Genomic DNA, 82,126 nt, shown 5'->3' with positions numbered 1-82,126 from the left:
CATCCGTTTGCATCTTTTACCGTAACGGTATAAGTTCCTGCTGGAACATTAAATACATTGCTGGTTTGGAATGATGTCCCGTCAACACTATAGGTTAATGGAGCTTTTCCTGTACCTGTAGCAGTAATTACAAACGTACTTCCTGTACCTGTACACTGATTGCTATTTGCTGCCGTAACTGTTGGTAAATTATCCTTCGCAATTGTAACCAATCTTGGAGTAGTACAACCGTTTGCATCTTTTACATAAACATCCCAGTTTAAATTTGCTCCTGAATTAGTATCTACTGAAAGAACGTTTCCACTTGCAAAAACAGTTGGAGCCGTTGCTCCCGCTGCAACAACTGCATAAGTATAATTTGGTGTACCTCCGTTTGGTGTAACTGTAATTTGGGCAATACCATTGTTACAGCTAATATTTGTTGCAACTGCTGTTAATGTCAATGCATTTGTCGGCTCATTAACCGTTACCGTTGCTGTATTGGTACATCCTGTAGCGCTGTCTGTAACCTGTAAACTATAACTTCCTGCAGCAACATTCACTAATGTCAATGTATTTCCAGATTTTGTAATAGTTCCAACTGCAGGTGTCAAAGTGTAAGTATAAGCTCCTACTGTTGCATTTCCTGAAACTGTAAATGTTACTTTACCTGTTGAACCGCCTTTACACAATACATCGCTGTCTTTGTTGGCAACAACAGAAATTGGTGTAACAGCACTGATTGTAAATGGTTTATCAAAATAACATCCGCTAGCATCCGTTGCTCTAAAATTATAAGTTCCCGGTGCTAATCCTGCAAAAACACCTGTAGTATTTGAAGCTACAGAAGCTGCTGGTGATGTAATTGAATATGTTATAGTTCCAACACCATTAGTTGCTGTTGCTGTAACTGTAGTTGTAGTTGCTGTACAAGTAACTGCAGCAGCACTAAATGTGATATTTGTTGGTGGGTTTAGTCTATTAATAGTAATAGTCTGAACTCCTGTTTTACAACCTTGAGCATCTTTAACTACATAAGAAATAGTTTGGTTTGAACCATTATCTGTAACAGATAAAGTACGTGTACTCGTAAAAGTTGTACCTCCATCAAAACTATATTCATATGGAGCCGTTCCTGTTGTAGGAACTGCAATTGTAACTGTAGCTGATTGTTTTACATTTGATGTATTACATGTAAATGCAGTTGCAGTAGCTGTAGCTGTTAAAGTAGTTGGTTGAGCAATTGTAATTGTTCCAACTGCAGATTTACAACCTTTACTATCCATTACCTGGTAAGAATAAGTTCCTGCAGCTAAACCTGTATAATTTGACTGAGCTACAAATGTTGTAGGCACAGGTGAAGTTGTGTTATTATAGAATAAATACGTATATCCTCCTGATCCTCCGGCACCAACTAATTGTACAGAACCTGTTGAAGCTCCGTTACATGTTGCGTCAACTTTCGTTGCTGTTACAGTTGGGTTTACAATAGGATTTACTATAGCGGTTACAACATTCGTACAACCTTTAGCATCAGTAATTTCAAAAGAATACGTATTTGCAGTACTTGCCGAATACACGAAAGATGTTCCTGTTACAGGGTTACTTGATCCGTAAGCTCCACTGCCTATTTTTACTTTATAAGTAAACGGACTGTTTCCTCCCGCAATATTTACTGTAATAGTGGCATCTGGCGTGGCAAGAGTACAATCTAATGTTTTAGAAATTACTGCTGTACCTTTTAGTTCCGGTGCAATTACTATATTATTTATTGCAGCCGTACAACTGTTGCTGTCTGTTACTACAATATTGTGAGTACCAGGTCCAACATTTGTAAACGTATTTGAAGTTTGAGCCGGCTGACCGTCTAAACTATACGTTAAAGTTCCTGTTCCGGTAGCTGTTACAACAAGTGTAGATTGATTTACAGTATCATAACATAAATCTGAAGTAGCGGCCAATGATGCCGTTGGTGCAGTTGATGGATTTATTGTTATTACAGCAGATGCCGGAGAAGAACAAGCGTTTGAATCACGAGTTACTACGGTATAAGTACCAGCAGGAACATTTGTGAAAACACCTGAACTTTGGAAAGCAGTAACTACTGTAGTACCATTCGATTGTCTTAATTCGTATTGGTATGCCGGTGTTCCACCTGCTCCAACTGCAGTAATAGTTGCACCAGTAGTACATGTTGGCAATTTAGTTACCGTAGCAGTAACTGTCACTGCTGTAGGAGATTTAACTATTTGTGTTAACGGTACTGTACAACTTGAAGCAGAAGCATCGTAACGTACTTGTATATTATATGTTTTACTAGTTAAACCTGTAGCTGTTACTGGTGAAACTTTAGAGTTAATCCAAGTAGCACCATTATCTAATGAATAATCAAATCCGTAAGGAAGTTTAAAGTTTTCAGCTGCAATTGTAATTTCTCCATCATTAGATCCAAGACATTTAACATCTTTAAATCCAGTAACTGAAGCTGTAAAAGCTTTATTTGAATCAATAACAATAGGGAAATCTTTTGTAGCAATACATGATTTTGGTATCTGACGAACCCAGATATCATCTAAAAGAACATCATTACCATTAAATTCATTGCTGTATGATCTAATAACAAAACTTAAATTGTTATAAGCACCTGGATTTAATGATAATTCTTTGTATTCCCATTTATCTGATTTAGGAACTACCCATGGATTTGTAGTATCTGTAGTTGCAACAATAGTTTGTGTACCACCAACTCCATTTAAATTATTAACCAATTGTATTGTCAACTTAGGATCGGCAAGCCCTCCTGAACTACTTCTAATTAAGTTCTCAGCCCATAACGAAATAATTACAGGTTGATTTACAATAACATCCTTAATAGGTTTACTGTATAAAATACCTCCAATACCAGCAGAACCTCCTACGTTTACACATAAAAATCTTCCTAATGGATCAGATGGCGTTGTGTGGTCTTTAGCGACTAACCAAGAATTTCCAAAAGTTGTTTTAATAGAACTTGCAACTGCATATTTACCATCATTAATTTGGTAATCATTAAAATCCCCACATGGGAATCCTACAGGGTGCGGTGTAGATTCATCTTCAAAACAATATGCAGGATTAATACCAGGAGTTGTAGTATAACCACCTTTACCAAAATCTTCTTGTAATAAATTACTATAAGTAGATACGGTCGATACATTATATTTTACTGAAACAGTATGACTTCCCGAAGGAACATTTAAAAATGTATTATTCGTAATAGGCGTATTTGCAACCCCGTCTAAATAATATTCATAAGTATAATTAGTAGAAGTACCATTTGTAACGGTTACTTTACTAGTTGCAGTTCCATTACAATTAAAAACAGGATCTTCAACTTTAATCGTTGGATCAGCTGGTTTTTGATCTAAAATAATATCATAAGGAATAGTGTACTCACAACCTTTAGAATCTCTAATTTTTAAAATATACTGACCTGGCAATACATCTTTTTCATTAGAAGCCTGCCATGTTGCTCCATTATCAAAACTATATTGATAAGGTGCAGTTCCTCCTTGTGCATTGTTAATTCTTAATTTTCCTCCTTGTTGAGAAAGTGTACATCCTGCTAATTCTGCAACTCCCGCAGATGCTACTAAAGCAGCAGATGGTCCACTAATAACTACAGTCTGAGCCGGATCAATACATTCTTTAGTTTCTGTATTTGGCCAATATGGAACTGGATAAGTGATGCTGTATTTTACTACAACCTTATAAGTACCTGGCTGTAAATTAGAGAATATCGGATTAGCCTGATAAGTTCCTCCATTGTTTATACTATAAGCCATAGTATAACCATTCGCTCCGCCAGCACCAAGCGTTATACTTATTTGAGCACCACTATTATAACAAGCGCTATCAGTATGATTAACTGTATACGTTGGTTTTGGAAGGCTCGGAACTGTAAAAGTGATTGTTTTTTCACAAAGATTTGAATCAACAACACGTATTGAATATGTTTTTGCTGTAGTTGCTACAATGATAATATTGTTTTGTTCTGTATTATCATTTTCAGAATAAGCCTGAGATAGTGTAGAACCATCTACAAAATAAGAATATGGTCCGGTACCACCAGTCGCACTAACTCTATATTTTCCGTCGCTACATGCTGTTAAAGGTGTAATTGTAGTTACAACCGGAGTAATTTCAGATGAAGGGTTGTTGATATATTTACCAGCACGGGCAGTACAATCTTTTTTACCGTCTGAATCTACACTATATACTTCAACTTCATAATATTTTCCTGGCGCAACAGAAAAAGTATGAACTCTGTCTGTTAGCGGTCCAACCTGGTCAATTATAGTTGCTCCATCATAAAGGACAAAATAATAACTAGAAAATCCAGCTGAAGCACTTACTGTAATACTTCCGTTAGAACCAAAACATAATGGTTGCTCATTAGGATTTTCAACTTTAGCGTTAATATTTAAGTCATTGATAATAACTTGTTGTGTTTTGTAAACACAAGTATTAGCAATGTTTTTTAGTCTGTAATTAACGACATAAGTACCAGCGTTCCAAATTTCAAAAGAATTACTATCCTGGTAAGCACCAGTAGTATTGTTTGATAAATTTGTTAAGCTATACTCGTATCCGCTAATTTGTTGTACCGTAATGTTACCACTTTTGTAACACAGTTTATCTTTCTTAGATACGGTAACAGAAACATCACTTTTATAAACATTAAAGTAATAGGTGTTATTACAACCTCCTGCGTTGATAGTTACTCTATAATAACCCGCAGTGTTTGCAGTAAACGTTGGTCCGTCTGGCCCTGCCGATACCCAAGTACATGAAGTACTTTCGTCAGCACAACGATCTGATAAAGTTGGGGGGCGGACACAATTTGTTTTTTGCCAAACAACGGTTCCGTTAGTAACGAATACATTGATTAGTCTGAAATCATTAGATCCACATAAGTAAATTTTAGGTAGCGGTTTACCATCAATTTCACAACCAATAATAGTACCATCTGCTTCTTTATTATCAGCATATGGTATTACCGGGTTTGTTCTTACTCCACCACCATCTACTACTGTAATCGTTTCCTGTAAATCTATACAAGGAGGATTAGCTGTATTATAAACATAATAAGTTCCTGGTTGTGTAATAGTAAGTGTTTGATTTGTACCAATTACCGGAGTACCAGATGCATTAGTAGACCAAGAATATGATTTATATCCGCCTGAAGCAGAAATTACCATATTAGTAGTACATATTTCTTGTCTTCTGTTTTTACAAGCATCTAAACCTACTAAAAAGTTAGTAGATTGTGGCACAAGGTTACAACCTGCTGTTGTAGAGTAACTTTTATCTCCAAAATCAGTAGTCGTACTTCCTAATTGGCCAAAATAATGTGACTCTGCACTATTTTTAATAATATTAGAACATGCATCTGTCAATTTAGAACAATCATCTACTACCTTAACTCTAAATTTAATAGTTGATTCAGGTGCTCTTGTTGGCACTGCTGTAACATAAGAATTAGGAATTGTAAATGTTAATGTTCTGGCTGTGGCATTATAAGTAACATATTGATTACCTGCCGCAGTAGTTGGAATTGTCATTCCCGGAGGTAACGAAATAATATCTCCCGGGAAATTAAAATTAGTATTAACAGGTAATTGATCGACTATAGTAAATGTAGTCGCATTATCGTTTCCTTCATTTTGAAAGCTTAACTCGTATCTTAACTCTTCACCTAGTACAACATTTTTATTACTGGCGTCAACATTGTTAATATCCTTTACTGCTTTTTTTAATACAACTTTTGGCGCAATAATATCAACAGAAAATGCCGTAAAGTAATATATAAAGATATCACTGTTGGTTCCTAAAGTTATGGTAGCGGAGGTATCATTGTTTTTAATAATTTTCGCCGAAGGGTCAATATCAATAACACCGGTATCAAAACCTAAAGTATTCGTACTATTCGGGACTCTATTTGTAAAAGAAGCACCTAAACTATTTATCGAACTATTAAAAAAGTTACTCTGACCACCTTGCAAAGGTCTTGTTGGCGGCGTAATAGTTGATCCGTTTATTTGAAGATAATCTCCTCTATAACCGTAATCTCCTTCAAGAGCTGCAAAAGCAAATCTAGCCTGAACCGGACCAGTAGGAATAGTTGTAAAACCATTAATAACCGTATTATTTGGTCCTCCACCTTGAGCTCTGGCAGTAAAACCATTAAATGAAGAAATTGCTTTTGAAGGCAAACTTGAATCTTCGTACACAATAAAAAGTGACCATCCGGCAGACAAACCAGTTCCTCCATTAGATCCTTCACTTGAAATTACATTCGCAACTGTATATGCACCATTAGGATTTGCTGCACTCATTAAATTTGTAATTTCAGCAAAACAGGCATACGCTTGTGTATTATCAGGATTAATACCAGCTGCTGAAGTGGTAATATCATGTATAATAGTTCCTGTTACATCCTGATAAGTGTTATTAGCAGTATTAGGAACCTTAATTTTTACCTTATTAATGTTAGCCCTGTTAGTTCCTTTTAAAGTTGCTGACCAATATAAAGCCGCATAAGCAACTCTGTAACATGGATCTGCAGGTGCACGATTATTCGGCACAGTCAGGGTTGCAGTACTGGAGCTGAAAATGCCGGGAGTTGCGCCATTATCAACATTGATATAACGCATATCAAAATCACCATTAAATCCAGTTCCGTTATACGCAGTATTCGGACTAGTGGTAATTTGACCTCTGCTGTTAGTTTCCTGCCTGTTAAGAATATTATTTCCAATAACAAGAATATCTCCTTTCAGCTGTTTATCAAATTCTCTGACAAAAGGCTTTAAATTTTGTGAGGAGACAACATTACATTGTAAAAACAACAAAAATAATAATGCAATTTTTAGAATAGTAGGTTTTTTCATGGTACTTATTTTTTTGCTTTGTTCTTTTCTCTAAGGGGCATTAGAGATCAAAATTTCAGCATTTTAAAATGTTTATTTTATATCCTTAATATTTAAGAAACTTATTAATTTTCAACTTTTACGATAGCCATTTTCCCGTTATATGGCTCTTTTCCTTTAGACTCCATTGCTTTTTGAGCTTCTGGTAATCCGTCGACTTTTTCGTAATAGATGTAATACTTACTTGTTGTTACATTATAAAAGAAGTTCACATCTGTACGTCCCGCGGCTACCGCTTTGGTTAAGAATTCATCTCTTTTTTCAACACTGCTATGAACTGCTATAATCAAATAAAAGCCACTTTCAGCATTTTTAATATTCTTAATAATCTGCATATTCGATTGGTCTTCACCAAAATCAAAATCACTTGCAGTTAAAGGTCTGCTACTTGGTTTTGTAGTTTCTTTTATACGTTTAAGAGCGGCCAAATCCTGTTCATATCTTCCTTGATCATTTTCGTATGCTGCACGTTTAATTCTACGTTTTTTCTCAATCTCAGTTTCAGCTTTAATACGCTCTAAATCCGCAAGTAATGCTGCACTATCCAATTCCATTTTTAACTGAGCTGCTTTTAACTGGTTTATTTTTTCTAAATAAGCTCTGTTTAAAGCATCATTTTTATTAGGAACTTTTTTAAGTCTCTCGTTATATAAATTTGTTATCCTTGCAATTTCATCTTTTTGAGTTTTGTTTGCTTCAGCCAATTGTAATTTTAAAGCTTCCATCTGACTGTTTTCGGCGGCTACGCTTTTAAACGGCTTTGGCTCTTTATATATACCTTTTTCACTCAAGTCATTTTCTTCTCTCAAATCATTCAGGTCTTTTTGTTTATTAGCAACTGTTGCATTAAACTGTGTCAATAAATCACTTTGCGTTTTACCTGAATCCTCTAATGAAAGTGCCAGATTATCTATCGCTCTTGCCGTCTCATCTTTTGAGGCTGCGGCAGCAAGTGCATCTGCATCTGCTTTTGCTTTATCAGCTGCAAGTTTTGCTTGTTGAGCTTCTTCTGCTAATTGCAATTGTCTGTTTTCTTCTTCTGCTTTAGCTCTTGCATTAGCTTCAGCATCGGCTTTTGCTTTAGCATCTGCAGCAAGTTTTGCCTGAAGAGCTTCAGCATCGGCTTTCGCTTTGGCAGCAGCTGCAAGTTTTGCTTGTTGTGCTTCTGCGTCTGCTTTCGCTTTAGCATCGGCAGCTAACTTAGCTTGTTGAACTTCAGCATCTGCTTTCGCTTTGGCATCGGCTGCTAATTTTACTTTTAATGCTTCTGCATCCGCTTTGGCTTTTGCATCCGCTGCAAGTTTAGCTTGTTGAGCTTCTGCGTCTGCTTTAGCTTTAGCATCTGCTGCAAGTTTCGCTTGTTGAGCTTCTGCATCAGCTTTGGCTTTTGCATCAGCTGCTAATTTTACTTTTAATGCTTCCGCATCAGCTTTAGCTTTCGCATCAGCTGCAAGTTTTGCTTGTTGAGCTTCTGCATCCGCTTTGGCTTTGGCGTCTGCTGCAAGTTTTGCTCGTTGAGCTTCTGCATCTGCTTTCGCTTTGGCATCGGCTGCTAATTTTACTTTTAATGCTTCTGCATCGGCTTTAGCTTTCGCATCCGCTGCAAGTTTTGCTTGTTGAGCTTCTGCATCTGCTTTGGCTTTGGCATCAGCTGCAAGTTTTGCTTGTTGAGCTTCTGCGTCTGCTTTAGCTTTCGCATCAGCTGCTAATTTCGCTTGTTGAGCTTCTGCATCCGCTTTCGCTTTGGCATCAGCTGCAAGTTTTGCCTGTTGAGCCTCTGCGTCTGCTTTAGCTTTGGCATCAGCTGCTAATTTTATTTTTAATGCTTCTGCATCGGCTTTGGCTTTTGCATCTGCTGCAAGTTTCGCTTGTTGAGCTTCTGCATCCGCTTTCGCTTTGGCGTCAGCTGCAAGTTTTGCCTGTTGAGCTTCTGCGTCTGCTTTTGCTTTGGCGTCAGCAGCTAATTTTACTTTTAATGCTTCAGCATCTGCTTTCGCTTTGGCGTCAGCTGCAAGTTTCGCTTGTTGTGCTTCTGCATCTGCTTTCGCTTTGGCGTCAGCTGCAAGTTTTGCTTGTTGTGCTTCTGCGTCTGCTTTGGCTTTGGCGTCAGCAGCTAATTTTACTTTTAATGCTTCAGCATCTGCTTTCGCTTTGGCGTCAGCTGCAAGTTTCGCTTGTTGTGCTTCTGCATCAGCTTTTGCTTTCGCATCGGCAGCTAACTTAGCTTGTTGAGCTTCTGCGTCTGCTTTGGCTTTGGCGTCAGCTGCTAATTTTACTTTTAATGCTTCAGCATCTGCTTTCGCTTTGGCGTCAGCTGCAAGTTTTGCTTGTTGAGCTTCTGCATCCGCTTTCGCTTTGGCGTCAGCTGCAAGTTTTGCTTGTTGTGCTTCTGCGTCTGCTTTAGCTTTGGCGTCAGCAGCTAATTTTATTTTTAATGCTTCTGCATCTGCTTTTGTTTTGGCATCAGCTGCAAGTTTTGCTTGTTGTGCCTCTGCTTCTTGTGCTTTTTTAGCTTCTGCTTCTGCGATTGCTTTAGCTGTAGCTTCTGCATCTGCTTTTACTTTAGCATCTGCAAGCAGTTGTGCTTGTAAGGCTACCATATCTGCTTTCGCTTTAGCGTCAGCTGCAAGTTTTGCTTGTTGAGCATCAGTATCAGCTTTCTTTTTTGCTTCAGCAGCTAGTTTTGCTTGTTGTGCTTCTGCATCGGCTTTTGCTTTAGCATCAGCAGCTAATTTTATTTTTAATGCCTCTGCATCCGCTTTCGCTTTGGCATCAGCTGCAAGTTTCGCTTGTTGCGCTTCTGCATCCGCTTTTGCTTTAGCATCGGCAGCTAGTTTTGCTTGTTGTGCTTCTGCATCGGCTTTTGCTTTAGCATCAGCAGCTAATTTTATTTTTAACGCTTCTGCATCCGCTTTCGCTTTGGCATCAGCTGCAAGTTTCGCTTGTTGCGCTTCTGCATCGGCTTTGGCTTTTGCATCGGCAGCTAATTTTGCTTTTTGTGCTTCTGCATCGGCTTTCGCTTTGGCATCAGCAGCCAGTTTTATTTTTAACGCTTCTGCATCTGCTTTCGCTTTGGCATCTGCTGCAAGTTTTGCTTGTTGTGCTTCTGCATCGGCTTTCACTTTAGCATCGGCTGCAAGTTTCGCCTGAAGTGCGTCTGCGTCAGCTTTCGCTTTGGCATCAGCAGCTAGTTTTGCTTGTTGAGCTTCAGCATCAGCTTTCGCTTTGGCATCTGCTTCTAATTTTGCTTTTGCAGCAGCTTCAGCATCTGCTTTCGCTTTGGCATCAGCAGCTATTCTTGCTTGTCTAGCTTCAGCATCCGCTTTTGCTTTAGCATCTGCAGCTAATTTTTCTTTCAATGCAGCACTTTCTGCAGCTTTTGCTTTGGCGTCTGCCGCAGCTTTAGCTTTGTTGGCAGCATCAATACTTGTTTTAGTTTTTGCAGCAGCAGCAGCTTTCGCTTTTGCTTCAGCAGCAAGCCTTGCCTGAAGTGCATCAGAGTCTGCTTTTGCTTTAGCATCGGCAGCTAAAATCGATTGTAAATCTGCAGCTTCTGCTTTCGCTTTAGCATCCGCTTTACGTTTAGCTTCGCCAGCGTCTGCTTTTGCTTTAGCATCAGCAGCTAATTTTGCTTGTTGTGCTTCGGCATCGGCTTTTGCTTTTGCAGCAGCTAATGTTGCTTTTTCAGCATTTTCGGCATCGGCTTTCGCTTTATCAGCATCTAATTCTGCTTGTGTTTTTTGCGGTTCTCCTGGTTTGGCAGTAGTTCCTGTTTTTGCTTTTGTAGCTTCGGCATCCGCCTTAGCTTTTGCATCTGCTGCTAATTTTGATTTTAGAGCTTCTGCATCTGCTTTTGATTTATCTGCAGCCAATTGTGCTGCTGTTTTTTGAGTCGCTGTTGCCGGATTATTAGCAGCGGCTAGTTTTGCTTTTGCGGCAGCTTCTGCATCTGCTTTTGATTTATCTGCAGCTAATTGTGCTGCTGTTTTTTGAGTTGCTGTTGCCGGATTATTAGTCGCAGCAAGTTTCGCTTTTGCCGCAGCTTCTGCATCTGCTCTTGATTTATCTGCAGCTAATTGTGCTGCTGTTTTTTGAGTTGCTGTTGCTGGTTTGTTTGCGGCTGCTTGTGCTCTTGCAGCGGCAGCGGCATCTACTCTTGCTTTATTATCTGCAACTAATTTTAATCTTCGTGCTTCAGCATCAGCTCTTGCTTTATCTGCAGCTAATTGCGATTGTGTTTTTTGTTCAGCGGCAACTGCTCTGTTTGTAGTTGCTGTTTGCGCTCTTGCAGCTGCTGCGGCATCGGCTTTGGCTTTAGCATCGGCGGCTAATTTTAATTTTTGTGCTTCTGCAGCATCTACTTTTGCTTTATTGTCAGCTAATAGTTTTGCTTGTTTAGCTTCTGCATCGGCCTTCGCTTTTTCTGCGGCAGCTAATCTTGCTTTTTGTGCTTCGGCATCTGCGGCAGCTTTAGCTTCAGCAGCTAATCTGTTTTTTTCTGCAATATCAGCTCTATCAACCTGTGTTGCTGCTGATTTTGGTTTAGCTGGTACAGGTTTTTGTCTTGAAGGATCTATAAGCGAACCTTCTTCGTCATCACCGTAATAGTAATTTCTGTTTTTGAATTTGTAAGCAATTGCAAATTCATGAGAAGCTCCCAAATTGGTAAAGTTCCCCATTCCTCTTTCATAATTATATTCAATAGCAATACTTGGTGTAATATTAAGACCAAATCCTGCTGAAATTCCATATAATGTATTGTATCCTGCCTGTGCCCATACTCCTTTTGGAACTGAAATCATGGCAAGACCAGAAATAACTGTTTTTTCTGTTTTAATTTCTGTTTTTACAATTGCAGAAAATTTACTTTGTTCAAAAAAACCATAGGTATCAATATATCCCGTATACATTCCGTGCAATTCGATAGCTCTTTCCGGATCATCTTTTACAACTCCTGATCCAAAATTGTAAAGGATCAAGTTGTTTACAGATGCTCCAAAATCAAGAAAAGCAGTTCCGTAGTTAATACCAGGATTTAAAGTAAGCATTGTATTTGATGCATATTCTATATTTCGAATATCGACATCATCAGATATTATTTTCCCTTTGTCTAAACCACTTTGGTATGCTCCAACGTTTAAACCAAAGGTTAAATTACTGTCTTGTTCTAAAACGATGTTATGTGCAAAATTGGCAACTCCACCAAAAACGGTCATTAAACCATAATTTTGTTGGAATAAGCCAATAGCAAAAGCTTCATTTTCTCTAAAACGACCTGAATAATTAAACAAATATGTATTTGGTGCGTTCTCAAACTGCACCCATTGTCTTTTATTATAAAAACTTAAATAAGCATTTTGTTCACGAACAAAACTAAATGCCGGGTTTATTAAATATCTATTAAACTTTAAAGAATTTCTTATAGGTAACGAAAACGAAACAACTCCATTCGCAGGAGTGTCCTGGGAATAGAGTAAATTAGAAAAACCGTAAAATAAAGTTATGAATAGTAAAATTTTCTTCATATTATCTTATCACAGTTATTGATCCCTTTTTCTCACCATCAGTGCCTTTAACAACATAGTAATATACTGGATTGACATTTTTAAAATCTATTTTGGTATCTGGCCAATCGCCTTGATAATCGACTACATCCAGAACCATTTCTCCGTTCGAACTTATAATCATAACTTTTGAACTATATCCCACTGGAATGGTCCAATATGGACTTAAACCACTTAAATTAACAATGTTTGGAATAACCGTTGAAGTCCCTTTTCCTGTAACTCTAAAATTAAATTCTTTTGTAGCAATACATCCCGAAGCCTGAGAAATTTTTACTCTGTATCTACCTCTTACGGCTACCACATAAGTATCTGTTGTTGCACCAGAAATAAGATTATCGTTTAAGTACCATTCGAAAGTTGGAGTTGTAGCATCAGTAGTTACAGAAACGTTGATCGTTTCACCTTCTTCAATAGTGATAGGATTTTCAACATCAACATCTATACTGGCATTAAAACCATTACTGCTAAGGTTGATACTTCCTGTTGCTTTACAACCACCAAAGTCAATATCAACTGTGTACAATCCTGATTCGTTTGTTGTGTAGCTGCGTGTTGTTACTCCGTTGATAACAACACCATCTTTTTTCCAAACATAGCTATTTCCTGAAGTCGCGGTTAACACAGTTCCCGTTCCGTTAGAACAAAAAGGGTTTCCTAAACTTGAAGAAATTGTACCTGCAGCTCCAGAGTTTGAACTGGTAACAGTAACACGGTTTGAACTAAAATTTTCATCAAGACATCCTCCATAATCGATTTGTGCATAATAAACACCAGCTGCATTAACCGTTAACGTTATACCGCTTTGTCCTGCAATTACAACATCATCTTTAAACCATTTGTATTTTAAATTTGAAAAATCTCTTGGAGATGGTGAAGTTGGTGTTGAATTATCAACCGAAAGACTCATACTTCCACCTGAACAAAAAGAAGCTGTCAAGCTTTTATCGTTAATAGTAAAAGACTCAACATACGTTCTGTAGTAAACAGGAAATTCTGTTACATTTAGAGAGTTTCTAAACTTAGAACTAGGAGATGCGGTTGCAAGACTACTTATTATGCGAATACTATGAGTGTCTGATCCTTTTAAATTAGTTGGAACAGCAAATTTTATAGTCTGTTGCTGTAAAGCCGGGTTATCTACAAACGAGATTTTTGTAGTACTCACAGGAGTAGTAAAGCTTCCTAATTCATCTGAAAGTTGTACTTCAAAAGTAGTTCCTGCAGGGAAGTTTACATAACTAAAAGTAGCATTATATTCATTAAATGGCGCTCCGTTAACGATTAAACCAGCGCAAATTCTTGGGAAAGAAAGTGATTGTGGTACAATCGTTGGCGGTTGACCATATAAATTTGATTCAGCAAAGAATAATATGCTAAATAAAAGAAAAATTTTAGTAAAAGTTAAAGTAATTTTTTGAATCATATAGTGCGTTTTCTGGCTAAATCTATATTTTCAAAAAATAAAATATCAATAAATGTTTCAGAAAAATCATATTTATAGTTCTCAATTATATCTTTTGCAAGAATTGAATAAGAACCTGCCAATAATGTTTCTTCACATTCTGAAGTCGTCTGATCGTTCAAATCAGCCGCCACAGCAAGGCTACCTCTGGGGATAGATAGCCCTGCTATAAACTGATTAGAATTATCTAATTTGCTGATACGTTTATCAGCTATATCATTCTTTTGGTTAAGAATAGACGTAGTCGTTTCGCAGTTAGAGTTAACAGAAACTGTAGGCTTTACTGTGCTCTGTGCGTATAGACATGACGTTATAGGCGAAACCAAAAATATCGTATAAATAAAATATTTTTTTATTGGGGCCATTATGTTTTGATCTTTATTTAGTCCGTTTTAGACGATACATAAATTGTGTCTGGGGACTTTATTAATAAAATTTACGCTCTGAAATAAAAATCTAAATCTATTTATCTATCTGTTTCCGCTAGATGCTGTAATTTTTCCTAATTGTAGTCTGAAATCTGGTTTCTTAGGATTGAAAATATCAATGAATGTTTCTTTGTTATCACTTTGTGCCATAACGTTAAAGAACACAGGGTTTCCATACCAGCCCTCTAAATCTTCATTGTTAGAATTGTACTCAGTAAAGATGTTTCCTTTACAAAGGTTGAAATACATTTCTTCAAATTTGATTTTTTTAAGGTTTGCGTCATTAATCTCAGTTTTGCTATCTAATAAAACAGCAGGATTAAATCCAGAGATTACAGTACGTTTCATCTCAAGTGAAGCAGTTTCAGCAATATAAATCGCTTCTTTTACTAAACCAGCTTGAATATCTGCATTGATGTTTTCACTATCATTAAGCATTGTAATGTTTGTTGCAACAACTAAAGTAGTTTTTTTAGTAAAGTCTGTTTCGGCTTTCTTTTCGTATGTTTTTACTTCCATACAACGAGAACCATCTTTGTTACTTGATAAGTAAGAAGATCTAACAGCTAAAGAGTTGTATAAACGACATTGTACACCTTGTGTAAATTTGTAATCGTCGTTGATTGATTTGTAAGAAACTAATTTTGTAGCATTCAAATCACCTCCAAAGAAAGCATATGAATCACCACCAGAGTAGCTTACCATAACGTTTTCAAGAATTGTTTTGTTTCCAACACCACAAGCAGTTAATCCGTTGAAAGAATCAAATCCTTTAACTTTTTTACCAGCGAATTCAATTCTAACATATCTTAAGATTCCTGAATTTCCTGCAGCATTGTCACCACCATAAGTAGTAAGAGTAGGATCAAGATCTAAGTTGTAAGAACCAACATTACCAAATTTGTTGATTGGCGCATCACCAAGAAGTACAATTCCTCCCCAGTCACCAGCTTTTTTCTGGCTACGGTTTGAAGTAAATACAATTGGGTCAGTTTCTAAACCATCAGCAACAAGTTGTGCACCTTTTGTAACTATCAATGTTCCTTTAGTTTCAAAGTCACCAATGATTAATGTTCCAGGCTCGATTGTTAAAACAGCGTTGTTTGTAACATAAACGTTTCCTTGCAAAACATAAATGTTTCTTTTCAGCAATTTAGTATTAACAGAAATGTTTCCTGCTAAAATTTGGTTTGCTTCTCCATAATCCACTTTGTTAGGCTTAAACTCGGTCCAGTTATTCAACCAGTTGTTGTAGCCCATGATTCCTTTTTCTTGTTGAGCACTCATACTTGTTACTGTCAAAAGAACGCAGATAATTTGAGTTAATTTTTTCATGATCAAGGGTGTTATTAGGTTAATAATAAATTTGGGTATGCGTATTAGGTATGCGTAAAAGATAAAAACTCATCTCGCTTTTTCTGACTTAATCAGATACTTCGAGAACGAGTTGCTTTTTAAACCCTTTTTAAGATGTTTATCAAAACGATTACATTTACGTAAACATCTTAAAAAAGGTTTTAAAAATATTTTTATTTATTACATTTCGTTCAATTCATTGAACTCATGTAATGATTTTAATGTGCTTTCGTAAAACAAAATAGCTGCAATTAAGTTTCCTTTGTCAGAGTAAGGCATCATTTTTCTTTGAAATTCTACTGTAACATCCAAGAATGCTGATGTACCCACTGCCTGATTGTCTAACACTTTTTTGTGTTCAGAATCGTCCGGAATACCTAAGTCTGCCATTGTAACACCTGGTTTAGTAACCAATGCAATGTAAGGAAGAGTTTTAACTAATACTTTAATTCGTTCAATATACAACTCTAAAAGTTCTCCTTTTTGCATACCACTTAATTCTTTTTGATCATGGTATTTGCGAATAAGAGCTGTTGTACTAATGATACTTCTAGGAGCATTTTTAGCCTGAGCAGAAGCTGCTGCAGTCGTCAAAATAAAAAATAAACTTAAAAAAATAATTTTCCCTTTCATAGATTCTTATTAAAATGGTTGTTGATGAAAACAAAAATATATAAATTATGTTAAATCGCAACTTTTATGTTTTCTTTTTTGAAAAATTCAATTTGAAAATCCCCCTAAAAACGGTGTTATGTCGAGAAAATATGCGTTTTGCCGAAGTTTTTGTTAATTTTGTTAAAATTTTTTCTTGTAAGAATTACTTTAGATTATGGGTGTCTTTACGCATTATACTACTCAAAAAAAAGACATATTTTAAAGATTTTTGCAAAAACTATTAACAAAAAAATCTTAATATCTATTCAAAACACCTCAGTATTGACAAAACTTGACGTGAAAAAAACTAACAATTTTGTTAAAAACCATTTCACAAATACAAAAATGAACTACAAGAATTAAACTTTTTCCTGAAAATTTTTGACTACATCATTTTCTTCTATCTTTGCTTCATGCAATTTTCACAAATTTTAGGTCAGGATTACATCAAAAGTCACTTGATAAAAAGTGCAGCTTCAGGGCGAATTCCGCACGCACAATTATTTATTGGGCCTGAAGGAAGTGGCACATTATCAACCGCTATTGCCTATGCGCAGTATATTTTGTGTAATAATACAGGCGACGAAAATTCAAACGGAAATGATTCCTGCAATTTGAAGTTTCAAAATATTTCGCATCCTGATTTACATTTCATATATCCTACAGTAACTACCGAAGATGTTAAAACCAAACCCAAAAGTTTAGATTTCATTCAGGACTGGCGAACTTTTATTCAGGAAATGCCTTACGGGGGATTATTTGACTGGTACAAAATTTTGGGTGTTCAAAACAAACAAGGTGAAATTAGGGTCGAAGATGCGCAGGAAGTTTTAAAATCACTTTCGTTAAAATCATACGAAGGCGGCTACAAAATTATGATTATCTGGATGGCCGATAAAATGAATATTGCGGCATCAAATAAACTATTAAAACTTTTAGAAGAACCATCAGATAAAACCATTTTTATTCTGATTTCTGAAAATGAAGAAGATATTATACAAACCATTCGCTCACGTTGCCAGGTAATTCATTTTAATGGTTTGCCCGAAAAAGTAATTGCCGAAGCATTGATTTCCCAAGAAAATACAGATCCAAACTTAGCCAAAAAAATTGCACATCAGGCTCAGGGAAATTTCAGTAAAGCCTTGTCTTTGCTGAAAGAAGATGATTCTGAATATCCTTTCGAACAATGGTTTGTCAATTGGGTTCGTGCTGCTTTTAGAGCAAAAGGAAATGCAGCCGCGATTCAGGATTTAATTTCCTGGAGTGAAGAAATTGCCGGACTTGGCCGCGAAAGCCAGAAAAAATTTATTCAGTTTTGTATCGAAATGTTTCGACAAGCACTTTTGCTTAATTACGAAGCACCAAGTTTGGTTTATATTGAGCCAAAAGTGGATAAATTTAAATTAGAAAATTTTGCGCCTTTTGTAAACGGAAACAATATTCACGACATTTTCAAAGAACTTTCAGACGCGATGTATCACATTGAAAGAAATGGAAACGCAAAAATAATTCTTACAGATTTATCTATAAAACTGACTCGTTTAATTCATAAAAAATAGTTTCAAATGAATAATGTTGCCTCAATTTTGATTTTGCTTTTTTTGGCCCTGACTTTTTTACAATCCGGCTATGAAAAAATTTTTTACTGGAATGATAATGTCGAATGGCTTAAAGGACATTTTGCAAAAACACCATTAAAAAATCAAATACCTCTTGCTCTTTTACATCTTTTAATTTTAGAATTAATTTCCGGAATTTTAAGTGTTGTCGGAGCTATACAATTAGTAACAAACAGTGGTCGCGAGTTTGGTTTTTACGGAGCCATTTTTTCTTGTATCTCTTTGTTAATGATGCTTTTTGGACAACGATTAGCTAAAGATTATGATGGTGCAAGAACTATTGTTATCTATTTTATACCAGCCGTAATGGCTGTTTATTGGTTGAATTAATCAGCCTAAATTTTTAAAAAAATAAGCTACAAATTTCACAGATTCTCACCGATTTTTTCTAATCATTTTAATCTGTAAAATCGATGGCAAAAAATAAAATTATTATCAAAAAAATGAATCCAAAACACCCTTCAGAATCCCTAACTATATTAACCGATTTAGTTTTACCAAGTGAAACAAATCCTTTAAATAACCTTTTTGGTGGCGAATTGTTAGCCCGAATGGATCGCGCCGCGAGTATTGCAGCCCGCAGACATTCACGCCGAATTGTGGTTACAGCTTCTGTAAATCACGTTGCTTTTAACAGAGCCATTTCGTTAGGAAGTGTTGTTACTGTTGAAGCAAAAGTATCCAGATCTTTCAAAAGTTCTATGGAAGTTTTTATCGATGTTTGGGTAGAAGATCGTGAATCCGGAAACAGAACAAAAGCCAATGAAGCTATTTATACTTTTGTTGCGGTTGATGATACCGGAAGACCTGTTGAAGTACCTGCAATTGTTCCTGAAACTGAACTTGAAATACAACGTTTTGATGCTGCTTTGCGTCGTAAACAATTGAGTTTATTGCTTGCCGGAAAAATAAAACCTTCTGATGCCACAGAATTAAAGGCTTTGTTTTTATAGCACCAATTTGTGACAATTTGGAACAATTTGGATAAATGAAACTTCAAAAAAAAGAAGTATTTTTACAAAATTACAAGCCTGATACAAATCTAAATCAGTATGTTATTAAATTTCTGATTTGTTTTTGAAAATGAAAGAATTATAAAAATTTAGATGAAAGAAAAAGAAAAAAAAGAGATGAGTTCAGAGAAAGATGCCAAATTAAAAGCGTTACAGCTTACGCTTGACAAACTAGATAAAACTTACGGAAAAGGGACTGTAATGAAAATGGGCGATAAAGCCATTGTAGAGGTCGAAACAATTTCTTCAGGTTCTCTTGGTGTTGATTTAGCCCTTGGCGTAAATGGTTATCCAAGAGGAAGAATTATTGAAATTTACGGACCGGAATCTTCTGGTAAAACGACATTAACATTACATGCAATTGCAGAAGCTCAAAAGGCTGGAGGAATTGCTGCTTTTATAGATGCGGAACATGCTTTTGATAGAAATTATGCTGAAAAATTAGGCGTAGATATCGAAAACCTAATCATCTCTCAACCAGACAATGGTGAACAAGCTTTAGAAATTGCCGAAAACTTAATTCGTTCAGGGGCAATTGATATTGTTGTAATTGACTCGGTTGCTGCATTAACTCCAAAAAGTGAAATTGAAGGTGAAATGGGAGATTCTAAAATGGGTCTTCACGCACGTTTGATGTCTCAGGCTTTGAGAAAATTAACGGGAACTATTAGCAAAACAAATTGTACTGTTTTCTTCATCAACCAGTTGAGAGAGAAAATTGGTGTTATGTTTGGAAATCCTGAAACTACAACGGGTGGTAATGCCTTAAAATTCTACGCTTCAGTACGTTTAGATATTCGTCGTTCTTCTCAAATTAAAGATGGAGAAAATGTTATCGGAAACAGAACTAAAGTAAAAGTGGTAAAAAACAAAGTTGCTCCGCCATTTAAAACTGCCGAATTCGACATTATGTACGGAGAAGGAGTTTCTAAAACAGGAGAAATTCTTGATTTAGCGGTTGAATTTGAAATCGTTAAAAAAGCTGGATCTTGGTTTAGTTACGGTGATACAAAATTAGGACAAGGTCGTGATGCTGTAAAAGCTTTAATTAAAGATAATCCTGAATTAGCTGACGAATTAGAAGTTAAAATTAAAGCACATATTAAAGAATTGGCTAGCGCTTAAACTTTAAAAGTCTTTTAAAATCAATACTTTATATTTTAAACCCGGTACGTTTTAGAACTTACCGGGTTTTTTATTTCAAAAAAATAAAAAATGACGCAACCATTTATTAAAATTTATATCTAATAAATAGACATTAAGATTTTGATACGGTATTGGCCATAAATGCCACTGTCAATGACTTTTTAGAATAAATTTGGTTGTTTGTTCGGATTAAACCCGTTAGTTCCGTTTTGGTCCTAACGGTTTTTTTATAATTTTTTTTAAGAATTTTCTATTTACAACGCAACCATTTTTACTTTTCGCTGTCTACTAATTGTGACGTTAGCTTGAGTTTTTAAAAACTCTTTATTATCAACCGTTAATATTTTGAATCATGAAGGAGAAGATAGAACTGTTGCTGAATAAAAACCGCAGAAAAACCAAATTAAAAATTAAAAAAGTATTACGATTCATTTCTGAAAAAATAATACACCGATAAATTTTGAATATAAAAGGGGTTTTAATTCAAAATAAAACCCGGCAATCTTTTTATGAGATTGTCGGGTTTTTTAATTTTTATTCTTTTAAATCTTCTTTTTTAAATTCGAGTAATCCTTTGTAAATCAATTGCCTGGTTTCATCTCTTAACTCTTTTCTGTTTTCACTGGTTAATCCTTTCGTTTCTATAAACGGCAATATTTTTCCACGCATTTTTCCCGGGCTTCCGCTTAAAAAAGTATACGAAAAACGTTCTTTATTATCGGCAAAAACGATGGGTACAATTGGAATTTGATGATCTATTGCCAATCGAAAAGCACCATCTTTAAATTCGTCCAGTAAAATCGATTCATCGTCAGGAACGCCTCCTTCAGGAAAAATACAAATACTAAGTCCTTGATTAAGTCTGCTTTGAGCTCTTTTAAAAACTTCATTTTTACTTTTAGATGAATTTCTGTCAACTAAAATACAAGTTCTTTTATAGAAAAATCCAAATAAAGGGATTTTAGAAAGCTCTTTCTTTCCTACAAAAACAAACGGATTTTTAACAACGGCCAGCATCAGCATTATGTCGGTCATTGAGGTATGATTTGCAACAATCATGTAGCTCTTTCCTTTTTCAAGTTTTTGAAGACGTCCGATTTTATAATAAAAACCCATTCCGAAAAGGATGAATTTAGCCCAAATGCGGGCCATTTTAAAGAAATAGGGATATCCACTTTCGGTTAGTATAGAAACCACCAGAAACGGCAGCATAATCAATATCGGAATGGCCATTACAATGTAAAACCAAATGCGCCACAAAACCCAAAAAACAATTTTAATTCCTTTCATAGATTCAAATGTAATAAACAGAAATGAATTTTTGATGAAAGAATTTATGGTAGTATGCAAACTGCAATGTTTTTTTACCGCAGAGAGCGCAAAGTTTTTTCGCAGAGAAAAGAAGTTAAATAGCAAACTGATACATTGCGTGCAAAAAGATACAAGGCTATCTATTAATCTCTTTAAATCTTGTAAAAACTTTGCGCTCTCTGCGGTAAAAAGAAAAACTTTAAACACTTAACGAAAAAACTTTGTGCACTTTGCGTTAAAAAAACGAAATTTGCAATTAAGAAAAAAACTAGAATGGCAAAAATACTTACTGGTGTTCAAAGTACTGGAACGCCACACTTGGGCAATTTGTTGGGAGCAATTATTCCGGCAATTGAATTATCTAATAATCCGGCAAACGAATCTTATTTGTTTATAGCTGATTTACATTCGATTACACAGATAAAAGACGGAAAAACATTAAGAGAAAATACATATAGCACCGCAGCTGCATGGCTTGCGTGTGGTCTAAATCCTGATAAAGTTACTTTTTACAGACAATCTGATGTAACGCAAACTGCTGAATTGACTTGGTATTTAAGTTGCTTTTTTCCGTTTCAACGTTTGACTTTGGCGCATTCTTTCAAAGATAAAGCCGATCGTTTAGATGATGTAAATGCCGGACTTTTTACTTATCCGATGTTGATGGCTGCAGATATTTTACTTTATGATGCAGAATTTGTTCCGGTAGGAAAAGATCAATTGCAGCATTTAGAAATTACACGCGACGTAGCTTCAAGATTTAATCACCAAATGGGAGAAACTTTTGTAATTCCAGAAGCTAAAATTCAGGAAGACAGCATGTTGATTCCGGGAACAAATGGAGGTAAAATGAGTAAATCTGCCAATAATATTATCAATATTTTCCTGGATGATAAAACGCTTCGCAAGCAAGTTATGAGTATCGAAACCGATAGTACTCCGCTTGAAGAACCAAAAAATCCGGATACTTGTAATGCTTTTGCTATTTATTCATTACTGGCAAATGAAACTCAAATTGCAGAAATGAGAGCCAATTATTTAGGCGGAAATTACGGTTACGGTCACGCAAAACAAGCTCTTTTTGAATTGATTACAGAAAAATTTAAAACAGAAAGAGAAAAATATAATTACTACATAAACAACCTTGAAGAAGTTGATGCTCTTTTGAAAAAAGGTGCTGCAAAAGCTTCTGTCGTTGCTGATGGTGTTTTGACTAAAGTTCGAGAAGTTCTTGGATTTGGGAAATAAGAATTGCAAACCTGTCAGGTTTTAAAAACCTGACAGGTTTTTTTAGAAACTAAAAAAATTTCTAAACAGTACTGTGAAAATTGTTAGACCAAAAATTATAGGAACGCTAAAAATAAACGTTATGATGGCTGGAAATCTAGCTGTTGTGAATGATATAAAAAACGCTCCCAACAAGATAATCGTTCAATGTTCATCTTACGAACATGGTGAAGAAATTATTAAAAAAATAAAAGAATCCAAAGTTGGAGAAACACTGCATTTTTAATCACAAGATAACTCATTAAATTGCCTCGAAAAGTTTCCCCGGCAACGGACGAATAACGCCTTTAAGCTCCATATTTAATAGCAATCCTGAGATTTTATAAATCGGGAAATCGCATCGAAGTGCAATAATATCCATTAATTCTTTTCCGTTTTTTAATAGAAAATCATAGACTTTTTGTTCGTCTAATTCTAGTTCTACGAACAGCATTTTTTGTACGGGTTTTGCTTTATTCTCTACATCCCAATTGAGCATGTAAACCAAATCTGCGGCGCTCGAAAGTACGCTTGCTTTTTGAGTTTTAATCAAATCATTGCAACCCTGACTGTATTTATCTGTAACTCTTCCGGGAACGGCAAAAACATCACGATTATAATCGTTTGCTAAATTGGCCGTGATTAACGAACCGCCTTTATCTGCAGATTCTATAACAATTGTGGCTTCAGTCATGCCGGCAACAATACGGTTTCGGCGTACGAAATTTTCTTTATCAGGATTCGCAGAGCTCCAAAATTCAGTAATAAAACCACCATTTTCTTCCATTTTTGCTACATACTTTTTATGTGTTTTCGGATAAATTTGATTTAAACCATGTGCCAAAACACCAATAGTTTGCAGGTTATGTTCCATCGCTAATTGATGCGCTACAATATCAACGCCATAAGCAAAGCCACTAACTATTACAGGATCCAACGGTGCCAAATCTTCGATTAGTTTTTTGCAAAACTCGGTTCCGTATGAAGTAATTTGGCGAGTTCCGACAATACTGATAATTCTTTTGTTTTTTAAATTTATATTTCCGGCTGTAAAAATCAAAACAGGCGAATCTATACAATGTTTCAGGCGATCAGGATAACTTTCGTCCTGAAAAAAAGATACGTTAATGTTGTTCGATTTAATGAATTCAAGTTCCTGATTCGCTTTTTCAAAAATCGTTTGATCTTTTAATTTTTTGAGTAAAACAGATCCAACTCCATCAATAGCAGCAATTTGGCTTGATTTTGTTTTAAAAATAGCCTCGGCAGAACCAAAATGTTTGAGCAGTTTTTTGGCCATAATATCGCCTACGCCATCCACTTTTAGTAAGGCTAATAAATAAAATAAATCTTGATCTGACATTGGTTTGAATCTTGTTTTTATGTGGCGAATATTTTCCTGCGAATTAATTATTTTAGAACAATTCAGGAATGGCAAATATATAAATTAGAAGTAAATTCTTTTAAAAAATAACAAATTATTGATTCCGCATTTGTTTTACGAAATCATTAATTATATTTAACTATTTGAAAACTAATTAACTAAAAAAATATGTGGATTGTTAATAAAAATTGTGAATAAAATTTTGATAACTATATTCGTTGCATAACTTTGTTACTATGAAAATCGAAACTTACATCGCGCAATTATTGTATCGTTATCAATGTATAACGGTTCCTGGATTTGGGGCATTTCTAACAGAAATTCACCCTACTCAGGTTAATGAAAGTACAAATTCGTTTTTTCCACCTAAAAAAACGATTTCATTCAATGGTCTGTTAAAAAACAACGACGGATTATTAGCGAACCATATTGCCCTTGCAGAAAATACTTCTTACGGTTTTGCTGTAAGCGCTATTGCTTTTGAGGTTTTAACCTGGAAAAAAACATTAGAAGAATTTGGTACTTTAAACCTGAAAAATATTGGTGACATTCGCTTGAATGCTGATCAAAACATGGTTTTTACTCCAAACGATCAACACAATTATCTGGCAAGTTCTTTCGGATTAAGTCCGTTTGTTTCTCCTTTGGTAAAAAGAGAAATTTTCGAGAAAAACCTGGAAGCGCTTGAAGAAAGAGAAACTATTGCTTTAAATGAAAACGAAGGAGAAGCTAGATCTTCTAAATCGTATTTGAGATATGCTGCTATTTTTGTTTTAGGTCTTGGAATTACGGGAAGTATTGGATATCCATTATACCAAAACCAAATTGCAAACCAGACACTTATTGTTGAAAGTGCGGTACAAAAAAAGGTTGAAAACAAAATACAGGAAGCAACATTCTTAATTCAGAATCCGTTGCCGGCTGTAACTCTTTCTGTCGATTCTGCAAAAACAGAAACAGTTGAAGTAAAAACAATGCCTTATCACATTATGGCCGGTGCTTTTAGAAGCGAACAAAATGCTAAAAAGGCGTATGATCAACTTATAAAAGATGGTTATAAGGCGCGTATGCTTGGAGAAAACAAACACGGTTTATTTCCAGTTTTGTATGGTAGTTATCCAACTATGGCAGAAGCAGAAAAAGCTCAAAAAGAAATTCAAAAAGGTGAAAATCCGGATGCCTGGATTTTAATCGAATCTTTATAAAACTTCAAAAACCTATTCAATTGAATAGGTTTTTTTTTGGCTTATTTTATTTAATAAAAAACCTGAACAGTTACCGTTTATAACTCCAAACATATATTTTTGTTACTCTCAAATAACAAGAATATACCATGAAAAAAACATTAAAATTATTATTTGCTTTTTTTATTATCCTGAATACACAACACTTTTATGCTCAGGAAATTGTGACTACAAACAAAGCGCAAATTGAGTCAGAAAAAAGAGCTGCAAAAGAAGCTCAGAGATCAGCAGATGAATATCACAAAAAGCTTGAAGACGAGCAGGATAAACTGAAAGATCAGCAGGCAAAATTAAAAAAGGAACAAAAGAAGCTTGAAAAAAGTCAAAAAGAATTGAAAAATTCTGAAAAAGACATTCAAAACAATGAAAAGAAAATTTCCAAATTAGAATCTGAAAACCAAAAGATTAACGGGAAATTGAGTTCACTTTCTGAAGAAGATGCTCAAAAGCAAAAAGTAAAAATAAAAGAGAATGAACTTCAAATTCAAAAACTAAAATCAAAGCAAGTAGATCAGCAAAAAAAGCTGGATAAGCTTAGAGCTCAAGTATAAAAACAAAAAAAAATCCTATTCGTTATGAATAGGATTTTTTTTGTTTAACGTGGAACAATTTTAGCATTCTGAGAAAGAATTTCTTTATTGTTCTCGTAAATCGTTAAAGTTGCCGGCGGTGAATCTGAAGTGCCTAAAACAATGATATAGCATTCGTAAAGATAACCACCGCTTTTAAATTCAAATTTGCTGTTTCCTCCGCTTCCTTCAGCACTCCATTTTCCGTTAGAGATAATCAAATCCGGTTTTTCATTCATTCCCTTTTTAATTGACCAGGAAGCATATCTGTAATTCTCATTTCCTAAATCATCTATTCGAATTCGAAATTTAGCAGTTTCCAAAACATACAATGGTTTCTTAAAATTAGCAATGCTCGAATGTAGATTCTTCTTTTGAGAGGCAATCAGCTTAGCTTTTAATTCCTTTTCATATGCAGACTGATAGTTTATCGTTTTCAATTTTCCATCAGTATCAATCCAGATCGTACCGTTATTTAGCATAATACCGCGCCATCCCACTTCTGACCAGTCTTTATCGGGTTTTGACGATGTTATCTCTTTCTTCAAATCAGCATCAAAAACTTCAGAATATCGCTTAATAAATTCCGCTTTATTTTTGATTGAAGGAATAGGGTTTTCCCTTTTTAACGGATATGAAATGATCTTTGCAATTTCTTCTTTCTTATCCCCTTTTACGTTATCAATAAAAGTTTGAATGAACTTTTGATATTCTTTTTTAAGTTCCTGTCCCGAAGCATTTGTGACAGAAAAAATAATTAATGCAATGTATATAAGCTTTTTCATGATTTTCTATTTTACATAATGTTTTTATTTTTGATTCTAAAAATTTAGAATATAAACCCAAGTTACAAAATCTAAACGCGAACGCACATAAAAAATCTAAAATCAGTTTATACTAGCCTTGAACATTTTAAGTTCGTCCCAGGTAAATTCATCGCCGTGTTTTTCTTTTAAACCGTTTAGGGATTCTTCCTGATAAAACTCAAAAGCATCTCGAAGTGCCAGGATTTTATCATAAGACAGAACATCAGAAATCTCTACTTTCTTGGCCTGAATTAATTTAATCAAATGCGTTTCAATGGTTTGCGTATTAAGTTTTCGAATTCTGGCAATATCCTGAATCGAGTTTTTTTGCAACCATAAATCGTGTGTTTCTTCTACGGTTGTTTTCTTAGCTGCTTTCGGCTCGTTTTTATCTAATTTCCTGGCTGTGTATCGCACTGCAGGTTCTTCTGTTTTAAAAATATCCGTATTCGCCATATTGAGTTCCTCGCGGATCTTGGCAACCTTATCTAATTTGTAGTTTTTAATCGCTGTAGACGACAATTTCTCTTTAGAGATGCTTTCTCCTCTAACAACAATTTCTATAAGCAATTTAGCCTTCATTAAGCGTAAAACTGCTTTGGTTTGTAAATCATCCAGAAAAGCCAGATCTTCATAAAACTCTTTTACCTTTTTGAATTTCTGAATTTCGGCCATTTTTTGCAAAAGATCCGTAACCAGTTTGTCCATTGGTTTAAAAAAGTAATCGTAAGCTGCCTCTACTCTTTCCTGAACAAAAAACAGGTCTACGGTTTCTTTATTGAAAATTTTATTGAGCTGATTCACGAATTTCTGAGATGGATCTACCAAGGCATCAATTGTTTCTAAACGTTTGTGCGCCCAAACTGAATGTTTTGCTTTTTCTGAGTTTGCAGCATTTTCGTTATAACTAAAACGATGATTGCGCCATTCTTGTGCTAAATCTGTCCAGTTAAAACTGTTAATCAAATAGTTATGAATAAAATTCTTGGTTTCAAAATGAAGTGAATTTTTTAAAACATCTTCGGTTGCTTTGTTCAAAGCATAATCCATTACATCCTGATCGTTAGAAATACCATTCATTTGCAACGGAGAAAGCAAAATAAGCCCGTTTAAGGAAGTTAAACGTGATAATGCAACATAGGCTTGTCCGGGCAGAAAAACTTGCGATACATCGAGCGCAGCTTTCTCAAAAGTTAGTCCCTGACTTTTATGAACCGTAATTGCCCAGGCTAATTTTAGCGGATAATGCGCAAATGTGCCTAAAACCTCTTCTTCGACTTCTTTGGTAAGGTCATTTACTTTGTATCGAATGTTTTTCCATTCGTATTTTTCTACTTCAATGGTTTTGTTTTCTTCAGGGAAATGCACAAAGATTTCTTCGGGCGAAAGTGATTTTATAACGCCCATTTTTCCGTTAAAATACCTTTTTTCAAAAGATAAATCGTTTTTAACGAACATAACCTGTGCACCAACTTTAAGTTTCAGATTTTCTTCTACCGGAAAGATTTTTTCGGGAAAATCGCCCACAACAAAGGGTTGAAACGAAAATTCATTTCCTGCTAAGTCATTAATAGCCTGTTCGTTCATCGAATCGGCTTTGGCGTTATGTGTTGTAAGTGTAATATATCCCGGATTGTTTTTTAAGTCAAAATCAGGCTTAACATATTCGTTCAAAACCTGAATATCCTGTGGTGAGATCTGATTGTTTCGAAGATTGTTTAAAACTGAAATAAAAGTATCATCAGACTGACGATAAATTTTAGATAATTCGATATACAACGGCGGATTTTGCTGAATTACATGCGAATGAAAGAAGAATTTCCCTTTGTAATAATTACGCAAAGTTCTCCATTCTTCGTCCCGAATTACGGGCGGTAATTGCAATAAATCGCCAATAAAAAGTACCTGAACGCCACCGAAAGCATAGGAATTTCTACGAACGGTCTGCATCATAAAATCAATTGCGTCCAGTAAATCTGCGCGCAACATACTGACTTCATCAATAATTAAAAGCTCCATGTTTTTAATCACATTACGCTTTACATTGTTCATTTTGAAGTGTCTTCGCAGTGTTTCCTTGTTTTCAAATTTTACTGTTTCAGTAAATTGGGAAGCTTCATCATACGTGGGAATAAAGGCCGAAAAAGGCAACTGAAACATCGAATGAATCGTTACACCGCCGGCATTTAGCGCAGCAATTCCGGTTGGTGCCACTACTACGGTATTTTTGTGTGTTGTGGCAATTATTTCGCGCAAAAGTGTTGTTTTTCCTGTACCGGCTTTACCGGTAAGAAAAATAGATTTTTGCGTTTGATTGATGAATTGTAAGGTGTAAGCAGCTGCTTCTGAAACGTTTTGCATTATGGATTGTATTGAAAAACTAAAAGTATGGCGTTTTTATAAAAGAAAAAAACCTAAATCTAAGTTAGATTTAGGTTTTAAGTAGTTTAGTTAGTTTGGTAATTATTTTTTTGCCTCTTCACCTTCTTTAACTGCTTTTGTTTCTGTTTTTGGTTCTGCTTTGTATTTATCATTCAAAGCTTTAATGATGTCTTTTGTGATATCATATTTTTCTTCTGCGTATAAAACAGTTGCAGCATCACCAGTTCCGTAGATATAAGAATAACCGTTTTTCTTACCGTATTCTTTGATGAATTTTTTAACTCCGCTTACAAGAGAATCCATTTCAACACCACTTTCTTGTTGTAATTGTTGAGATAAAGCTTGTTGAGCATAACCCAATTGTTGTTCTCTTTTTTGCAATTCAGCTCCTCTTTGTTGTGCCCATTGCTGACCATTAGCCTGCGCCTGACTTTGAAAATTAGCAGCGTCTTGTTTAAAACGAGTAATTTCCGCTTGTAGCTGTCTTCCTTTTTCTTCTGCCTGAGCTTTATATTTAGCTTCAAGATCTTTTGCTTCAGTGTACTCTTTCATTAAAACTGAAGTATCAACGTAAGCTGTTTTTACTTCCTTAACTTCTGCTGTTTTACCACATGAAACAACTAAAATTGAAAGTGCGATAATTACTAATGCTTTTTTCATTTTCTAAATTTCTAATTTTTTTAAAGTAATAAAGACAAAAATATAAAAAAATAAATAGCATCAACATAAAGTTTAAAAAATGCTATAATTTTATGATATTGGTTTTATTTATAGATTAAAATGTTACTATAAAATATCACTATTAAAAGTGGCTTTCATAGCTTTTGTTACAGCTGATTTCTCAAAAAAGACAATACAAAGCCTCAATTTACCGAAGAAAATGCCATAAATACGCTTATTTTAAGTTTTGATCCTTTTTTCGTCTATAATACCGTGTTTAAAACTTTTTTGAATTTCCGTTTTTGAATCTGATGAAAATTTGAGTTAAAAAATATTCATTTTTAAAGTTTCGCTTTTTTTTGAAAAATTGAGACAAAATTTTTTATCGAGACTTTTTTTAAATTTCATTTTTTGAGAAACGAAAAACCGGAAGCGAAAAAACAAAAAACTCGGAATTTTTTGTTTGATGAAATCCAAAATTTAAAATCGGAAAAAACAAGAAAAAATTCCAAAAAAAGCAGCAATTTCAAGGTATTGGTTTTCTTTATGGATGTAAAAAAAGCTATAAAATATCACTATTAAAAGTGGCTTTCATAGCTTTAATTAGAGCTGTTTTCTCAGGAAAGACGACACAAACCCTCGTTTCACCCAAGAAGACGTCTTAAATGCGTCTATTTTGCGTTTTAGCTGTTTTTTAAGACATAAATGTGCGATGAATACTCTTTTGTTTTACTCGCTTTTAAATTTGATCGTAAACCAACAAAAAAAGCACTGATGTAATTCATTTTTCCTGTTTTATATTTTTCTGATAAAAGGCTCACGTAAAAAGAATCAAATTTCATTGGAAGTACTTTTTCTAACTTCATATCTACTTTTTCAAAAAGCGACTGAATGGCTTTTTTTGAAAAATGCCAAAAATGAATTGGCACATCAAATGCTGCCCAAAACTCCTGATAATAATTTGCGTCGTACGATTTGAAGTTTGGAACCGCAACAATTAAAGTTCCAGTTGGTTTTAGCAAACGCTTCAATTCCTGGATTTGTAATTCTAAATTTGGAACGTGTTCTAAAACGTGCCACATTGTAATCACATCAAAAGAATTATTTTCGAGAACGCTAATTTCGTCCACAAAAGAAATTCCTTTTTGCATTGCAATATTTTTTGCTCTTTCGCTTGGTTCTACTCCAACAGTTTCCCAACCGTCATTTTTTGCCGTTAATAAAAAATCTCCTGTTCCGGCACCAATGTCTAAAATTTTTCCTTTTTGAGATTGTTCTCCGTTGATCAGATTCAATTTATTTTTCAGCGCAATATTTTTTACAAAATGATAGGCTTTTTCAAATAACGAACGTTTGTTATCGGTGTGCGAAATATAATCTTCGCTTTCGTAATATCTTCCTAAATTTTCTAAATCAGGTTGTGGAGATGTAATCAACATGTCTAAATTTTCGTCGTGATACAAATCGAAAATTTCTTTAGAAACAGAATGGTCTTTTACAGTAAGAAAATGTTTTTTATTTAAAACGTCCATTTTTAATTTTAAGTGTTTTTAGTTTAATTTTATAGCAAGACCCAAAAAGTACAAGTTGAACTTTTTGGGTCAGTTTTTTTATTTATTCTTTGCGGTTCCAAATTATTTTGACAGCAGATATTTTTTCATTTTCAATTCTTATTTCCGAAAGAACATTAAAGCCATTAATAATATAAAATAATAATGGTGATTTATATTGTTCTTTATTTTGTTTTATATCATTTTCATGATCTATAACCCAACCACTCAAATTACTATTGTTCTTTTTTAATTTCTGAAGTAAAAGTGAACCATTTCCTTTTCCTTGAAATTGCTTATTCAACATTATAGAAAACCAATCTTCTTCTTCTCTCAAAAAAGTAAATGCCCAACCCTGAATTTCATTTTCTTCGTCAAGAAGTAAATAATGTTTTGCATTTGATAAACCATTTATATAAACTTCAAATTCTTCAATTGTATGATAATTGAATTGAGCTGGAAATTCATTGTTTCGAATCACACGTAAAATTTCTTTTTCTTCTAATAATAAGATTTCTTTTTCAATGATTTTCATAATTGTGAAATTTCAGATTTAGCCCTTTTATCATTCCGAAGAAAAAGAGATCTACAAATAACTCCATAATCAAAAGAAACAATCTTTGTCGATCTTGCAACGGAGATTCCTCGTTCCTCGGAATGACAAAACTATATCAAAATCTTAATAATAAATAAAAAACTAATGTGCCTTTCTCAAATTAGTTTCACGTGGAACAAATCATTTTTTTGTTTCAAGTTTTCTTTGTTTCAAGTTTCAAGTTAAGATCAAAAACTTTTAAAGTTTCATGTGGAACAAAATACTTTTTGTTTCAAGTTTTCTTCGTTTCAAGTTTTAAGTTGAGACCAAAAGCTTTTAAAGTTTCACGTGGAACAATTATAAGTTAACAGTCACAGTTTTCAATTTTCAGTTATAAAATAACTGTTTACTAAAAACTGTGACTGCAGACTTTTTTACCTTCCCATATAAATCAAAAGCACGGAAATATCACTTGGTGATACTCCGCTTATTCTTGAAGCTTGAGAAATTGTTACAGGACGAATCTTACTCAATTTTTGTTTTGCTTCAATCGACATTGATTTAATTTTATTGTAATCGAAATTCTCCGGGATTTTCACTTCTTCTAAACGAGTTAGTTTGTCAGCGTTATTTCTTTCCTTTTCGATATAGCCTGAATATTTAACCTGAATTTCTGCTTGCTCTAAAATCTCCTGATCTACATCATTCGATTCTATATATTCTTTTACCTTTTCGAATTTCATCATATCCTCCAAATCAATTTGTGGACGTGAGAATACTTTAAACATTTTATCCCCTTGTGTAATTGGAGCAGTTTCTTTCGCTTCTAAAATTGGATTTGTTTCTGCAACCGAAACACTTGTTTCTTTAAAGAACGCAACCATCTTTTCAGACTCGTTTAGTTTCTTTTCCATTCTGCGTAAACGAGCTTCAGATGCAAGACCAATTTCGTGAGACATTGGCGTTAATCTAAAATCTGCATTATCCTGACGAAGCAAAGTTCTGTACTCTGCTCTTGACGTAAACATTCTATATGGTTCTTCTGTTCCTTTAGTAATTAAGTCATCGATCAAAACACCAATATAGGCTTCATCACGTTTTAAAATTAACGGCGCTTTTTCGTGCACTTTTAAATGCGCATTTATTCCTGCCATCAAACCTTGAGATGCTGCTTCTTCATATCCTGTCGTTCCGTTTATCTGTCCGGCAAAATATAAACCTTCAACTAACTTTGTTTCCAAAGTATGCTTCAATTGTGTTGGCGGGAAATAATCATATTCGATTGCATAACCCGGACGAAAGAATTTCACATTCTCAAAACCGGCAACAGAACGCAATGCTTTAAATTGAATATCTTCCGGAAGCGAAGTTGAAAATCCGTTTACGTAAACCTCACAAGTATTCCAACCTTCCGGCTCAACAAATAATTGGTGACGTTCTTTATCAGCAAAACGATTTATCTTATCTTCTATCGAAGGACAATATCTCGGGCCAAGACTTTTGATCCTTCCGTTGAACATTGGCGAACGATCAAAACCTTCTCTCAAAATATCATGAACATCCAATGATGTGTATGTCATGTGACACGATCTTTGATGTGTTAGCGGAAGGGTTAAATCCGAATAAGAAAACTTATCCGGTTTTGCATCTCCTTTTTCTTCGTTCATTTTAGAATAATCCAAAGAGCGTCCATCAACTCGTGGTGGCGTTCCTGTTTTCATTCTTCCAGCTTCAAATCCTGCTTTCACTAAATCTTCGGTAATTCCGGTTGCAGCACTTTCGCCTGCTCTTCCTCCACCAAATTGTTTTTCTCCAATATGAATCAAACCATTCAAAAAAGTTCCATTTGTCAAGACAACAGATTTAGATCGGATCTCAACTCCAAGCGAAGTTCTGATTCCTTTTATTTTTCCATTCTCGATAATCAAACCTTTCACCATCTCTTGGTAGAAATCCAAATTTGGAGTTCCCTCCAACATCATTCTCCATTCTTCGGCAAAACGCATTCGATCACTTTGAACTCTCGGCGACCACATTGCAGGTCCTTTCGATTTGTTCAGCATCTTGAATTGAATTGCTGTTCGGTCTGAAACAATTCCAGAGTATCCACCAAGCGCATCAATTTCACGCACAATTTGTCCTTTTGCAATTCCACCCATCGCGGGGTTGCAAGACATCTGGGCAATGTTCTGCAAACTCATTGTTACCAATAAAGTTTTAGATCCTAAATTTGCGGCCGCTGCCGCGGCTTCAGATCCTGCATGACCTGCACCAACTACAATAACATCGTATTCTTCTAAAAACATTTTGTTTTATTATTCTCTGGAAACCGTTTAAGGCGATTCTCAGAATTAACTTTATATTCTTTTGTTCCACGTGGAACGGTTTTTTTTTGTTTCAGGTTTCACGTTTCAAATCAAACTTTAAAGTTCCACGTGGAACAATTGTTAGTTTTATTTCAAAACCTAAAACTGAACACATAATGTTTCACGTGAAACATTATAAAAACTACACCAAAAACAAATCGAAATTTTCATGTTCCACGTGAAACATCTCTTCGATCTTGTTCTTTACTTGAGTCGATTTTATATGTTCCACGTGAAACACTTTCTGAAATATTTTAATTAAAACGTTTCACGTGGAACAATTTTTATTATTGTGTTATTATGTTTTAAACATGAAACAATAAAAACCTGAAACAAGTTCCTTACTGTTCCACGTGAAACATTGCAATTTTCTCATCTTCTTTAGAACGCATTAATTCAGCATCTGCTTCTGTTTTGTCTTTGTATCCACAGTAATGTAATATACCGTGAGCAAGAACACGTTTTAATTCTTCTTCAAAAGAAACATTAAAATCATTTGCATTGTCTTTTACTCTTTCAACAGAAACAAAAATATCTCCGTTTAATTCGTTTCCAACAGTGTAATCAAAACTGATAATATCTGTTAATGTATCGTGATTGAGATATTCTACATTTATCTTATGAAGATATTCATCATCGCAAAATATGTAATTTATCTCTCCTTCGTTTTTGTTTTCAGAAACGATTACAGCACTCAACCAATCAGAAAAGGCTTGTTCGTTATCTAAAGTAAATTCTGTTTCGTAATTAAAGTCGATCATTTTGTGTTAAAATATTCTTGAACCTTTTGATTAAAATTCGAGCGCAAAGGTAGTGATTGTCTATTTAAAATCTCCACACTGTTTAAATATTCCAATAACGAGCTTGGTAAAGCATTTGTTCGATTGGTAAATTCAGCTTTGTTAGTTTCAGATTCGCGCTTCGTATCCTGGCCTTGTTGCTGAACTGCATTGTTTAATTTTAATAATTCTTGCTGAATATTAAGTATACGCTGCAGGTTCTCATTCTTGAAACCTTTATTTAAAAGTTGCTTTTCTGATTGTTTCATTTGTTCTAAAACAGATCTTCCCTGAGCATCCAATCCTTTTTTTGCTAACTCCTTTTGCAATGCTTCACGAAGTTTTACTTGCTCTTTATAAATCTCCATTATCTTTTCAGCATCTCCTTCTCCATCATTTCCGTCTTTTCCATCATTTCCTTTTTCACCAGACTGACCTCCTTTTCCATCTTTGCCCTGACCACTTTTACCCTGACCTTGACCTTGTCCTTCTTTTCCCTGACCTTGTTTTCCTTGTCCTTCTTTTCCATCTTTACCTTCTCCACTTTTACCACTTTGACCTTGGCCTGGTTTATCTCCTTCTTTCATTCCTTCTTTCATCTTCTCTCCTAAACCTTTTTGCTTTTGAATAATGTCTGGTAATTGCATTCCCTTTCCGTCACCTGGTTTTGGTTTTCCTTGTCCCGGTTTAGACATAGACATCTGCATGTTGTTTAATAAATCACTTAAAAAATCGGCTAACTTATTTGCAGATGAAGTTGCATATTGTTGGTGCGAAACTCCTTTTGGAACCTGAACATCGGTTAATGTTTCAATTGCTTTATCAATATTGTACTGAACATTTCCTATTTCTTTCGTTACATCTTCGGCAACTTTTGGATTACGTAATGATAAAGCAAACAAACTATCGTCTACATGTTTGAACTGTTGTTTTAAATTCTGTTGAATTTTAATGTTCTTCGTATATGCCGAAGAACCTAATTTCATAGATTTAAATTGTTTCATTACATCTTCCTGAGATAATGAATATGCCAAAAGGTTATCAAGAATCTGACGTAACATTGCAACGTCTTCTTCTAGTTGTTCCTGATCGCCGCCTTCCATACTTGACTGCATTTGCTGCGCCATACTTTTCATTTTCTTGGCTGCACTTTTCTGTTTTGGCTTAGCCGAAGATGTATTCTTTTTACTTAATTCTTCTGAAGCTTTATTCAAATCATCATCTAAATCTTTTTCTTTTGAAGCATCAGATGGAATATCTAAAGGAGATTTTAATGTTTTATTTTCTTCTTTCAGGTCTTTTAAATCTTCCTGAATCTTATCAAAAGATTTATTGATATCGTCTTGTTTCTCTTTTGTGTTTTCTTTTTCTTTATTTGAAAGCTGTTCTTGTTGTTCTGAAAGTTTATTTAATTTCTCTCCAACCTGCTCTGCTTTCTTTTCTACATAAAAACGTTTGGTTAGTTCAACCAATTGTTCTAGATTACGAGATTGGTTTTTACTGATTTGTTTGAACTTTTCCATTTTATCAAACAGCTCTTCGCTATTCAATTTGTCGTTTAAGTTCTTCAACTCATCCAATAACTTTTGGTTTTTTTCTAAATCTTTATCTGCATTGTCTAAACGTTTTTGCAAATCATCAGCTGTTTTATCTTTCTTTTCAGACTTAAACTTATCTAAATTCTGATTCATTTTCTCAGCAAATTGCTTCATCAATTCATCTTGTTGTTTCTGACGTTTGATAAATTCATTGATTTTCTGTTGGTCTTTAAACTCTAAATTTTCTTTTTCTTTTCCAGTGTTTTTAATCTTATCCATTTCAGAAAATTGCTTTTCCTGATTCTTTAAAGATTTCGATAAACTATTTATATTCTGATTTTGTTGTTGCAATTCTAAATCATGAACTTCATCTGTAGTCGAAACTCTGTCTGAAAAAACAGAAGACTTTGTACTCTTAAAACCATGTGGTGCATCGTTATCAAAAACCTCAAAATAGTATTCATAAGACACTCCTTCTTCTACTGGCAAATTACTCGGGAACGAAAAAACGAACTGATCAAATACAGCTTGCTTTACAGGAATCGTTCCACGCTTAGCAGTATTTGGTTTGTTGCGTTCGTAGAATACAACTTGCAATTTTGACAAACCATAGTCATCTCCCAATCTTCCTAAAACATAATTTTTATCTAACTTTAAACTATCAGGAGCCGGAGCAACATTGATTGTTGGATGCTGATCTTTGATAACAGACAGCTGATAATCTAATTTTTCGTAGTTTTTGACCTTATTATTCGAAGTAAGAATTTGATATTCTGTGTTTTGACTGATATTTTTAGCCAATTTAAACTCATTTTCGGCTTTATTAAACTTTAAAGTTGCGTTTTCATCCTTCCAAACAATCTCCTGAGTCGATTGTGTATTCATTTTCCAGGTCACTAAAGTTCCTTCCGGAACGATTGCGTTTCCTGTTCCCTGAATAGTTTCTGATTTCTTTTTTAGATATGATGGAAAATTCAACACCATTTCGAAGTTGGCAATTGACGGAACTGTGATTACTTTCAATTCATATTCTTCAGATGAAACTGAATTTCCTTCAAAAGAAAATGAAACATTATCTACCGGTTTTTCAATCTTGAATTCAAACTTTCCTGGTTGAGAAGATTCCATAAAATAACTTTCGTTACCAATATGAATCATTACATTTTCAGGAACGACATTACCGATGGATTCCATTTTAATAACGAAATCTTTGTTTTGCTCTGTTTGCAAATTCTCATTTAAAACCACAAATTTGAAAGGAGCCGGAGGTAAAAATGTAGCATTAAAATGTACTACTCTATTTAAACTTTGAGAAATAATATTGCTGTTTCCTGAAATATAAAACACTGCAAAAAGCAAAATTGGAATTATTGCCAATGGTAAATACTTCTTGTTTGAATTAAAATTGATGGCATTGCTAAACGGAATTGGCTGCAATGAATTTGCTTTTTGCTCTATTGAAGCTAACATCAACTCGGAACTTTCTGCTGAATTCTCAGAAGCCGAAAGCTGTAAAAAGTTCGTCAACTTATCACTTACTTCTGTAAAATGATTTCCGATAATCGCCGAAGCCTGATTATAATCGATTCCTTTTTGAAGTTTGAACAACTTGAAAATTGGAAATAATATAAATCGAAACAACAGAAAAACTTCTACTCCTATAAATATCCAAAATAAAAGGGTTCTTCCTAATGGTTTTAACCAAAGGAAATACTCTATAAAAAGCGTGAATAAAAAATAAATTAGTCCAAAACCAGTAAAAAGAAGTATTCCTTTTATCAATTCATTCGTGTAATATTTTTTAATAAAAGCCTCTAACTTTTGATATATGGCAGATGTTGTTTTCAAGTTGAATCTGTTTTGATTATAACCCATAAAAGTAGTAATTATAATAATAAGTCTGAACGTCAAAAGTCGAAAGTCAAAAGATGTAAACTTTGGCGAAAAAGCTTTCAGACTTTCGACTTTTGACTTTTGACGAATGTTGTATCTTTGCATCAAAATTTAAACAAATGTCAAAGCAAGTTCGCGTGCGTTTTGCACCAAGTCCGACTGGACCATTACATATTGGCGGAGTTCGTACTGCCCTATTTAATTATTTATTTGCCAAAAAAAACAATGGTGTTTTTTATCTGAGAATTGAAGACACAGATCAAACTCGTTTTGTTCCGGGTGCAGAAGCTTATATTATGGAAGCATTAGAATGGTTGGGAATTGCTCCTGAAGAAACCGTTGGCAAGAATGAAAAATTTGGTCCGTACAGACAAAGTGATCGTAAGGAATTATACCAAACTTATGCTGACCAACTGATCAATTCGGGTTGGGCTTATTACGCTTTTGATACTCCGGAAGCTCTTGATGCTTTGAGAAAAGAACAAGAAGCTGAAGGAAAAACATTTATTTACAATCATACAATCCGTGAAAAACTAGATACATCTTTAGTAATTTCTGCTGAAGAAGTTGCTAAAAGAATTGCAAATGGAGAACATTATGTGATTCGTTTTAAAACTCCGGTTGATGAAACTTTACATTTAAAAGACATTATTCGCGGTGATGTAAAATTCGAAACGAGTCTACTTGATGATAAAGTTTTGTTTAAAAGTGATGGAATGCCAACATACCATTTAGCGAATATTGTTGATGATCATTTGATGGAAACTTCTCATGTAATTCGTGGAGAAGAATGGTTGCCATCGATGCCGCTTCACGTTTTATTATACAGAGCTTTTGGTTGGGATGCACCGGAATTTGCACATTTACCTTTGATTTTGAAACCGGTTGGTAACGGAAAATTATCTAAAAGAGATGGTGATAAATTAGGATTTCCTGTGTTTCCATTAGAATGGAAAACCGAAGAAGGCATTTCATCTGGTTATAGAGAGAATGGATTTTTCTCGGAAGCGGTTGTAAACTTCCTTGCTCTTTTAGGTTGGAATGATGGAACTGATAAAGAATTATTTTCTTTAGAAGAATTAGTAGAAGCTTTTGACTTGAACAGAGTTCACAAATCCGGAGCTAAGTTTGATCCGGAGAAAAACAAATGGTTCAATCATCAATATTTAATCAAACAAAATGATGCTGATTTAGCGAAAGACTTCACTCCTATTTTAATAGAAAAAGGTGTTGATATTTCTAAATTTGATGTTACAAGAATTGTTTCTTTAATTAAAGAACGTGCTCATTTTGTTTCTGAATTTTGGGATTTGACTGATTTCTTTTTCCAGGCTCCAACATCTTATGATGAAAAAGCAAGCAAAAACTGGAAGGAAGAAACGCCAACTTTAATGCAGGAATTGATTTCAACTCTAGAATATATTGAAGGTTTTGATTCTGCAAATATCGAAGCTATCGTAAAAGACTGGTTAACGAAAAACGAAATTGGAATGGGGAAAGTGATGCAGCCTTTCCGTTTGAGTTTGGTTGGAGCTTTGAAAGGTCCTCACCTATTTGACATTGTTGAAATCATAGGAAAAGAAGAAACTATTTCGAGAATTCAGAAAGCAATTGCAACTTTATAAAGAATCAAATTTTCAAATAACGAACGCTAAGAAACATTATTAAAATGTTCTTAGCGTTTTTTTATATTTTAAAAAATTACAATTGGAAGAATATTCGTAATTTACCCAATCAAAAATTAAATCAATATCATTATGGGTACAGCATTTATTATTCTAATAGTCTTCGGATTATTCATTTTCATGTCTTCTTTTTTTACAGTAAAACAACAATCATCTGTAGTAATTGAAAGATTTGGAAAATTTCACAGTGTAAGAAATTCAGGATTACAATTAAAAATTCCGTTGGTTGACAGATTGGCCGGACGTGTAAATCTTAAAATTCAACAGTTAGATGTTATTATCGAAACTAAAACTAAAGACAACGTTTTTATCAAAATGAAAGTTTCGGTTCAGTTTAAAGTAATCCAGGATAAAGTCTATGATGCATTTTATAAACTAGAATATCCACACGATCAAATTACTGCTTATGTATTTGATGTTGTTCGTGCCGAAGTTCCTAAACTAAAATTGGATGATGTTTTTGAAAGAAAAGATGATATCGCAATTGCCGTAAAAAGAGAATTGAATGAAGCAATGACAACTTATGGATATGATATTATCAATACTTTGGTTACTGATATTGATCCGGATATTCAGGTAAAAAATGCAATGAACAGAATCAATGCTGCAGACAGAGAAAAAACGGCTGCTGAATTTGAAGCGGAAAGTTCAAGAATTAGAATTGTTGCAAAAGCAAAAGCCGAAGCCGAAAGTAAACGTTTACAAGGTCAAGGTATTGCAGATCAACGTCGTGAAATTGCAAGAGGTCTTGTAGAAAGTGTTGAAGTTTTGAACAATGTTGGAATCAATTCTCAAGAAGCTTCTGCCTTAATTGTAGTAACTCAACATTATGATACATTACAAGCTATTGGTGCAGATGCAAATTCTAACTTAATTTTGTTACCAAATTCTCCTCAAGCCGGAAGTGATATGCTGAATAATATGGTTGCATCATTTACAGCATCAAATCAGGTTGGTGAAATGATGAAGAAAAACAATAAAAAAATAGAGAAACCAAAACCTATTCAACCTCAATCTGGTTATGAAGATGACATTCTACCAGAAACACAACAATAATTTTAAAACAAAAAAGAGGCTTAATTGCCTCTTTTTTTATTGATAAACCAGTTGATTATATATGGTAAAATTGCTTGTAAAATTTTTGGATATGAATTTGAAAAGTAATCTTTATAAGAATAAAATAACCCGCCAACAATATTTTGGGGCGTAATACTTTCTTTGGTTTTTTGAAAACTCAAAACTAATTTCTGATAATTAATCTCTTTTTCAAGTTTCAAAATTTCAAGATCTCTTTCGATTTCAGCGTACGATGCGTATTTTTTTGTCTCCATAAATTAGTCGTTAAAAAATATTTCAGAGAATTTTTCCAAAATCGGACCTTCTACAAATTTATCTTTTATAAAGAAAAGTAAAATTGTAAAAACAAAATAGATCCCTCCTACTGCTAAAAATCCAAGTGCCGTACTATTAAATAAAGCTCCAAAAGCATAAGCTGCAGCAAAAGATCCAAAAAGTAAAACCATACTGAAACACAATAAGATCAAAGTGAACTTAAAAATTAAAGTTGTCGATTTCATCGCAACCTTAAAACCCCAAAGTTTATAATACGCTAAATGACTTTCCAGATAAACTTTTGTCTGATCCTGAATATTATCAACGTTTTCTTTTAACTCTTCAAAAGCCATATTTGTAGTTTAAATTAAAAAAAGAAGCACAAAATTACTCATAAAAATAAGTAAATTTTGTGCCATATAATTTTTATTATTTCTGAAGTTTAGCGTTCTGTGCTTTTAAGTCAGCTAATTTAGATTCTAGAAATGTAATTACTTCTTCTGTTTTATGACTCACATTTGAAAGTAATTCATCGAAAGTTCCATCTAGATTTTGCGTTGCATTTGTAAATTTTTCACGAAGAACATCTGAAGTAGCTCCAAATGAATCTTTTAAATTATGGGTTGCATCATCAAAACCTTCTTTAAGTTTTGCTCTTGTTTTTGAACCTTTATCCGGAGCCAATAAAATTCCGATTGCCGCGCCAACGGCAGCACCAGCCAAGATTGCTGCGATTGTATTTGAATTATTTGACATAATATTAAAATTTAAATGATTAATAAAGATACTCTTTTTTTGAATTATAAATTATTGATTAAAAGTAATTTGATTATAAATTAACACTATTATTAATACACATAAGCAATGGCTTCATATTTGCCATCAGACTTTTCTACAATGCTAACAAAAGGATAACCACTTGAAGCAGATTGTGTTTTGATTCTCATATATGTATTATTTTGATTTGCAATTGGCGGTTCTCCTTTTGTCTTTGTCGAGACTCCGGAAAAATTAGCAACTTGTTTTAGTCCTATTGCCTTTTCCTGAGATAAAACTGTTACCAATTTATAATCTGATTTTGAATCTACTATAACTTTATCTGATATTTTTTGAGTTTGATTTGTTTGCTTATTGGTAATTTTTGAAACTGCATATTTGCTAATTTTATGTTCTTCAGAATTTCCTTCAAGCGAATAGTAAATTAAACCATTTTCACTTTTAATAAAATTAACATCTAATTGTTCTCCATTGTGTTTTGTAATTTGATGTGTTTGAGAAATTGAAATATTGGCAAATAAAATAGATAGCGTAAAAAATAGAATTTTCATAAATTTAAATTTAAGGGTTAAAAAAAATTAGTTCAAATTGAAAATCAAATTTTAAATAAACCACAAAACCAATTTCATGAAATTTGAAAATTATGAAATGCAATGAAAAATACTTTTACGCCACAGTATTATCAAAAACAAAATCACAATAAAAAATTGACCATAAAACCAATTTTCAGAATTCAGACTTAGAATAAATTCTAAAAACAAAAATAATTTTTGAAGTTTAGAAAAACTCAGATTTGATTCATAAAGTATCATTTCTAAAATCTTAAAAATTCAACTCTCACCTTTCGATAAAAATACCAACTTTATAAACAATTGTATGTTAATAACCCGTTAAACTAAGAAAAATAGTGTCTATATTTGAAATAAGGCTCAAAAATCAACAATAATTCAAAAGATGACTAAAGAGATGGAAGAAGTTAAAAATTAGCTTAAAATTAAGCTATGAAGATCACTTTTAATATAATAAATTTATAATTTTAAATTATGTAATAGATTTTATTAATAATAATTAATAACAGTTAAATAATAAATAACAATCATTAAAATTGATATTAGTTGTAAATTAAAATTTTCAAAATTAAACCAATTTTGAGGTTAAAATTTACCTGAATTTTCAATTGTAATTCAACTTTTGAGGTTATAAACAATTCGTTGTTAATAAGCTCTAAACTACTGTAAAATATGAGATAAAATTAAAATAAAGCTTTCTATTTAATCATCTTTCAAAAGATGATTAATGAGTCGGAAGAAATAAAAAAACGTCTTAAAATTAATTTATGAAGGTCACTTTTAATATAATAAATCTATTAATTTTTAAATTTTAATAGAAAAAGTAAATAATAAAAAAAGCGCTTATAAAAAGCGCTTTTTAATAGATTATATTTATTTTATTTCTTTACCATTTCTGAAAGAATTTCAATTTCTCTTTCGGAAGCATTTTTTGGTGGATTAGAAAAAGCAACTAAAATTTCATTCTCAAATTGATTTCTTAAAATTTCATTTTCTATATCTCTTAAATTTAAAAGTGCTTTTGATCGTACATAAGTAGATTCACTTCTAAGAGACATCGTATATAATTTTTTAATATCGTCTTCTTCAAAATCAGAAGATTTCCAATTAGAATATTTTAAAATAAATTGAGCAAACAATAATGAACCTTTATTATTGTTGATATTTTTCTTTAATGAATTTTGTACTAAAGAAAAACTAGAAACATTTTTGATGCTCTCCCCTATTGCACTTTCTATTGCAATACGTTCCGGTTTAGTTTCTACTTTAAAATATTTATTGATATCTTTTAAAGAATTATTGATGCTGTTTTCTTCTTTTTTGCCTTTTTCTTCCCAGGCATCTTTCAATCCAACAGTTTTGTTAAATACTAATTTTGAAGCAGTTGAGTCTTTATCAACCGTAAAATAACCCAAACGTTGAAACTGAAATTTATCTTCATTTTGAGCTGTTGCCAAACTTGGTTCAACAAATCCTTTTACAATTTCTAATGAATTTGGATTGACAAAATCTAAGAAATTTTTCTCTTTATAACTGTCCGGAGCTTCATCTGTAAACAAACGATCGTACAAACGAACTTCTGCTTCAACTGCATGTTCAATAGAAACCCAATGTAAAGTTCCAGAAACTTTTCTTTGGCTTGCTTCTGTCCCGCTTCCGCTTAAAGAATCGGTATCATAAGTTACATGAATTTCAGTAATATTTCCTTCAGAATCTTTTATAACACTTTCTCCTTTAATGATATAAGCATTTTTAAGACGTACTTCTTTTCCTAAAGTCAAACGGAAATATTTAGCCGGAGCATCTTCTAAAAAGTCTTCTCTTTCTATGTATAATTCACGAGAAAAAGGTACTTTTCTGAATCCTGCACTTTCATCTTCCTGATTATTTTCGGCTTCAAGCCACTCTTCTTTTCCTTCCGGATAATTTGTAATTACCAGTTTTACAGGATCTAAAACAGCCATTACACGAGGTGCAATTTTGTTTAAATCTTCACGAATACAAAATTCTAAAACCGATACATTTATTAAATTATCACGCTTTGCAATACCAATTGTATTGGCAAAATTGCGTAAAGATGCAGCTGTATAACCACGTCTTCTTAATCCTGAAATGGTTGACATTCTTGGATCATCCCAACCGTTAACATGCTTTTCCTTAACTAGTTGTTGTAATTTTCTTTTACTAACAACGGTATGTGATAAGTTACGTCTTGCAAATTCTCTTTGCTTTGGACGCAATTTATTTTCATCTAAAATTTGATCTAAAAACCAATCATATAATTCACGGTGTGGCAAAAATTCAAGTGTACAAAATGAGTGTGATATTTCTTCTAAATAATCACTTTGTCCGTGTGCCCAATCATACATTGGATAAATTTTCCAGTTATCTCCGGTTCTATGGTGATGTCTGTGTAAAATCCTGTACATGATAGGATCACGCATCAACATATTGGTTGATTTCATGTCTATTTTTGCACGAAGAATATGAGTACCAGCCTCAAATTCACCGTTTTTCATTCTTTCAAATAAGTCTAGATTTTCTTCAACAGAACGATTTCTAAACGGACTATCTGTTCCGGTTGTAGATGGAGTTCCTTTTTGAATGGCCATATCTTCAGAAGATTGACTATCGACATAGGCTTTATCTTTTTTAATTAATAAAACGGCCCAATCATACAATTGTTGAAAATAATCAGAAGCATAACGTTCTTCAGCCCAAGTATATCCAAGCCATTCAACATCTTTTTTAATTGCGTCAACAAATTCCTGTTCTTCTTTTTCAGGGTTTGTATCATCAAAACGTAAATTCACAGGAGATTGATAATCAATTCCTAAACCAAAATTTAATGCAATAGAACTTGCATGACCAATATGTAAATAACCATTTGGTTCTGGTGGAAAACGAAAATGAAGCTTAGTTTGCGAAAGACCTGATTTTAAATCTTCCTCTATGATTTGTTCAATAAAATTGAGTGATTTCTCTTCTGATGCCATTATTTTATAGTAATTTTAGCAAAGATAAAAAAAAGGTTTCAGGTTTCAGGTTTAAAGTTACTTAAGTGGCGTTAAACCTGAAACTTTAAACTTGAAACAATAAGAAAATGGGAGTCATAAAGCTAAAAAACATCCGAACTTTTTCATACCACGGATGCATGATTGAAGAAGGAAAAATTGGATCAGACTACACTGTCGATCTAAAAATTGTAACCAATTTACAAAAATCAGCACAAACAGATCATCTTGCAGACACGGTTGATTATGTTCATTTAAACAAAATTGTGACTGAAGAAATGGCAATTCGTTCGCATTTATTAGAACATGTAGCCAAAAGAATCAATAATCGTGTACTTGCAGAGATTGAAACGATACAAAAAACAACTGTTTCTGTTTCTAAGATAAATCCTCCTATTGGTGGTGATGTTGAATCAGTTACTATAAAAATGACAGAAATTAGAAAATAATTCTACGAAATAAAAAACTAATTTTTTAAAATACTTTACATTAAACTTTTGAATTTTAAAGATTTTAGTTACTTTTGCCGTCCGTTCAACTACGGCGTCGTGGCCGAGCGGCTAGGCTGGGCTCTGCAAAAGCTCCTACTCCGGTTCGAATCCGGACGATGCCTCAAAAACCTTCAAGGAAACTTGGAGGTTTTTTTATGTTTAATTTTTAGAAAAAATTAATTAAAAATATAGGTTCGAATCCGGACGATAGCTCTAAAACTTCAAGGAAACTTGGAGTTTTTTTTATGTTTAATTTTTTTCGCATTTTGTGTCATTTCGACGGAGGAGAAATCACATCCAGAGAGCAACGAACCGGAATTCCGTTATGTGATTTCTCCTCTGTCGAAATGACACACTTTATGGTTAGACATAAAAAAACCTCTGAAATTCAGAGGTTTTTAATTATTTTTTAAAAGCTTTTTTTCATTTTTTATTCTTCGAATACTATCTCTGATAAACTCTTTGCTTTCATAATAGTTTTCTTGTATTTCTTTCTCTACAATCATAATTTTAATAGGAATCAATCTAGGTAAGAGATAATTTTCAGAACCTGGAAAAGAATAACCAATATCATCAATTACGAAAATAGCGCCTTTTTTTAATTTTTTAATTTTACTATTAACATTATTATTAAAACTATTTCCCGCAATAACAATCTTTTTATTATTGGAAAATTTTATTAGAAAATTATTTATTTTGTATCGGGAAAGATTCAAATCAAAAAGAAAATCGTCAGGGTAACTATATTGAATATTAGAGTTATACAGTTCTTCTTTAGTCATTTCTAAAATACATTTTTCACAATTACTTCTATCATTAATCTTTGCGAAAATATGATTAATTCCATTAATTCTAAATTTATGTTCCTCTGTAATTTTAGAGCCATTATTCAATTCAATGTCAAGCTTAATTATTGAAAAAAGACCTTGACCTGGACTAAGTGAATATTTTCCTTCTGATATTTTATTTAATCCTGAACTAGTTGCAATAAATGATCTACAATTTGGAACTGAAATAGAGATTGGATTTAAAATTCCTCTATAAACAACATTTAATTTATCAGCAGAAACTACAGCTATATTAGACTTACTAACAATTGTAGAATCTTTTTGAGCCGTAATTGATAAAGAAAAACAAAAAAGGAAAACTAAAAGTTGTATTTTCATATGATAATCAACTACTTTTTTTCAATCTTTTCAAAAGCATTTTTAACCATTTCTTTTTCTTTTGGAAACCAACCCTGAGTTATTAACACAGCTCCAAAAACCATTAAAACAATACTAATTACTTTTTTAATTTTAAGAATATTAGTTGGTGTTAATTTAGTTTTTAATTGTTTGGCTAATAATATTTTAAGACAATCAACAAGTAAATAAGTAATGATAACTGAAGTAAAAAAAGTAATCATTCTTGAGTTTTGCATATCTAATTTTGGTCCAACAGAAATAATCACGGCTAACCAAAAACCAAGAACTCCAATGTTAATAACGTTAAGTAAAAAGCCTTTTATAAATAAACTGCCATAGTTTCTTTTTATAATATCGCGATCAATTTCTTCGTCATCAATTTTTTCTTCATTTCTCAATCTTACAAACGAAATTACACCGTAAGCCAACATAATTATTCCCCCAAAAATAAACAATGCAGGTTTATCTTTTAAACTCTGAATAAGTCTGTAACTTCCTAAATAAGCAATTCCTATAAAAAAAATATCACCTAATACCACACCTAGGTCAAAAACAAGTGCTGCTCTGAATCCTTTTGTAATACTGGTTTCCAATAGTATAAAAAATACTGGACCTACCATGAAACTTAAGAAAAGTCCCCATGGTAGTCCAGCTAAAATATCATTTATCATTCAAATACAATTTGATTATTTTACTTCTTCGATTTTACCACCTAAAACCGTTTTTTGATTAATTTGTTTCGGTTTCCCATAAATGTAAATAGAGCCACCTGCGCTTACTTTTGCATCAACAAGAGTAGAAGCATTCACATCTGCTTTTCCTCCCGCAGAAACGCTTACTTTAGTTTGTGCAGTACTTAATTTACTTGCAAGAAGATATCCACCTGCTCCTAAACTTGCTTCCTGGTTTGAAGCTTTACCTGATAAAGTAATTTCTCCACCTGAAACTGAGCTTACATTTAGTTTTTCAACATCTAAATCAACATTGATTTTTCCACCTTCCTGAGCGCTAACTTTAAAAGCAGTAGCCTTAATAGCATCTTTGCTTGAAACATGTGCTCCTTCGTTTACATCAATAAGTTCTAAATGTTTGTAATATACTGTAATATCTAAATCGTCTCCAGATAATAATTTAGGAAAAGGCATTCTTAATTTTAATAAACCTTTCTTGTTAACAACTTCAACTTCTGCTTCACGAGGTCCTTTAATAACAATTTTATTTTCAGTCGACTGAACTAGTTTTACACTTAATTTATCGAATACTTTTACGGAATCAAAATCGCCTAAATCTTTGGTAACCTGACCAAAAGATAACTGTGCAACTAATATTGCCGCACCTATAATTAACTTTTTCATACTTTAATTTTTTAAATTTAATATTATTCTGCTCTTCTTAAAAAATGAAAATCAAGTTGTTTTTTAACTAAATCTGCATTTTTTACCTTAACGTAGATTTCATCTCCTAATTGTAAAATACTATTTGAAGTTGCTCCTACCAAAGCATATTGCTTTTCATCGAAAGTATAATAATCATCTTTTATTTCTCTGATTCTTACCATTCCTTCGCATTTGTTAGAAACAATTTCAACATAAATTCCCCATTCTGTAACTCCTGAAATAACACCAAGAAATTCTTCATCCTGATGATCCTGCATGTATTTAACCTGCATATATTTAATACTATCACGTTCAGCATTAGTCGCTAAACTTTCCATATTAGAACAATGCAAACATTTTGTTTCGTAAACTTCATCATCTACAGAAGCACCATTATCTAAATAATATTGCAGCAAACGGTGTACCATAACGTCAGGATAACGACGAATTGGCGAAGTAAAATGGCTGTAATAATCAAAAGCTAAACCATAATGACCAATATTATCTGTAGAATATTTGGCTTTACTCATACTTCTAATCGCAAGAGTATCAATTAAGTTTTGTTCTTTTTTACCATTTACTTCTTCCATCAATGCATTCAAAGACTTAGAAATATCGCCTTTGTTACGGAAATCTATTTTATAACCAAATTTAGCAATTACGGTTTGCATTGCAATTAATTTGTCTTCATTTGGTTCATCGTGAATCCTGTAAACAAATGTTTTCTTTTGTTTTCCAATGTATTCAGCCACTTTTCTATTGGCTAAAAGCATGAATTCTTCAATCAAATGATTGGCATCTTTTGAAACTTTAAAGTAAACTCCTTCCGGTTCACCATCGGCATCAAGATTAAATTTTACTTCTACTTTATCAAAAGAAATAGCACCATTTGCCATCCTCTTCTTTCTTAAAATCTTGGCTAATTCATCTAATTTTAAAGTAGCATTTGTTATTTCATCAGAAACGGTATAAGATTCTCCGGTAATAGAAACATCAACGGGAATTTTACTATCTTTTGTTTCAATGATATACTGAGCTTCTTCATAAGCAAATCGCTGATCTGAATAAATTACTGTTCTACCAAACCATTGGTTAATAACTTGTGCATTTTCTGAAACTTCAAAAATGGCTGAGAATGTATATTTCTCTTCATTCGGACGCAGCGAACAGGCAAAATTAGATAAAACTTCCGGAAGCATTGGTACTACTCTATCGACTAAATAAACCGAAGTTGCTCGTTGATATGCTTCATCATCTAAGATTGTTCCTTCTTCTAAATAATAAGAAACATCGGCAATATGAATTCCAATTTCGTAATTTCCATTCTCTAACTTTTTGAAAGACAAAGCATCATCAAAATCTTTTGCATCTTTTGGATCTATCGTAAACGTAAGTGTATCACGCATATCACGACGTTTTGCAATCTCAGATTCCTGAATCGAAGTATCTATTTTTTGTGCATAAACCTCTACTTCTACCGGAAAATCTGATGGTAAACCGTATTCAGCCAAAATAGCATGAATTTCAGTATCGTGTTCTCCTGGTTTTCCTAAAACTTTAACTACTGATCCAAACGGACTATCGGCTCTTTTTGGCCAATCTTCTATCGTAACTAAAACAACATCACCATTTTCTGCTTCTCCAATTTTATCCTTTGGAATAAAAATATCGGTATACATTTTAGGATTTGCCGTTGATACAAAAGCAAAATTTGCCTGAATATCAATAACTCCAACAAAATCAGTTTTACTTCTTTCTATAACTTCAATTACTTCACCTTCAGGTCTTTTTCCTTTTCTTCTGTTATAAACGTAAACTTTTACTTTGTCTTTATCCAATGCACGATTCAAATTATTGGTCGGAATAAAAACATCTTCTGTAAAATCAGGACAAATAAAATATGCCGTTTTTCTACTGGTCATATCAATTGTTCCTTCATAATAATCCTGGCTTTCTGCTTTTACTAAATATTTTCCAGGTTCAGTTTCAATAATTTTTTTTGAAGCAGCCAAAATTTTTAAATCTTTTATAATCTGGTTTCTGCTTTTTGTATCATCAAGTTCAAGCTTTGCTCCTATCTGTTTATAATTGAATGCTTTATTAGGACTTTGCGATAAAATTTTTACTATTTTACTGGAGAAATCACTCTCTTTTTTTATCGGCTTTCTAATTTTCTTACTCATAAATCTTTTTCTTAAAAAGTTAAAATTACAAATAAGATACCAGATTATAGATTTTAACAAATAAATTATTAAAAATATAACTTTCAAAAGCAACTATTTATTGATTTTCAAAGGTCAATTGTAATTTGCATATTCAAATTAGTGCTAACTACAAATTTTTAGTAATCCTCATTTCGTATCTTTACGAAAAGACGCTTTATGGAAAGCTTTAAAACCATTGCAGTATTCAATTATCAGCACGAAACCATAGTTCTGAAACATTTACTCGAACAAGAACAAATTCCTTATTATTTTGAAAACGAAATGACACTTTCTGTCGTTCCATTCTACACGACTGCACTTGGCGGAATCAAATTGAGAATTCATCCAAACGATTTCGAACGAGTTCAGGAAATTCTTGACAATCTTAATAATCCTCTCAAAATTGTTTGAATCAATCTTTTTTTCAATTTCAAAGTTGTCAACATATATTAAATACAACAAAAAAGAAATTTTAAATTTAATTAATTTTTGATGGTTATTATAGCTTGTTAATATGTCGAATAAATTTATTTTTAAAAGTATTGAAATGAAGTTTTGCTTACTTATATAGAGTTATCAACATAGTTATATTTTGTTAAAGGATTAATTTTTAAGCTTTTTTGAATTTTAATTAACAACGGTTAACAACCAAAAATGAATTCATTTTGTAGATAACTTGATAACTCGAATTTTGTTGAAAATGGCATTTTTGATATTGATAACTTTTCTAAAAATTCATGAAAGTTTATTAGGTTTTTTCATTCCGGTTTTGGATTAGGTTTTTTTTCGACACCACCAAAAAAAACTTCTAAATTTCTATCTTAACTTATTAACATTATTTGTTAATTTAAAGTTAACTGAATATCAACGAATTAGGTTTTGGTATTAACATTCTAAAATTTTAACAATTACTTAAAACATTCTCTATTGATTATCAGACTATTATACGATATTAAAATTGTTAATAACATATAAGGTTTTGATATGAAGAGCGTTATATATTAAAAGTTTTTCGCCACGAATTTCACGAATATACACGAATTATATTGATATGTTAAATTGTGTTTTAGAAATTTAAAAAGAAAAAATTAGTGCAAATTAGAGAAATTCGTGGCGAACTTTTCTTTTCAAATAGATTTACTTCGAAATTCTTTGGCTAAATTTGCAATACACAACTTAATAGTATTTAAAATGAAAATTTCGATTGGAAATGACCACGCTGGACCGGATTATAAAAAAGCAATTGTTGCAATGCTTAAAGCAAAAGGATATGAAGTAACAAATTACGGAACAGATTCTGAAGACTCAGTAGATTATCCTGATTTTGGACATCCTGTTGCGAATGATGTTTCTGAAGGAAAAGCTGATTTTGGAATTGTTATCTGCGGAAGCGGAAACGGAATTGCAATGACGGTTAACAAACATCCAAAAGTGAGAGCTGGTTTATGCTGGACTAAAGAAATCGCTTATTTAACCCGTTTACACAACGATGCTAATATTGTGAGTATTCCGGCGCGTTTTACATCGATTCCGCAAGCGGTAGAAATTGTTGAAACTTTTTTAACTACCGAATTTGAAGGTGGAAGGCACCAAAACAGAGTGAACAAAATCGCTTGTCAATAAAATAAAAAATGGGCCACAACCATAATCATAGTCATCATCACGGACATTCACATGAAGTAACAGGCAAGAATTTATCAATTTCGATTGTTTTGAATATTGGTATTACTGTTGCACAGATTATTGGCGGATTTATATCGGGAAGTTTATCTTTATTATCTGATGCATTGCATAATTTTAGCGATGTTATTTCTTTGATTTTAAGTTATGTGGCACATAAATTGGCGAAAAAAAAACCGAACTCTTCGAGTACGTTTGGTTATAAACGGGCCGAACTTCTTGCCGCATTTATAAATGCGGCAACTTTAATTATAGTTGCCATTTTCTTGATTTATGAAGCAATTGTTCGATTTTCAGAACCTGTTGTTATCAGTTCTAATCTTGTTATTTGGTTATCCATTTTAGGAATTGCCTTTAACGGATTTTCGGCTTTGATTATAAAAAAAGATGCAGATCATAACTTAAATATGCGTTCTGCTTATTTGCACCTTTTTACAGATATGATGGCGTCTGTGGCTGTTTTGGCCGGTGGATTTTTAATGAAATATTTTCAGTGGTTTTGGGTCGATAGTGTCATTACTTTGGGTATTGCGATTTACTTGATTTTCATGAGTTTTGATTTATTAAAATCGTCTACAAAAATGCTGTTGCTTTTTACTCCTGAAGATTTAAACATTGAAGAAATAGCCGAAAAAATTCATAAAGTAACCGGAAATCATCGTTTGTATCATATTCATCTTTGGCATTTAAATGATAACGAACTTCACTTTGAAGCGCATTTAGATTGTAGGGAAAACATTTCGATTTCAGAATTCAATAAAATTGTTGCTGAAATTGAAGAAGTTTTGTTTCATGAATTTCATATCAGCCATTGTACCATTCAGCCAGATTTTGGCAAAACTTGCAGTAAAGATTATATCGCTCAGGATGAATAATTTTTTTTCACTGACTGAATTAACGTTAATTTGATCAACACACTGACTGAATTAATGTTAATTCAGTCAACTTACTGACTGAATTAACGTTTTTTAATTATATTTGTATTCTAATTTTAAGCCAATTAGAATGAAAAATTATTTAAAAAGATCTGTAATTCAGGAATTTAAAAAGAAAGTTCAACCCAATAAAGTATTAATTTTACTAGGAGCCCGTCGTGTAGGCAAAACAGAGTTAATTAAAAATTATTTATCTGATATTCCATCTGAAAATTATTTACAACTTAATGGTGAAGATATTAATGATATAAACTTACTGAAAGAACGTTCTGTTAATAATTATAAAAGACTTTTAACTGGCATTGATTTATTAGTCATTGACGAAGCTCAAAATATTCCTGAAATTGGTCTAATTCTTAAATTAATTGTAGACACAATAGATAATATTAAAGTTATTGCGACAGGTTCATCTATGTTTGATTTGAGTAATAAATTGGGCGAGCCGTTAGTTGGTAGAAAAAATACTCTTTATTTGTTTCCATTGGCACAAATGGAATTTTCATCAATTGAAAATTATAAACAGACAATTGAAAATTTAGAAGAAAGGTTGCTTTTTGGAGGATATCCTGAATTAATTCAATATGAAAGTTGGGAAGAAAAAAAAGATTATCTTTTTGAAATAATCAATTCCTATTTATTGAAAGATATTTTAGTTTTTGAAGGTATAAAACATGCAGATAAAATTTACGATTTGTTGCGATTAGTCGCATATCAAATTGGCAAAGAGGTTTCTGTACAAGAATTAGCCAATCAATTGCAATTATCAAAAAATACAGTTTCAAACTATCTTGATTTGCTTTCAAAAGTATTTATCCTTTTTAAAGTTGAAGGTTTTAGTAGAAATTTGCGCAAAGAAATTGTAAAATCAAGTAGGTGGTATTTTTATGATAATGGAATTAGAAACGCTATTATTAATAATTTTAATTCACTAGATTCAAGAAACGATGTTGGAGATTTATGGGAAAATTATTTAGCGTATGAACGAATTAAAAAACAAAATTATCAGAAGATAAAATCCAATAATTATTTTTGGAGGACTTACGATCAACAAGAAATGGATTGGTTAGAAGAAATAGCAGATAAGCTTGAAGGTTTTGAATTTAAATGGAATGAAAATAAAAAAGTAAAAATTCCAACGGCATTTGCAAAAGCATATCCCGAAGCTAATTTCATGGTTATTAATAAAAGCAATTATTTAGATTTTATCATTTAACCGGGCAATTACCAAAACAATCTGAATTAAAAAAATTACCGAAAATTTTGCAATAAAAGACGATTTACTCGTTTTATGTCTAAAAAGCAACATCGCTAATAATAAGCCAACAGAACCACCAAAGGCAGCGAATGCAAAAAGTGTATTTTCGGGAATTCGATATTTATTTTTAATAGCTAAATATTTGTCATATCCAGCTATGATGAAGGCGAGACTATTTACAATTAAAAAATACAAGAATAAAATTTTCATAGGCGTAAAATTAAAAACAAAGATATTATTTTAGCGGAATGATTTATAAATTTGCAGTTATGTTTTAACAAGTAAATTATATCATTTTTAGAAACACGAAATTATTATATTTTAAATATGACTAATATTCAATTCATTGCCAAGTCTGTTCAAACAGCAGCGATTAACATTCAAAAAACAGTACAATTGTTAGAAGAAGATTGTACTATTCCATTTATTTCCCGTTACCGAAAAGATACGACAGGAAATCTGGATGAAGTACAAATCGAACAGATTGCAAAACTTCAAAAAGAATACGAAACAATTGTAAAACGTAAAGAAGCTGTTCTTAAATCAATTGAAGAACAAAAATCACTTACGCCGGAATTGAAACAAAAAATCGAGCAAAGTTTTGATTTACAAGAGATAGAGGATTTTTATCTTCCTTATAAAAAGAAGAAAAAAACAAAAGCAGATGTGGCGCGCGAATTTGGTTTAGAACCTTTGGCGAAAATTATCATGTCTGAAAATGATGTTGATGTCGATTTTATTTCGACTCAATATATTAATGAAAATGTTATTAATGAAGAAGCTGCAATGCAAGGTGCGCGCGATATTGTTGCTGAATGGATTAACGAGAATATTTATGTTCGTAAACAATTGCGTAGACTATTTAATAGAAAAGCGACAATTGGAACTAAAGTCGTAAAAAAGAAAAGTGAAGAAGAAGGAGCTCAAAAATTCAGTCAGTATTTTGATTGGGAAGAACCTTTGACAAAAGCGCCTTCGCACCGTTTATTAGCAATGCTTCGTGCAGAAAACGAAGGTTTTGTAAAAATGAAAGTTGATGTTGATATCGATGAAGCTTATGATGTTATTGATGAAATTATCATTAAAAAGCAAAATAGTACAACGGCACATTTGCAATTAGCAATTGAAGACAGTTATAAACGATTATTGAATCCGGCGATTGGAAATGAGACTTTACAAGAAGCCAAAGCCAAAGCAGATGCAAACTCGATTCAGGTTTTTGCGAATAATTTAGGTCAGTTATTATTGGCGCCGCCTTTGGGAGAGAAACGCATTTTGGCAATCGATCCAGGATTTAGAAGTGGTTGTAAAGTGGTTTGTTTAGATGAAAAAGGAGATTTGTTGTATAACGAAACCATTTATCCGCACGCGCCACAAAACGAAGAAGCAATGGCGATCAAAAAAATCCGTTCGATGGTAAATGCGTATCAGATTGATGCTATTTCTATTGGAAATGGAACGGCTTCCAGAGAAACGGAATTTTTCATAAAAAAAATCGCGTTCGACAAACCGCTGCAGGTTTTTATTGTTTCTGAGGCTGGGGCTTCGGTTTATTCAGCATCAAAAATTGCGAGGGAAGAATTTCCTAATTATGATGTTACGGTTCGAGGATCAGTTTCTATCGGGCGAAGACTTTCAGATCCTTTGGCCGAATTGGTAAAAATTGACCCGAAAGCGATCGGCGTGGGCCAATATCAGCATGACGTTGATCAAACAAAACTAAAAGAAGAATTGGATAATACGGTAATTCGCTGCGTGAACTCGGTTGGAATTAACATTAACACGGCAAGTAAACATTTACTAAGTTATGTGAGTGGAATAGGAGAGAAGCTCGCTGAAAACATTGTACAATATCGTTCAGAAAACGGTCCATTTGAGGACAGAAAACAGCTAAAAAAAGTGCCTCGCCTAGGCGAGAAGGCTTATCAACAGGGTGCGGCTTTTATCCGAATTTCGAATGCAAAAAATCCGTTGGATAATTCTGCGGTTCATCCTGAAGCTTATCCGGTTGTAGAGAAAATGGCGAAAGATTTAAAACTTTCGGTAAATGACTTAATTGCAAATAAAGACAAAACGGCTCTTATTAAGGCCGAAAACTATATTACGCCTGAAATTGGTTTACTTACATTAAAAGACATCATTAAAGAGCTTGAAAAGCCTGGATTGGATCCACGAAAATCGGCAAAGGTTTTTGAGTTTGATGCGAATGTAAAATCGATTAAAGATTTAAGAACGGGAATGATTTTACCTGGAATAGTAAACAACATTACCAATTTTGGCTGCTTTGTTGATATCGGAATCAAAGAAAGCGGATTGGTTCACATTTCACAACTGAAAGCCGGTTTTGTAAGTGACGTAAACGAAGTAGTAAAATTACACCAGCATGTTGATGTAAAGGTTACGGAGGTTGATGAAGACAGAAAACGTATTCAGTTGACGATGGTTTTGTAAAACTTCAAAAATAAAAAAAATCCCAAACTACAATTGTAATTTGGGATTTTCTGTTTTTATGAATTACTTTAAGATAACTTTCTTGGTTATACTTTTATTTTCGTTCGTGATTTTTATCAAATACAATCCTGATGAATAATTGGCTAAATTTAGTTCAGTGGTTTCAGCAGTTGTTTTTTGTTCAGAAATTATTTTTCCCTGCGGAGAAATTACTGAAATTACAGATTGTTCAGGAGCAAAAACGGTAAACTTATCCGCACTCGGATTAGGATATAAAGTAACAGTAGACTTCTCTAACTCAAAATCATTATTTGATAAAGTCGCCGTTGGAGGCAAATAAAAATTACCTGTTAATAAAAGCGAATACAGTGTTTTTAAAGTGTGATTAAAGTAACTGTTTGGTTCATTTAAGTTTTTTAAATCGGTATAAGAGGCATCTAAATGTGCTTGATTTTCGCCTGCCATTGCTGCACAGGCAAATGCACCAACAAAAGTAGCATTGTGCCATTGTCCGATTAAAGTTCCATTTTGGTTATAACCATCTTTAATATTTGAAGATCCTCCCAAAGTTACACGAACAAAATCTGATGATTTTTTGGCATACGTTTTTGCATCGGCATTGCCAAACCATAAATAATCTACCGCAATTCTCCATGGAGTTCTGGCTGCATCATACGTATAAGTTTTTCCTCCGTTATTATATCCTCCAGCGGCAGAAGAATAAGCGCCAGACGCCATGCACCAATCTGACACTAAACCACCAACAGCATTATTTTGAGTTAAATTGCTATTGATAATCGTATATGATTTTGTCGCAACAGCATTCCAAAAAGTAGCATCATTTGTAAAAGTTCCAAAAACCCTGTAATAAGCGGGAGAAAAATAAGAAGGATTTGTGATTGTGCTTCCGCCAAATTGATCGCCTGGTTTTAAGACAAAAGTATTGGCTTCAACCTCATGTGCTTTTATAGCCGCAATAAGTGTTTTAGCATCATTTTTATAATTAATTGTTCCGGCACTTGCCCATTGATAATCGGCAACAATAAGGGCGAAAGCGGCGTCAAGTTCGGCATCGGTAGCGCCATTAGCTCCATCAATTCCAGAGCAGCCATTAATTTTCCAATTCATAACGCCATTCGAATTGACATTGTCTTTGTAATACAACCAAAGTCCATCAAACAGTGTTTTGTCACCAGAATAAACAGCAAGTAACATTCCGTAGCCAATTCCTTCAGATACAGTTTTAGAGGAATCGTCAAATTTTATACGATAACGTCCATTAGAACAGTTTTCAACAAAATTGATTTTCCAGGTATCGTAATTGGCCTTAGCATCCAGACTGTTTTTATTGGTTGCCATGATTCCATTTGTGTATACCTTATTGGCAGGAAATGGTTGGGTTTGTGCAAAACTTTTGAGACACAAAAATGCAATACTAACGAAAAGTAGGTTTTTCATATTATTATTTATTTGATTTAGGGACTCTAAAAGTAAGAATTTTTAGATATAAAAAAAATCCCAAACAACAATCTTACAATTGTTGTTTGGGATTTTTAATCGTTGGAGGAGATTATTTTATTTCTTCCTCTTCTTTTTTTACAGTAGGCGCAGGCGCTGTATGATCGTCTTTAGCAGCGTTTTTAAATTCCTTAATTCCGCTTCCTAAACCTTTCATTAATTCTGGAATTTTTTTACCTCCAAAAAGTAATAACACAATACCTACTATTACGAGGATTTCTGTAAGACCTAATCTTCCCATGGTTGTATATTTAATGCCGAAGCAAATTAATTTCTAATTGTACCTGCAAAGGTATATAGAATATACGAACAACAAGAAGATTTAGATTAAAATAAAGCGTTAAATATTTTATAAAATCATTAAATAAGTGTATTCCCTCATTTTTCTCGGGTATCAGCAACACGATTTTATTATATTTGCGAGTATAAATATCCAAGATGGCACGGAAAAAACGTAATTTAAGAAAAAAATTATTCATTAAAAACCGATTGGTAATTTTGAATGTGGATACGTTTGAAGAAATTTTTTCATTCAAACTTACCTTAATGAATGTATTTGTGGTTTTTTCTTTGGGTGGTATATTCCTAATTTTAGTGACTACCTTCATAATTGCCTTTACACCATTAAGAGAATTTATTCCGGGGTATTCTTCAACACAATTAAAAAAGAATGCAACAGAATTAGCCATAAAATCAGATTCGTTAGCAGTAGCGTTAAAGAAAAATGAAGCCTATATAAAAGGAATTCAAAAAGTATTAAACGGTCAGCTGGAATATGCAAAATTCAATAAAGATTCTATTTTATCTGAAACAGAAGAAACACCGGATCTTAATATGAAAACTTCTGAAGAAGAAATAAAATTAAGAGAAGAAGTTGCAAAAATGGAGCAGGAGTCAGGCGAGAAAAAACAGAACAAGAAAAGTAAAAGTGCCAAAAAATAGCGTATAAAATGTCAATTAAATCAGCAGCAGCAAAGTTATTTGCCCGCAAAATATACAACCAAACACAGGCTTGGGCCAATAAACCTGTAGAAACTCAATTAGCAGTTTTTAAAAGTTTAATTAATACTGCAAAAGATACAGAGTTTGGAGTTGCTCATCAATTTAATAAAATAAAAACATTTGAAGATTTTCAAAAAAACGTTCCAATTCGTGATTACGAAGATTTAAAAACATATATTGAAAAAGTTAAGTTAGGCGAAGAAAATATTCTCTGGAAAGGGAAACCACTTTATTTTGCCAAAACATCAGGAACAACATCAGGAGCAAAATATATTCCGTTGACCAAAGAATCAATGCCAACGCATATAAAAGCTTCTAGAAATGCCATTTTACATTATATTCATGAAACCGGAAATGCCGATTTTGTAGATGGAAAAATGATTTTTCTTCAGGGAAGCCCAATTTTGACTGAAAAACACGGAATTAAATTTGGAAGACTTTCAGGTATTGCAGCGCATTTTGTTCCGAAATATTTACAAAAAAACAGAATGCCTTCTTGGGAAACCAATTGTATTGAAGATTGGGAAACCAAAGTAAATGCTATTGTCGACGAAACAATCGATCAGGACATGAGCGTTATCTCAGGAATTCCATCATGGGTTCAAATGTATTTTGAAAAATTACAGGAAAAAAGCAATGGAAAAAAGATAAAGGAAATATTTAAAAACTTCAATTTGTTTATTTACGGAGGCGTTAATTATGAACCTTATCGGGCTAAGTTTGAAAACATGATTGGCAAAAAGGTAGACAGCATAGAGTTGTTTCCGGCCTCTGAAGGATTTTTTGCGTATCAGGATTCGCAAAAAGCAAAAGGAATGTTGCTGTTATTGAATTCAGGAATATTTTATGAGTTCATTAAAACAGATGAATTTTTTACAGAAAACCCAAAAAGATATACAATTGGCGAAGTAGAATTAGGTGTAAATTATGCTTTGATTGTTTCTACAAATGCCGGACTTTGGGGTTATAATATTGGCGACACCGTTCAGTTTACCTCTTTGTTTCCGCATCGTGTTATTGTTTCAGGCCGAATTAAGCATTTTATTTCTGCTTTTGGCGAACACGTTATTGCTACCGAAGTAGAAACAGCAATGAAAGAAGCAACGCAAGGAACTCAAACAGTAATAAACGAATTTACAGTTGCGCCACAAATAAATCCGTCAAGCGGATTACCGTATCACGAATGGTTTATTGAGTTTGAAAGTGAACCTGAAAATATCGAAAGTTTTGCAGAAGCAATTGATAACGCAATGCGAAAGAAAAACATTTATTACGACGATTTAATTACCGGAAATGTTTTAAGAAAAGTAGTTGTAACCAAAGTTTCTAAAAACGGATTTCAGGAATACATGAAATCTCAGGGAAAATTAGGCGGACAAAATAAAATTCCGAGATTATCAAACAATAGAGATATTGCAGATAATTTGAAATAGAAAAACAACGGTGTATTTGTGAAATATAAATATTATTTAAGACCGGCATATAAATCTCAGGATTTGTTAATTGAGATATTCAGTGGTGTTGAAGAAGAATATTTTCTAACCGATTTATTAGATTCAATTTCAGAAATAAATCCAAAAGTTGATACAATTAATGACCTTTGGATGAATGATGAAATTTTAATGGATGTTAGTTCAGATCTGGGTTTATTTTCCATTTCAAAAGACATTTGGGATTTTGCTTTCATAATGTCAGACAATAATCAGGAATGTATAAAGAGAATAATTTACTATTATCAGAAAATAAAAATTTTCAAAAAGTAGAAGTTAATTTTGAAAATTATAAATAATAAAATCATTTTCGTTTAATCGAAAAATTCAAATCATCTTCTTTCGTAAGAAGATCTTTTTAAAATAAAAAAGCATGAAAGAAACTAAACATATATCAAGATCAAGAGCGCAGGAATCATCTGCAGCGATAGAAAAAATGTACATTACAATGCGCCATTTATTCAACCGTGGTTTTTATAAACCAATGGGAGTTTCGGGCGATAGTTTGCGTGAATCATTATTGGCTTTACGCCCTGAAATTTACGGAAATATAGGTGAAGAAAAAGTAGAACTAAACGGACTTTTGTACGTTATAGAACGTCTTCCGATAGGAATCGAGCAATGCCGATTCATTAATTTAACTTCAGATGAAGGATATTCTAAATCACATTTTCAGGCAATAGTTCCTCCAAAAAGAAGAAGAAATTGTTACCGAATTGATGAAGAACAAATGAATGTTGAAATCACGCGCGGACGTTCAGACATTTATGATATTCTGACGCATTTGACTTTTATTTTTATCGAATCGCATAAAATTAAAAACCGAGTTTTATTAGACGATGGCGGCGAGGTTTCGCGCGATTGGATGAAACTAGAACAAGCAGTAACGCAAACCAAAAAATTATCTTTAATCGAAAAAGAAAAAGCAATTTCGCACGTTGCTAATATTCTAGGAAGAACTTTTGAGGAAGTTTTAGATATCTATGATGCTTTTGGATCAGAAAATGCGCCAGACCGTTTTCTGCATGTTGTTTATTGGTTAGGAAAACTGGCGATCGAAGAATTAATAGATAATAATAAACGAACTATAACTTTTAGTCCGGTTTTAAGAGAACGTCTTGGACACCACATTCATGGTGAAATCTGGGCAACAAATATTAAGGAAGTTTTAAAAGCAAATAATCTTTTAAAAAGACCAATTCACGTAATAAGTGCCAACATGCACAGTGTAATGAATTCTATTTTTGCAACACCGTTGTTAAAAACAAAATTCAAAGACAAATCAGATTTCTTTATTTATGAAGAATTAAGCAAGTCCGGAGCAAAAGAAATTAGAAGTCATGTTGAAGAACTGGCTTTAAAAAACGGAATGATTTCATTGCCGGATACTTCTGGAACTAACATTGACGTGCAAATTTTTGATACTGCTCAAATCGATTGGAAGAAAACCGCTTTCGCAAAAGCAGAACCAGGAGAAGAAAAGCCAGTTATAATTGTAATGGATTATGCTTTTGGAGAACAAGCTTATGAAACCATTGACGAACTTTTGAAACCGTATAAAAAAGACACTTTATTGAATGTTAAGTCAGTTTCGATAATGGGAAAAGCCGGAATTCTGGAAGGCGGAAAAGGAGATATTATGATTCCGTCAGCACACATAAACGAAGGAACGGCAGATAATTATTTCTTCGAAAATGAATTAACAGGCGCTATGTTTGAAGGAAATGACATTGCTGTTTTTGAAGGTGCTATGGTTACCGTTTTAGGAACATCATTACAAAACAGAGATTTATTGAAGTTCTTTCACGAATCGACATGGGGTGTGATTGGTCTTGAAATGGAAGGTTCGTATTATCAAAAAGCGATTCAGTCAGCATCAAAAATCAGAAAAAGCGTTCCGCACGATATTAAAGTTCGCTACGCATATTATGCCTCAGATAATCCTTTGGAAACCGGAAGTACATTGGCTTCTGGCGGATTGGGAACAACAGGTGTAAAACCAACATATTTGATTACTATTAAAATTTTGGAACAAATTTTCAACGTAAAATAAAAACATAAATGAGTACAAAAGTACCCCAGAATAATACAGATCAGGAAATTGATTTGGCTCAGATATCTAAAAAAATCAGTGCTTTTTTGGATAGAATTAATAGTTTTATTTTTAGAGGCATTCAATTCTTTGTAAAGAATTGGATTATTGTTTTGATTTTGATTATTGCAGGATTTGCTTTGGGAATATTTCTTGATAAAACGCAGAAAAAATATCAACATCAAATTATTGTGGCACCAAATTTTGGTAGTACTGATTATCTGTATTCTAAAATCGATCTGATTACTTCTAAAATTAACGAAAATGATACAACATTTTTAAAGACTTTAGGAATTAAAAAACCTAGTAATCTGAAATCTATAGAAATTAAACCTATAGCAGATGTATATAATTTTATCAATAATAAACCTGAAAATTTTGAACTAATTAAATTGATGGCCGAAGATGGGGATATAAAAAAGGTTCTCCAAGAAAATATTACTAGTAAAAATTATACCTATCAGACTATAGTTCTGGATACAAAAAACAAAATTTCTGAAGATGAACTTGTTAAACCACTTTTGAAATATTTTAATACATCTGATCATTTTAGTAAAATACAAAAAGAAATGTATAGAAACGTTCAGTTAAAAATGAAACAAAATGATACTATCATCAAACAGATTGATGGTGTTTTGAATAATTTTTCTAAGTCAACAAATAGCAATGCTAAAAGTGATAAACTGGTTTATTATAACGAAAATACTCAGTTGAATGATATTATTAAAACGAAAGATGTATTAATTAATGAACAAGCATATCATAAAATTGAACTTATAGGTTTTGATAAAATTATAAAAGAGAACAGTATTGTTTTGAACAAAGAATTTATAACATTTGGAGGTAATTTGAAGCTTATTTTACCGATAATCTTTATTTTGGGATTTATTTTGGTTAAAATTTTTGTTGATTTTTATAGAAAACAATCACGTATTTTGACTGTTTAATATTGTTAATTATTAGATGAAAAAAATTACATTTGTCAAAAAAATTAAAACAATGAATAATAAATCTATCTTAATAAATCTAATTCTTGTTGTATGTTTCATTTCTTGTAAAAATAAAGAAACGCAACCACCAGTTGAAGAAATTAAAGCAAATACTTTTGATGTAATTGTTGATTTAAACATACAAAAAGATGATGAATTAATTCTTTTTTATAAAGATGCATCAATAGCTTTTTTTGATGAAAAAAATACGGTTTACAACGGCGTAAAAGGAAAACCAGAATCGCAAATAGTTACTTTTAGTGTTCCGGAAGGAATTTTACCAAATGATATTCGTTTTGACATAAGCTCTAAGATAGGACAACAGCCGATAAAAATCAATTCTATTGGATTAAGTTACAGCGGAAGAACTTTTAAAATTGAACAAAAGGATTTGTTAAAATATTTTACTCCTAACGAGTTCATAAATTTTGATTCAACAACAGGTACGGCTTCATTTATAGAAAAGAAAGGCAATTATGACCCAATTTTTAATACGAAACCTGCAATATATGTTGAGATTGAAAAAATAGAAAACACAAAATTGTAGATAGAAACAAATATAAAAGATAAACATAGAGGTTAATTCATAATGATGAATTAACCTTTTTAATATAAAATATATTGATAATTTTATTCCGAAAATATTTTTTTCAGCATACATCATTAATTGTATTGATGTTTGGAGCTTTAAGTTTTTTTGCTTCAAATATCTTTATGAAAGAAATTTTAAGCCCAGAAATTTATGGATATTTATCTATTTTTATAACCTATTTTTCCGTTATATATGTTTTTGGAATTTTTGGAACCGAGCAGGTATTTTTGCGTTTTTCAAAGCCTGAAACAAAAGATCAAATAAGTACTCAAAAACCATTACTTTTTTTAATTCTGTTTTTTACTATTTTTTCGGCTTTAACGGGAACAATACTTTTCAGACATTGGTATAAAGAAATTAAGATCAACACTTTTTTTTTGTTTTTTTCGAGTTTGAGTATTATCGGATCAACGATTTTATTTTCAATATTGCGTTTAAATTCAAACTTTACATTATCGCAGTTTTTATCAAATAGTTGGAAAATAGGAATGTTTTTCTTGGCAGCAATATATTTAATTTATAACTATTCAGATTTTTACTTATTTCTAAATATAATTTCGACGATTACAATAGTTTGCTTTGTTTCGTATCTTTTTTATATCATTAAAAAGATAAAATTTAATTTTAGTACAGAGATATCCAACAAGCAATTATTCGAATCTTCGTTTCATTTTTTTATATCAATATCCTCTTTCTCCTTAATAATTTTTGCAGATCGTTTTATTGTAGAGCATAAATATACATTTGAAAAGTTTGGAGATTTCTTTTATTTGAGCACTTTTTTTTTGGCGCCATTTTCTATTATTCAAAGTTATATTGGGTTTAAACAGTTGATTTATTTCAAGAATAATTTTGTAAAAAAGGATTTTCAAAAATTCTTAATAAAAGTACTCTTATTTGGAATCATGATGTCAATTTGTTTATGCACAATTACATTTTTACTCCATTATTTTAAAGTAATCAAATTTCCTTTCGATCAATATTTAAGCATTATTATTTTGCTTTTACTTACAGGAATAATAAGGTTATATGCATCATCTGTAAGTGCCGCATTTGAAGCAAAAACATCTATAAAAACATTAAGAAAATCCAATTTATGGATTGTCATTATTACAATCTTTATTTTATTATTTACTTTTATTTTTGTTGATTCAATAGAGATGATAACAATAAACATAATTATCGTCTGGTTTTTAAGGAGTATAATTTGTAAACAAATGCTTTATAATCAAATTAAAAATGAAAAATAAATGAATACGCCGTTATCAAAAATATATACATTTCTGTTTTATGTCGGGCTCTTCTTTTTTTCATTTAATGAATATAGAGGCATTTCATTTTTAGGTGAATTTAAAACAGAATCCGGAGCTATTTTTTTTCTTTTAGGTTTCTTAGTTTTAATTGTTGAATGTATAGCACAAAAAAAAATAGCTGTTCCTTATAAAAGTACACTTTTTCAATTATTAGTATTCTTTTTACTCTGGTGTTTTATAACGACCTTATTAAATGGAAAGACTGTTTTTTATAGTTACTTTAAGCATACCGGTGGTTTTAATCGCTTTTTGAGACAATATTTTGCTGTGTTACTCTCTTGTATTTTTTTCTTTTTACTGTACTGGAATGTTATTTATAAAATGAAAGTTTCTGATATTCTTTTAAAAATAAGAAAGGTATTTTTACTGTCATTAATAGTAGCATTTACTTACGGATTTCTAGAGACATTAGTTGTAATTTTTGGTTTTGGATTTTTATTCCCTGTTCTAAAATTATTCAGTTATTTTCCTTTTTTAGAAGTTAAGCTTCATTCTGCTGAAAGAATTTCATCGATTGCATACGAACCCCCTTTTTTGGCCATTTATCTTATAACTATTTCTGGTTGGATGTTTAGTTATATTCTAACACATAAAAGTCCGTTTAAGTTTTTACCAGCTTTTGCGATTTTATTTTTAACCTATTTTTCTGGCTCGAGAACTGGACTTGTAGTTGTTATTATTCAGCTATTTTTATTTTGCAGTTTTTTGTACAAAGACCCACGTTTTAAATCGTATATATTAAAATCTATCATCGGATTTGGGTTAGTTTTTTGTTTTTTACTTCTTTTTAACGGAGAAAAAATAGTAAATTCTATAAGCAAAAAAGTCGATACTTTAGATTTTAAAAAGAATCTCACCAAAAATGTATCCAATCAATCAAGATTTGGTATGCAGTATGCAGCACTGCAGGTTTTTTTAGAAAATCCTATTATTGGAGTAGGTTTTGGACAGCAGGCATATCATATTAGAACTCATTATCCGATCTGGGCAACAAGAAATAACTACGAATTCGAACTTCTCTACAAAAACAAAAACGAAAAATCTTTTCCACCAGGATATAATATTTATACCCGCTTACTTGCCGAAACAGGATTAGTTGGCATTGGTTTTTTTTTAATACTGATTTATTTTTCTTTGAAAGAAACCAAATCTTTATTGAAAAAAGCAAAAGATGAAGAAAAAGTGTTATTGATAATTATTTTAATTTCTCTTGTAGGATTATATATAAATTGGTTTCAAATAGATACTTTTAGAATGTATGGTGTTTGGTTGAGTTTAGTTATTTTGATTCGAATGAGATACAAACCATTAAATTTAAATGATGAATAAAATTCTTGTTTTAATTCCACATTATAATAATATAGAAGGTTTGTTAAAATCATTAAAATCTATAGATGCAGATGAAAATTCAGATGTATTAATTGTTGATGATGGAAGTACAGTTATTTTAGACAAAGATTTAATTTCTGAAGAATTTAAAGCAAATGGAAAAATTCTGTTCAAAATTTTAGAAAAAAACGAAGGAATAGAATCAGCGCTGAATAACGGATTAAAAATAGCACAAGCTAATAAATACGAATATGTTGCAAGATTAGATTGCGGCGATATTTGTTTGGGAAAAAGATTTCAGATCCAGTCTCAATTTTTAAAAGAAAATCCCGAAATTAAAATTGTCGGTTCAAATGTATTGGCTGTAGATTGTGACAATAAATTCTTATATGCAATCAATCTTCCGTTGAATCATAAAGATATAGAAAAGAAAATGTATTTCAATTCAATGCTTATTCATCCTGCAATAATGTTTTGTACTTCTATAATAGAAACAATTGGTTATTATCCTACAAAGTATAAATCTGCAGAAGATTATGCTTTCTTTTTTGCTATTTTAAAAAAATATAAGATGGCAAACATAAAAGAATATTTAACACAAATAGAAATAAACGAAAAAGGGATTTCTTTGCAAAAAAGAAAGCAACAGGTAAAAAGCAGAATACAGATTATAAAAGACAATTTTTATTTTGGATGGTATCCAATTTATGGTCTCTTTAGAAATTTTATATTACTTATTTTGCCCTACAGGATAATTTTAACAATCAAAAAAATGAAGAAAAATGCTTAATATATTAAAAAAGAACGGTTTCGAATTTCTTACCTATGGTTTGATATTATCGCTTTTTTTTTCAAAAGCGATTCCTAATATTATTTTAGGAATTTTAGCGCTATGGGTCATTATTGATTTTAGGACTGTACAGAGACCAAAGTTTCAATTTTCATCAAGTAATTTTTTAGGGGTATTAGTAGTTTTTTTAAGTTTAAAATCAATCTTTTTTGGAACAATTGGCTATGATTTAAAAGTTTATAAAGGCTTGTTATTAATCTTTTTATTATCAATTGTTTTGCAAAGAATCAAGAATACAGATAAATTAAAAACAGTTATTTTATGCTCTATAACTCTTGTCGTTTTGAGTTCATTTTTTTTAATATCATTGTATTATTTTAAAAACAAAGATCTTCCTTTTTCTAATACAGCTGAGGCTAATGAGCTACTATTATTAGAACGTCCCTATATTGGTTTTATTGCTGTTTTGGGTATTTTTTTAGCTATTGAAAAAGCAATTTTAAATCCATCTTTTAAAACAATATGGTTCATTAACGCAATATTATTATTTATATTTATTATTCTCATTTCGGCAAGAATCTCACTTATAACATTATTTTTATTAACGATAGTTTATCTACTGTTTTATCTTAAAGTTAGTAAGTTAAAAAAGGCTGTTATTTTAATAAGCTTAGTGATGGGATTTGGAGTTTTAGTTTTTACAAATAAAAATATCTCAGAACGTTTTTTTATAAAAAGTAACATCTCAGAATCTTTAAAAACAGCATCAGATTATGAGCCAAGAATAGTAATTTGGGATTGTGCCTATCAAATGACAAAAGAAAATAGTTTTAATTTTTTTATAGGTTTTGACAGCTATAGCATCATTGAAAAAAACTTTACAGATTGCTATTCTTCAAAAATTGATAATGAGTCGAAACGAGAATATTTTCTGTTCGAAAAATTTAATTCACATAATCAGTTTATTGATTTTTATTTAATTGGAGGAATTATAACGTTTTTAATCTTTGCAGCTTTTTTTATAAAATTACTATTTGAAGTTAAATCTGATTTTTACAAAGTAGCAATAGTAGTTTCATTCTTGCTTTTTTTTATAGTTGAAAATATATTTTACAGACAGTTTGGATGTTATTTGTTTGGTTTATTTATACTAATTTTACCCCATAATAAATTAGATGAAGAAAATTAAAATTGCACACATTCTCCATTCTGTAGGAGGAGTTGATGTTTCTTTGAGACAGATACTCCACAATTTGGATACTGAGAATTTTGAAAACATTATAATTCATGGAGATTCTGATACTGAAAATGAATTTGTAAATAAAGATTCAAAACCAGTTATTCATTATAAATTGTCAATTCATAGAGAGATATCTTTAATACAGGATTTAAAGGCAACTTTAAAAGCATTGAAAATCATTCGTAGAGAAAAACCAGATTTAATACATTCACATAGTACAAAAGGAGGAGTAATTGGTAGAATTGTTGGTTTTTTAACGGGAACAAAAGTTTTACATACGCCGCAGGCATTTTCTTTTTTGAGTGCAGAGAGCAAAATTAAAAGGTTGGTTTTTCTAAAAATTGAAAAATTGCTCTCCAAAGGAAAAGCAATTTTACTTGCGTGTTCTCAATCTGAACTAAATAGAGCGATAAATGAAGTTGGTTTTCCAAAATCGAAAACAAATCTTTTTAACAATGCAATAGAGCCAATTGAAAAAATATTTGATCTATCAATACCCAAAACATGGCCCGATCAATATCTTTGTACAGTAGGAAGACCGTGTTATCAAAAAAATATCGAAGAATTGATAGAAGTTTTATATGAACTTAATAAAAATGTAGATGTACATTTGGTAATTTTAGGATTAGGACATCATGCAGATCATGTTAAGCAAGTTGAAAACTTAATTACTAAACTAAACTTAATAGATAAAGTAACATTATTAAACTGGACGACGAGAGAAGATGTTTTGAATATTATAAGTAAATCAAAAGTGTATCTTTCTACAGCCAGATACGAAGGGCTTCCTTATTCAATTATTGAAAGTTTAGCGTTATCAATTCCTTGTGTTGTTTCTGATTGCGATGGAAACAGAGATTTGATTTTTAACCATTATAATGGTTATTGTATTAAAAAAAACAATGTATTAGAATTTACTAAAAAGATAAATATTTTACTTCAAGATCAAAAATTGTATGATGAGTTTTCAAAGAATGCAAAAGACACATTTGAAAATCATCATAATATTTATAAAAAAATAAAAGACCTAGAATCTATCTATAGAGATCAATTAAAATAATATGAAAAGAATACTTATCACCGGAGCAGCGGGTTTTTTAGGATCACATTTATGCGATCGGTTTATTAAAGAAGGTTATTTTGTTATCGGAATGGATAATTTGATTACTGGAGATCTTAAAAACATAGAGCATTTATTCAAATTAGAACACTTTGAATTTTACCATCATGATATTACTAAATTCGTTCATATTCCGGGTGATTTAGATTATATATTACATTTTGCCTCTCCGGCAAGTCCAATAGATTATTTAAAAATTCCGATTCAAACCTTAAAAGTGGGATCATTAGGAACGCATAATCTGTTAGGTTTGGCCCGAGTAAAAAAAGCCCGAATTTTGATCGCTTCGACTTCAGAAGTTTATGGAGACCCTTTGGTTCATCCGCAAACAGAAGAATACTACGGAAACGTAAATACCATTGGACCAAGAGGTGTTTATGATGAAGCAAAACGTTTTCAGGAATCGATAACAATGGCGTATCACACATTTCATGGTGTCGAAACCAGAATTGTGCGTATTTTTAATACTTACGGACCAAGAATGCGTTTAAACGACGGACGTGTTATTCCTGCGTTTATTGGCCAGGCATTACGAGGAGAAGATTTAACAATTTTTGGAGACGGTATGCAAACCCGCTCTTTCTGTTACGTCGACGATCAGGTTGAAGGTATTTTCAGATTACTACATTCTGATTATGTGTATCCGGTAAATATTGGAAATCCTGACGAAATCACAATTAAAGATTTTGCAGAAGAAATTATAAAACTAACAGGAACGAATCAAAAAGTAGTATATCATCCTTTACCAATAAACGATCCTTTGCAACGTCAGCCAGACACAACAAAAGCAAAAGAATTGCTGGGTTGGGAAGCAAAAGTAAGCCGTTCTGAAGGAATGAAAATTACATACGATTATTTTAGATCTCTTTCTAAAGAAGAACTTTCTAAAGAAGAACATAAAGATTTTTCGAATTACATAAAATAGTATTAGAGAAAACAATTTATGACAATGTTTCAAACAGGAAGATACTCAAAATATATAAGGCCAATCAGTATTTTAATCGATCTGATGGTAATTGCTATTTTGAGTTTTTTTGTTTTTAAAGAATTAGTTGCAAATATTTTTTTGTTTGTTTTTTACCAATATTTAGGATGGAGCTTAATTGCTTTTTCTATAAAATTTTACGACGTTTATCGATTCACGCCACCAGTTGTAATTGCTTCAAAAATATTCAGGCAAGCGATCTTATTTCTTTTGGTTGTAATTGCTTTTTTTCCATTTTCCAGACAGGCGATTTTTAACCAAAAAGCCATTGCAATATTTGCGTTTTCAGCCATAGTATTGGTAAGTATTTTTAAATTCTCGTTGTTTTTTTATTTAAAAAAATACAGAATAATAACGGGAAGTAATTATCGAATTGCTGTAATTATTGGATTTACACCAGAAGCAATTCGGTTAAAAAATCTATTTGAAACAAGAAAAGATTATGGATATCGTTTTCTGGGATATTTTTCAGATAAAAAAGAAAACCAAGAGATTACAGGTAAATTAGAAGATTTAAAACCTTTTGTTCTCGCAAATTCTGTTGACGAAATTTATTGTTCCTTGCACGAAGTATCAAACAATTACCTGAAAGGACTAATTGATTTTGCTTATGAAAACAATAAAGTCATAAAATTTATTCCGGATACAAAAGAGATTTTCTCAAAAAATTTGAAAATAGATTATTACGATTTATTTCCCGTGCTTTCGCTGAAACAAACAATATTGAACGAGCCGGCAATTAAAATTTTAAAACGTTTTTTTGATATCATATTCTCTATTATAGTCATTGTTTTTTTATTATCATGGATATATCCATTATTAGGAATTTTGATAAAACTAGAATCTAAAGGCCCTGTTTTTTTTAAACAAGGAAGACCTGGAATAGATGAAAACGAATTTATTTGTTATAAATTCCGTTCTATGAAAATGAATAAAACAACAGAGAAAGAAGCCTCAAAAGATGATCCGCGCGTTACAGTAATTGGTAAATTCATGAGAAAAACCAGTATTGATGAACTGCCACAATTTATCAATGTTTTACTGGGAGATATGTCAGTTGTTGGACCAAGACCACATCTTTGGTCACAAAATAAAGAATACGGAAAGAAACTAAAAAAATACATAATTCGCCATTCTGTTAAACCGGGAATTACCGGATTAGCACAAGTAAGTGGTTTTAGAGGAGAAATAACGACAGAAAGAGATATGGTAAACAGAATAAAATTTGATGTTTTTTATATCGAAAACTGGTCTCTTATTTTAGATTTAAAAATAATTTCTCAAACAGTAATAAATATTTTCAAAGGCGATAAAAAAGCATATTAATGAGTGAATTAGTTTCGATTATAACGCCAACATTTAACGCAGAAAAATATATTCGCGCAACATTACAATCTGTACTGGATCAAAGTTATCAAAACTGGGAAATGATTTTGGTAGATGACGGATCAACAGATGAAACCGTAAAAATTATTGAAAATTTTGCGGAGAAAGATCAACGAATAAAACTTTTTAAATTACTTAAAAACTCCGGAAATGGTTTCGCCAGAAATGTAGCTTTAGAAAAAGCAACCGGAAAATATATTGCTTATTTAGACGCTGATGATTTGTGGTTCCCGATGAAATTAGAAAAGCAAATTCAGTTTTTGAAAGAAAAAAATTTACCGTTTACGTTTAGTTTTTATGATTGTATTGATGAAGAAGGCAATAATTTAAACAGAAGAGTAGAAGCGCCATTAATACTAACTTATAATCAATTGTTTTTTTGCAATTATGTTGGGAATTTAACTGCTATTTACGATACAGAATATTTCGGAAAAATTGTAATTGAAGCGACACAAAAAAGACAAGACTGGCGTTTATGGCTTACGATTTTAAAACAAATCAAAGAAACAAAACCAGTTCCAGAACCATTGGCTTTTTACAGAATTAGAAAAGATTCAATTTCGTCTTCAAAATTTAAATTGATAAAACATAATTTTGGTGTTTATCGAGATTTTCACGGTTATAATTTCGTAAGTTCTGTTTTCTTGATGATACGGTTTTTATTTACTCAATTGGTTATTAAACCAAGATATATAAAGAATTAAGAAACTATTTTTTATAACCAATTTTTACTCTTTCAACTTCATTTTCTTTTTTCTCTGTCAATTCATCCAGATAAGAAAAAACCAATTCTATGTTTTTATCATGATTCTCTAACTTCTTTTGTCCCGAGGCTTCGGGATGCTGAATATCAACTTTGATTTCTGTAGTATCCAAAAGCATTTGTCTCACTTTCGTAAAAATACGCATAATTTGAATATTGGTTTGAATTGCTTTGTCACTATTCAAAACACTTGATAGCATTAAAACACCATGCTCGGTAAATGCCATTGGTACATAACGTAATCCCATCTTTTCAGAATTGGAGGTCGCAATTTGCGACCTCCAATTTTCAAATTCTATTTTGGTAAGCTCAAACATAAAGTCTTCAGGAAAACGGATTCGATTCCTTTTTACTTGTTCTTTTAATCTTTTTGTTTCTATTCCGTAAAGGATTGCCAAGTCACGATCAAGCATCACTTTTTGGCCGCGAATAAAATATATTTTAGTAGAAATAGCTTCTTCAGAAAGCAGAGATTGATCATCCATGAGTTTTTAACTAAAAAAACAAATGTAAGATTTTATTTATGTTTATAAATACGATTTAAACTGTTTTAATTTACCACGATTGGTTCTTTCTAAAACTGTTTTTCGAGTAAAAGTGAAGTTTAAATTGGGTTCAAGATACAACTCAATAGCCTCTTTTATTTTCTGAATTTGAGTCGAATCTAATTCTTTTTCAGAGACATATTCAATTTCAAAAACATCTAATTTTGTTTGCTTGATGATAAACTCTTTTACATTTCCATCATCTTCAATAATACTTTTGGTTACATAATAAAAAGTTAAACCTGGCGATTTTTTTCCGCTTGGCAAGATGGCAACATCATTCGTTCTCCCAATTAATGTTTTTAGAATTGGTTTTTGTAGTGTACTTTTTTCGTCTAAAATTCCAATATCGCCAATTTCATACCTGATAAACGGATTTGCTTTATTGAACAAAGAAGTAATTACAATTCGGCCTTCTTTCCCGTAAGGAAGAGCTTTATTATTTTCATCTAAAATTTCAATAAAAAGCGTTTCTGCATTAACTTGCCATTCTCCTTTTGTATTTTCAAAAGCAATCAAATCAAGTTCTGAAGCCCCATATTCATTGATAATTGGAATTCCAAATTGTTTTTCCAAGAGTTTTTTATCCGATTCAAAAAGCATTTCCGAAGTAACAAAACAAGCTTTTAGAGTTGGACAAATTTGGTTTAAAATGATATTTTTCTGCTCTAAATATTTGGCAAATAAAACAATAGAACTTGTATAACCGTTGAGGTAATCGAATTTTTTGGTTTTGAATTTTTTTAGAAACTTTTCCAGGATTTCATCAGATAAATCGAAAACAGGGAATCGAAAACGGCCACTCAAAAAATCCTTAAAACGTTCTTTTTGATATCCAACAAAATCCATCGGAATGCCATAAAAACGAGCTTGATAGGAATGATTAAAATCAATGCCAAACCATCCAAAACGCATTATATTTGAAGCCCAGGTTAAGGCGTGCGAATATTTATCTTTTGCAAAAACAAAAGGTGTTCCGCTTGATCCGGAAGTTTTGTTGAGGTAAACATTTTTTAAAGTATATCCTTTTGAAAGTCTTTCTTCGAGGGGTTTTTGTAGATTATGCTTGTTAAGAATTGGCAAATCTTCCCAATTTGGAACTGTTTTATTTCCGACTAATTCCTTATAAAAGGAGTTGTTTTTTAAATGAAAATCAACAATTTCGTCTTTTTTGTTTTGAAGGAAAACAGCGAAATCTTCTTCAGATAAATGCACAATTCGATTCAATTCGGCTTTAGCCTTTTGGATTGGAAAACCATTTAATTTTAATGAAAGATCGAAAAGTGACAGCATTTTTTGAGAATAAATTTTCATCAAAAATAATATTTACCAATTACTAACAGAGAAGAATCAACAACTTTTTAAGATTTAATTATTTTTTACGTACAAAAGCAATTATTTTTGCACCACAACTAAATACAACTATACCATGACAATTTTATTATTGGGATCAGGAGGAAGAGAACATGCATTTGCATGGAAAATGATTCAAAGCCCACTTTGCGAAAAACTTTTTGTTGCACCAGGAAATGCGGGAACAGCTGCAATTGCTGAAAATGTAGCAATTGCTCCAACCGATTTTGAAGCAATAAAAGCATTAGTGCTTAAAGAAAATATAAGCTTAGTAGTCGTAGGCCCAGAAGATCCGTTGGTAAAAGGTATTTATGATTATTTTAAAAACGACGAAAGTTTAAAAAATATCCCAGTAATTGGCCCATCAAAATTAGGAGCTCAATTAGAAGGAAGTAAAGAATTTGCAAAAGAGTTTTTGATCAAACATAAAATTCCAACTGCAGCTTATGACAGTTTTACTGCCGAAACAGTTGAAGAAGGATGTAAATTTCTAGAAACATTACAGCCTCCATTCGTTTTAAAAGCCGATGGTTTAGCTGCCGGAAAAGGTGTTTTGATTATTCAGGATCTTGAAGAAGCGAAAACTGAATTAAGAAATATGCTGGTTCACCAAAAATTTGGAGCAGCAAGTTCAAAAGTAGTTATTGAAGAATTTTTGGACGGAATAGAATTAAGCTGTTTTGTATTGACAGACGGAAAAAGCTATAAAATTCTTCCAACTGCAAAAGATTACAAAAGAATTGGTGAAGGCGATACAGGATTAAACACAGGTGGAATGGGAGCAGTTTCTCCAGTTCCTTATGTTGATGCTGTTTTGATGGAAAAAATCGAAACGCGTATCGTAAAACCAACAATTGAAGGTTTCCAGAAAGACGGAATCGAATATAAAGGTTTTGTATTTATTGGTTTGATTAATGTAAAAAATGAACCAATCGTTATTGAATACAATGTGAGAATGGGAGATCCTGAAACTGAAGTTGTGGTTCCGAGACTAAAATCTGACTTGGTTGAATTATTCCTTTCAGTGGCAAATCAAAAATTAGATACTTTCGAATTAGAAATTGATCCCAGAAGTGCAACCACAATTATGGTAGTTTCTGGCGGATATCCTGAAGATTTTGAGAAAGGAAAAGTTATTACAGGACTAGAAAATATTACAGATTCGATAGTTTTTCACGCTGGAACAAAATTAGATGACGAAAATGTCGTTAGTAATGGAGGACGTGTTTTGACTGTAACATCATATGGAGACGATTTTCAACAGGCCATAAAAAAATCTTACCAAAATATAGATAAACTAAATTTTGATAAGATGTATTTTAGAAAAGATATTGGCTTCGACTTACTTTAAGAAAGAGTGAGCAGTTGTATCTTGGTTTTCTGTTCCGGCGTCATCAAAAATGCGTAATTGTTTAATCCAATAAACAATTGCGCTTGCGCAGATGATCATAAAAATCCAGTTAATTGTGTTTGCACCAAACCACGTAATTGGTTCTAAACGACGTAAAAAGTCAAGTGGAGCAAATAAAATGTTAACGAACAAGTATTGTATTCCTTCAAAAAAAGCTGTCATAATTTATAAAATTATATGTTATTATTGTTTTGTAACGCATTGAAGACAAAATCCATTTAATAGAATCTTTTTTCAACTTGTTGGTTTTCCTTTTTAAACAAGTATTATATTTACAATCACAAAAGTATAAAATATCCTTATGATAACAAGTGTTTTTAGAAAATCTACACCATTAAATTATTCGTTGGTTGTAATTTTAATACTGGTTTTCTTTTTTCTCTTTCAATTTCAGGATTCTTCCTGGATGAGTTCTTCTTTTTTGATGTTTCAAAAAATGAGTTTGCTGTGTTTTATATTTGCCTCATTTTTCCTTATTAATTTTATCGTAAAAAAGAACGGGCTCAGTAAAGACAATGGTTATTCGATATTTTTCTATTTACTTTTTATATTGTTTTTTCCAACGATATTTAATAATCCAAATGTAATATATGCTAACTTTTTTATTTTGTTAGCACTTAGAAGATTGATTTCTATACAATCTTTAAAAGCTTCAAAAGAAAAAATATTCGATGCTTCTTTTTGGATTTTAATAGCTTCTTTATTTCAATTTTGGTGTGTACTATTCTTGATATTGGTTTTTATATCGATTATTTTTCACGTTTCTCGCGATTATAGAAACTGGGTTTTGCCTTTTATAGCACTTATGGCTGTTGCAGTTATTTTTATATTGATATCATTAATCTTTCATATTGATGCTATTGAGTTTTTTGAAAAACGCGCAGTAATGAATTTTAATATTGATTATTTTAAAAATAATTACGAAAACGGAGCACTTTCAATATATGTTGCCGTTGCCTTATTTTTTGTGTTTTCAATGTTAACAACCTTATCAAACAGACCTCAAATCGTTCATAGTTCATACAAAAAAATCGTAGCTTGTTTTTTTATAGCAGGCCTTGTTTTTATTGTTTCCCCTAATAAAAGTAATGATTTATTATTGTTTAGTATTGCGCCTTTAACTATGATGGCATCAAGTCATGTAGAATATATTCAACAAAAATTAAACAACGAAATTGTATTTTATGCACTAATTGCGTGTAGTTTATTTACTTTTTTCTCTCAGTTATAATTTACTTCCGTAGGCAAGATCGCCGGCATCGCCAAGCCCGGGCACGATGTAGTTTTTCTCATTTAATTTCTCGTCTAAAGAAGCAACCCATAAATGGCAATTTTCTGGAAGATGCTTGTCAAGATGTGCAATTCCTTCCGGAGCAGCGATAACAACTACAATATGAATTTCGTTTGGAGTAGCATTCTGAACTAGTTTTTCGTGAACCGCTACTATAGATTGGCCTGTTGCCAACATTGGATCAAGAAGCAAAACCGTTTTATTGTTTATGTTTGAAAGAGCTTGATATTCGACTAAAATTTCAAATTCATCATCGTTATTTGGATGATGTCTGCAAGCCGAAACAAAACTGTTTTCCGCATGATCAAAATAATTCAAAAAACCATTATGAAGCGGTAATCCTGCTCTTAAAATCGAACATAAAACTAAATCGTCGTTTATTTCGGTTGTTTTTTTGATTCCTAGCGGAGTCTGGATTTCGACATTTTTATACGACAAATCTTTACTTAGTTCATACGCCATAATTTCGCCAATTCGTTCTATATTTTTTCGAAACCGCATGCTGTCGCCCTGAACATTTATATTTCTGATTTGACCTAAAAAATGATTCAATACGCTATTATTTTCAGAGATATAATGAATTTTCATAATGAAATTTTAGAATTGTTAATATACACGAAACATTGTAAATGAAAAATTAAGCAATTTTTTCGCACTATAAAAGTATAAAAAGTATCTTTGTATCAATAAAAAATAAAGACATGTTTTCAAAATTAGCATATTCTGTTTTCGAACAAAGCATCAAAGATTATCATCAATTTGATAATGTTGACCAACCTATAAGCAATCCGTATCCAAAAGATAAATTCGAACACTTACTATATTTAAAAAATTGGATTGACACTGTTCAATGGCATTTTGAAGATATTATTCGTGATCCGCAAATTGATCCTGTAGCAGCTTTAACTTTAAAAAGAAGAATCGATGCGTCTAACCAGGAACGTACAGATATGGTTGAATATATTGACAGCTACTTTTTGCAAAAATACAGCGATGTAAAAGCAAAAGACGGAGCAAAAATCAATTCTGAAAGTCCTGCTTGGGCTTTTGACAGATTGTCTATTTTGGCTTTGAAAATTTATCACATGCAAGAAGAAGCTACTCGTGCAGAGGCTTCGCAAGAGCATAGAGATAAATGTCAGGAAAAATTAAATATTCTTTTAGAACAAAGAAGCGATTTATCAACTGCAATTGATGATTTACTTACAGACATTGAAAAAGGAGAAAAATTCATGAAAGTGTACAAACAAATGAAAATGTACAACGACGATGATTTGAATCCTGTTTTATATCAAAACAAAAAATAATTGGCAAAATTGTCCAATAAAATTAAGCATATAGCCGTCATGAGACTTTCTGCAATGGGAGATGTCGCCATGACGGTTCCTGTTTTACGTGCTTTTGTAAAACAGTATCCGGAGGTTAAATTGACGGTAATTTCACGTCCTTTTTTTAAGCCATTTTTTGACGGAATTCCGAATCTTGAATTTTTTGCTTTTGATGAAAAAGAGCGTCACAAAGGTTTTAAAGGACTTTTGAGATTATTTCAAGATGTGAAACAACTCAAAATCGATGCTTTTGCAGATCTTCATAATGTTTTAAGATCTAAAATTGTGAGTTTGCTTTTCGCTTTAAGCGGAAAAAAAAGAGCTACAGTTGATAAAGGAAGAGAAGGTAAAAAAGAATTAACCCAGGCCGAAAATAAAATTTTTAAACAATTGCCAACAATGTTCGAAAGACATGCAAAAGTGTTTGAAGAACTTGGTTTTCCTTTAAATTTATCGAATCCGACATTTCCTGAAAAAGCAATTTTAAGTTCCGATATTTTAGAAATCATTGGAAATGAAAATCAAAAATTGATTGGAATTGCTCCTTTTGCGCAATATGATTCTAAAGTTTATCCAATAGATTTAATGACAGAAGTTATTGCAAAATTAGCAGAGAATTCATCGCATAAAATTTTACTTTTTGGAGGAGGAAAAAAAGAAATCGAAATTTTAGATTCAGTTTCAAAACCTTTTGAAAATGTAATTAATATGGCTGGTAAAATTAAATTTCAGCAGGAATTACAATTAATCAGTAATCTTAATGTTATGCTTTCTATGGATTCCGGAAATGCGCATATTGCAGCAATGCTAGGCGTAAAAGTAATTACGCTTTGGGGCGCGACACATCCTTACGCAGGATTTTTGCCATTCAATCAAAGTTTAGAAAATGCCTTAACTTCAGATAGAAATCAATATCCAAAAATTCCAACTTCAGTTTATGGAAATAAAATTGTAGAAGGATATGAAGATGCGATGCGAAGTATATCTCCAAACGAAATAGTTCAGAAAATACAATTAAGCATATAATCCATTTGAATCATGGAGAAAATATCCAATTGTTTTCTTTTTATTTCTGTTAGCAACAATTACAACAAAACGATCTTCTTTTTCTGTAGACAGCAAAATATGCTCAAAATCGTCAGTTGAATTTCTGTAGATTTTATGAACTAATTGCGACTCTTTAATTTTGTGTGATAGTATTTTAGCAGCTTTTAGTTTACTGATATAAGGCCATATATTAAAAATACTTTGATCAGAAGCTGTTACTTCAGTCATTTTCCCAATCATTGTTGCGTTATACTTTTCTTCAGTAAGTAATTTGGGCCCTTTTTTATTTCGTTGCTTTTTAATTATATAATAAACGCAAAATGAAGCTGTTATTACAAAAAGTACTATAAATGATAAACGGAGGAAGTGATGCATTGCCATAATATTTAATGTTTAAACGTTGACAAATTTATTTAGCTACAAACCTACAGAAGACGATGAGATTGCGATTACTATAATTTCACCTCTAATATAATAAATATTCAGCAATATTTTAATAAAAATTTGTTTTTATTGTAATTCAAATTATAACCAAATTTTTTCTTCGCGGCATCTGCTATGAATATAATTTTTAAGGTTTGATATAGTAGATTGATAATCAGGTGCTTCATAACCAAATCTTTCATGTTCCATTTGTTCCTTTTCAATCGCGTTACATCCTTTTATGACTTCTTTGAGCATATCCAGCATGGCGAGCTCTTTATTGCTGGTTTTCTGAAATTTAAAGTCTACAATTTCATCCTGCAATTCTTCACAATATTCTACAAGCTTTTCAACTTCAGGTTCATTAAGAAGATATTCTTTACTTTTAAAAATGTCTCGTACTGATTTCATAAATAAAATTCCAATTTAGACAAAGATTAAGAATAATAAACAAACAAAAAAAATTCCAAATCCCAATTATAAAGCTGGAATTTGGAATTTTTTATTTTAGAATTTCAACAACTAAACATCATCATAATCTACATAAATAGACTCTGATGTTGGGTGCGCCTGACAAGTTAAAATCAAGCCTGATGCGATTTCTTTATCTGTCAAAATAGAATTTTTAGTCATTTCTGCAGTTCCAGAAGTTACACGAGCTAAACAGCTGCTGCAAATTCCG

At 32.3% G+C, this 82,126-nt stretch carries 69 protein-coding genes and 1 tRNA gene (1 of these 70 running past the window's edge); 34 read left to right on the top strand and 36 right to left on the bottom strand.

Annotation, left to right across the window (positions count from 1 at the left end; genetic code table 11):
- From GKZ86_RS13280 to GKZ86_RS13255, 6 genes are all read right to left on the bottom strand, one after another.
- Positions 1 to 6,911 (bottom strand): hypothetical protein (locus tag GKZ86_RS13280; RefSeq protein ID WP_154783586.1); only part of this gene is annotated, 6,911 nt, incomplete at its 3' end.
- 104 nt (positions 6,912 to 7,015) lie between these two features.
- On the bottom strand, positions 7,016 to 12,475 hold the full coding sequence (locus GKZ86_RS13275) for a type IX secretion system membrane protein PorP/SprF (protein ID WP_195936680.1): 5,460 nt from the start codon (positions 12,473 to 12,475) through the stop codon (positions 7,016 to 7,018).
- A gap of 1 nt (position 12,476) precedes the next feature.
- A complete protein-coding gene (gene sprC / locus GKZ86_RS13270; protein ID WP_154783585.1) occupies positions 12,477 to 13,940 on the bottom strand; it encodes a gliding motility protein SprC in 1,464 nt (487 codons plus the stop codon).
- Positions 13,937 to 14,344 (bottom strand): hypothetical protein, encoded by a 408-nt coding sequence (locus GKZ86_RS13265; RefSeq protein ID WP_154783584.1) that lies wholly within the window; start codon positions 14,342 to 14,344, stop codon positions 13,937 to 13,939. The genes sprC and GKZ86_RS13265 overlap by 4 nt, the downstream gene beginning before the upstream one ends.
- Before the next feature lie 105 nt (positions 14,345 to 14,449).
- Positions 14,450 to 15,742 carry a hypothetical protein gene (locus GKZ86_RS13260; protein ID WP_154783583.1) on the bottom strand — a complete coding sequence of 431 codons (1,293 nt, stop codon included), beginning with the start codon at positions 15,740 to 15,742 and terminating at the stop codon, positions 14,450 to 14,452.
- Positions 15,743 to 15,943: 201 nt separating this feature from the next.
- Positions 15,944 to 16,396 (bottom strand): hypothetical protein, encoded by a 453-nt coding sequence (locus tag GKZ86_RS13255; protein ID WP_042564935.1) that lies wholly within the window; start codon positions 16,394 to 16,396, stop codon positions 15,944 to 15,946.
- 434 nt (positions 16,397 to 16,830) lie between these two features.
- On the opposite strand from GKZ86_RS13255, the gene GKZ86_RS13250 reads away from it, so the two are divergent.
- The 4 genes from GKZ86_RS13250 (at position 16,831) to recA (ending at position 20,177) form a co-directional block, all read left to right on the top strand.
- On the top strand, positions 16,831 to 17,979 hold the full coding sequence (locus tag GKZ86_RS13250) for a DNA polymerase III subunit delta' (protein WP_154783582.1): 1,149 nt from the start codon (positions 16,831 to 16,833) through the stop codon (positions 17,977 to 17,979).
- A 6-nt stretch (positions 17,980 to 17,985) separates the two neighbouring features.
- Complete coding sequence (locus tag GKZ86_RS13245) at positions 17,986 to 18,369, top strand: DoxX family protein (protein WP_154783581.1); 384 nt, start codon at positions 17,986 to 17,988, stop codon at positions 18,367 to 18,369.
- A 113-nt stretch (positions 18,370 to 18,482) separates the two neighbouring features.
- Positions 18,483 to 18,992 carry an acyl-CoA thioesterase gene (locus tag GKZ86_RS13240; RefSeq protein WP_111284243.1) on the top strand — a complete coding sequence of 170 codons (510 nt, stop codon included), beginning with the start codon at positions 18,483 to 18,485 and terminating at the stop codon, positions 18,990 to 18,992.
- Between the two features lie 177 nt (positions 18,993 to 19,169).
- Complete coding sequence (gene recA / locus GKZ86_RS13235) at positions 19,170 to 20,177, top strand: recombinase RecA (protein WP_154783596.1); 1,008 nt, start codon at positions 19,170 to 19,172, stop codon at positions 20,175 to 20,177.
- A gap of 555 nt (positions 20,178 to 20,732) precedes the next feature.
- Here the strand turns inward: recA and GKZ86_RS13230 are convergent.
- Positions 20,733 to 21,488, bottom strand: coding sequence for a 1-acyl-sn-glycerol-3-phosphate acyltransferase (locus GKZ86_RS13230; protein ID WP_154783580.1), 756 nt, complete (start codon positions 21,486 to 21,488; stop codon positions 20,733 to 20,735).
- A gap of 294 nt (positions 21,489 to 21,782) precedes the next feature.
- Here GKZ86_RS13230 and trpS point away from each other — a divergent pair, with 294 nt between their 5' ends.
- Positions 21,783 to 22,757 (top strand): tryptophan--tRNA ligase, encoded by a 975-nt coding sequence (trpS, locus tag GKZ86_RS13225; protein WP_154783579.1) that lies wholly within the window; start codon positions 21,783 to 21,785, stop codon positions 22,755 to 22,757.
- 73 nt (positions 22,758 to 22,830) lie between these two features.
- Positions 22,831 to 23,022 carry a hypothetical protein gene (locus GKZ86_RS13220; protein ID WP_195936678.1) on the top strand — a complete coding sequence of 64 codons (192 nt, stop codon included), beginning with the start codon at positions 22,831 to 22,833 and terminating at the stop codon, positions 23,020 to 23,022.
- Positions 23,023 to 23,037: 15 nt separating this feature from the next.
- Here the strand turns inward: GKZ86_RS13220 and dprA are convergent, their stop codons facing one another.
- Entirely contained in the window at positions 23,038 to 24,138 is a 1,101-nt protein-coding gene (gene dprA / locus GKZ86_RS13215) for a DNA-processing protein DprA (protein WP_154783577.1), read from the bottom strand.
- A gap of 257 nt (positions 24,139 to 24,395) precedes the next feature.
- Here dprA and GKZ86_RS13210 point away from each other — a divergent pair, with 257 nt between their 5' ends.
- The gene (locus GKZ86_RS13210; protein ID WP_154783576.1) at positions 24,396 to 25,364 is read left to right on the top strand and encodes an SPOR domain-containing protein; all 969 of its coding nucleotides are present in this window, start codon (positions 24,396 to 24,398) and stop codon (positions 25,362 to 25,364) included.
- Positions 25,365 to 25,492: 128 nt separating this feature from the next.
- Positions 25,493 to 25,954 carry a hypothetical protein gene (locus GKZ86_RS13205; protein WP_154783575.1) on the top strand — a complete coding sequence of 154 codons (462 nt, stop codon included), beginning with the start codon at positions 25,493 to 25,495 and terminating at the stop codon, positions 25,952 to 25,954.
- Between the two features lie 44 nt (positions 25,955 to 25,998).
- On the opposite strand, the gene GKZ86_RS13200 is transcribed toward GKZ86_RS13205, so the two are convergent.
- From GKZ86_RS13200 to GKZ86_RS13165, 8 genes are all read right to left on the bottom strand, one after another.
- On the bottom strand, positions 25,999 to 26,757 hold the full coding sequence (locus tag GKZ86_RS13200; RefSeq protein WP_154783574.1) for a hypothetical protein: 759 nt from the start codon (positions 26,755 to 26,757) through the stop codon (positions 25,999 to 26,001).
- Positions 26,758 to 26,859: 102 nt separating this feature from the next.
- Positions 26,860 to 29,139, bottom strand: a complete 2,280-nt coding sequence (locus tag GKZ86_RS13195; protein ID WP_154783573.1) for a helix-turn-helix domain-containing protein — start codon at positions 29,137 to 29,139, stop codon at positions 26,860 to 26,862.
- A gap of 102 nt (positions 29,140 to 29,241) precedes the next feature.
- Positions 29,242 to 29,820 (bottom strand): OmpH family outer membrane protein, encoded by a 579-nt coding sequence (locus GKZ86_RS13190; RefSeq protein ID WP_154783572.1) that lies wholly within the window; start codon positions 29,818 to 29,820, stop codon positions 29,242 to 29,244.
- Positions 29,821 to 30,503: 683 nt separating this feature from the next.
- Entirely contained in the window at positions 30,504 to 31,352 is an 849-nt protein-coding gene (locus GKZ86_RS13185) for a bifunctional 2-polyprenyl-6-hydroxyphenol methylase/3-demethylubiquinol 3-O-methyltransferase UbiG (RefSeq protein ID WP_154783571.1), read from the bottom strand.
- A gap of 82 nt (positions 31,353 to 31,434) precedes the next feature.
- Positions 31,435 to 31,905, bottom strand: a complete 471-nt coding sequence (locus GKZ86_RS13180; RefSeq protein WP_154783570.1) for a hypothetical protein — start codon at positions 31,903 to 31,905, stop codon at positions 31,435 to 31,437.
- A 434-nt stretch (positions 31,906 to 32,339) separates the two neighbouring features.
- On the bottom strand, positions 32,340 to 34,211 hold the full coding sequence (mnmG, locus tag GKZ86_RS13175; RefSeq protein ID WP_154783569.1) for a tRNA uridine-5-carboxymethylaminomethyl(34) synthesis enzyme MnmG: 1,872 nt from the start codon (positions 34,209 to 34,211) through the stop codon (positions 32,340 to 32,342).
- 401 nt (positions 34,212 to 34,612) lie between these two features.
- The gene (ybeY, locus tag GKZ86_RS13170) at positions 34,613 to 35,032 is read right to left on the bottom strand and encodes an rRNA maturation RNase YbeY (RefSeq protein ID WP_154783568.1); all 420 of its coding nucleotides are present in this window, start codon (positions 35,030 to 35,032) and stop codon (positions 34,613 to 34,615) included.
- A complete protein-coding gene (locus GKZ86_RS13165) occupies positions 35,029 to 38,436 on the bottom strand; it encodes a DUF4175 family protein (protein ID WP_154783567.1) in 3,408 nt (1,135 codons plus the stop codon). The genes ybeY and GKZ86_RS13165 overlap by 4 nt, the downstream gene beginning before the upstream one ends.
- Positions 38,437 to 38,600: 164 nt before the next feature.
- On the opposite strand from GKZ86_RS13165, the gene gltX reads away from it, so the two are divergent.
- Positions 38,601 to 40,106: a glutamate--tRNA ligase gene (gltX, locus tag GKZ86_RS13160; protein ID WP_154783566.1), complete on the top strand. Its 1,506-nt coding sequence runs from the start codon at positions 38,601 to 38,603 to the stop codon at positions 40,104 to 40,106.
- Between the two features lie 132 nt (positions 40,107 to 40,238).
- Positions 40,239 to 41,222, top strand: coding sequence for an SPFH domain-containing protein (locus GKZ86_RS13155; protein ID WP_154783565.1), 984 nt, complete (start codon positions 40,239 to 40,241; stop codon positions 41,220 to 41,222).
- A gap of 20 nt (positions 41,223 to 41,242) precedes the next feature.
- On the opposite strand, the gene GKZ86_RS13150 is transcribed toward GKZ86_RS13155, so the two are convergent.
- From GKZ86_RS13150 to GKZ86_RS13130, 5 genes are all read right to left on the bottom strand, one after another.
- The gene (locus tag GKZ86_RS13150; protein WP_154783564.1) at positions 41,243 to 41,497 is read right to left on the bottom strand and encodes a DUF6327 family protein; all 255 of its coding nucleotides are present in this window, start codon (positions 41,495 to 41,497) and stop codon (positions 41,243 to 41,245) included.
- A 3-nt stretch (positions 41,498 to 41,500) separates the two neighbouring features.
- A complete protein-coding gene (locus GKZ86_RS13145) occupies positions 41,501 to 41,851 on the bottom strand; it encodes a competence protein (protein WP_154783563.1) in 351 nt (116 codons plus the stop codon).
- 76 nt (positions 41,852 to 41,927) lie between these two features.
- Positions 41,928 to 42,254 carry a YtxH domain-containing protein gene (locus tag GKZ86_RS13140; RefSeq protein ID WP_154783562.1) on the bottom strand — a complete coding sequence of 109 codons (327 nt, stop codon included), beginning with the start codon at positions 42,252 to 42,254 and terminating at the stop codon, positions 41,928 to 41,930.
- 92 nt (positions 42,255 to 42,346) lie between these two features.
- Entirely contained in the window at positions 42,347 to 42,826 is a 480-nt protein-coding gene (locus GKZ86_RS13135; protein WP_154783561.1) for a hypothetical protein, read from the bottom strand.
- Positions 42,827 to 43,722: 896 nt separating this feature from the next.
- On the bottom strand, positions 43,723 to 45,840 hold the full coding sequence (locus GKZ86_RS13130) for a glutamine--tRNA ligase/YqeY domain fusion protein (protein WP_154783560.1): 2,118 nt from the start codon (positions 45,838 to 45,840) through the stop codon (positions 43,723 to 43,725).
- A 107-nt stretch (positions 45,841 to 45,947) separates the two neighbouring features.
- On the opposite strand from GKZ86_RS13130, the gene folB reads away from it, so the two are divergent.
- Together folB and GKZ86_RS13120 are read left to right on the top strand one after the other, a co-directional pair.
- Positions 45,948 to 46,307: a dihydroneopterin aldolase gene (gene folB, locus GKZ86_RS13125; protein ID WP_154783559.1), complete on the top strand. Its 360-nt coding sequence runs from the start codon at positions 45,948 to 45,950 to the stop codon at positions 46,305 to 46,307.
- Positions 46,308 to 46,400: 93 nt separating this feature from the next.
- A tRNA-Cys gene (locus GKZ86_RS13120) sits at positions 46,401 to 46,471 on the top strand.
- Positions 46,472 to 46,747: 276 nt separating this feature from the next.
- Here GKZ86_RS13120 and GKZ86_RS13115 read toward each other — a convergent pair.
- The 4 genes from GKZ86_RS13115 to rnr are packed head-to-tail and all read right to left on the bottom strand — an operon-like array spanning position 46,748 to position 51,095.
- A complete protein-coding gene (locus GKZ86_RS13115; protein ID WP_154783558.1) occupies positions 46,748 to 47,515 on the bottom strand; it encodes a GldM family protein in 768 nt (255 codons plus the stop codon).
- Positions 47,516 to 47,526: 11 nt separating this feature from the next.
- Positions 47,527 to 48,207, bottom strand: coding sequence for a LysE family translocator (locus tag GKZ86_RS13110; RefSeq protein ID WP_154783557.1), 681 nt, complete (start codon positions 48,205 to 48,207; stop codon positions 47,527 to 47,529).
- 15 nt (positions 48,208 to 48,222) lie between these two features.
- A complete protein-coding gene (locus GKZ86_RS13105) occupies positions 48,223 to 48,891 on the bottom strand; it encodes a head GIN domain-containing protein (RefSeq protein ID WP_154783556.1) in 669 nt (222 codons plus the stop codon).
- Positions 48,892 to 48,914: 23 nt separating this feature from the next.
- Positions 48,915 to 51,095, bottom strand: coding sequence for a ribonuclease R (gene rnr, locus GKZ86_RS13100; RefSeq protein ID WP_154783555.1), 2,181 nt, complete (start codon positions 51,093 to 51,095; stop codon positions 48,915 to 48,917).
- A 198-nt stretch (positions 51,096 to 51,293) separates the two neighbouring features.
- Here rnr and GKZ86_RS13095 point away from each other — a divergent pair, with 198 nt between their 5' ends.
- From GKZ86_RS13095 to GKZ86_RS13080, 4 genes are all read left to right on the top strand, one after another.
- Positions 51,294 to 51,527, top strand: coding sequence for a DUF2007 domain-containing protein (locus tag GKZ86_RS13095; protein ID WP_154783554.1), 234 nt, complete (start codon positions 51,294 to 51,296; stop codon positions 51,525 to 51,527).
- 780 nt (positions 51,528 to 52,307) lie between these two features.
- Positions 52,308 to 52,739: a ribose 5-phosphate isomerase B gene (gene rpiB, locus GKZ86_RS13090; RefSeq protein WP_154783553.1), complete on the top strand. Its 432-nt coding sequence runs from the start codon at positions 52,308 to 52,310 to the stop codon at positions 52,737 to 52,739.
- A gap of 8 nt (positions 52,740 to 52,747) precedes the next feature.
- The gene (locus tag GKZ86_RS13085; RefSeq protein WP_154783552.1) at positions 52,748 to 53,671 is read left to right on the top strand and encodes a cation diffusion facilitator family transporter; all 924 of its coding nucleotides are present in this window, start codon (positions 52,748 to 52,750) and stop codon (positions 53,669 to 53,671) included.
- 130 nt (positions 53,672 to 53,801) lie between these two features.
- Complete coding sequence (locus GKZ86_RS13080; protein ID WP_154783551.1) at positions 53,802 to 54,944, top strand: ATP-binding protein; 1,143 nt, start codon at positions 53,802 to 53,804, stop codon at positions 54,942 to 54,944.
- Here GKZ86_RS13080 and GKZ86_RS13075 read toward each other — a convergent pair.
- On the bottom strand, positions 54,927 to 55,196 hold the full coding sequence (locus GKZ86_RS13075; RefSeq protein WP_154783550.1) for a DUF1294 domain-containing protein: 270 nt from the start codon (positions 55,194 to 55,196) through the stop codon (positions 54,927 to 54,929). The two genes, GKZ86_RS13080 and GKZ86_RS13075, sit on opposite strands and share 18 nt — an antisense overlap.
- A 117-nt stretch (positions 55,197 to 55,313) precedes the next feature.
- Here GKZ86_RS13075 and GKZ86_RS13070 point away from each other — a divergent pair, with 117 nt between their 5' ends.
- Positions 55,314 to 57,437 (top strand): Tex family protein, encoded by a 2,124-nt coding sequence (locus GKZ86_RS13070; RefSeq protein WP_154783549.1) that lies wholly within the window; start codon positions 55,314 to 55,316, stop codon positions 57,435 to 57,437.
- Between the two features lie 63 nt (positions 57,438 to 57,500).
- Here the strand turns inward: GKZ86_RS13070 and GKZ86_RS13065 are convergent, their stop codons facing one another.
- Together GKZ86_RS13065 and GKZ86_RS13060 are read right to left on the bottom strand one after the other, a co-directional pair.
- Positions 57,501 to 58,895 carry a glycosyl hydrolase family 8 gene (locus GKZ86_RS13065; protein WP_154783548.1) on the bottom strand — a complete coding sequence of 465 codons (1,395 nt, stop codon included), beginning with the start codon at positions 58,893 to 58,895 and terminating at the stop codon, positions 57,501 to 57,503.
- Between the two features lie 112 nt (positions 58,896 to 59,007).
- Complete coding sequence (locus GKZ86_RS13060) at positions 59,008 to 59,196, bottom strand: twin-arginine translocase TatA/TatE family subunit (RefSeq protein ID WP_154783547.1); 189 nt, start codon at positions 59,194 to 59,196, stop codon at positions 59,008 to 59,010.
- Between the two features lie 197 nt (positions 59,197 to 59,393).
- Here GKZ86_RS13060 and GKZ86_RS13055 point away from each other — a divergent pair, with 197 nt between their 5' ends.
- The 6 genes from GKZ86_RS13055 to GKZ86_RS13030 all read left to right on the top strand — a co-directional run bounded on the left by GKZ86_RS13055 (position 59,394) and on the right by GKZ86_RS13030 (position 65,075).
- The gene (locus GKZ86_RS13055) at positions 59,394 to 59,897 is read left to right on the top strand and encodes a peptidase (RefSeq protein ID WP_154783546.1); all 504 of its coding nucleotides are present in this window, start codon (positions 59,394 to 59,396) and stop codon (positions 59,895 to 59,897) included.
- An 8-nt stretch (positions 59,898 to 59,905) separates the two neighbouring features.
- Positions 59,906 to 61,390 (top strand): GH3 auxin-responsive promoter family protein, encoded by a 1,485-nt coding sequence (locus tag GKZ86_RS13050; protein WP_154783545.1) that lies wholly within the window; start codon positions 59,906 to 59,908, stop codon positions 61,388 to 61,390.
- Positions 61,391 to 61,408: 18 nt separating this feature from the next.
- On the top strand, positions 61,409 to 61,720 hold the full coding sequence (locus GKZ86_RS13045; RefSeq protein ID WP_228526526.1) for a hypothetical protein: 312 nt from the start codon (positions 61,409 to 61,411) through the stop codon (positions 61,718 to 61,720).
- Positions 61,721 to 61,820: 100 nt separating this feature from the next.
- Positions 61,821 to 63,500: a hypothetical protein gene (locus GKZ86_RS13040; RefSeq protein WP_154783544.1), complete on the top strand. Its 1,680-nt coding sequence runs from the start codon at positions 61,821 to 61,823 to the stop codon at positions 63,498 to 63,500.
- An 8-nt stretch (positions 63,501 to 63,508) separates the two neighbouring features.
- Positions 63,509 to 64,486: a hypothetical protein gene (locus tag GKZ86_RS13035; protein ID WP_154783543.1), complete on the top strand. Its 978-nt coding sequence runs from the start codon at positions 63,509 to 63,511 to the stop codon at positions 64,484 to 64,486.
- A gap of 52 nt (positions 64,487 to 64,538) precedes the next feature.
- Entirely contained in the window at positions 64,539 to 65,075 is a 537-nt protein-coding gene (locus GKZ86_RS13030) for a hypothetical protein (RefSeq protein WP_154783542.1), read from the top strand.
- A gap of 1,021 nt (positions 65,076 to 66,096) precedes the next feature.
- Here the strand turns inward: GKZ86_RS13030 and GKZ86_RS25570 are convergent.
- On the bottom strand, positions 66,097 to 66,228 hold the full coding sequence (locus GKZ86_RS25570; protein ID WP_255460045.1) for a hypothetical protein: 132 nt from the start codon (positions 66,226 to 66,228) through the stop codon (positions 66,097 to 66,099).
- A gap of 142 nt (positions 66,229 to 66,370) precedes the next feature.
- On the opposite strand from GKZ86_RS25570, the gene GKZ86_RS13025 reads away from it, so the two are divergent.
- The 7 genes from GKZ86_RS13025 to GKZ86_RS12995 are packed head-to-tail and all read left to right on the top strand — an operon-like array spanning position 66,371 to position 73,987.
- Complete coding sequence (locus GKZ86_RS13025; RefSeq protein WP_154783541.1) at positions 66,371 to 67,762, top strand: O-antigen ligase; 1,392 nt, start codon at positions 66,371 to 66,373, stop codon at positions 67,760 to 67,762.
- The gene (locus GKZ86_RS13020) at positions 67,752 to 68,552 is read left to right on the top strand and encodes a glycosyltransferase (protein WP_154783540.1); all 801 of its coding nucleotides are present in this window, start codon (positions 67,752 to 67,754) and stop codon (positions 68,550 to 68,552) included. The genes GKZ86_RS13025 and GKZ86_RS13020 overlap by 11 nt, the downstream gene beginning before the upstream one ends.
- Complete coding sequence (locus tag GKZ86_RS13015; RefSeq protein ID WP_154783539.1) at positions 68,545 to 69,741, top strand: O-antigen ligase; 1,197 nt, start codon at positions 68,545 to 68,547, stop codon at positions 69,739 to 69,741. Before GKZ86_RS13020 ends, GKZ86_RS13015 begins: the two co-directional genes overlap by 8 nt.
- Positions 69,728 to 70,852 carry a glycosyltransferase gene (locus GKZ86_RS13010; RefSeq protein WP_154783538.1) on the top strand — a complete coding sequence of 375 codons (1,125 nt, stop codon included), beginning with the start codon at positions 69,728 to 69,730 and terminating at the stop codon, positions 70,850 to 70,852. Before GKZ86_RS13015 ends, GKZ86_RS13010 begins: the two co-directional genes overlap by 14 nt.
- A gap of 1 nt (position 70,853) precedes the next feature.
- On the top strand, positions 70,854 to 71,837 hold the full coding sequence (locus tag GKZ86_RS13005; protein WP_053473007.1) for a UDP-glucuronic acid decarboxylase family protein: 984 nt from the start codon (positions 70,854 to 70,856) through the stop codon (positions 71,835 to 71,837).
- A gap of 18 nt (positions 71,838 to 71,855) precedes the next feature.
- Positions 71,856 to 73,223, top strand: a complete 1,368-nt coding sequence (locus GKZ86_RS13000) for an exopolysaccharide biosynthesis polyprenyl glycosylphosphotransferase (RefSeq protein WP_154783537.1) — start codon at positions 71,856 to 71,858, stop codon at positions 73,221 to 73,223.
- The gene (locus GKZ86_RS12995; RefSeq protein ID WP_154783536.1) at positions 73,223 to 73,987 is read left to right on the top strand and encodes a glycosyltransferase family 2 protein; all 765 of its coding nucleotides are present in this window, start codon (positions 73,223 to 73,225) and stop codon (positions 73,985 to 73,987) included. Before GKZ86_RS13000 ends, GKZ86_RS12995 begins: the two co-directional genes overlap by 1 nt.
- A gap of 4 nt (positions 73,988 to 73,991) precedes the next feature.
- On the opposite strand, the gene GKZ86_RS12990 is transcribed toward GKZ86_RS12995, so the two are convergent.
- Together GKZ86_RS12990 and GKZ86_RS12985 are read right to left on the bottom strand one after the other, a co-directional pair.
- Positions 73,992 to 74,531 carry an ORF6N domain-containing protein gene (locus GKZ86_RS12990; RefSeq protein WP_154783535.1) on the bottom strand — a complete coding sequence of 180 codons (540 nt, stop codon included), beginning with the start codon at positions 74,529 to 74,531 and terminating at the stop codon, positions 73,992 to 73,994.
- Between the two features lie 42 nt (positions 74,532 to 74,573).
- Entirely contained in the window at positions 74,574 to 75,884 is a 1,311-nt protein-coding gene (locus tag GKZ86_RS12985) for a phenylacetate--CoA ligase family protein (RefSeq protein ID WP_154783595.1), read from the bottom strand.
- A 136-nt stretch (positions 75,885 to 76,020) separates the two neighbouring features.
- On the opposite strand from GKZ86_RS12985, the gene purD reads away from it, so the two are divergent.
- Positions 76,021 to 77,295, top strand: a complete 1,275-nt coding sequence (gene purD / locus GKZ86_RS12980) for a phosphoribosylamine--glycine ligase (RefSeq protein WP_154783534.1) — start codon at positions 76,021 to 76,023, stop codon at positions 77,293 to 77,295.
- Here the strand turns inward: purD and GKZ86_RS12975 are convergent.
- Positions 77,287 to 77,517, bottom strand: a complete 231-nt coding sequence (locus GKZ86_RS12975; protein ID WP_154783533.1) for a uracil phosphoribosyltransferase — start codon at positions 77,515 to 77,517, stop codon at positions 77,287 to 77,289. The genes purD and GKZ86_RS12975 overlap by 9 nt on opposite strands.
- Before the next feature lie 139 nt (positions 77,518 to 77,656).
- On the opposite strand from GKZ86_RS12975, the gene GKZ86_RS12970 reads away from it, so the two are divergent.
- Positions 77,657 to 78,586 (top strand): DUF6427 family protein, encoded by a 930-nt coding sequence (locus tag GKZ86_RS12970; protein ID WP_154783532.1) that lies wholly within the window; start codon positions 77,657 to 77,659, stop codon positions 78,584 to 78,586.
- Here the strand turns inward: GKZ86_RS12970 and upp are convergent.
- A complete protein-coding gene (upp, locus tag GKZ86_RS12965; protein WP_154783531.1) occupies positions 78,581 to 79,234 on the bottom strand; it encodes a uracil phosphoribosyltransferase in 654 nt (217 codons plus the stop codon). The genes GKZ86_RS12970 and upp overlap by 6 nt on opposite strands.
- A 113-nt stretch (positions 79,235 to 79,347) precedes the next feature.
- Here upp and GKZ86_RS12960 point away from each other — a divergent pair, with 113 nt between their 5' ends.
- The gene (locus tag GKZ86_RS12960; protein WP_154783530.1) at positions 79,348 to 79,953 is read left to right on the top strand and encodes a DUF4254 domain-containing protein; all 606 of its coding nucleotides are present in this window, start codon (positions 79,348 to 79,350) and stop codon (positions 79,951 to 79,953) included.
- Between the two features lie 39 nt (positions 79,954 to 79,992).
- Positions 79,993 to 81,000 carry a glycosyltransferase family 9 protein gene (locus GKZ86_RS12955; protein ID WP_154783529.1) on the top strand — a complete coding sequence of 336 codons (1,008 nt, stop codon included), beginning with the start codon at positions 79,993 to 79,995 and terminating at the stop codon, positions 80,998 to 81,000.
- Here the strand turns inward: GKZ86_RS12955 and GKZ86_RS12950 are convergent.
- The 3 genes from GKZ86_RS12950 to GKZ86_RS12940 all read right to left on the bottom strand — a co-directional run.
- Positions 80,989 to 81,396 carry a hypothetical protein gene (locus GKZ86_RS12950; RefSeq protein ID WP_228526525.1) on the bottom strand — a complete coding sequence of 136 codons (408 nt, stop codon included), beginning with the start codon at positions 81,394 to 81,396 and terminating at the stop codon, positions 80,989 to 80,991. The genes GKZ86_RS12955 and GKZ86_RS12950 overlap by 12 nt on opposite strands.
- A gap of 150 nt (positions 81,397 to 81,546) precedes the next feature.
- A complete protein-coding gene (locus tag GKZ86_RS12945) occupies positions 81,547 to 81,855 on the bottom strand; it encodes a hypothetical protein (RefSeq protein ID WP_154783527.1) in 309 nt (102 codons plus the stop codon).
- Between the two features lie 111 nt (positions 81,856 to 81,966).
- On the bottom strand, positions 81,967 to 82,126 hold the 3' end of the coding sequence (locus tag GKZ86_RS12940) for a ferredoxin--NADP reductase (RefSeq protein WP_154783526.1). It continues 893 nt past the right edge of the window; the window shows 160 of its 1,053 coding nt (coding positions 894-1,053); the start codon falls outside the window, past its right edge — the gene reads right to left on this strand; it ends in the stop codon at positions 81,967 to 81,969.

It is taken from the genome of Flavobacterium sp. LC2016-13, assembly GCF_009707955.1.
In the GTDB taxonomy this organism is placed as follows: Bacteria; Bacteroidota; Bacteroidia; order Flavobacteriales; family Flavobacteriaceae; genus Flavobacterium.
The sequence above is the reverse complement of the archived record's forward strand: the minus strand, read 5'-3'. Positions and strand labels throughout refer to the sequence as shown.

What these genes read in the sequence shown, in the direction of transcription:
- GKZ86_RS13275 (WP_195936680.1), bottom strand. Translation starts at nt 12,475, where the DNA reads ATGAAGAAAATTTTACTATTCATAACTTTATTTTACGGTTTTTCTAAT.
- sprC (WP_154783585.1), bottom strand. Translation starts at nt 13,940, where the DNA reads ATGATTCAAAAAATTACTTTAACTTTTACTAAAATTTTTCTTTTATTT.
- GKZ86_RS13265 (WP_154783584.1), bottom strand. Translation starts at nt 14,344, where the DNA reads ATGGCCCCAATAAAAAAATATTTTATTTATACGATATTTTTGGTTTCG.
- GKZ86_RS13260 (WP_154783583.1), bottom strand. Translation starts at nt 15,742, where the DNA reads ATGAAAAAATTAACTCAAATTATCTGCGTTCTTTTGACAGTAACAAGT.
- GKZ86_RS13255 (WP_042564935.1), bottom strand. Translation starts at nt 16,396, where the DNA reads ATGAAAGGGAAAATTATTTTTTTAAGTTTATTTTTTATTTTGACGACT.
- GKZ86_RS13250 (WP_154783582.1), top strand. Translation starts at nt 16,831, where the DNA reads ATGCAATTTTCACAAATTTTAGGTCAGGATTACATCAAAAGTCACTTG.
- GKZ86_RS13245 (WP_154783581.1), top strand. Translation starts at nt 17,986, where the DNA reads ATGAATAATGTTGCCTCAATTTTGATTTTGCTTTTTTTGGCCCTGACT.
- GKZ86_RS13240 (WP_111284243.1), top strand. Translation starts at nt 18,483, where the DNA reads ATGAATCCAAAACACCCTTCAGAATCCCTAACTATATTAACCGATTTA.
- recA (WP_154783596.1), top strand. Translation starts at nt 19,170, where the DNA reads ATGAGTTCAGAGAAAGATGCCAAATTAAAAGCGTTACAGCTTACGCTT.
- GKZ86_RS13230 (WP_154783580.1), bottom strand. Translation starts at nt 21,488, where the DNA reads ATGAAAGGAATTAAAATTGTTTTTTGGGTTTTGTGGCGCATTTGGTTT.
- trpS (WP_154783579.1), top strand. Translation starts at nt 21,783, where the DNA reads ATGGCAAAAATACTTACTGGTGTTCAAAGTACTGGAACGCCACACTTG.
- dprA (WP_154783577.1), bottom strand. Translation starts at nt 24,138, where the DNA reads ATGTCAGATCAAGATTTATTTTATTTATTAGCCTTACTAAAAGTGGAT.
- GKZ86_RS13210 (WP_154783576.1), top strand. Translation starts at nt 24,396, where the DNA reads ATGAAAATCGAAACTTACATCGCGCAATTATTGTATCGTTATCAATGT.
- GKZ86_RS13205 (WP_154783575.1), top strand. Translation starts at nt 25,493, where the DNA reads ATGAAAAAAACATTAAAATTATTATTTGCTTTTTTTATTATCCTGAAT.
- GKZ86_RS13200 (WP_154783574.1), bottom strand. Translation starts at nt 26,757, where the DNA reads ATGAAAAAGCTTATATACATTGCATTAATTATTTTTTCTGTCACAAAT.
- GKZ86_RS13195 (WP_154783573.1), bottom strand. Translation starts at nt 29,139, where the DNA reads ATGCAAAACGTTTCAGAAGCAGCTGCTTACACCTTACAATTCATCAAT.
- GKZ86_RS13190 (WP_154783572.1), bottom strand. Translation starts at nt 29,820, where the DNA reads ATGAAAAAAGCATTAGTAATTATCGCACTTTCAATTTTAGTTGTTTCA.
- GKZ86_RS13185 (WP_154783571.1), bottom strand. Translation starts at nt 31,352, where the DNA reads ATGGACGTTTTAAATAAAAAACATTTTCTTACTGTAAAAGACCATTCT.
- GKZ86_RS13180 (WP_154783570.1), bottom strand. Translation starts at nt 31,905, where the DNA reads ATGAAAATCATTGAAAAAGAAATCTTATTATTAGAAGAAAAAGAAATT.
- mnmG (WP_154783569.1), bottom strand. Translation starts at nt 34,211, where the DNA reads ATGTTTTTAGAAGAATACGATGTTATTGTAGTTGGTGCAGGTCATGCA.
- ybeY (WP_154783568.1), bottom strand. Translation starts at nt 35,032, where the DNA reads ATGATCGACTTTAATTACGAAACAGAATTTACTTTAGATAACGAACAA.
- gltX (WP_154783566.1), top strand. Translation starts at nt 38,601, where the DNA reads ATGTCAAAGCAAGTTCGCGTGCGTTTTGCACCAAGTCCGACTGGACCA.
- GKZ86_RS13155 (WP_154783565.1), top strand. Translation starts at nt 40,239, where the DNA reads ATGGGTACAGCATTTATTATTCTAATAGTCTTCGGATTATTCATTTTC.
- GKZ86_RS13150 (WP_154783564.1), bottom strand. Translation starts at nt 41,497, where the DNA reads ATGGAGACAAAAAAATACGCATCGTACGCTGAAATCGAAAGAGATCTT.
- GKZ86_RS13145 (WP_154783563.1), bottom strand. Translation starts at nt 41,851, where the DNA reads ATGGCTTTTGAAGAGTTAAAAGAAAACGTTGATAATATTCAGGATCAG.
- GKZ86_RS13140 (WP_154783562.1), bottom strand. Translation starts at nt 42,254, where the DNA reads ATGTCAAATAATTCAAATACAATCGCAGCAATCTTGGCTGGTGCTGCC.
- GKZ86_RS13135 (WP_154783561.1), bottom strand. Translation starts at nt 42,826, where the DNA reads ATGAAAATTCTATTTTTTACGCTATCTATTTTATTTGCCAATATTTCA.
- GKZ86_RS13130 (WP_154783560.1), bottom strand. Translation starts at nt 45,840, where the DNA reads ATGGCATCAGAAGAGAAATCACTCAATTTTATTGAACAAATCATAGAG.
- folB (WP_154783559.1), top strand. Translation starts at nt 45,948, where the DNA reads ATGGGAGTCATAAAGCTAAAAAACATCCGAACTTTTTCATACCACGGA.
- GKZ86_RS13115 (WP_154783558.1), bottom strand. Translation starts at nt 47,515, where the DNA reads ATGAAAATACAACTTTTAGTTTTCCTTTTTTGTTTTTCTTTATCAATT.
- GKZ86_RS13110 (WP_154783557.1), bottom strand. Translation starts at nt 48,207, where the DNA reads ATGATAAATGATATTTTAGCTGGACTACCATGGGGACTTTTCTTAAGT.
- GKZ86_RS13105 (WP_154783556.1), bottom strand. Translation starts at nt 48,891, where the DNA reads ATGAAAAAGTTAATTATAGGTGCGGCAATATTAGTTGCACAGTTATCT.
- rnr (WP_154783555.1), bottom strand. Translation starts at nt 51,095, where the DNA reads ATGAGTAAGAAAATTAGAAAGCCGATAAAAAAAGAGAGTGATTTCTCC.
- GKZ86_RS13095 (WP_154783554.1), top strand. Translation starts at nt 51,294, where the DNA reads ATGGAAAGCTTTAAAACCATTGCAGTATTCAATTATCAGCACGAAACC.
- rpiB (WP_154783553.1), top strand. Translation starts at nt 52,308, where the DNA reads ATGAAAATTTCGATTGGAAATGACCACGCTGGACCGGATTATAAAAAA.
- GKZ86_RS13085 (WP_154783552.1), top strand. Translation starts at nt 52,748, where the DNA reads ATGGGCCACAACCATAATCATAGTCATCATCACGGACATTCACATGAA.
- GKZ86_RS13080 (WP_154783551.1), top strand. Translation starts at nt 53,802, where the DNA reads ATGAAAAATTATTTAAAAAGATCTGTAATTCAGGAATTTAAAAAGAAA.
- GKZ86_RS13075 (WP_154783550.1), bottom strand. Translation starts at nt 55,196, where the DNA reads ATGAAAATTTTATTCTTGTATTTTTTAATTGTAAATAGTCTCGCCTTC.
- GKZ86_RS13070 (WP_154783549.1), top strand. Translation starts at nt 55,314, where the DNA reads ATGACTAATATTCAATTCATTGCCAAGTCTGTTCAAACAGCAGCGATT.
- GKZ86_RS13065 (WP_154783548.1), bottom strand. Translation starts at nt 58,895, where the DNA reads ATGAAAAACCTACTTTTCGTTAGTATTGCATTTTTGTGTCTCAAAAGT.
- GKZ86_RS13060 (WP_154783547.1), bottom strand. Translation starts at nt 59,196, where the DNA reads ATGGGAAGATTAGGTCTTACAGAAATCCTCGTAATAGTAGGTATTGTG.
- GKZ86_RS13055 (WP_154783546.1), top strand. Translation starts at nt 59,394, where the DNA reads ATGGCACGGAAAAAACGTAATTTAAGAAAAAAATTATTCATTAAAAAC.
- GKZ86_RS13050 (WP_154783545.1), top strand. Translation starts at nt 59,906, where the DNA reads ATGTCAATTAAATCAGCAGCAGCAAAGTTATTTGCCCGCAAAATATAC.
- GKZ86_RS13040 (WP_154783544.1), top strand. Translation starts at nt 61,821, where the DNA reads ATGAAAGAAACTAAACATATATCAAGATCAAGAGCGCAGGAATCATCT.
- GKZ86_RS13035 (WP_154783543.1), top strand. Translation starts at nt 63,509, where the DNA reads ATGAGTACAAAAGTACCCCAGAATAATACAGATCAGGAAATTGATTTG.
- GKZ86_RS13030 (WP_154783542.1), top strand. Translation starts at nt 64,539, where the DNA reads ATGAATAATAAATCTATCTTAATAAATCTAATTCTTGTTGTATGTTTC.
- GKZ86_RS25570 (WP_255460045.1), bottom strand. Translation starts at nt 66,228, where the DNA reads ATGACAATCCATAAATTGGATTTTCTTAATGTTTTTATAGATGTTTTT.
- GKZ86_RS13025 (WP_154783541.1), top strand. Translation starts at nt 66,371, where the DNA reads ATGAATACGCCGTTATCAAAAATATATACATTTCTGTTTTATGTCGGG.
- GKZ86_RS13020 (WP_154783540.1), top strand. Translation starts at nt 67,752, where the DNA reads ATGATGAATAAAATTCTTGTTTTAATTCCACATTATAATAATATAGAA.
- GKZ86_RS13015 (WP_154783539.1), top strand. Translation starts at nt 68,545, where the DNA reads ATGCTTAATATATTAAAAAAGAACGGTTTCGAATTTCTTACCTATGGT.
- GKZ86_RS13010 (WP_154783538.1), top strand. Translation starts at nt 69,728, where the DNA reads ATGAAGAAAATTAAAATTGCACACATTCTCCATTCTGTAGGAGGAGTT.
- GKZ86_RS13005 (WP_053473007.1), top strand. Translation starts at nt 70,854, where the DNA reads ATGAAAAGAATACTTATCACCGGAGCAGCGGGTTTTTTAGGATCACAT.
- GKZ86_RS13000 (WP_154783537.1), top strand. Translation starts at nt 71,856, where the DNA reads ATGACAATGTTTCAAACAGGAAGATACTCAAAATATATAAGGCCAATC.
- GKZ86_RS12995 (WP_154783536.1), top strand. Translation starts at nt 73,223, where the DNA reads ATGAGTGAATTAGTTTCGATTATAACGCCAACATTTAACGCAGAAAAA.
- GKZ86_RS12990 (WP_154783535.1), bottom strand. Translation starts at nt 74,531, where the DNA reads ATGGATGATCAATCTCTGCTTTCTGAAGAAGCTATTTCTACTAAAATA.
- GKZ86_RS12985 (WP_154783595.1), bottom strand. Translation starts at nt 75,884, where the DNA reads ATGCTGTCACTTTTCGATCTTTCATTAAAATTAAATGGTTTTCCAATC.
- purD (WP_154783534.1), top strand. Translation starts at nt 76,021, where the DNA reads ATGACAATTTTATTATTGGGATCAGGAGGAAGAGAACATGCATTTGCA.
- GKZ86_RS12975 (WP_154783533.1), bottom strand. Translation starts at nt 77,517, where the DNA reads ATGACAGCTTTTTTTGAAGGAATACAATACTTGTTCGTTAACATTTTA.
- GKZ86_RS12970 (WP_154783532.1), top strand. Translation starts at nt 77,657, where the DNA reads ATGATAACAAGTGTTTTTAGAAAATCTACACCATTAAATTATTCGTTG.
- upp (WP_154783531.1), bottom strand. Translation starts at nt 79,234, where the DNA reads ATGAAAATTCATTATATCTCTGAAAATAATAGCGTATTGAATCATTTT.
- GKZ86_RS12960 (WP_154783530.1), top strand. Translation starts at nt 79,348, where the DNA reads ATGTTTTCAAAATTAGCATATTCTGTTTTCGAACAAAGCATCAAAGAT.
- GKZ86_RS12955 (WP_154783529.1), top strand. Translation starts at nt 79,993, where the DNA reads ATGAGACTTTCTGCAATGGGAGATGTCGCCATGACGGTTCCTGTTTTA.
- GKZ86_RS12950 (WP_228526525.1), bottom strand. Translation starts at nt 81,396, where the DNA reads ATGCATCACTTCCTCCGTTTATCATTTATAGTACTTTTTGTAATAACA.
- GKZ86_RS12945 (WP_154783527.1), bottom strand. Translation starts at nt 81,855, where the DNA reads ATGAAATCAGTACGAGACATTTTTAAAAGTAAAGAATATCTTCTTAAT.